The 112,934-nt window shown below is 71.7% G+C and carries 113 protein-coding genes and 4 tRNA genes (2 of these 117 running past the window's edge); 76 read left to right on the plus strand and 41 right to left on the minus strand.

The window, feature by feature from the left end; genetic code table 11:
* The 3 genes from BJ975_RS01705 to BJ975_RS01715 form a co-directional block, all read left to right on the plus strand.
* Positions 1–60 carry the final stretch of a hypothetical protein gene (locus BJ975_RS01705; protein WP_179423038.1) on the plus strand. 1,050 nt of this gene lie to the left of the window's left edge, so 60 of the gene's 1,110 nt are visible here — the last part of the coding sequence; the start codon falls outside the window, past its left edge; it ends in the stop codon at positions 58–60.
* Positions 61–172: 112 nt separating this feature from the next.
* Positions 173–622, plus strand: a complete 450-nt coding sequence (locus BJ975_RS01710; RefSeq protein ID WP_218845705.1) for a fluoride efflux transporter FluC — start codon at positions 173–175, stop codon at positions 620–622.
* Entirely contained in the window at positions 619–975 is a 357-nt protein-coding gene (locus BJ975_RS01715) for a fluoride efflux transporter FluC (RefSeq protein ID WP_179423040.1), read from the plus strand. Before BJ975_RS01710 ends, BJ975_RS01715 begins: the two co-directional genes overlap by 4 nt.
* Before the next feature lie 95 nt (positions 976–1,070).
* Here BJ975_RS01715 and BJ975_RS01720 read toward each other — a convergent pair whose 3' ends face one another.
* The 4 genes from BJ975_RS01720 to BJ975_RS01735 form a co-directional block, all read right to left on the minus strand.
* The gene (locus tag BJ975_RS01720; RefSeq protein ID WP_179423042.1) at positions 1,071–2,111 is read right to left on the minus strand and encodes an LLM class F420-dependent oxidoreductase; all 1,041 of its coding nucleotides are present in this window, start codon (positions 2,109–2,111) and stop codon (positions 1,071–1,073) included.
* 138 nt (positions 2,112–2,249) lie between these two features.
* A complete protein-coding gene (locus BJ975_RS01725; protein ID WP_179423044.1) occupies positions 2,250–3,227 on the minus strand; it encodes a DUF4349 domain-containing protein in 978 nt (325 codons plus the stop codon).
* On the minus strand, positions 3,224–3,802 hold the full coding sequence (locus BJ975_RS01730; RefSeq protein WP_179423046.1) for an RNA polymerase sigma factor: 579 nt from the start codon (positions 3,800–3,802) through the stop codon (positions 3,224–3,226). Before BJ975_RS01730 ends, BJ975_RS01725 begins: the two co-directional genes overlap by 4 nt.
* Before the next feature lie 52 nt (positions 3,803–3,854).
* Positions 3,855–5,369 carry a dolichyl-phosphate-mannose--protein mannosyltransferase gene (locus tag BJ975_RS01735; protein WP_179423048.1) on the minus strand — a complete coding sequence of 505 codons (1,515 nt, stop codon included), beginning with the start codon at positions 5,367–5,369 and terminating at the stop codon, positions 3,855–3,857.
* Positions 5,370–5,493: 124 nt separating this feature from the next.
* Between BJ975_RS01735 and rsmI the strand changes: the two genes are divergently transcribed.
* Complete coding sequence (rsmI, locus tag BJ975_RS01740; protein ID WP_179423050.1) at positions 5,494–6,336, plus strand: 16S rRNA (cytidine(1402)-2'-O)-methyltransferase; 843 nt, start codon at positions 5,494–5,496, stop codon at positions 6,334–6,336.
* Positions 6,333–7,355, plus strand: a complete 1,023-nt coding sequence (gene fgd, locus BJ975_RS01745) for a glucose-6-phosphate dehydrogenase (coenzyme-F420) (protein WP_179423052.1) — start codon at positions 6,333–6,335, stop codon at positions 7,353–7,355. The genes rsmI and fgd overlap by 4 nt, the downstream gene beginning before the upstream one ends.
* Positions 7,356–7,358: 3 nt before the next feature.
* On the opposite strand, the gene BJ975_RS01750 is transcribed toward fgd, so the two are convergent.
* Complete coding sequence (locus BJ975_RS01750) at positions 7,359–9,338, minus strand: YhgE/Pip family protein (RefSeq protein WP_179423054.1); 1,980 nt, start codon at positions 9,336–9,338, stop codon at positions 7,359–7,361.
* Entirely contained in the window at positions 9,335–9,952 is a 618-nt protein-coding gene (locus BJ975_RS01755; protein ID WP_179423055.1) for a hypothetical protein, read from the minus strand. Before BJ975_RS01755 ends, BJ975_RS01750 begins: the two co-directional genes overlap by 4 nt.
* 173 nt (positions 9,953–10,125) lie before the next feature.
* On the opposite strand from BJ975_RS01755, the gene metG reads away from it, so the two are divergent.
* The 6 genes from metG to BJ975_RS01785 all read left to right on the plus strand — a co-directional run bounded on the left by metG (position 10,126) and on the right by BJ975_RS01785 (position 17,796).
* A complete protein-coding gene (metG, locus tag BJ975_RS01760) occupies positions 10,126–11,706 on the plus strand; it encodes a methionine--tRNA ligase (protein WP_179423058.1) in 1,581 nt (526 codons plus the stop codon).
* Positions 11,707–11,710: 4 nt separating this feature from the next.
* Positions 11,711–12,568 (plus strand): TatD family hydrolase, encoded by an 858-nt coding sequence (locus BJ975_RS01765; protein ID WP_179423060.1) that lies wholly within the window; start codon positions 11,711–11,713, stop codon positions 12,566–12,568.
* A gap of 117 nt (positions 12,569–12,685) precedes the next feature.
* On the plus strand, positions 12,686–13,747 hold the full coding sequence (locus tag BJ975_RS01770) for a transglycosylase family protein (protein WP_179423062.1): 1,062 nt from the start codon (positions 12,686–12,688) through the stop codon (positions 13,745–13,747).
* Entirely contained in the window at positions 13,720–14,616 is an 897-nt protein-coding gene (gene rsmA, locus BJ975_RS01775; protein ID WP_223303072.1) for a 16S rRNA (adenine(1518)-N(6)/adenine(1519)-N(6))-dimethyltransferase RsmA, read from the plus strand. Before BJ975_RS01770 ends, rsmA begins: the two co-directional genes overlap by 28 nt.
* A gap of 508 nt (positions 14,617–15,124) precedes the next feature.
* Positions 15,125–16,030, plus strand: coding sequence for a 4-(cytidine 5'-diphospho)-2-C-methyl-D-erythritol kinase (locus tag BJ975_RS01780; protein ID WP_317628223.1), 906 nt, complete (start codon positions 15,125–15,127; stop codon positions 16,028–16,030).
* On the plus strand, positions 16,030–17,796 hold the full coding sequence (locus BJ975_RS01785; RefSeq protein ID WP_179423066.1) for an ABC-F family ATP-binding cassette domain-containing protein: 1,767 nt from the start codon (positions 16,030–16,032) through the stop codon (positions 17,794–17,796). Before BJ975_RS01780 ends, BJ975_RS01785 begins: the two co-directional genes overlap by 1 nt.
* Positions 17,797–17,889: 93 nt before the next feature.
* Here BJ975_RS01785 and BJ975_RS01790 read toward each other — a convergent pair whose 3' ends face one another.
* The gene (locus BJ975_RS01790) at positions 17,890–18,375 is read right to left on the minus strand and encodes a MarR family winged helix-turn-helix transcriptional regulator (protein ID WP_223302974.1); all 486 of its coding nucleotides are present in this window, start codon (positions 18,373–18,375) and stop codon (positions 17,890–17,892) included.
* Between the two features lie 100 nt (positions 18,376–18,475).
* Here BJ975_RS01790 and BJ975_RS01795 point away from each other — a divergent pair.
* Positions 18,476–18,557: transfer RNA gene (locus BJ975_RS01795), tRNA-Gln, on the plus strand.
* Between the two features lie 7 nt (positions 18,558–18,564).
* Here the strand turns inward: BJ975_RS01795 and BJ975_RS01800 are convergent.
* The gene (locus BJ975_RS01800) at positions 18,565–18,951 is read right to left on the minus strand and encodes a PaaI family thioesterase (RefSeq protein ID WP_179423070.1); all 387 of its coding nucleotides are present in this window, start codon (positions 18,949–18,951) and stop codon (positions 18,565–18,567) included.
* A 132-nt stretch (positions 18,952–19,083) separates the two neighbouring features.
* Here BJ975_RS01800 and glmU point away from each other — a divergent pair, with 132 nt between their 5' ends.
* From glmU to pth, 5 genes are all read left to right on the plus strand, one after another.
* Positions 19,084–20,535, plus strand: a complete 1,452-nt coding sequence (gene glmU, locus BJ975_RS01805) for a bifunctional UDP-N-acetylglucosamine diphosphorylase/glucosamine-1-phosphate N-acetyltransferase GlmU (RefSeq protein WP_179423072.1) — start codon at positions 19,084–19,086, stop codon at positions 20,533–20,535.
* A 22-nt stretch (positions 20,536–20,557) separates the two neighbouring features.
* The gene (locus BJ975_RS01810) at positions 20,558–21,496 is read left to right on the plus strand and encodes a ribose-phosphate diphosphokinase (protein ID WP_179427941.1); all 939 of its coding nucleotides are present in this window, start codon (positions 20,558–20,560) and stop codon (positions 21,494–21,496) included.
* A 24-nt stretch (positions 21,497–21,520) separates the two neighbouring features.
* Positions 21,521–21,889: a hypothetical protein gene (locus BJ975_RS01815; RefSeq protein ID WP_179423074.1), complete on the plus strand. Its 369-nt coding sequence runs from the start codon at positions 21,521–21,523 to the stop codon at positions 21,887–21,889.
* 167 nt (positions 21,890–22,056) lie between these two features.
* Positions 22,057–22,710, plus strand: coding sequence for a 50S ribosomal protein L25/general stress protein Ctc (locus BJ975_RS01820; protein WP_179423076.1), 654 nt, complete (start codon positions 22,057–22,059; stop codon positions 22,708–22,710).
* The gene (gene pth / locus BJ975_RS01825) at positions 22,710–23,276 is read left to right on the plus strand and encodes an aminoacyl-tRNA hydrolase (RefSeq protein ID WP_179423078.1); all 567 of its coding nucleotides are present in this window, start codon (positions 22,710–22,712) and stop codon (positions 23,274–23,276) included. The genes BJ975_RS01820 and pth overlap by 1 nt, the downstream gene beginning before the upstream one ends.
* 10 nt (positions 23,277–23,286) lie before the next feature.
* On the opposite strand, the gene BJ975_RS01830 is transcribed toward pth, so the two are convergent.
* Positions 23,287–24,027, minus strand: a complete 741-nt coding sequence (locus BJ975_RS01830; protein ID WP_179423080.1) for a hypothetical protein — start codon at positions 24,025–24,027, stop codon at positions 23,287–23,289.
* 337 nt (positions 24,028–24,364) lie between these two features.
* Between BJ975_RS01830 and BJ975_RS01835 the strand changes: the two genes are divergently transcribed.
* Genes BJ975_RS01835 through BJ975_RS01865 form a run of 7 tightly spaced genes read left to right on the plus strand, consistent with a single transcriptional unit; the run spans position 24,365 to position 34,326 of the window.
* The gene (locus BJ975_RS01835) at positions 24,365–28,342 is read left to right on the plus strand and encodes a beta-xylosidase family glycoside hydrolase (protein WP_179423082.1); all 3,978 of its coding nucleotides are present in this window, start codon (positions 24,365–24,367) and stop codon (positions 28,340–28,342) included.
* Positions 28,343–28,345: 3 nt separating this feature from the next.
* Positions 28,346–29,392, plus strand: coding sequence for a hypothetical protein (locus tag BJ975_RS01840; protein WP_179423084.1), 1,047 nt, complete (start codon positions 28,346–28,348; stop codon positions 29,390–29,392).
* Entirely contained in the window at positions 29,389–29,853 is a 465-nt protein-coding gene (locus tag BJ975_RS01845) for an acyltransferase (protein ID WP_179423086.1), read from the plus strand. Before BJ975_RS01840 ends, BJ975_RS01845 begins: the two co-directional genes overlap by 4 nt.
* Entirely contained in the window at positions 29,850–30,965 is a 1,116-nt protein-coding gene (locus BJ975_RS01850; protein WP_179423088.1) for a DegT/DnrJ/EryC1/StrS family aminotransferase, read from the plus strand. The genes BJ975_RS01845 and BJ975_RS01850 overlap by 4 nt, the downstream gene beginning before the upstream one ends.
* Positions 30,962–32,026, plus strand: coding sequence for a glycosyltransferase family 2 protein (locus BJ975_RS01855; RefSeq protein ID WP_179423090.1), 1,065 nt, complete (start codon positions 30,962–30,964; stop codon positions 32,024–32,026). Before BJ975_RS01850 ends, BJ975_RS01855 begins: the two co-directional genes overlap by 4 nt.
* A 10-nt stretch (positions 32,027–32,036) precedes the next feature.
* A complete protein-coding gene (locus tag BJ975_RS01860) occupies positions 32,037–33,257 on the plus strand; it encodes a lipase family protein (RefSeq protein WP_179423092.1) in 1,221 nt (406 codons plus the stop codon).
* A 10-nt stretch (positions 33,258–33,267) separates the two neighbouring features.
* Positions 33,268–34,326 carry a glycosyltransferase family 2 protein gene (locus BJ975_RS01865; protein ID WP_179423094.1) on the plus strand — a complete coding sequence of 353 codons (1,059 nt, stop codon included), beginning with the start codon at positions 33,268–33,270 and terminating at the stop codon, positions 34,324–34,326.
* Here the strand turns inward: BJ975_RS01865 and BJ975_RS01870 are convergent.
* The 4 genes from BJ975_RS01870 to BJ975_RS01885 are packed head-to-tail and all read right to left on the minus strand — an operon-like array spanning position 34,313 to position 38,053.
* The gene (locus tag BJ975_RS01870; protein WP_179423096.1) at positions 34,313–35,743 is read right to left on the minus strand and encodes a DUF4082 domain-containing protein; all 1,431 of its coding nucleotides are present in this window, start codon (positions 35,741–35,743) and stop codon (positions 34,313–34,315) included. The genes BJ975_RS01865 and BJ975_RS01870 overlap by 14 nt on opposite strands.
* Positions 35,743–36,600, minus strand: a complete 858-nt coding sequence (locus tag BJ975_RS01875; RefSeq protein ID WP_179423098.1) for a glycosyltransferase family 2 protein — start codon at positions 36,598–36,600, stop codon at positions 35,743–35,745. Before BJ975_RS01875 ends, BJ975_RS01870 begins: the two co-directional genes overlap by 1 nt.
* Positions 36,597–37,520 carry a glycosyltransferase family 2 protein gene (locus BJ975_RS01880; protein ID WP_179423100.1) on the minus strand — a complete coding sequence of 308 codons (924 nt, stop codon included), beginning with the start codon at positions 37,518–37,520 and terminating at the stop codon, positions 36,597–36,599. Before BJ975_RS01880 ends, BJ975_RS01875 begins: the two co-directional genes overlap by 4 nt.
* The gene (locus BJ975_RS01885) at positions 37,517–38,053 is read right to left on the minus strand and encodes an acyltransferase (RefSeq protein ID WP_179423102.1); all 537 of its coding nucleotides are present in this window, start codon (positions 38,051–38,053) and stop codon (positions 37,517–37,519) included. Before BJ975_RS01885 ends, BJ975_RS01880 begins: the two co-directional genes overlap by 4 nt.
* 183 nt (positions 38,054–38,236) lie before the next feature.
* Between BJ975_RS01885 and BJ975_RS01890 the strand changes: the two genes are divergently transcribed.
* Positions 38,237–39,730 carry a lipopolysaccharide biosynthesis protein gene (locus tag BJ975_RS01890; RefSeq protein ID WP_179423104.1) on the plus strand — a complete coding sequence of 498 codons (1,494 nt, stop codon included), beginning with the start codon at positions 38,237–38,239 and terminating at the stop codon, positions 39,728–39,730.
* A gap of 1 nt (position 39,731) precedes the next feature.
* Here BJ975_RS01890 and BJ975_RS01895 read toward each other — a convergent pair whose 3' ends face one another.
* Complete coding sequence (locus tag BJ975_RS01895; RefSeq protein ID WP_179423106.1) at positions 39,732–40,979, minus strand: glycosyltransferase family 4 protein; 1,248 nt, start codon at positions 40,977–40,979, stop codon at positions 39,732–39,734.
* Between the two features lie 89 nt (positions 40,980–41,068).
* Between BJ975_RS01895 and BJ975_RS01900 the strand changes: the two genes are divergently transcribed.
* Positions 41,069–42,331, plus strand: a complete 1,263-nt coding sequence (locus tag BJ975_RS01900; protein WP_179423108.1) for a hypothetical protein — start codon at positions 41,069–41,071, stop codon at positions 42,329–42,331.
* On the opposite strand, the gene BJ975_RS01905 is transcribed toward BJ975_RS01900, so the two are convergent.
* Together BJ975_RS01905 and BJ975_RS01910 are read right to left on the minus strand one after the other, a co-directional pair.
* Complete coding sequence (locus BJ975_RS01905; RefSeq protein WP_179423110.1) at positions 42,294–43,715, minus strand: O-antigen ligase family protein; 1,422 nt, start codon at positions 43,713–43,715, stop codon at positions 42,294–42,296. The two genes, BJ975_RS01900 and BJ975_RS01905, sit on opposite strands and share 38 nt — an antisense overlap.
* The gene (locus BJ975_RS01910) at positions 43,712–44,464 is read right to left on the minus strand and encodes a YveK family protein (RefSeq protein WP_179423112.1); all 753 of its coding nucleotides are present in this window, start codon (positions 44,462–44,464) and stop codon (positions 43,712–43,714) included. Before BJ975_RS01910 ends, BJ975_RS01905 begins: the two co-directional genes overlap by 4 nt.
* A 213-nt stretch (positions 44,465–44,677) precedes the next feature.
* Between BJ975_RS01910 and BJ975_RS01915 the strand changes: the two genes are divergently transcribed.
* A complete protein-coding gene (locus tag BJ975_RS01915; RefSeq protein WP_179423114.1) occupies positions 44,678–45,361 on the plus strand; it encodes a hypothetical protein in 684 nt (227 codons plus the stop codon).
* Between the two features lie 37 nt (positions 45,362–45,398).
* On the opposite strand, the gene BJ975_RS01920 is transcribed toward BJ975_RS01915, so the two are convergent.
* Both BJ975_RS01920 and BJ975_RS01925 read right to left on the minus strand, forming a co-directional pair.
* Complete coding sequence (locus BJ975_RS01920) at positions 45,399–46,949, minus strand: DUF4082 domain-containing protein (protein WP_179423116.1); 1,551 nt, start codon at positions 46,947–46,949, stop codon at positions 45,399–45,401.
* Between the two features lie 196 nt (positions 46,950–47,145).
* On the minus strand, positions 47,146–48,459 hold the full coding sequence (locus BJ975_RS01925; protein WP_179423118.1) for a glycosyltransferase family 4 protein: 1,314 nt from the start codon (positions 48,457–48,459) through the stop codon (positions 47,146–47,148).
* A gap of 109 nt (positions 48,460–48,568) precedes the next feature.
* Here BJ975_RS01925 and BJ975_RS01930 point away from each other — a divergent pair, with 109 nt between their 5' ends.
* Both BJ975_RS01930 and BJ975_RS01935 read left to right on the plus strand, forming a co-directional pair.
* Positions 48,569–49,174, plus strand: a complete 606-nt coding sequence (locus BJ975_RS01930; protein WP_179423120.1) for a serine O-acetyltransferase — start codon at positions 48,569–48,571, stop codon at positions 49,172–49,174.
* The gene (locus BJ975_RS01935; protein ID WP_179423122.1) at positions 49,171–50,583 is read left to right on the plus strand and encodes a class I adenylate-forming enzyme family protein; all 1,413 of its coding nucleotides are present in this window, start codon (positions 49,171–49,173) and stop codon (positions 50,581–50,583) included. Before BJ975_RS01930 ends, BJ975_RS01935 begins: the two co-directional genes overlap by 4 nt.
* Position 50,584: 1 nt before the next feature.
* Here the strand turns inward: BJ975_RS01935 and nadE are convergent, their stop codons facing one another.
* Genes nadE through BJ975_RS01950 form a run of 3 tightly spaced genes read right to left on the minus strand, consistent with a single transcriptional unit; the run spans position 50,585 to position 53,754 of the window.
* Positions 50,585–51,550 carry an NAD(+) synthase gene (gene nadE, locus BJ975_RS01940; RefSeq protein ID WP_179423124.1) on the minus strand — a complete coding sequence of 322 codons (966 nt, stop codon included), beginning with the start codon at positions 51,548–51,550 and terminating at the stop codon, positions 50,585–50,587.
* The gene (gene asnB, locus BJ975_RS01945; protein ID WP_179423126.1) at positions 51,547–53,487 is read right to left on the minus strand and encodes an asparagine synthase (glutamine-hydrolyzing); all 1,941 of its coding nucleotides are present in this window, start codon (positions 53,485–53,487) and stop codon (positions 51,547–51,549) included. The genes nadE and asnB overlap by 4 nt, the downstream gene beginning before the upstream one ends.
* Before the next feature lie 18 nt (positions 53,488–53,505).
* Positions 53,506–53,754, minus strand: coding sequence for an acyl carrier protein (locus BJ975_RS01950; RefSeq protein WP_179423128.1), 249 nt, complete (start codon positions 53,752–53,754; stop codon positions 53,506–53,508).
* 199 nt (positions 53,755–53,953) lie between these two features.
* On the opposite strand from BJ975_RS01950, the gene BJ975_RS01955 reads away from it, so the two are divergent.
* From BJ975_RS01955 to BJ975_RS01980, 6 genes are all read left to right on the plus strand, one after another.
* Positions 53,954–54,793 carry a hypothetical protein gene (locus BJ975_RS01955; protein ID WP_179423130.1) on the plus strand — a complete coding sequence of 280 codons (840 nt, stop codon included), beginning with the start codon at positions 53,954–53,956 and terminating at the stop codon, positions 54,791–54,793.
* Positions 54,790–55,191, plus strand: coding sequence for a holo-ACP synthase (gene acpS / locus BJ975_RS01960; protein ID WP_218845708.1), 402 nt, complete (start codon positions 54,790–54,792; stop codon positions 55,189–55,191). Before BJ975_RS01955 ends, acpS begins: the two co-directional genes overlap by 4 nt.
* Positions 55,192–55,242: 51 nt before the next feature.
* Positions 55,243–58,722, plus strand: coding sequence for a transcription-repair coupling factor (gene mfd, locus BJ975_RS01965; protein WP_179423132.1), 3,480 nt, complete (start codon positions 55,243–55,245; stop codon positions 58,720–58,722).
* Between the two features lie 69 nt (positions 58,723–58,791).
* The gene (locus BJ975_RS01970; RefSeq protein ID WP_218845709.1) at positions 58,792–59,814 is read left to right on the plus strand and encodes an LCP family protein; all 1,023 of its coding nucleotides are present in this window, start codon (positions 58,792–58,794) and stop codon (positions 59,812–59,814) included.
* 23 nt (positions 59,815–59,837) lie between these two features.
* Positions 59,838–60,461, plus strand: a complete 624-nt coding sequence (locus BJ975_RS01975) for a hypothetical protein (RefSeq protein WP_179423134.1) — start codon at positions 59,838–59,840, stop codon at positions 60,459–60,461.
* Position 60,462: 1 nt separating this feature from the next.
* Entirely contained in the window at positions 60,463–61,032 is a 570-nt protein-coding gene (locus BJ975_RS01980) for a MazG family protein (RefSeq protein ID WP_317628222.1), read from the plus strand.
* A gap of 83 nt (positions 61,033–61,115) precedes the next feature.
* Here BJ975_RS01980 and BJ975_RS01985 read toward each other — a convergent pair whose 3' ends face one another.
* Positions 61,116–61,652 carry a cysteine hydrolase family protein gene (locus tag BJ975_RS01985; protein ID WP_179423136.1) on the minus strand — a complete coding sequence of 179 codons (537 nt, stop codon included), beginning with the start codon at positions 61,650–61,652 and terminating at the stop codon, positions 61,116–61,118.
* On the minus strand, positions 61,649–63,151 hold the full coding sequence (locus BJ975_RS01990; RefSeq protein WP_179423138.1) for a purine-cytosine permease family protein: 1,503 nt from the start codon (positions 63,149–63,151) through the stop codon (positions 61,649–61,651). The genes BJ975_RS01985 and BJ975_RS01990 overlap by 4 nt, the downstream gene beginning before the upstream one ends.
* A 191-nt stretch (positions 63,152–63,342) precedes the next feature.
* Here BJ975_RS01990 and eno point away from each other — a divergent pair, with 191 nt between their 5' ends.
* From eno to BJ975_RS02020, 6 genes are all read left to right on the plus strand, one after another.
* Positions 63,343–64,617 carry a phosphopyruvate hydratase gene (gene eno, locus BJ975_RS01995; RefSeq protein ID WP_179423140.1) on the plus strand — a complete coding sequence of 425 codons (1,275 nt, stop codon included), beginning with the start codon at positions 63,343–63,345 and terminating at the stop codon, positions 64,615–64,617.
* Between the two features lie 3 nt (positions 64,618–64,620).
* Positions 64,621–65,169 (plus strand): FtsB family cell division protein, encoded by a 549-nt coding sequence (locus BJ975_RS02000; protein ID WP_179423142.1) that lies wholly within the window; start codon positions 64,621–64,623, stop codon positions 65,167–65,169.
* Positions 65,166–65,675, plus strand: a complete 510-nt coding sequence (locus BJ975_RS02005; RefSeq protein WP_179423144.1) for a DUF501 domain-containing protein — start codon at positions 65,166–65,168, stop codon at positions 65,673–65,675. Before BJ975_RS02000 ends, BJ975_RS02005 begins: the two co-directional genes overlap by 4 nt.
* Positions 65,676–65,811: 136 nt before the next feature.
* Positions 65,812–66,735 carry a Ppx/GppA phosphatase family protein gene (locus tag BJ975_RS02010; RefSeq protein WP_179423146.1) on the plus strand — a complete coding sequence of 308 codons (924 nt, stop codon included), beginning with the start codon at positions 65,812–65,814 and terminating at the stop codon, positions 66,733–66,735.
* Positions 66,735–67,652 (plus strand): NAD(P)-dependent oxidoreductase, encoded by a 918-nt coding sequence (locus BJ975_RS02015; RefSeq protein WP_179423148.1) that lies wholly within the window; start codon positions 66,735–66,737, stop codon positions 67,650–67,652. The genes BJ975_RS02010 and BJ975_RS02015 overlap by 1 nt, the downstream gene beginning before the upstream one ends.
* Positions 67,653–67,662: 10 nt before the next feature.
* A tRNA-Leu gene (locus BJ975_RS02020) sits at positions 67,663–67,735 on the plus strand.
* 5 nt (positions 67,736–67,740) lie between these two features.
* Here BJ975_RS02020 and BJ975_RS02025 read toward each other — a convergent pair.
* On the minus strand, positions 67,741–68,190 hold the full coding sequence (locus BJ975_RS02025; RefSeq protein ID WP_179423150.1) for a hypothetical protein: 450 nt from the start codon (positions 68,188–68,190) through the stop codon (positions 67,741–67,743).
* Complete coding sequence (trmB, locus tag BJ975_RS02030; RefSeq protein WP_179423152.1) at positions 68,187–68,930, minus strand: tRNA (guanosine(46)-N7)-methyltransferase TrmB; 744 nt, start codon at positions 68,928–68,930, stop codon at positions 68,187–68,189. Before trmB ends, BJ975_RS02025 begins: the two co-directional genes overlap by 4 nt.
* Before the next feature lie 35 nt (positions 68,931–68,965).
* Between trmB and BJ975_RS02035 the strand changes: the two genes are divergently transcribed.
* The 4 genes from BJ975_RS02035 to BJ975_RS02050 all read left to right on the plus strand — a co-directional run bounded on the left by BJ975_RS02035 (position 68,966) and on the right by BJ975_RS02050 (position 71,960).
* Positions 68,966–69,478: a DinB family protein gene (locus tag BJ975_RS02035; protein WP_179423154.1), complete on the plus strand. Its 513-nt coding sequence runs from the start codon at positions 68,966–68,968 to the stop codon at positions 69,476–69,478.
* A gap of 147 nt (positions 69,479–69,625) precedes the next feature.
* Positions 69,626–69,952, plus strand: coding sequence for a PadR family transcriptional regulator (locus tag BJ975_RS02040; RefSeq protein ID WP_179423156.1), 327 nt, complete (start codon positions 69,626–69,628; stop codon positions 69,950–69,952).
* On the plus strand, positions 69,949–71,013 hold the full coding sequence (locus BJ975_RS02045) for a hypothetical protein (protein WP_179423158.1): 1,065 nt from the start codon (positions 69,949–69,951) through the stop codon (positions 71,011–71,013). Before BJ975_RS02040 ends, BJ975_RS02045 begins: the two co-directional genes overlap by 4 nt.
* Before the next feature lie 95 nt (positions 71,014–71,108).
* Positions 71,109–71,960, plus strand: a complete 852-nt coding sequence (locus tag BJ975_RS02050) for a Bax inhibitor-1/YccA family protein (protein ID WP_179423160.1) — start codon at positions 71,109–71,111, stop codon at positions 71,958–71,960.
* A gap of 207 nt (positions 71,961–72,167) precedes the next feature.
* On the opposite strand, the gene BJ975_RS02055 is transcribed toward BJ975_RS02050, so the two are convergent.
* Complete coding sequence (locus BJ975_RS02055) at positions 72,168–73,076, minus strand: SGNH/GDSL hydrolase family protein (protein WP_179423162.1); 909 nt, start codon at positions 73,074–73,076, stop codon at positions 72,168–72,170.
* Between the two features lie 56 nt (positions 73,077–73,132).
* Between BJ975_RS02055 and BJ975_RS02060 the strand changes: the two genes are divergently transcribed.
* From BJ975_RS02060 to BJ975_RS02075, 4 genes are read left to right on the plus strand one after another with little or no spacing between them, the layout of a single operon-like run.
* On the plus strand, positions 73,133–73,816 hold the full coding sequence (locus tag BJ975_RS02060) for a tyrosine-protein phosphatase (RefSeq protein ID WP_179423164.1): 684 nt from the start codon (positions 73,133–73,135) through the stop codon (positions 73,814–73,816).
* Complete coding sequence (locus BJ975_RS02065; RefSeq protein WP_179423166.1) at positions 73,813–74,706, plus strand: pirin family protein; 894 nt, start codon at positions 73,813–73,815, stop codon at positions 74,704–74,706. The genes BJ975_RS02060 and BJ975_RS02065 overlap by 4 nt, the downstream gene beginning before the upstream one ends.
* 38 nt (positions 74,707–74,744) lie before the next feature.
* Positions 74,745–75,563 carry an SDR family NAD(P)-dependent oxidoreductase gene (locus BJ975_RS02070; protein WP_179423168.1) on the plus strand — a complete coding sequence of 273 codons (819 nt, stop codon included), beginning with the start codon at positions 74,745–74,747 and terminating at the stop codon, positions 75,561–75,563.
* Entirely contained in the window at positions 75,560–77,053 is a 1,494-nt protein-coding gene (locus BJ975_RS02075; protein WP_179423170.1) for a cytochrome P450, read from the plus strand. The genes BJ975_RS02070 and BJ975_RS02075 overlap by 4 nt, the downstream gene beginning before the upstream one ends.
* A gap of 7 nt (positions 77,054–77,060) precedes the next feature.
* Here BJ975_RS02075 and BJ975_RS02080 read toward each other — a convergent pair whose 3' ends face one another.
* Complete coding sequence (locus tag BJ975_RS02080; RefSeq protein ID WP_179423172.1) at positions 77,061–77,483, minus strand: VOC family protein; 423 nt, start codon at positions 77,481–77,483, stop codon at positions 77,061–77,063.
* Positions 77,484–77,652: 169 nt separating this feature from the next.
* On the opposite strand from BJ975_RS02080, the gene BJ975_RS02085 reads away from it, so the two are divergent.
* Positions 77,653–78,915 (plus strand): tail fiber protein, encoded by a 1,263-nt coding sequence (locus BJ975_RS02085; protein WP_179423174.1) that lies wholly within the window; start codon positions 77,653–77,655, stop codon positions 78,913–78,915.
* A 10-nt stretch (positions 78,916–78,925) separates the two neighbouring features.
* Here BJ975_RS02085 and BJ975_RS02090 read toward each other — a convergent pair whose 3' ends face one another.
* From BJ975_RS02090 to msrA, 3 genes are read right to left on the minus strand one after another with little or no spacing between them, the layout of a single operon-like run.
* The gene (locus tag BJ975_RS02090; protein ID WP_179423176.1) at positions 78,926–79,477 is read right to left on the minus strand and encodes a mismatch-specific DNA-glycosylase; all 552 of its coding nucleotides are present in this window, start codon (positions 79,475–79,477) and stop codon (positions 78,926–78,928) included.
* A gap of 1 nt (position 79,478) precedes the next feature.
* On the minus strand, positions 79,479–79,817 hold the full coding sequence (locus tag BJ975_RS02095; RefSeq protein WP_179423178.1) for an antibiotic biosynthesis monooxygenase: 339 nt from the start codon (positions 79,815–79,817) through the stop codon (positions 79,479–79,481).
* 4 nt (positions 79,818–79,821) lie between these two features.
* Positions 79,822–80,457 carry a peptide-methionine (S)-S-oxide reductase MsrA gene (msrA, locus tag BJ975_RS02100; protein WP_179423180.1) on the minus strand — a complete coding sequence of 212 codons (636 nt, stop codon included), beginning with the start codon at positions 80,455–80,457 and terminating at the stop codon, positions 79,822–79,824.
* A gap of 61 nt (positions 80,458–80,518) precedes the next feature.
* On the opposite strand from msrA, the gene BJ975_RS02105 reads away from it, so the two are divergent.
* Complete coding sequence (locus tag BJ975_RS02105) at positions 80,519–81,655, plus strand: AI-2E family transporter (RefSeq protein ID WP_179423182.1); 1,137 nt, start codon at positions 80,519–80,521, stop codon at positions 81,653–81,655.
* Positions 81,656–81,664: 9 nt separating this feature from the next.
* Complete coding sequence (gene ilvA / locus BJ975_RS02110; protein WP_179423184.1) at positions 81,665–82,855, plus strand: threonine ammonia-lyase; 1,191 nt, start codon at positions 81,665–81,667, stop codon at positions 82,853–82,855.
* Positions 82,856–82,925: 70 nt separating this feature from the next.
* Here ilvA and greA read toward each other — a convergent pair whose 3' ends face one another.
* Together greA and BJ975_RS02120 are read right to left on the minus strand one after the other, a co-directional pair.
* A complete protein-coding gene (gene greA, locus BJ975_RS02115) occupies positions 82,926–83,423 on the minus strand; it encodes a transcription elongation factor GreA (RefSeq protein ID WP_179423186.1) in 498 nt (165 codons plus the stop codon).
* Between the two features lie 64 nt (positions 83,424–83,487).
* The gene (locus BJ975_RS02120) at positions 83,488–83,871 is read right to left on the minus strand and encodes a DUF4307 domain-containing protein (RefSeq protein WP_179423188.1); all 384 of its coding nucleotides are present in this window, start codon (positions 83,869–83,871) and stop codon (positions 83,488–83,490) included.
* A 74-nt stretch (positions 83,872–83,945) separates the two neighbouring features.
* Here BJ975_RS02120 and mca point away from each other — a divergent pair, with 74 nt between their 5' ends.
* On the plus strand, positions 83,946–84,797 hold the full coding sequence (gene mca / locus BJ975_RS02125) for a mycothiol conjugate amidase Mca (protein WP_179427949.1): 852 nt from the start codon (positions 83,946–83,948) through the stop codon (positions 84,795–84,797).
* 1 nt (position 84,798) lies between these two features.
* Here mca and BJ975_RS02130 read toward each other — a convergent pair whose 3' ends face one another.
* Entirely contained in the window at positions 84,799–86,412 is a 1,614-nt protein-coding gene (locus tag BJ975_RS02130) for a phytoene desaturase family protein (RefSeq protein ID WP_317628221.1), read from the minus strand.
* Positions 86,413–86,470: 58 nt separating this feature from the next.
* Complete coding sequence (locus BJ975_RS02135) at positions 86,471–86,917, minus strand: SRPBCC family protein (protein ID WP_179423190.1); 447 nt, start codon at positions 86,915–86,917, stop codon at positions 86,471–86,473.
* A gap of 238 nt (positions 86,918–87,155) precedes the next feature.
* On the opposite strand from BJ975_RS02135, the gene BJ975_RS02140 reads away from it, so the two are divergent.
* The 6 genes from BJ975_RS02140 to BJ975_RS02165 all read left to right on the plus strand — a co-directional run bounded on the left by BJ975_RS02140 (position 87,156) and on the right by BJ975_RS02165 (position 91,644).
* On the plus strand, positions 87,156–87,371 hold the full coding sequence (locus BJ975_RS02140) for a hypothetical protein (protein ID WP_179423192.1): 216 nt from the start codon (positions 87,156–87,158) through the stop codon (positions 87,369–87,371).
* Positions 87,368–87,811, plus strand: coding sequence for an ASCH domain-containing protein (locus BJ975_RS02145; RefSeq protein WP_179423194.1), 444 nt, complete (start codon positions 87,368–87,370; stop codon positions 87,809–87,811). Before BJ975_RS02140 ends, BJ975_RS02145 begins: the two co-directional genes overlap by 4 nt.
* A gap of 3 nt (positions 87,812–87,814) precedes the next feature.
* On the plus strand, positions 87,815–88,354 hold the full coding sequence (locus BJ975_RS02150; protein ID WP_317628220.1) for a GNAT family N-acetyltransferase: 540 nt from the start codon (positions 87,815–87,817) through the stop codon (positions 88,352–88,354).
* A gap of 293 nt (positions 88,355–88,647) precedes the next feature.
* Positions 88,648–89,028 (plus strand): hypothetical protein, encoded by a 381-nt coding sequence (locus tag BJ975_RS02155; protein ID WP_179423196.1) that lies wholly within the window; start codon positions 88,648–88,650, stop codon positions 89,026–89,028.
* Positions 89,025–89,318 (plus strand): hypothetical protein, encoded by a 294-nt coding sequence (locus BJ975_RS02160; protein ID WP_179423198.1) that lies wholly within the window; start codon positions 89,025–89,027, stop codon positions 89,316–89,318. The genes BJ975_RS02155 and BJ975_RS02160 overlap by 4 nt, the downstream gene beginning before the upstream one ends.
* A 331-nt stretch (positions 89,319–89,649) precedes the next feature.
* Positions 89,650–91,644 carry a thioredoxin domain-containing protein gene (locus BJ975_RS02165; RefSeq protein WP_179423200.1) on the plus strand — a complete coding sequence of 665 codons (1,995 nt, stop codon included), beginning with the start codon at positions 89,650–89,652 and terminating at the stop codon, positions 91,642–91,644.
* 171 nt (positions 91,645–91,815) lie between these two features.
* Here the strand turns inward: BJ975_RS02165 and trhA are convergent, their stop codons facing one another.
* Positions 91,816–92,514, minus strand: coding sequence for a PAQR family membrane homeostasis protein TrhA (gene trhA / locus BJ975_RS02170; RefSeq protein ID WP_179423202.1), 699 nt, complete (start codon positions 92,512–92,514; stop codon positions 91,816–91,818).
* Between the two features lie 87 nt (positions 92,515–92,601).
* Between trhA and BJ975_RS02175 the strand changes: the two genes are divergently transcribed.
* Positions 92,602–93,363 (plus strand): isoprenyl transferase, encoded by a 762-nt coding sequence (locus BJ975_RS02175; protein ID WP_179423204.1) that lies wholly within the window; start codon positions 92,602–92,604, stop codon positions 93,361–93,363.
* 281 nt (positions 93,364–93,644) lie between these two features.
* On the plus strand, positions 93,645–94,880 hold the full coding sequence (locus tag BJ975_RS02180) for a PhoH family protein (protein ID WP_179427955.1): 1,236 nt from the start codon (positions 93,645–93,647) through the stop codon (positions 94,878–94,880).
* A 60-nt stretch (positions 94,881–94,940) separates the two neighbouring features.
* Here the strand turns inward: BJ975_RS02180 and pepN are convergent, their stop codons facing one another.
* A complete protein-coding gene (gene pepN, locus BJ975_RS02185; protein ID WP_179423206.1) occupies positions 94,941–97,460 on the minus strand; it encodes an aminopeptidase N in 2,520 nt (839 codons plus the stop codon).
* Positions 97,461–97,575: 115 nt separating this feature from the next.
* On the opposite strand from pepN, the gene BJ975_RS02190 reads away from it, so the two are divergent.
* The 7 genes from BJ975_RS02190 to BJ975_RS02220 all read left to right on the plus strand — a co-directional run bounded on the left by BJ975_RS02190 (position 97,576) and on the right by BJ975_RS02220 (position 103,778).
* Entirely contained in the window at positions 97,576–98,727 is a 1,152-nt protein-coding gene (locus BJ975_RS02190) for a glutamate--cysteine ligase (protein WP_179423208.1), read from the plus strand.
* Positions 98,724–99,332 (plus strand): mycothiol-dependent nitroreductase Rv2466c family protein, encoded by a 609-nt coding sequence (locus BJ975_RS02195; protein ID WP_179423210.1) that lies wholly within the window; start codon positions 98,724–98,726, stop codon positions 99,330–99,332. The genes BJ975_RS02190 and BJ975_RS02195 overlap by 4 nt, the downstream gene beginning before the upstream one ends.
* A gap of 163 nt (positions 99,333–99,495) precedes the next feature.
* Positions 99,496–101,100 (plus strand): CDP-glycerol glycerophosphotransferase family protein, encoded by a 1,605-nt coding sequence (locus tag BJ975_RS02200; RefSeq protein ID WP_179423212.1) that lies wholly within the window; start codon positions 99,496–99,498, stop codon positions 101,098–101,100.
* Positions 101,101–101,122: 22 nt separating this feature from the next.
* On the plus strand, positions 101,123–101,578 hold the full coding sequence (locus tag BJ975_RS02205; protein ID WP_179423214.1) for a ribose-5-phosphate isomerase: 456 nt from the start codon (positions 101,123–101,125) through the stop codon (positions 101,576–101,578).
* Between the two features lie 27 nt (positions 101,579–101,605).
* Positions 101,606–102,418 carry an Fpg/Nei family DNA glycosylase gene (locus BJ975_RS02210; protein WP_179423215.1) on the plus strand — a complete coding sequence of 271 codons (813 nt, stop codon included), beginning with the start codon at positions 101,606–101,608 and terminating at the stop codon, positions 102,416–102,418.
* Between the two features lie 9 nt (positions 102,419–102,427).
* A complete protein-coding gene (locus BJ975_RS17050) occupies positions 102,428–103,543 on the plus strand; it encodes a PP2C family protein-serine/threonine phosphatase (protein WP_179423217.1) in 1,116 nt (371 codons plus the stop codon).
* A 34-nt stretch (positions 103,544–103,577) separates the two neighbouring features.
* On the plus strand, positions 103,578–103,778 hold the full coding sequence (locus BJ975_RS02220; protein WP_179423219.1) for a hypothetical protein: 201 nt from the start codon (positions 103,578–103,580) through the stop codon (positions 103,776–103,778).
* Positions 103,779–103,792: 14 nt separating this feature from the next.
* Here BJ975_RS02220 and BJ975_RS02225 read toward each other — a convergent pair.
* Positions 103,793–103,868, minus strand: a tRNA-Gly gene (locus tag BJ975_RS02225).
* Positions 103,869–103,914: 46 nt separating this feature from the next.
* Positions 103,915–104,463: a nucleoside/nucleotide kinase family protein gene (locus tag BJ975_RS02230; protein WP_179423221.1), complete on the minus strand. Its 549-nt coding sequence runs from the start codon at positions 104,461–104,463 to the stop codon at positions 103,915–103,917.
* Between the two features lie 61 nt (positions 104,464–104,524).
* Between BJ975_RS02230 and BJ975_RS02235 the strand changes: the two genes are divergently transcribed.
* The gene (locus tag BJ975_RS02235) at positions 104,525–104,767 is read left to right on the plus strand and encodes a MoaD/ThiS family protein (RefSeq protein WP_179423223.1); all 243 of its coding nucleotides are present in this window, start codon (positions 104,525–104,527) and stop codon (positions 104,765–104,767) included.
* Positions 104,768–104,772: 5 nt separating this feature from the next.
* Here the strand turns inward: BJ975_RS02235 and moaA are convergent, their stop codons facing one another.
* From moaA to BJ975_RS02250, 3 genes are all read right to left on the minus strand, one after another.
* Entirely contained in the window at positions 104,773–105,750 is a 978-nt protein-coding gene (gene moaA, locus BJ975_RS02240) for a GTP 3',8-cyclase MoaA (protein ID WP_179423225.1), read from the minus strand.
* Positions 105,747–106,187, minus strand: a complete 441-nt coding sequence (locus BJ975_RS02245; protein ID WP_179423227.1) for a molybdenum cofactor biosynthesis protein MoaE — start codon at positions 106,185–106,187, stop codon at positions 105,747–105,749. The genes moaA and BJ975_RS02245 overlap by 4 nt, the downstream gene beginning before the upstream one ends.
* Positions 106,188–106,245: 58 nt before the next feature.
* Positions 106,246–106,322: transfer RNA gene (locus BJ975_RS02250), tRNA-Pro, on the minus strand.
* 134 nt (positions 106,323–106,456) lie between these two features.
* Here BJ975_RS02250 and tig point away from each other — a divergent pair.
* The 7 genes from tig to BJ975_RS02285 form a co-directional block, all read left to right on the plus strand.
* Positions 106,457–107,827 carry a trigger factor gene (gene tig, locus BJ975_RS02255; RefSeq protein WP_179423229.1) on the plus strand — a complete coding sequence of 457 codons (1,371 nt, stop codon included), beginning with the start codon at positions 106,457–106,459 and terminating at the stop codon, positions 107,825–107,827.
* 186 nt (positions 107,828–108,013) lie between these two features.
* Positions 108,014–109,225, plus strand: a complete 1,212-nt coding sequence (locus BJ975_RS16625; RefSeq protein ID WP_179423231.1) for a lipase family protein — start codon at positions 108,014–108,016, stop codon at positions 109,223–109,225.
* Positions 109,226–109,340: 115 nt separating this feature from the next.
* Positions 109,341–110,576: an esterase/lipase family protein gene (locus tag BJ975_RS02265; protein WP_179423233.1), complete on the plus strand. Its 1,236-nt coding sequence runs from the start codon at positions 109,341–109,343 to the stop codon at positions 110,574–110,576.
* 99 nt (positions 110,577–110,675) lie between these two features.
* Positions 110,676–111,161 carry an SRPBCC family protein gene (locus tag BJ975_RS02270; RefSeq protein ID WP_179423235.1) on the plus strand — a complete coding sequence of 162 codons (486 nt, stop codon included), beginning with the start codon at positions 110,676–110,678 and terminating at the stop codon, positions 111,159–111,161.
* Positions 111,158–111,631, plus strand: coding sequence for an SRPBCC family protein (locus BJ975_RS02275; RefSeq protein ID WP_179427958.1), 474 nt, complete (start codon positions 111,158–111,160; stop codon positions 111,629–111,631). Before BJ975_RS02270 ends, BJ975_RS02275 begins: the two co-directional genes overlap by 4 nt.
* A 101-nt stretch (positions 111,632–111,732) precedes the next feature.
* On the plus strand, positions 111,733–112,308 hold the full coding sequence (locus BJ975_RS02280; RefSeq protein WP_179427960.1) for an ATP-dependent Clp protease proteolytic subunit: 576 nt from the start codon (positions 111,733–111,735) through the stop codon (positions 112,306–112,308).
* A 79-nt stretch (positions 112,309–112,387) separates the two neighbouring features.
* Positions 112,388–112,934 carry the 5' portion of an ATP-dependent Clp protease proteolytic subunit gene (locus BJ975_RS02285; protein WP_179423237.1) on the plus strand. The gene runs 53 nt beyond the window's last position, so the window shows 547 of its 600 coding nt (coding positions 1–547); it begins with the start codon at positions 112,388–112,390; its stop codon lies beyond the right edge, outside the window.

Raw genomic sequence — 112,934 nt, forward strand, 5'->3', positions numbered from 1 at the left:
CCGACCGGCGGCAAGCCGCGCACGGTCACCCGGGTCTACGTGTTCAAGCTCCAGCGCTAGCTCGACCCCCCCCCACCGGCGCGGTGGATCGTGGCCTCGGCCACGGTCCACCGCGCTGTCGTTCGCGGGGGCGTAGGCTCGGCGCGCACCCGCCGTCGCCGGAAGGAGTCCCGTGCGCGCTGATGACGCCTCGTCGCAGGCGCGGCCCCTGTACGCGAGTCCGGGGGCGCTCGTCCTCGTCCTGATCGGCGGTGCGATCGGCACCGCCGTGCGTGCGTCGCTGGCCGAGGCCCTCCCGCCCGCCGCCGGCGACTGGCCGTGGGCCACGTTCGCGGTGAACGTCGTCGGGTCGTTCCTGCTGGGTGCGCTGGTCGCCGTGGTCTCGGGACGCGAGGTCGGACGGCTCCGGTACGTGCGCCCGGCCCTCGGCGCGGGCGTGCTGGGCGGATTCACGACCTACAGCACGTTCGCGGTCGAGGTCGAGCGGCTGCTGACGGGTGGTGCCGTGGGTCTCGGGCTGGCCTACGGGGTGCTGAGCGTGCTGCTGGGCGTCCTGGCGGCCGCTGCGGGCGTCCTGGTGGGCGGCGGCGTCCGGCCTCCCGCCGCGGAGCGGGACCGGTGATCGCGCTCGTCGCGCTCGCGGGCGGCGTCGGGGCCGTGCTGCGATTCGTCGCGGAGGGGCTCGTCACGCGTTCGGTGCGCGCTCCCGTGCCGCTGGGGACCTTCGCGGTGAACGTCACCGGTTCGTTCGTGCTGGGACTGGTGGTGGCCGCCACGGCCGCGGACTCGGACGTGCGCCTCGTCCTCGGCACCGGCCTGCTCGGCGGCTACACGACCTTCTCGGCCGCCAGCGTCGAGGCGTTTCTGCTGGCGCGCTCCCGCGGCCCCCGTGCTCTGGCGCTCGCCGCCTCCCATGCCGCGGCGATGCTCGCCTGCGGCCTCGGCGCCGCCGCCCTCGGGCTCCGGCTGGGCTGACAGTTTCCCCGGCTAACCGGGGAAACCGTCACTTCGCGAGGTTTGCGAACCTCGCGAAGTGACAGGAAACCTCGTTCAGTCTGCGAGGGGGAGCGTCAGAGGACGAGCTCGGCCATCATCCGGAGCGTGTCGGCGTTGCCGCCGATCGTGAGGGTGGTGACGACGGACTCGCGCCAGGCGGCGAGGTCGTCGCGGATCTTCTCCTTCGGGCCGATCAGGGCGATCTTCTCCACGAGGTCGAGTGGGACGGCGGCGGTGGCCTCCTCCTTGCGACCCTCGAGGTAGAGGTCCTGGATCTTCGCGCAGGCCTCCTCGTAGCCCAGGCGTGCGACTGCGTCGAAGTGGAAGTTCGCGCCCTTCGCGCCCATGCCGCCCACGTAGAGCGCGATGAACGGGCGGATGAAGTCGGCCGCGGCCTCGAGGTCGTCCGACACGATCACCTGGACGGGGCAGGCGATCTCGAACTGCTCGCGGGGGAGCCGCTCGGGGGCGCGCTTCGCGAAGCCCTCCTCGAGCGCGGTGTGCGCGAACTCGGCGTCCCAGGGCGAGTAGAAGAACGGGATCCAGCCGTCGGCGATCTCGGCGGACAGCGCGATGTTCTTCGGGCCCTCCGCCGCGAGCAGCAGCGGGATCTGCTCGCGCACGGGGTGCAGCGTCGAGCGCAGCGACTTGCCCAGGCCGGTGGACTTCAGGCCGTAGACGTCGCGGTAGGGGATCTGGATCTGCGGGCCGTCGTGCGCGACCCGCTCGCGCGCGATCGTCTGGCGCAGCACGTCGAAGTACTCGCGCGTGCGGGCCAGCGGGCGCGGGTAGGGCTGGCCGTACCAGCCCTCGACGACCTGCGGGCCCGAGACGCCGAGGCCCAGCATCATGCGTCCGTTCGAGAGGTGGTCGAGCGTCATCGCGGCCATCGCCGTGGCGGTGGGCGTGCGGGCGGACATCTGCACGATGCCGGTGCCGAGCTTGATGCGCGAGGTCGAGGCGCCGAGCCACGCGAGCGGGGTCAGCGCGTCGGACCCGTAGGCCTCGGCGGTCCACACCGAGTCGTAGCCGAGCTCCTCGGCCAGCGCCAGCTGTTCGGCCTGGCCCGGCGGCTGTCCCTGACCCCAGTAGCCGAGGCTGAGTCCGAGCTTCATCGCGTACCTCCGTCGTCCCGGGCGCCCGTCGCCCGTGTCGTGGCTCACGCTGCCACATCGGGGGTGGCGTCGTCCCGGGGGTCTGACGAACGATGAGGCATTCGGGCACCCCAGCGGGGCCGAATGCCTCATCGTTCGTCAGGCGCGGGCCCTCCGGCGGCGGAGCCACAGCACGACGGCCGCGACGAGGCCTGCCGGGACCAGCCACGGCGTGACCAGACCGGCGAACGCCACGATCCCGTCGACGGTGGCGACGAGGGCGTTCCAGCCACGCGTCAGGCCGCCGACGAAGCCCTCACCGGGCTCGACGGAGCGTGCGGTGTCCCGTGGCACCACCAGCACCTCGATCGTGGCGAGCGAGGTCTGGTCGCGCAGCACCCGCCGCTGGGCCTGCAGCGCCTCGAGATCGCTCTGGCGCTGGGTCAGCTGGGCCTCCGCGTCGAGCAGGTCGCGCGTCGACGAGGACTCGGCGATGATCGCGCGCAGCCGGCGGATCGACGTCTCGAGCGACGCGATCCGCGCGTCCACGTCGGCGATCGTGGCCGCCTCGTCGGTGCGCTCGAGGAACACCGAGGCCGGCCCGCCGAGCTCGTCCAGCTCGCGCCGCAGCGCCTCGACGGCCCCGGCGGGGACACGCACGGTCAACGAGGCCGACCCCTGGGTCCCGCTCTCGATGCTCTCGCCGTCGATCCGCCCCTCCCGCTGGGCCACGAAGACGCGGATGGCGGTGACGGCCTCGCGCACGTCGTCGACCTCCACCGACATCGAGCCCGTGGTGACGACCGTGCTGCTCGTCGGCAGCTCGGCGTCGGGGGCGACCTCCTCGTCGGCCGCGGCCCCGCCCGCGTCGGACCGGGAGGTCGGACCCTCCGCCGCGCCGGAGTCGCTCGAGGTCATCGAGTCCGAGCCCCCGGAGGTCCCGGCGAGTCCGCCCAGTCCTACTCCGACGCCACCCACCACCACGACCGCCGCGGCCGCGGCGCCGGCGAACGCGGCGCGCACCCGCCGCCGGCGCCGGCGCGCGTCCTCCGCGTCCTCGGCGACGACGTCCATGACGTGCGCACGCATCCGCTCGATCCGCTCCGGCTCCAGCACCGGCAGCTCCGTCCCGCTCATCGGGCACGCTCCTCTCGCAGGTCGCCGCGCAGGCGGGCCCGCAGTCGCGACACGCGGTTGCGGACGGCCCCGTGGGTCACGCCCAGCTCCGCGGCCGCCTGCTCATAGGTCAGGTCGCCGTCGACGCACAGCTCGAACAGCCGTCGGTCGACGGGGGAGAGGCGGGCGACGGCAGCGTCGATGGCCGCCGCGACCGCCGCCTCCTCCACGTGGCCGGAAGGGTCCGCGCCGGGGTCCACCGGCTCGTGCTCCAGGTCGACCGCGTGCAGGCGAGCGCGCTTCCGTCCGGCGTTCAGTGCGGTGTAGCGCGCCGTGACCATGAGCCACGGCAGGATCGAGCGGTCGACGATCGTGATGTCGCCGATGCGACGCCACGCCGTGACGAAGGTGTCCTGGCAGACGTCCTCGGCCTCGCTCGCGTCACCGACGACCCGGTGCGCCTGCCAGTAGACGGCGCTGACGTGCCGGTCGAACAGCGTGCCGAACGCGAACGTGTCCCCTGCCTGCGCACGCGCCAGCAGCGCCGTGTCGCTCAGTGGCGGGTCGTACCCCGCGCCGTGGGCCGGTCCGGCCATCGTCTCGATCCTTGCCTCCACGACCTCTCATGTCGCGGTGCAGCGCATCGTCTCAGATCCAGCGGTCCCACCACATGCGCTCGCGCCACTGGTCGTACGTGATGATCCGGTTGGCCAGGATCGGGAAGAAGTACCAGAACGTGACGGCGACGACGCCGAGGTAGGCCGCGAGGCCCGGCCACCAGTAGCGGTCGGGGATGCGACGGCGGATCGCGTTGAACACCAGGCACAGCGCGATGATCATGAACGGCACGATCGCGATGGCGTAGAACGTGAAGATCGGGCGGCCCGAGGTGATCCACCACGGCGCCCACGTGGCCAGGACGCCCACGAGCGGCAGGCTCCAGCGCCACGTGGGGTTGCGGATCCACGCGACGAGCGCGGTGACCAGGCCGAGGGTGCCGACCCACCAGATCGCCGGGTTGCCCAGCGTGAGCACCTGGCGCACGCACTTGGAGTCGGCCGAGGCGCCGCACACGTCGGCGGCGATGTCGAAGTTCGACGAGACGTTCGTGGGCCGCCACTGGATGAGCCAGCCGAATGCGTTGGACTCATAGGGGTGGGACTTCGAGGCGAGGTAGTCGCCCGTGTGGAAGTTCCAGGTCATGACGTGGAACGACCACAGGGAGCGGAACGCGTCGATCAGGCCCCCGAGGGGACCGCGCGTGGGATCGGAGACGCTGCCCCACACGGGCTCGTCGCCGTATCCGTTGCCGAAGCGGGCCTCGAACACGTCGTGGTGCAGCAGCCAGCCGGTCCAGGTGAGCAGGTAGACCACGAGCGCGACGCCGACGAGCCAGCCGAACGCGGGCAGCCCCACCCGGAGCACGCGGACGAAGGCGTCCTGCACCGACTCGACGCGGCCACGGGCCCAGACCTCCCAGATCACGACCGTGAGGCCGAACGCGGCCAGGACGTACAGGCCGCTCCACTTCGTGGCGACGGCCATGCCGAAGCAGGCGCCGGCGGCGAGCTGCCACGGCCGCCACGCGTAGTAGCGCCGGTCGAGCGCCAGCCGCTCGCCCAGCCAGTCGCGGTCGACGGCGAGGCACGCGACGGCGCACAGGATCCAGAACGCCAGGAAGATGTCGAGCAGGGCGATGCGCGACATCGTGTAGTGCAGGCCGTCGAGGGTCAGCAGCAGCCCGGCCACGCAGCCGAGCGCGAGCGAGCCGGTGAGGCGCAGCACGAGCCGCGCGAGCACGAGCACCATGAGCGAGCCCACGACGACCGCCGCGAAGCGCCAGCCCAGCGGCGTGAGGCCGTAGATCTTCTCGCCGAACGCGATGAGCCACTTGCCGCCGTCGGGGTGGACGATCCACGTGGGGTCCTGCGTGAAGACGTCGGTCTCGCCGTTGATGATGCGGCCGTTCGCGTCCTCGACGGCGTCGCGCGCGTAGCCGCCGTGGATGAGGCCCCACGCGTCCTTGGCGTAGTACGTCTCGTCGAAGGTGAGCGAGTTCGGGCTGCCGACCTTCCAGATCCGCAGGGCGAACGCGAGGAGCGCGATGGCGATCGGGCCGATCCACTCCCACGCGCGCAGGCTGATCCGGTCGAGCAGGGTCACCCGCACACCCTAGCCAGACGGGACGCCCGGCGGGAGAGTGTTCTGAACTCGCAGTTACCTTCCGGTCGCGGGGCCCGGACGACGGCCGACCGGCGCGTGCGCGGGTCCGTGGCAGGATCGAGGGGTGCTGATCCTCGCCGCGACGCCCATCGGGACGGTGGCCGACGCATCGGGCCGGCTGGCCGACGCCCTCGCGTCGGCCGACGTGGTCGCCGCCGAGGACACCCGCCGCTTCCGTCGCCTCGCGGCCGACCTCGGCGTCGAGGTCCCGGGCCGCGTCGTCTCCTACTTCGAGGGCAACGAGCAGCAGCGCACCACCGAGCTGCTCGACCACCTGCGCGACGGGGCGACCGTCGTGCTGGTCACCGACGCGGGCATGCCCAGCGTCTCGGACCCCGGCTACCGGATCGTGGCCGCGGCGGTCGCCGAGGACCTGCCCGTCACCGCGATTCCCGGGCCGTCGGCGGTGCTGACGGCGCTCGCGGTCTCGGGCCTGCCGGTCGACCGCTTCTGCTTCGAGGGCTTCCCGCCGCGCAAGCCCGGCGAGCGGTCCCGCGTGCTCGGCGCCCTCGCCGACGAGCAGCGCACGATGGTCTTCTTCGAGTCCCCGCACCGCACCGCCGCCACCCTCGAGTCGATGGCCGAGGCGTTCGGCGCCGACCGGCCCGCCGCGGTGTGCCGCGAGCTGACCAAGACCCACGAGGAGGTCGTGCGCGGTCCGCTGTCCGAGCTCGCCGCCTGGGCCGGCGACGGTGAGCGGGTCCGGGGCGAGATCACGATCGTGGTCAGCGGCAGCGAGCCGCCCGCCCCCGCCGACCTCGACGAGACCGACCTCGCCGCCCTGGTGGACGAGGCCCGCGCCGAGGGCCTGAGCACGAAGGACGCCGTCGCGGACGTCGCGCGGCGCACGGGGATCTCCCGCAAGGTGGTCTATGCCGCCGCCCACGCCACGAAGGAGTCGACATGAGTCAGCCGTTGAAGCTCGGGTACAAGGCGTCGGCCGAGCAGTTCGGCCCGCGCGACCTCGTCGAGTACGCCGTCGCCGCCGAGGCGCACGGCATGGAGTCGGTCTGGACGAGCGACCACTTCCAGCCGTGGCGGCACACCGGCGGCCACGCGCCGTTCTCGCTGGCGTGGATGACCGCGGTGGGGGAGCGGACCAGCTCGGTCGTCATCGGCACCTCGGTGATGACGCCGACGTTCCGCTACAACCCGGCCGTCATCGCGCAGGCCTTCGCCACGATGGGCTGCCTCTACCCGGGGCGGATCGTGCTGGGCGTCGGCACGGGCGAGGCGCTCAACGAGATCGCCACGGGCTTCCGCGGCGCCGGCGAGCAGGACTGGCCCGAGTTCAAGGAGCGCTTCGCGCGGCTGCGCGAGTCGGTGCGGCTCATGCGCGAGCTCTGGTCGGACGAGCGCGTCTCGTTCGAGGGCGAGTACTACTCCACGCACGACGCCTCGATCTACGACCGCCCCGACGAGCCGATCCCGGTCTACGTCGCGGCGGGTGGCCCGGTCGTGGCGCGGTACGCCGGCCGCATGGGCGACGGCTCGATCTGCACGTCGGGCAAGGGCCCCGAGCTCTACACCGAGAAGCTGCTGCCGGCGTTCCGTGAGGGCGCCGAGAAGGCCGGTCGCGACCCCGAGGCCGCCGACCGCATGATCGAGATCAAGCTGTCCTACGACACCGACCTCGACACGGCGCTGGAGAACACGCGCTTCTGGTCGCCGCTGTCGCTGACGCCCGAGCAGAAGCACTCCATCACCGACCCGGTCGAGATGGAGGCCGCCGCCGACGCGCTGCCGATCGAGCAGATCGCGAAGCGCTGGATCGTCGGCTCCGACCCGGACGAGGTCGCGGAGATGATCGGCCAGTACGTGGACTGGGGCTTCAACCACCTCGTCTTCCACGCGCCGGGCCACGACCAGACGCGCTTCCTCGAGCTGTTCGAGCGCGACCTCGCCCCACGCCTGCGCGACCGCTGAGGCTCAGAGCGCGATCTCGGGCTTGATCTGCGAGACGCGCCAGATCCGGCGTCGGTAGGCCGCGGCCGCGGAGACCGCGACGCCTCCCACGACGTAGGCCGTCAGCACCGCGATGTCGCGTGGCAGCGAGTCCAGGCTCGCGCCGTACATCAGGTGCCGGATGCCGTCGATCGCGTAGGTCATCGGCAGCACGTGGTGGATCGACTGCAGCGTGGGCGGCAGCGTCTGCCACGGGAACGTGCCACCCGCGCTGGCCAGCTGGAGCACCAGCAGGACCAGTCCGAGCAGCTGTCCCACGGGCCCGAGCCAGGCGTTGAGCGCGTGGACGATCGCCACGAAGGCGGCCGCCACGAGCAGCAGGAACAGCGCCACCTGGGTCGAGCGGAGCACGTCGATGCCGACGACCGACATCACCACGGTGAGCATGATGAGCACCTGGGCCGCGGCCAGCACGGCCGGCGTGAGCCAGCCGCCGAGCGCCGTGCGCCACGGGGACTGACGGGCCGCGATCGCGCGGTTCGACAGCGGTCGCACCAGGAGGAACATGACGTAGCCGCCCACCCAGGCGCCGATCGCCAGGAAGAACGGGGCCAGGCCGGCACCGTAGCTGTCGGCCGAGGCCTGGGCGACGTCCTCGGTGCGGATCGGCGAGGCGATCGTCCGGGCCGTCTCGTCGCGGCGCTCCTCGGAGAGGTCCGGGATCGACCGCACGCCGTCGGCGAGTCCGTCGGCCAGCTCGCGCGAGCCGTCGCGGGCGCTCTCGAGTCCGGACGCGAGGGTGCCGGCCCCGTCGGCCAGCTGCTCGGCGCCCGCCTGGGCGTCGCGCTGGCCGGAGAGCAGCTCGGCGCTGCCGCCCTGCGCGGTCCGGAGGCCGTCGCGGAGCGTGCCGGCGCCCGTGGAGAGGCGGTTCGCGCCGGTGCGGAGCTCGCCCGCGCCTGAGGCCACCTGATCGGCACCGTCGGCCAGCTGGTCGATCTGACCGGTGGTCGTCTCCACCCGCTCGCCCAGCTCGTCGAGCGGCTGGCGCAGGTCGTCGAGGGTGGCGAGCGCCGCCGCCTGCTCCTCGGGCGTGAGACCGGAGTCGGCGAGGCGCTCGGCGATGTCCTCGCGGGCGCGGTCGAGGTCGTCGCTGGCCTGCGTGGCGGCGTCGGCGACGCGGTCGGCCACGGTGGCCAGCTGCTCGGTGCCGTCGGCCACCCGGCGCGCGCCGGACGCCAGCTCGGACGCGCCGTCGGCGAGATCGCCCGAGCCGTCCGCGAGCCGGTCGGCGCCGGTCACCGCATCCTCGAGTCCGCTGTTCAGCCGCTGCTGGCCGTCGACGAGACGCGCCTCGCCGTCGGCCAGGTCGCCCGCGCCGTCGGTCAGTCGGAGCGCTCCGTCGTGCGCGCTGACGAGCCCGTCGGCCAAGGTCTCGGCGCCCTCACCGGCCTTCTTCAGCTGGTCGTGCAGGGTCGAGAAGCCGAGCAGGAAGGACGAGGCCGCGCGTTCGCTGACGTTCTCGGCGATCGACGAGCTGACCTTCGTCAGGACCTGCTCGGCGATCGTCGAGGAGAGGTAGTTGTTGGCCTCGTTGGTCGTGAGGATCAGCGTGCCCTGCGCGGGATCGAAGTCCGCGGTCGAGGCGAGCGCGGTGGAGAAGCCGCGCGGGATGGTGAGTGCGAACAGGTAGGTGCCGTCCTCGACGCCCGCGGCGGCCGCGTCGGCGTCGACCTCCTGCCAGTCGAACGAGCCGTCCTCGACGAGGTCGTGGGCGACGTCGCGGCCGGCGTGCACCGTGCCGCTCTGGTCGCTCTCGGCGGGCACGTCCTCGACGACGAGCGCGGCCTGCACGGTCGCGAGCTTGCCGTAGGGATCGTGGTTGGCCCACAGGTAGAGCGAGGCGTACATGGTCGGGATCAGCACGATCGCGAGCACGGCCAGCCGCGGCATGCGTCCGGCGGTGAGGCGGCGGAGCTCGCTCAGCGCGAGTCGGAGCGCGGTCACCGGACGGCTCCCAGCGTGGTGTGCGAGGCCCGGACGTTGCGCAGCGAGTTCGTGGTCAGCTGGAGGCAGACCGCGAGGCCGCGGTCGGCCAGCTCGTGGGCCACGCCGAGTGCCGCGTGCGGGTCGGCCCCGTAGCGGTCGGGGCAGCACAGGACCAGCGCCTCCACGCCCGGCCGTCGGGCCGCGACGTCGGCCAGGAGCGCGAGCCGCACGTCGGCCGGCACGTCCTCGACGCGGGTGCGACGCCACTGCGCCGCCCCGCGCTCGTCGAGCCAGTCCTTGACGTCGCCCCGGCCCGCCGGACGTCGCGCCATCGCCAGCTCCTCGCCCATCGTGGTCGCCAGCGAGACGACGTCGTCGGGCTCGGAGACGTCGGGGACGTCGACCAGCGCGACCACGTCGCGCAGCCGCTGCCCGTCGGCCTCGCCGTCGATCAGGACCCGCCCCGACGAGGGGACGAGGCGTCCGCCCAGCAGCAGGCTGAACGCCGTGTGGCCGGTGCCGGGTGGTCCGTCGACGATGGTGACCGCGCCGGTCTCGATGGTGGCCGACGTCGGCTCCAGCACCGCGGAGTGCGGGCCGTCGACCGACGTGGCGATGGCTTCGATTCTCATGCTTCTCGCTCCCGGGCCGTGAAGGTGGCCCAACTCTCCAGTCTCCAGCGTCACGCCTGGTTCTCCCAGAGTCGAGGCGGGTGATTCCCGTTACCCCGCCGTGCGGGATCGCTCCGGCACGTCAGCGGCCGGGCGGTCCGGGTCGTGTCGGCGCGCTCACTAGACTCGGACTCGTGCCCGAGCCGACCTTCTACGCCACGACGCCGATCTACTACGTCAACGACGCGCCCCACATCGGGCACGGCTACACGACCACGATCGGCGACGTCATCACGCGCTGGCACCGCCAGCGGGGCGAGCGCGTCCAGTACCTCACCGGCGTCGACGAGCACGGCCAGAAGGTGCTGCGCAAGGCCGACGCCAACGGCGTCTCACCGCAGGAGTGGGTCGACCGCCTCGTCGAGAACGAGTGGCTGCCGATGCTGCGCACGATCGACGCGGCCAACGACGACTTCATCCGCACCACCGAGGCGCGCCACGAGAAGGGCGCCCAGGCGTTCTGGCAGGACCTGCACGACCGCGGCGAGGTCTACAAGGGCGAGTTCTCCGGCTGGTACAGCGTCGGCTCCGAGGAGTTCGTCGCCGACGAGTACGTCGCCGACGGAGAGGGCGAGGACGAGGGCTTCAAGGTCTCCACGCTCGACGGCAGCCGGCTCGAGCACGTCACCGAGGAGAACTACTTCTTCCCGCTGAGCCAGTACGCCGAGCGGCTGCTCGCGCTCTACGAGGAGCGCCCCGACTTCGTGCAGCCCGAGTCGGCGCGCAACGAGGTGCTCGCGTTCGTGCGCGGCGGCCTCAAGGACCTGTCGATCTCGCGCTCCACGTTCGACTGGGGCATCCCGCTGCCGTGGGACGACTCGCACGTCATGTACGTGTGGATCGAGGCGCTGCTGAACTACGTCACGGCGGCCGGCTACGGCGTCGACGACGAGCGGTTCGAGGACCTGTGGCCCGCGAACGTGCACTTCGTCGGCAAGGACATCGTCCGCTTCCACGCCGTCATCTGGCCCGCGCTGCTGATGGCCGCCGGGCTGCCCGTCCCGCACCGCGTGTTCGCGCACGGCTGGCTGCTCGTCGGCGGCCAGAAGATGAGCAAGAGCAAGGCCAACGGCATCCACCCCACCGAGATCGTCGGCACGTTCGGCTCGGACGCCTACCGCTACTACTTCACCCGCGCGCTCACGTTCGGCAGCGACGGCTCGATCTCGTGGGAGGACATCGGCGCGCGCTACCACGCCGAGCTCGCCAACGGCTTCGGCAACCTGGCCTCGCGCGTGGCCGCCATGATCGGCAAGTACTTCGACGGTGCACTGCCCGCGGCCGGTCCGCTGGGCGACGCCGAGCAGCGGATCGTCGACACCGTCGCCACCGCGGTCGCCGAGGCCGACGAGGCAATGGAGCGCATCGCGCCGCAGGACGCCCTCGCCGCGATCTGGCGCATCGTCGACGCGCTGAACCTCTACATCACCGAGACCCAGCCGTGGGCCGTCGCGAAGGACGAGTCGCAGCGCGAGCGTCTCGGCACGATCCTCCACACGGCCGCCGAGGGCCTGCGCGTCCTGGCGGTGACGCTGCACCCCGTCATGCCGAAGGCCACCACGTCGCTGTGGGAGTCCCTCGGCGCCGAGCCCGCGCTGGGCGCGCTGGCCGACCAGCGGATCGACGAGGTCGCCCGGTGGGGCCAGCTGCCCGAGGGCGCGACGATCACCAAGGTGCCGTCGCTGTTCCCGCGCATCGACCTCGCCGAGGCCTGAGCCGGTGACGCTCACCGAGGGCTGGCCCGAGCCGCCCGCGCCGCTGCCGCGCCCCGTGGTGGACAACCACTGCCACCTCGACACCCGCATCCGCGGCGGGGCGCTGATCCCGGTCGACGAGGCGCTCGACCGCGCCGCGGCCGTGGGCGTCACCCGCACGGTCCAGGTCGGCTGCGACCTCGAGGGCTCGCGGTGGGCGGTCGAGGTCGCCCGTGCGCAGCCCAGCGTGGTGGCCGCCGTGGCGATGCACCCCAACGACGCCGCGCGCAGTCAGACCCTCGAGGCGGACCTCGCCGAGATCGACCGGCTCGCCGCCGATCCCGTCGTGCGGGCCGTGGGGGAGACCGGGCTCGACTACTTCCGCACGGGTGCCGACCTGCGACCCCTCCAGCACCACAGCTTCCGCGAGCACATCCGCATCGCGAAGCGTCACGACCGCACGCTCGTGATCCACGACCGCGACGCCCACGACGACGTGCTCGCGATCCTCGACGACGAGGGCGTCCCCGACCGCGTCGTCATGCACTGCTTCAGCGGCGACGCCGACTTCGCCCAGCGGTGCGTCGAGCGCGGCGCGTACCTCTCGTTCGCCGGCACGGTGACGTTCAAGAACGCCGAGTACCTGCGCGAGGCGCTGCGGATCGCGCCCCGCGACCGGATCCTCGTCGAGACCGACGCGCCGTTCCTGACCCCCATGCCGCACCGGGGGGAGCCGAACGCCTCGTTCCTCATCCCGCACACCGTCCGGTTCATGGCCGAGGTGCTCGAGGCCCCCGTGGAGGAGCTCTGCGAGGCCATCGACGCGAACACCGATCGGGCGTTCGGGGGACACTGGCCCGAGCGTGTCGCTACAGTCACATGAGTCACAGGATTTGAAATCCCGGCCACCAGCACGCATGGTGGAAAGGTTGTATCTCCAACCCTGAGGTAGTTCGTGCCCCGTTTGTTGCCTGAAATCACGCCCCGGAACACCGTCACCATGGGCCTGGTCGCCCTCGGTCTGGCGGTCGCCGTCGGAGGCGTCGTCCACGCATCGACCTACGACGACCTCGTGCGCTTCGACGTCGACGGCGTCGTCACCGAGGTCCGCACCGAGAGCGAGACCGTCGGCGACCTGCTCGCCGAGAAGAACGTCACGCTCGCGGCCGCCGACCAGGTCAGCCCCGCCGTCGGCACCGACATCGACGACGGTGACGTCGTCAAGGTCCGTCGCGAGAAGGCCGTCACGCTCGTCGTCGACGGCAGGATCACCCAGAACACCGTGCACGACGTCGACGTCGCCAGCGCGCTCGACACCCTCGGCGTGAAGCCGAAGGAGGGTGCCACGTTCTCGATGGCCCCCGACGAGCGCCTCGGCCTCGACGGCAACAGCGTCGTGGTGAGCAACCCCAAGCCCGTCACGCTCAAGGTCGACGGCAAGAAGCAGCGCTTCGTCACCGCAGCCCCCACCGTGCAGGCACTCCTGCAGCAGCGCGGCGTGAAGGTCGGCGAGCTCGACGAGGTCAAGCCCGGTCTCGGCTCCTACCTGAAGCCGAAGCAGGCCCTGCGCGTCGTGCGGATCGAGAAGGTCACCCGCACCGAGAAGATCGAGGTCGACCACAAGGTCACCTACACCGACGACTCGTCGCTGTTCACCGGCGACACCGAGGTCCTCAAGGAGGGCCGCGACGGCGTCGACCGCGCCAAGGTCGAGCTGATCCTGGCCGACGGCGAGATCCGTGAGCGTCGCGTCATCTCGCGCAGCACGGTCCGCCCGCCGATCGCCGAGGTGCAGAAGCGCGGCACGAAGGACCCGAACACGATCGACGGTGGCGTCTGGGACCGCATCGCCAAGTGCGAGTCGGGCGGCAACTGGAGCATCAACACCGGCAACGGCTACTACGGCGGCCTGCAGTTCTCGGCCGCCACCTGGCGCAGCGTCGGTGGCCCCGGGCTCCCGCACCAGCACAGCAAGGCGACGCAGATCAAGTACGCCGAGATCCTGCAGAAGCGCTCCGGCTGGGGCCAGTGGTCCTGCGCGGCCAAGGTGGGCGTCAACTGAGCGAGTCCGGGGCCTCCGGCTCCGTCCGCCTCCTCGGCGCCGCCGACATCCGTCGGCTGGCCGCCGAGGCCGGCGTTCGCCCCACGAAGCAGAAGGGGCAGAACTTCGTCATCGACGCGAACACGGTGCGGCGCATCGTCGACGTGTCGGGCGTCGGTCCTGACGACGCCGTGGTCGAGATCGGGCCGGGCCTGGGCTCGTTGACCCTGGCCCTGCTCGACCGGTCGCGGCACGTCACGGCGGTCGAGATCGACGAGGTCCTCGCGGGCCGGCTGCCCGCCACGATCGCCGAGTTCGCGCCCGGCGCCGCCGACCGGTTCGACCTCGTGCTCGCCGACGCGATGCACGTGCGCGAGCTCCCCGGCCCCGAGCCCACCGCGCTCGTGGCGAACCTGCCGTACAACGTCTCGGTGCCGGTGCTGCTGCACTTCCTCGAGCAGTTCCCGTCGCTGCGGTCGGTGCTGGTGATGGTGCAGGCCGAGGTCGCGCACCGTCTGGCCGCGGGTCCCGGCTCGCGCACCTACGGCATCCCGAGCGTGAAGGCGGCCTGGTACGCCGACGTCCGGCTCGCCGGCAACATCGGCCGCAACGTCTTCTGGCCCGCGCCCAACGTGGACTCCGCGTTGGTCTCGCTGGTGCGCCGCGACCCGCCGGTGGGCGACCGCAGGACGGTCTTCGCCGTCGTCGACGCCGCGTTCGCCCAGCGTCGCAAGACCCTCCGCGCCGCCCTCTCGGGCTACGCGGGCAGCGGCGAGGCCGCCGAGCGCGCCCTCGTCGCCGCCGGCATCGACCCCCGCACCCGCGGCGAGCAGCTCACGGTCGAGCAGTTCGCCGCCATCGCCGACGCCCTCGGCGCCCGAGATCTGTAGCGGTATCCACCGTTTTAGCGTGGTTTCGGCCTGAAAAGGGTGGACAGCGCTACGAATCTCGTGGCCGGACGGCCAGCCGCCGGGCGCCGCTGATCGGACCTCCGGTCCGCGAGATCTGTAGCGGTATCCGCCGCTTTTCGAGGATTGAGGACGAAAAGCGGTGGACAGCGCTACGCATCTGGTGGACGCGGGCGGCCAGCTGCCGGTGAGCGGAAGCCGGGTGCTCCTGGTCCGTGCTTTCTGTAGCGGCCACCACCGTCGGCGGTGGGTCGAGGCGAAAGACGCATGGACAGCGCCAGGCCACCCGTCGGCCGAGGCGGCCGGGCGCCTGACGGCCCCCTCGGACCTCCGGTCCGCGAGATCTGTAGCGGTATCCACCGTTTTCGGAGGGTTGACGCCGAAAAAGGGTGGTCAGCGCTACACATCTGGTGGCCGGGACGGCCAGCCGCCGTCACCGGGGAAGCCGCACCCGGCGGCGCCCGTTAGGTTGGTGGGCGTGGTGACGAGGGTGACCGTGCGAGTGCCGGCCAAGATCAATCTGTGCCTGGGTGTCGGCCGTGTGCGCGCCGACGGGTTCCACCCGCTCGCCACCGTCTACCAGGCCGTCGACCTGCACGACGAGCTGCGCATCTCCTCGCGCGAGGACGGCGAGCTGGCGGTCGCGGTGCACACCGAGCTGGACCTCCCCGAGGGGTCGCAGGTGCCCGACGGCGACGACAACATCGCGGTCCGGGCGGCGAAGCTGCTGCGGAAGCGCCTCGGCGACGAGACCCTCGGCGCGGACATCGCGATCCGCAAGCTCATCCCCGTCGCGGGCGGCATGGCCGGCGGCTCGGCCGACGCGGCCGCCGCGCTCGTCGGCTGCAACGAGCTGTGGGGCGGCGGTCTCGGCCGCGCCGACCTCGAGCCGCTGGCGGCCGAGCTGGGCAGCGACGTTCCGTTCCTCCTCCACGGCGGCAACGCGATCGGCGGTGGGCGCGGCGAGACCGTGAGCCCCGTGCTGGCCCGCGGCAGCTACCACTGGGTCTTCGCCACCGCGCCCGAAGGACTGTCCACGGCGGCCGTCTACGCCGAGTTCGACCGCATCACCCCCGACGCCCCGGAGGAGCCCGAGGTCCCCGACGCGCTGCTCAACGCGCTGCGCGCCGGCGACGCGCACGCCCTCGGCCAGGCCCTCTCGAACGACCTGACCGACGCGTCCCTGTCCCTGCGTCCCGAGCTCGCCGACACGCTCGAGGTCGGCCTGGAGGCCGGCGCCCTCGGCGCGATCATCTCCGGCTCGGGCCCCACCACCGCCTTCCTGGCCGCCTCTGACCAGCACGCGCTCGACCTCGCGATGGCGCTGGCCAGCACGGGAGCGGCGGCCGACGTCCTGCAGTCCCGCGGCCCCGTGTCGGGCGCGCGGCTCGTCTGATGCCGCCCCTCGTCGTCGCCGAGCGCATCGGCCAGTCGTTCCCGTCCGGCACGGTCCTGTCCGACGTCACCGTGGGCGTCGGCGACGGCGACCGCATCGGCGTCGTCGGTCGCAACGGCGACGGCAAGTCCACGCTGCTGCGGATCCTGGCCAAGCGCTTCGAGCCCGACTCCGGTCGCGTCACGTGGCGGCGCGACCTGCGCGTCGGGGTGGTCGAGCAGGACGACGTCCTCGACCCGTCGCTCACCGCGATCACCTCGGTCGTCGGCGACCGCCCCGAGCACGAGTGGGCGTCCGACGCGGGCGTCCGCGACGTACTCGCCGGCCTCATGGGCGACGTCGAGCACCGGGCGCTCGTCGGCACGCTGAGCGGCGGTCAGCGGCGCCGCGTCGCGCTGGCCCGCACGCTCGTGCAGCGCTGGGACCTGCTGGTGCTCGACGAGCCCACCAACCACCTCGACCTCGAGGGCGTCACGTGGCTGGCCGAGCACGTGAAGCGCCGCACCGAGGCGCTCCTCGTCGTCACCCACGATCGCTGGTTCCTCGACGAGGTCTGCACGCTCACGTGGGAGGTCCACGACGCGCGCGTCGACGCCTACGAGGGCGGCTACGCGGCCTACGTGCTGCAGCGCGTCGAGCGCGACCGGCAGGCCGCGGCCTCGGAGGAGCGGCGCCAGAACCTCATGCGCAAGGAGCTGGCGTGGCTGCGGCGCGGCGCCCCCGCGCGCACCTCGAAGCCCAAGTTCCGCATCGACGCCGCGAACGAGCTGATCGCGCGGGAGCCTCCCGTGCGCGACGCGGTCTCGCTGGCGAAGCTGGCCACCGCGCGCCTGGGCAAGGACGTCGTCGACATCCTCGACGTCTCGGTCGCCTACGACGGCCAGCCCGTGCTGCGCGACGTCGAGTGGCGGATCGGTCCGGGCGAGCGGGCGGGCATCCTCGGCCCGAACGGTGCGGGCAAGAGCACCCTGCTCGGGCTGGTGACCGGCGAGGTCCTGCCCACCACCGGCCGCGTCAAGCGCGGCAAGACCGTGAAGATCGCGGCGCTCACCCAGCACCTCGCCGACCTCGACGCCGTGGCGGACGACCGCGTCAGCGAGGTCGTCGCGCGCAAGCGCACCTCGTACGTCGCCGAGGGCAAGGAGATGACGCCCGGCCAGCTGCTCGAGCGGCTCGGCTTCACCTCGGCCCAGCTGTCCACGCCGGTCCGGGACCTCTCGGGCGGCCAGCGGCGCCGGCTGCAGCTCATGCTGATCCTGCTCGACGAGCCGAACGTGCTGATCCTCGACGAGCCGACGAACGACATGGACACCGACATGCTGGCCGCGATCGAGGACCTCCTCGACACGTGGCCGGGCACGCTGCTGGTCGTGTCGCACGACCGGTACCTGCTCGAGCGCGTCACCGACCACCAGTTCGCGGTGCTCGACTCGCACCTGCGCCACCTCCCGGGAGGCGTCGACGAGTACCTCCGGCTGCGTGCCGCCGCGGACGCGGAGCCGGCGGCCGTCGCCGCGCCCGCGCCGCGCGCGCAGGGCTCGCGTGGCGGGCAGGACGAGCGCCAGCTGAAGAAGGACGTGGCGCGGATGGAGCGCCAGATCGAGCGGCTCACCGAGCGGATCGCCGACCTCGACCGCGCGATGGTCGACGCCGCCACGCAGCCCGCGCGCCTCATGGAGCTCGACGCCGAGCGCCGCCCGCTGGCCGAGGAGCTCGAGGCCACCGAGGAGGCCTGGCTCGAGGCATCCGCCGCCCTCGAGTCCTGACGCACCCTCCACTTCTGGAGCGCGTTGAACCCTCTCGCGCCCGGGAACGGTGCAAGCCGTTCCAAAAGTGGGGGAGGGGGCGGCGCGGTCAGGTCAGCCGTTGAAGTGGCTCGTGAGGGTGCGCAGGGCCTGGGCGACGTGGTCGCGCTCGGTCGAGGGGAGATCCTCGAGGATCGCCGACTCCAGCCCGATGAGGGTGTCGAGGGCGCCGTCGACGCGCTGGCGGCCCTCGGGGGTGAGCCGCACGAGCACGCCGCGTCGATCCGACGGGGCGGGCCGGCGCTGCACGAGACCGCGCTGGACGAGCCGGTCGACGCGGTTGGTCATCGTGCCGCTCGTGACCATCGTGGCGGCGACGAGGTGGCCGGGGGAGAGCTCGTAGGGCTCGCCCGAGCGGCGCAGCGCGGACAGCACGTCCCACTCCCACACGTCGAGCTCGTGCGCGGTGAACGCCTGCTTGCGGAGCCGCTCGAGGTGCTTGGCCAATCGCATCAGGCGGCTGAAGACCTCGAGCGGGGACACCTCGACATCGGGGCGCTCACGGCGCCACGCCGCGACGATCTCGTCGACCTCGTCCATACCGTCACGGTAGTCCATCAAGAATCTTGACGTAGAGATAGTTGCCGTGCGCCGCAGCGGCCGGGCGCACGAGCCGGCTCCGGTAGCCTGAGGCCACCGATCCCCGGTTGGTCTGCCGGCAGGGCCCGCCTGACTTTGAATCAGGACAAGCGACGTAGGTTCGACTCCTACCCGGGGAGCCAGCGCCCCTCAGCCCCGTGCGATGACGGCATGCGTGCCGGTCGCGCGGGCGATCACCCGTCCATCCTGGGTGATCTCCCCCTCCGTCATCGCGATCCGCCCGCCGGCGCTGATGCAGGTCGCCACACAGACGAGCGGCCTGCCCGGTGCGCCGGCACGGACGAACTGGGTGCTGAGCTGGACGTGCGGGGCGACGACGCCGGCCCCGGTCGCGTGCACTGCCCACCCGGTGGCGCTGTCGAGGAGGGCGTTGAGGTACCCGCCGTGCAGGATGCCGCCGCCGTTCACGTGATCGGGCCCGGGTGTCGCCTCGACGACGGCGCCCTCGGCATCGGCGCGTACCACCCGGAAGCCCAGATGCGACGCGAAGGGTCCAGGGTCTCCCACGGCGGTCATGGCGTCACCCTAACGACTGCGCGACCCATGACGGCCGGACCCTCGGCTGCTCGACGCCGCAACGCCGGTCTCGGCTGGGACGCCCGGCCGGGGGACACCTACACTCGGAAGGTCGTCGAACCGAGGAGTGATGTGAGCGAGCAGGTCACCGCGATCGTCCTGGCAGCTGGTGCCGGGACCCGGATGAAGTCGCGCCGAGCGAAGGTGCTGCACGAGATCGCCGGGCGCCCCATGCTGGGCCACGCGCTCGACGCCGTGCGGACCGCCGGGATCGATCACGTCGTCACCGTCGTCGGCCACGACCGCGAGCAGGTCGAGGCGGCCGTCACGCGGCTCGACCCCTCCGCCACGATCGCCGTCCAGATCGAGCAGCGCGGCACCGGCGACGCCGTCCGCGTCGCGCTGGACGCCGCCGGCTCGACCTCCGCGACCTACCTGGTCACCTACGCCGACGTGCCGCTGCTGTCCGCCGAGACGCTGCGCGGCCTCGTCGACGAGCACCGCGCGCACGGCCACGCCGTCACGATCCTCACCTCGGAGCCCGAGGACCCCGCCGGCTACGGACGGATCCTGCGCGACGCCTCGGGCGCGGTCACCGCGATCCGCGAGCACAAGGACTGCACGGACGAGGAGCGCGCGACCCGCGAGGTCAACAGCGGCATCCTCGTCGTCGACGGCCCGTTCCTCGACCGCGCCGTGCGGGCCCTGAGCACCGACAACGCGCAGGCCGAGCTGTACCTCACCGACATCGTCGGCCAGGCCGTCACCGAGGGACTGCCCGTCGGCGCCCACGTCCTCGAGGACGTCTGGCAGACCGAGGGCGTCAACGACCGCCGCCAGCTGGTGCGCCTCGGTCGGGAGCTCAATCGCCGCACGGTCAATCGCTGGCTCGCCGAGGGCGTCACGATCGTCGACCCCGAGACCACGTGGATCGACAGCGCTGTCACGATCGGCCGCGACACCACGATCCTTCCGGGCACCCAGCTGCTGGGCGCCACCACGATCGGCGAGGGCGTCACGATCGGGCCCGACACCACGCTGCGCGACGTCGAGGTCGGCGACGACGCCTCGGTCGTCCGCACGCACGGGTCGGATGCCGTGGTCGGCCCGGGCGCCACCGTCGGCCCGTTCGCCTACCTGCGCCCCGGCGCGGTCCTCGACACCGGCTCGAAGGTCGGCACGTTCGTCGAGGTCAAGAACAGCCACATCGGCCCCGGCGCGAAGGTGCCGCACCTGTCCTACATCGGCGACGCCGAGGTGGGGGAGGGCACCAACCTGGGAGCCGGCGCGATCACCGCCAACTACGACGGGGTGAGCAAGCACCGCACCACGATCGGCACGCACGTCAAGACCGGGTGCCACAACGTGTTCGTCGCGCCCGTGAGCCTCGGTGACGGCGCTCACACGGGCGCGGGAACGGTCGTCCGCGAGGACGTGGCGCCGGGGGCGCTGGCCGTCCCCGCGTCGGGACAGAGGACAATCGAGGGGTGGGTCGCGAGCCGGCGACCGGGTACGCCTTCCGCGCACGCCGCGGACCAGACCACGCAGGAGACCAGCGGTGGCCACCAACAAGAGCCTCAGTAAGCGCACGCCCACGAGCAACCTCATGTTGTTCTCGGGCCGCGCGCACCCGATCCTCGCCCAGGAGGTCGCCGAGCTGCTCGAGGTGGACTGCGTGCCCACCACGGCCTACGACTTCGCCAACGGCGAGATCTACGTGCGCTTCGAGGAGTCGGTGCGCGGCTGTGACGCCTTCGTGATCCAGAGCCACGCCGCGCCCATCAACGAGGCGATCATGGAGCAGCTCATCATGATCGACGCGCTCAAGCGCGCCTCGGCCAAGCGCATCACCGTGGTCCTGCCGTTCTACGGCTACGCCCGCCAGGACAAGAAGCACCTCGGTCGCGAGCCCATCAGCGCCCGCCTCATGGCCGACCTCTTCCTTGCCGCCGGCGCCGACCGCCTCATGACGGTCGACCTGCACACCGCGCAGATCCAGGGCTTCTTCGACGGCCCCGTCGACCACCTCCTGGCCATGCCGATCCTGACGCGTCAGGTGCGCAAGCGCTACGGCAACAAGCCGCTCGCGGTGGTCTCGCCCGACGCCGGCCGGATCAAGGTCGCCGAGCAGTGGGCCCGCCAGTTCGACAACGCCCCGCTGGCGTTCATCCACAAGACCCGCGACATCTCGCAGGCCAACGTCACCAAGGCCAACCGGGTCGTCGGCGAGGTCGCCGGCCGCACGTGCATCCTGGTCGACGACCTCATCGACACCGGCGGCACGATCTGCCAGGCCGCCGAGGCCCTCATGAACGACGGCGCGGCCGAGGTCGTCATCGCCGCCACGCACGCCGTGTTCTCGGGCGAGGCCGTCGACAAGCTGAAGAACTCGGTCGCCACCGAGGTCATCGTCACCAACACGCTGCCGCTGTCGGAGGACCGTCAGTTCGACAAGCTCACCGTCCTGTCGATCGCCCCGCTGCTGGCGCAGGCCGTCTCGGCGGTGTTCGAGGACGGCTCGGTCACGAGCCTCTTCTCCGAGTGAGGCGAGTCCCGGAGTGAGGACGGCGTGACCACCGGGTCGGTCGTGCGCGCCGCGGCGCAGCTGGCGCTGCTGTACGCCGCGATCGGCGTCGCGGGCACGCTGCTGCTGGCTCTTTCGGCCGGCGACCTCACCACGAACCTGCTGCTGCCGCTCGCGGTGCTGGTCGTGGCGCTCGCCCTGGCCGCCGCGGTGATCGTCGTGCTGGCCCGGCTCGCGGTCGGCTGGCTCGAGGGCCGCGTGAGCGAGCCGGTGGTCGTCGCGATCATGGTCGCCTCCGGCGTCGTGCTGCTGAGCGGCGTCCTCACCGTGAGCACGCTGGGCATCCTCTCGGTCGCCGTCTCGGCGCTGATGGCGCTCGCCACCCACCTCGTGCTGACCCGCTGCTGGGCCTGAGTCGCTCCTCGCGGCCGATTTCGGCTCGCCCGCACGGGTGGGTTAGACTCGTGGGGTTGCCTCGGCGAGGGTCCACCGGACCGTGATCGACAGGGCGCTCCACAGGAGTGCTGTGTCGAGCGCCGAGCCCCAGACTTCAGACTGAACCCTCCAAGGAGAGAATCCCCGTGGCCGAGATCAAGCTTTCCGCCGAGCAGCGCACCGAGTTCGGCAAGGGTGCCGCGCGCCGCATCCGACGTGACGACAAGATCCCCGCCGTCCTCTACGGACACGGCACCGACCCGATCCACGTGACCCTGCCCGGCCACGACACGATGCTCGCGCTCAAGACCCCGAACGCGCTGCTCGCGATCGACCTGGGCTCGGACAACCACCTCGCCATCCCGAAGCAGGTCCAGCGCGACCCGCTCAAGGGCTTCATCGAGCACGTCGACCTGCTCATCGTCAAGCGTGGCGAGAAGGTCACCGTCGACGTCGCGATCACCGTCGTGGGCGAGCCCGAGGCCGGCGTCCTGCTGGTCACCGAGAACGCCACGGTCGCCCTCGAGGTCGAGGCCACGCACATCCCGTCCGAGATCGAGGTCTCGGTCGAGGGCCTGCAGGTCGGCGCGCAGGTGCTCGCCTCCGACCTCGACCTGCCCCGGGGTGCGGCCCTGGCGGTCGAGGAGGACCTGCTCATCCTCAACCTGACCCACGCGCCCACCGCGGCCGAGGTCGAGGCCGAGCTCGAGGACGCCGAGGCCGAGGCCGGCATCGAGCACGACCAGCCCGAGGCGCCCGCCGAGGAGCAGGCCGCCGAGCCGGAGTCCACCGAGAGCTGATGACCTGGCTGGTCGTCGGGCTGGGGAACCCCGGCCCGTCCTATGCCGCCACCCGGCACAACGTCGGGTACCACGTGACCGATGAGCTGGCCGCCCGCATGGGCGGCCGGTTCTCGTCTCTGAAGGCGGCGCGCGCCGACATCGTCTCGGGCCTGCTCGCGAGCGAGCGCACGGTCCTGGGCCGCTCTCGCGCCTACATGAACGAGAGCGGCGGGGCGGTCTCCGCGCTGATGAAGTACTACGACGTCACGCCCGACCGGCTGATCGTCATCCACGACGAGCTCGACCTGCCGCTGGGCTCGCTGCGCTGCAAGTCCGGCGGCGGCGACAACGGGCACAACGGGTTGAAGTCGATCCGTCAGTCGATCGGCACGGGCGACTTCCTGCGCGTGCGGTTCGGCATCGGGCGCCCGCCCGGCCAGCAGCCCGTGCACGACTTCGTGCTCAAGCCGTTCGCGAAGGTCGAGCGCACCGAGGTCGACATCGTCACGCAGGAGGCCGCCGACGCGGTCGAGAGCCTGATCTCCGTCGGCCTGGAGAAGACGCAGAGCGCCTTCAACTCCTGACGCCGCCGCGTCAGATGGTCTTGAGCTGGACCAGCTCGCCGTCGGCGAAGACGCCGACGAAGCGGGTCGCGATGCCGCAGGCCGCGAACTCGCGCTCCTGCACCGAGGTCACGCCCTTCGCCGCCAGCCGCCGCAGCGGGCCGAGCTCGGCGTTCGCCTGGGCCATGACGTTCGGGTCGGAGTAGAGGCGCGACAGCCGCGCGGAGTGCTGCAGCACCTGCGAGACGTTGACGCGCTCGAGCGTGCCGGGGGAGCGCATCAGTCGCTGGGTCTGCGCGAGCGACGTGCCGCGGACCGAGGGTGAGAACGCCGCGTCGATCCTCAGGGCGCGAATGTCGGGGGCGGTCGCGCAGGCGTTCTGGCGCACGACGAGGCGCATCGCGCGGCGCGTCGTGGCGGTGCGCCCCTTCGAGCGGGACTTCACGGTGATGACGGCACGGTAGGTGCCGGGGCGCAGGCGCACGGCGCTGCGGTTCGTGTGGAGGCGCTTGCCGCTGCGGGACACGGTGATGCGCTTCGAGAGCAGCTTGACGCCTCGGGCGCGCTTGACCTGCGGGACGACGCGGACCGAGCCGGCCCACCCCACCACGCGCTGGGTCGGGTTGACGATCTTCACCTTGGCGGTGGTGGCGGCCGTGGCCGCGCGGGGAGCGGGCGCGCTGGCGCGAGCGGACGTGATCGCACCGGCCGTGACGACGGCCGTCGCCACGAGCGCCACCAGCGAGCCGAGGCCCAGCGTCTTCGTGTTCACCCTCAAAGTATGGGGCACGTGTGACTCGCGTGACCACTGATATGCCAGATATGGGTGGGCACTCGTGATACGGCAGGGACTCGCTGGACGTATCAAGGAGGCCCGATGGTGCCTCTCCGCGGGTGATGACGATGACGTCACACACCACATCAGTCGCACTGGTCACAACATTGGGAAAGCCGACAAAACCCCGGCGTTCCGGTCGTTAGGCTCCGAGACACGGGGGGTGCTCGCGGTCTCGAAGGTTCACGAACGCACCGCGACATCAGTGTGGAGATTCGGGTCTCATGCGTCGCAACAGGCGGGAGTGCAGAGGCCATCTGTGAAGGACGGCGTGATGCTTCATCTCAACCCCCCGGGCCGGCGGACCGCGACGATCCTCGCGACGCTGGCCGTGCTGGCCTCGGCCCTGGGCGCTCCGGCGTCCGCCGAAACCACCGACCCCACGCCGACGCCGAGCGCCTCCGAGCCCGCGCCGACGAGCGAGCCGTCCCCGGCTCCCACGAGCGCCGCGACCAGCGCGCCCACCTCCGCTCCCACGAGCGCCCCGACCACCGCGCCCACCACGAGCGCCCCCACCGTCCAGGCCGCCACGCAGCCCGACTACAGCCGCTCGGTGCTGGACACCTCGCCCTCGCAGATCGCCTTCGGCACCCGCGCCGGCCGGCCGTGCACCGGGGGACAGGCCGTCTCGGTCGTCACCTGGAACGGTGACGACCTGCCGTGGACCGCCTCCGCCGACGCGTCATGGATCTCGCTGTCCGCCACGTCGGGCCCGAGCCCCGCGCAGCTGACCGTCACGGCCGACTGCGACGAGCTGTCCGTAGGCGTCCACTCCGCCCAGGTCACCGTCCGCGACGACGCGCCCGGCGTCGACCAGAGCCAGACCGTCGACGTGCGCGTCGTGGTGAACCCGTCCGGCCCGGTGGGCATCTCCACCTGGAAGGACGGTCACCGCGGTGCGTTCAGCTCCTCCACCGACGACTCGTACGACTCGGGCTACGCCGAGCTGAAGGCCGCCGGGACCAAGGGCACCTTCGTCATGAACGGCAGCACGCCTCCCGCGAGCTACCCGCAGATGTACGCCGACGGCATGGAGCTGGGCTCGCACCTGCTCTACCACCTGTGCACGCTGGTGAGCCGCACGAGCCTGATCTCGCACATGACGGGCAGCATCTCGGCCGTCGCGCAGGCCACGGGCTCGGCCGACGAGGTCCAGAGCCTCGTGTGGCCGTGTGGCTTCCGCAACATCGAGTACGGGGTCACCGCCGCCGACTACTTCCTGTCCGCGCGCGGCTACAACTGGAACGCGCTCGAGGACACGACGCCCGTCGACTTCATGGACCTCAAGAGCTTCAACTCCCACGAGCACGCGCCCGTGCCCCCGGCCGACCTGAAGACGATCGTCGACGACGCCCAGAGCCAGGGCAAGTGGGCCAACCTCGTCCTGCACGACATGACCAACGACGACGGCGCGATCGCCTACGCCGCCACGAAGGACGTCTGGTCGGCGCCCATCGGCACGGTCGTGAAGTACATCCACCAGCGCAACCGCACGGTGATCGACGACGTCGTCGACGGCCAGGACGCCCTCGACTTCACGATCCGCCGGCTGCCCCTGCCTGCCGTCCCGCAGCGTGATGCCGAGGCGTTCGTGAAGTCGCGCGACGCCCTCACGTTCACCGTCGACGTCACGGGCGTGCCGCACGTCTCGGGCGTCCGGGTGGCCGGCGCGACGGTGCCGTTCCGCATCCGCACCGAGGGCGACACCTCCACCCTCTACTTCTCCTCGGCGGTCACCACGTCGAAGCAGGCCGTCAAGATCCTCAAGTCCGAGACGGTGCCGCCGATCCTCGAGGTCGACGACACCGCGCTGTCCTTCACGTCGGCCCAGGACGGGGCGGTGAAGGAGAAGACGCTCGCCGTCACGAACTCCGGCGCGGGCACGCTGACCTGGGGTGCCGAGGTCGTCTCGGGCGCCTCGTGGCTCTCGGTCACGCCCGAGTCGGGCACCGGCGACGGCAGCGTCACGGTGCGCGCGAACCCGGGCTCCCTGGCGGCGGGCACATACTCCGGCTCGGTCAAGCTGCACGCGTCCGGCGCGGCGGGCAGCCCGGTCATCGTCCCGGTGTCGCTCACCATCACGCCCAAGGGCGAGAAGAGCTACCTCCTGAACTACCCCGACCGCGCGGCGCTGCTGGCCGACGGCTGGGACTTCAAGGCGAGGACGGCGGCCGGCGCGGTGCGCGACACCGAGCGCACGTCCGGCGCCGTGGTCTCGTACTCGGCCTCCGGCCTGCGAGTGCCGGTCGACACCGGCGACATCTGGTCGTCGATGAACAACTCGCGGAACTCGCTGCTGCGCGACCTGCCCTCCGGGTGGAGCCGTGTCGAGCTGTCGGTCCCGTCGTTCGCGCCCACCCGGAACTACCAGTCCGCGGGCATCGGCGTGTACGACGACGACGACAACTACGTGCTGCTGACGCGCAGCTTCAACGTGGGCCAGCGGGTCTCGCTGGTCAACGAGGTCGGGGGCACGGCGCAGATCGTCCAGGCGCAGACGGCCACGGCGACGAGCCTGCGCCTGCGGCTGACCCGGTCGGGCAACACGATCACCGCGGCGTACTCCACGACGGGCGGGGCCTCGTGGATCCCGGCCGGCTCGGTGAGCTCGACGCGGGCGTTCTCGCGACTCGCGCTGCTGACGGGCGCCGACGCGCAGACCACCTCGCAGCCCACCGCGCTGTACGACGAGGTCGTCGTCGCGGCGGACGAGTCGACCCAGCCGACCACCGCGCCCACCACGACGCCGACGACGCAGCCGACCACCCAGCCGACGACGCAGCCCACCACGACGCCGACCACCCAGCCCACGACCAGCCCGACGACGACGCCGCCCACCACGACGCCGCCCGCGGGCGGGACGTTCTCGCTCGGCTACGCGAACCGCGCCGCGATGATCGCGGACGGCTGGGACTTCCGCGCCCGCACGGGCGCCGGGATCGTGCGCGACACCGAGCGCACCAGCGGCGCCACGGCGACGTACTCGGCGCAGGGCCTCGGCCTGCCGACCACGTCGGGCGACCTGTGGTCGACGTCGAACAACTCCGACAACACGGTCCTGCGCGACCTGCCCAGCAACTGGACCTCGGTCCGGGTGCGGCTGACCCACGCGCCGTCCGCGAACTACCAGCACGCCGGGATCGTGCTGTACGACAACGACGACAACTACCTCGAGCTCGCGCGGTCGTACCACTCCACCGCCGGCGGACAGATCGTCATGGCGGTCAACGAGACCTCGGGCACCCCTGCGGCGCAGGCCGTCTCGGGCGTGACCGCGACGGACCTCGTGCTGCGGTTCGAGCGCAACGCGGCGACGAACCAGATCGTGTCCTCGTTCTCGAGCGACGCCGGAGCCACGTGGCGCACGGTCAGCACCGTCACGCGCGGCTTCACGGCTCCGCGGCTGGCGCTGAACTCCGGCGGCGCGACGGGTGCGCAGATCACCGCGACCTTCCGCGAGGCCACGATCCAGGTGCCGGCCACGGTCGCACCGACCGAGCCGGCCCCGTCGCCGACCACGCCGACACCGACAGCGACGCCGACGCCGACGACGCCGTCGCCGTCCCCCACGACGCCGACCCCCACCCCCACGACGCCGACGCCCACGGCCCCGACCGAGACGACGGACACGCACGTGCTCGACCAGACGTCGCGCGCCGGCCTGCTGGCCGCGGGCTGGGACTTCGCGGCCCGCACGGTGGCCGGCGCGGTCCGCAACACCGAGAGCGCCACGGCGGCGCCGAGCTACGCGACGAACGGGCTGGGCCTGGCCACGGGCCAGGGCGACCTGTGGCAGGCGATGAACAACACGACCAACACCGTGTTCCGCGACCTGCCGGCGACGTGGACGAGCGTGACCACCACGATGAGCTACGCACCGACGGCGAACTACCAGCACGGCGGGATCGTGCTCTACGTCGACGACGACAACTACGTCGAGCTGACCCGTGCCTACAACTCCACGGCGGGCGCGCACACGGTGGCCCTCATCGACGAGCGGTCGGGCACCCCGGTGGTGCAGCGCGTGGGCACGACCGCCACGTCACTGCAGCTGCGGTTCACGCGCAACGCCGCCACGGGTGTGATCACGGGCTCGTTCTCCACGGATGCTGGTCAAAACTGGCGCGAGGTGGGCACCGTCAGTCGTACGCTGACGAACGTGAGGATCGGACTCAACGCCGGGGGAGCCGTCTCGGGCTCGCCCGTGGCGCGGTTCGAGCGCGTCGTCGTCGGCCGGACCACGGCGGGCTGAGCGATGCGCGTCGGGATCATCGGGGGTGGATTCTTCGGATTCCACATCGCGCAGCAGATCGAGCGACGGTTCGGCGACGTCCGGGTCGAGATCTTCGAGCGGGAGCCCACGCCGCTCGTCGGCGCCGGCACCACCAACCAGTGCCGCCTGCACATGGGCTTCCACTACCCGCGCTCGGGCTACACGATCTACCAGTCGATCATGGGCTTCGACCGCTTCACCGCCGAGTACTCCGAGTTCCTCAGCGACGTCGACGAGAACCTCTACGCGGTGCACCACGACGGACTGGTGTCGGTGGAGGAGTACCTCGCCGTGATGAACTCGTTCCACCTGAAGTACGAGGTCCTGCCGATCACCGGCGACCTGCTGCGCCGGCCCGACGACTACGGGCTGCTGGTCAAGGTGCTGGAGAAGTCGATCGACGTGAAGGCGTTGCGCGAGCGGCTGGTGCACCGGTTCGACGGCGTGCTGCACGTGGACACGCCGATCGACGAGGTCGACGCCGCCGCCGGAGTCCTGCGCAGCGGCTCGCGCGAGTTCGGGCCGTTCGACTACGTCATCAACGCCAGCTACACCGACCCCAACATGGGCCTGCCCGCCGACAAGCACTTCCGCATCAAGTGGGAGCTGGCGGCGCTCGTGCTGGCGAAGACCTCGCTGCCACCCGCCAGGGCCGTGACGATCATGGACGGCGACTACGTGTCGGTCTACCCGGCGTACGAGGGGCTCCACACGCTGTCCTCGGTCGCGTACACCCCGATGCGCCGGTACGACTCGCACGACGAGCTCCGGGCCGACTACCCCCACCGCTACGAGATCGCCGAGCGCGAGCACGTCGCCGCGCGCATCGCCCAGGACGTGGGGGAGTACCTGCACATCGAGCACGACCAGAAGGAGCTGTGGGTCACCGCCAAGACGAAGCTGGCCACCGACATGGGCGACTCCCGGGTCACCGAGGTGCGTCAGCACGACCGTCTGTTCTCCGTGCTGTGCGGCAAGATCGATGCCGTCTTCGAGGCCTCCGACGCGATCCTGCGAGAGATGAGGTGAGTGAGCCGCGGCGGCTGTCCCTCGGCATCCGCGACTCGACGTTCGGCGACGACTGCGTCGTGGCCGAGCAGGTCAACATCTACGAGGCCACGTTCGGCGATCGCTGCTTCGTCGGTCCGTTCGTGGAGGTTCAGAACGACGTCGTCTGCGGCTCGAACGTGCGCATCCAGTCCCACACGCTGGTGTGCGAGGGCATGCGGGTCGGCGACGACGTGTTCATCGGGCACGGCGTGATGACCGCGAACTCGCGCTACCCGCAGGCCGGGGCCGCGGAGTGGACGTGCGAGCCGCCGGTGATCGGCGACCGCGTCGCGATCGGCTCGAACGCCTCGATCCTCCCGGGGGTGGTCATCGGCGACGACGCCGTGATCGGCTCCGGCGCCGTCGTCTCGCGCGACGTCGCGCCGGGCGCCGTCGTGGTCGGCGCCAACCGAGTCCTGCAGAAGCCGGAGCAGCCATGAGAGTGCCCTTCCTCGACCTCGCCGCCCAGCAGGCCGAGATCGCCGACGAGGTCCTGCCCCGGTGGCAGGAGCTGTTCGCCTCGTCGGAGTTCATCGGCGGGCCCGACATCGAGGCGTTCGAGCGCGAGTACGCGGCCTACGTCGGCGTCGACCACTGCGTCGCCGTGGCCAACGGCACCGACGCGATCGAGCTCGCCCTGCGCGCCGTGGGCGTCGCGGCGGGCGACGAGGTGGTGCTGCCGGCCAACACGTTCGTCGCCACGGCGGGTGCCGTCGCGCGGATCGGCGCGGTGCCGGTGCTGGTCGACGCGGACCCCGAGTACCTGCTGATCGACCCCGACCTCGTCGAGGCCGCGATCACCGACCGCACCCGCGCCCTCGTGCCGGTGCACCTGTTCGGCCAGACCGCGCCCGTCGAGCTGCTGCGGCCGATCGCCGAGCGCCACGGCCTCGCGATCGTCGAGGACACCGCCCAGGCGCAGGGCGCGCGCTCGTCCGCGGGCGTCGCCGGGGCCCTGGGCGACGCCTCGTCCACCAGCTTCTACCCCGGCAAGAACCTCGGTGCCGCCGGCGACGCGGGGGGCGTGCTCACCCACGACGCGGCCGTCGCCGAGGTCGTCCGCAGCACCGCGAACCACGGCAGCACGGTCAAGTACGTGCACGACCGGGTCGGCATCAACTCGCGCCTCGACGCCGTGCACGCGGTCGTGCTGAGCGCGAAGCTGCGTCGGCTCGAGCGGTGGAACGAGGCCCGCCGCGCCGCAGCCGCCCGCTACACCGAGCTGCTGGCCCACGTGCCAGGCGTCCGCACGCCACGGGTGCGGCCGGGCAACGAGGACGTCTGGCACCTCTACGTCGTGCAGGTCGACGACCGCGACCGCGTGCTGGCGCGCCTGCACGAGGAGGGCATCGGCGCCGCGATCCACTACCCGACGCCCGTGCACCTCACCGACGCCTACGCCCACCTCGGGCACGGACCCGGCTCGTTCCCGGTCGCCGAGGAGGCCGCCCGGCGGATACTCTCGCTGCCCATGCACCCGCACCTGACCGCTTCCGACCAGGACGAGGTCGTCACGACCCTCGCGAAGGTCGTGCAGGAGGACGCTTCGTGAAGCTGCGCTGGCCCACCCGTCCCACCACCGGGCGGCTGCCCCACGTCGAGGTCGTCGTGCCCTGCTACAACTACGGCCACTACCTGCCGGCCGCGGTCGAGGCGATCGTGCGCCAGCCGCACGTCACCACCCAGGTCACGATCCTCGACGACAAGTCCACCGACGACTCCGCCGAGGTGGCCGAGCGGCTCGCGGCCGAGCACGACAACGTGCGGCTGATCCGCAACGAGGTCAACCTCGGCGCCGTCCCCACGTTCAACAAGGGCGTCTCGCAGGCCGACTCTGACTACGTCGTCCTGATCTCGTCCGACGACCAGCTGGCGCCCGGCGCGCTCGGGCGGGCCACGGCGCTCATGGAGGCCCATCCGAGCATCGGCCTGGTCTACGGCAAGACGCAGAAGTTCCTCACCGACCCGGTGCGCCGGCCCACCCGGCCGGCCGTCACGTGGACCACGTGGGACGGCGACGACTGGATCCGGATGCAGCTGCGCCGGTCGTGGAGCAACATCGCCTCGCCCGAGGCGGTCGTGCGCACCTCGGTGCAGCACGAGGTGGGGCCCTACGACGAGGACCTGCCGTTCACCCACGACGCGCTCATGTGGCTCAAGATCGCCGCCGTCGCCGACGTCGGGCACGTGAACGGCGTCGACCAGGCCTACTACCGCCGTCACCCGAGCAGCATGTCGATGCAGGTCGGCCTCGCCCGCGACGCGTGGGAGCGCTGGCGTGCCTACGACCGCTTCCTGTCGTCGTGGGGCGACCGCGACGCGGCCGAGCGGCTCCACCCGCACGTGCGGCGCCGGCTGGCCGACGAGGTGCTGTTGACCGCGCTGCTGCTCGCGCAGGAGTCGCCGCTGTCCGACGAGGCGTACGACGAGGCCTTCGACACCGCGCGCCGGATCGATCGCCACGTCGTCGAGCGGGCCCAGTGGGCCGACCTCCAGGCGCTGCGCGAGGGTCACTCGCCCGACGGCCTGTCCGCCCACGCCCGCGCGGCCGTGCGCACCGCGGCCGTCCGATCGCGGTGGCCGCGCTGGCACCGCTACCGCTACTTCGGGTAGGCGAGGCGCCGTGAACCCCACCCCGTCCCGCAGCACGGTGCTCGTCGTGCTGGCCGCCCTGCTCGCGCTGGCGGTCGTGGCGGTCGTGCTCCTGTGGGCGCTGCGGGACGAGCCGTCTGACGCCCGGCGCACCGACGGCCCCCTGCCGCAGGAGCCGGGGACGGTGCTCGAGGTCGAGCCGGTCGCGGAGTCGCCGCTCGCGGGCAGCCGGGCTTGGCGCATCCTCTACACGACGACCGACCGCGACGGTGAGCCCGTCGAGGCGAGTGCGGCCGTCTACGCCCCGGAGGACTCCACGCTGACCGACCTCCCCGTCCTGGTGTGGGGCCACGGGACGTCGGGCTTCGCCCGCGACTGCTCGCCGAGCCTGCAGCAGGACCCGATGGCCGCGGGGTCGATGTACGTCGGCGACGAGGTGCTGCGGCGCGGCTGGGTCCTCGTCGCGCCCGACTTCCCCGGCGTGGGCGCCGACGGCGAGCAGCCCTACCTGATCGGCGAGGGTGCCGGCCGGACGATGCTCGACGCCGCCCGGGCCGCGCGCGAGGTCGACGGGCTGAGCACGTCGCCGCGGACCGCCGTCTGGGGCTTCTCCCAGGGTGGGCACGCCGCCCTCTGGGCCGGAGGGCTCCAGCCGACCTACGCGCCCGAGCTCGAGCTGGACGGCGTCGCCGCCCTCGCGCCGGCCACCTTCCTGCGCGAGACATTCGACCGGCTGCCGGCGCAGGACCGCATCTTCGCCGCGTACACGATGGCGTCCTACGACGCGGCGTACGACGACGTCAGCTGGGGCGACTACGCGAGCGACGAGGCCGAGTCGTTCGGACGGAAGCTGGCCGCGGAGTGCCTGCCCGACCCGCAGGCCTACTCCGAGCTCGCTGAGGAGGTGATGTCGTTCCAGGACGGTGCGATCTTCGACCAGTACTTCGCCGACGGCGCGATGGGCAGGAGGCTGGGGGAGAACGAGCCCGAGCTCCCGGTCCCGGCGCCCCTGCTCCTCGCCCAGGGCTCGGCCGACACCGTGGTCCCGGCCGAGCGACAGGCCGAGTTCGCCACCCGGGCGTGCGCGCGCGACCAGGTCCTGGACTACCTGACCGTCGAGGGACGTGACCACCTGGGACTCGTGCTGGAGGACTCGCCGCTGTACCCCGACCTGTTCGCCTGGACCGACGCCCGCCTGGCGGGCGAGCCCGGTCCCACCGTTTGCGCCCGCGCCACCGCGGGGCGCGGATAGGCTCGGCGCGATGCTCGACTACGCCATCGTGGTGGCCACGCGGAACCGCCTCGACATGCTGCGCATCTCGCTGCCGCTCTTCGTGGCGCAGACCCGGCCCGCCGCCCGGATCGTCGTGGTCGACCGCAGCGACGACCACGAAGCCGTGCGCGCGTACTGCGAGGCGGTCGCCCGCGACACCGACGTCCCGGTGGTCGTCCGCTACGGCGACCACGCCAACCTGCCGGCGCAGCGCAACCAGGGCCTCGACCTCGTCGAGGAGCCGGTCACGATGTACCCCGACGACGACTCGCTGTGGTTCCCCGACACGGCCGAGCACCTCATGGGCGTCTACGAGCAGGACCGCAACGCGCGCTACGGCGCCGTCTCCGCGACCCCTGTGGCCTCCGCGCCCCCCGGTGTCGACGTGCCCGTCGCGCCCACCCGGCGACTGACCAACGTGCCCGCCGTGATGGCCGTCCGCAACCGTGTGGAGCGGCTGCTGGTGCCCGCCCCCTTCGTCCTCTACGGCGCCGAGCGCACGCGTGCGCTGCGCTCCGGGGCGGTCGCGGACGGGCTCGACCACCCGCTCGTGCCCACGATCGGCGGCTACCGGATGACGTTCCGCACCGACGTGCTGCGGGCGGTGCGGTTCGACGCCACGCTCGGCTCGCGGGTCGGCTACGCCACGCACGAGGACATCGACATCGGCCTGCGCGTGCTGGCGGCCGGGTCGCTCGTCGCCGCGGCGCCGCGCTCGTTCGTGTTCCACTGCGTGGCGCCGGGAGCGCGGGCCGCCGGCTTCGACTACGGCTTCTTCCACGTCCTCAACTACGTGTACATCTGCGCCAAGGTGATGCCCGACCGCTCACTCGCGCGACGCAGGCTTCGCCGGTACCTGCGCTACAAGCTCTTCCTCTACGCGCTCAAGCGCCGCGACGAGTACGGCCGCCAGGTGTACGCCGGGGCGAAGGCGGCGCACGCGCGGCTCGACGAGGTGCTGGCGGCCGATCCCGCCGAGCTGCCCGAGCTCTACGGCCGGGTCGCCGACGCCGAGCGCGCCGCGTACTCCTCCCTCACCGACAGCTGAGCGCGCCGACGCTGGCGACCGCGCCGCCCTTCGACACCGTGACGGCCTCGTTCCCGGGGCCCCAGCGCGTGGCCCCGCACGAGGTGATCGTGGTGGGTCCGTACTCCCACGAGTCGGCGACGACCTTGAGGCCCGAGACCTCGCCCGGGGTGCCGAGCCGGAACGGGAACCCGCCGCCGGCGACCAGCACGTTCTCCACGGTGAGGCGCTCGTTGCCCGCGTCGTTCGGGTGGAAGATCGCGCCGTTGCCCAGGCACCCCTCGTCATGGTTGAGCAGGATCGTCGTGTCGCGGATCGTCACCGCCGCGGCGTCGTAGGCCTGGAACCCGTCGCCGTGCCAGTCGACGTCGGGGCACCCGTCCGCCGGCGCGATGCTGACGTAGGAGTCCTCGACCACGACCGGGCCGCAGCCGTTCGGGCGACCGCCGGCACGCAGACCCTCGGACAGTCCGATGACCTTGACGCGCGTGGCGCGGTAGCCGCCGAACTGGACGGCGGGCTGGAAGAGCTCGGTGTCGCCACGGACGAAGCTGGAGTCCTCGATCACGAGGTCGTTGTTGCACGTGTTCGCCTGCAGGTTGTCGATGCGCGAGCCCACGAACTCGACCCGCCGGATCGTCACGTCGGGTGCGCGCACGTGCAGCACCCCGTTCACGATGCGCACGTCCTCCAGCACCGCGCCGGGCTCGTCGATGTCGACGTCGCCGGTGAAGGTCTGCTGCGGCTCCCAGTCCTTCGGCACACCCGTGTTCGTCGAGGTCGGGAAGCCCTCGGCGCGGAAGTCGTCGGTGTCGACGATCTTCGGCAGGGCGGGGGCGTCCGCCTCCGGCACCTCTTCCCGCGGCACGAACAGCGGGTCGACCCAGTACTGGCTGGACTCCCACGACTTCGTCGGGAACGCGCTCTCGCCGTCGGCATAGACGCCGCTCTCGCCGGGCTCCACCGCGAGCGCGCCGGTGTACGACTGTCCCGAGAAGCCCACCGTCTGGGCGAAGTGGCCGCGCGGCGCGTGGTACGACACGACGTACCGCTCGCCCTCGGAGATCTCGACGGGCTGGTCGAACCACGCGGTGCGCCAGCCCTCCTGGCCGCCGGCCTGCTCGAAGTCGACGGTGGCGAGCCGCTCGCCGTCGGGCGACCAGAGGCTGGCGGTGTGCGGGCCCTCGTTGCGCGGCGTCCACCAGAACCGCACGCCGGCGACATCGCCCTCGACCTTGCTCGTGAAGGCGGTGCCGAGCTCGACCGGGTCCGCGTCGCTCACCACGTCGACGTGCGCCGGTGGGACCTCGGGCCACAGCGACACGACGTCGCCCGAGGGCGCTCCGTCGTCGAACGGGTCGAGCACGAAGAACGCGGCGGCGGCGAGCGCGACGAGGCCGACGCCGAGCGCCAGGCCGATGAGGACGAGGCGGCGCATCAGCGTCCCGCCTCGGTGCCGACGACGCCGCGCGAGGTCTCGTCGCGGTTCCAGCCGTGGTCGCCGCGTCGCGCCCGCAGGCGGGCGTGGGCGCGGGCCGCCACGGTGACGGCCACGTAGACCACGGCGGCGGGCATCAGCCGCGGCTCGGACCGCACGACGTCGCGCCACGTGGGGCGCGGCGCCTCGACCCGGTGGCCGAGGGCGGCCAGCTGCTGGTTGCCCGCGACGATCCGGACCTGGCGCCGGTAGAGCGACCGCAGCGTGCGCGGCGGGTGCACGGTGAACGTGGCGCCGGGCGGGTTGACGCGCTCGGCGTGGTCGAAGTGGGCGTAGACCCAGCCGTCGTCGGCGATGACGTCGGGGAAGGCGCCGAACCGCGCACGCCCCTCGGCCGACACGGCGTAGACGCCGGCGCCGATGACGTGGTGCCTGACGTAGCCGAGCCGCGAGCGGATCGCGTAGTACGCGCGGCACGGCAGCGACAGGCCCGTGGTGTCGAAGACGGGGCGCGGGGCCGCCGCCGGGTGACCCGCCTCGAGCGCCGTGACCACGGCCTCCAGCGCGCCGGGGCCGAGGACGACGTCGGCGTCGAGGTAGACGCGCGGGAACGCCGACACGGCGGCGTCGCCTGCGTTGAGCGCGGCGGTCTTGGAGGGCGTGGCGATCTCGACCACGCGGACGCCGTCGAACGCCGCGGCGATCCGGGGCGTGGCGTCGGTGGTGCCGTTGCAGACCACGACGGTCTCGTACTCGTGCGGCGCGGTGCCGGCGAGCGCGGCGGTCAGCGTGCGCCCGATGACGCGCTCCTCGTCGTGGGCGGGGATGACGATGCTGGCCCGGGCCGCGCCGCTCATCGTCCGCTGCCCTCGGGGAAGCCGTCCCACCACTCGGCGCGGCGCTGCCACGTGGCCAGCCACTTCGCGCCCCTGCCGGTGAGGCGGGCGCCGAGTGCGCGCAGGCCGACGCCGGCGCGCAGCAGCCAGACACCCAGCGGCCCCAGGCGCCCGTGATGCGTACGGGCGTAGGTGATCTTGCCGGCCAGCAGCAGCGGCTTGCTGCCGGCAGTGCCGGGGGAGGACGTGCCGATCGCGTGGACGACCTCGACCGCGGGGTCGATGACGGGACGCGCGCCGAGGGCTCGCGCCCGGGCGCTGAGGTCGGCGTCCTCACCGTAGACGAAGTAGCGCTCGTCGAAGCCGCCGAGCCGGTTCCACAGCCGGCGCTCCACCAGCAGCAGGCAGCCGGTGATCATGCCGACCTCGCGTACCGAGTCGCGCTGCCAGCCGCCGATGGCCTCGGGGTCGAACACGCGTGAGTGACGGAAGACGGTGGACAGGCCCGAGGCGAAGCAGAACGTGCTCCACAGGCTCGGCAGGCCCCAGCACGAGGAAGGCTCGAGCTCGCCCTCGGTGGTCAGGGTGCGGCCGCCGTACATGCCGTGACCGGGGTGGCGGTGCGCGAACCCGACCAGCTCGGCGAGCGAGCCGGGCCGCGCCTCCATGTCCGGGTTGAGCAGCAGCACCCACGGCGCGGAGCCGGCCGCGGCACCTTGGTTGACCGCGCGGGCGAAGCCCGCGTTGACGTCGTTGTGCAGCAGCCGCGCGTGGGGCGCGTGGCGCGCCACGACCGTCGCGCTGTCGTCGGCCGAGGCGTTGTCGACCACGACGAGCTCGGCCTCGAGGTCGCCGAGCGCGGCGGGCAGCGAGTCGAGGCAGCGACCCACCCAGTCGGCGCTGTTGTACGTGACGATGACGATCGTGACGTCCGCAGTCATGAGGACGCACCGCGGCGCCGGACGACGGTGGCGGGCACGCCGGCGGCCACCGAGTCGGGCGGGAGATCGCGGGTGACGACGGCACCGGCGGCGACGATCGTGCCGTCGCCGATCGTGACGCCGGGCAGCACCACGACGCGGGTGCCCAGCCAGGTGTTCGCGCCGATCACGACGTCGGCCTCGCGCTTGGGCAGGTCCATCACGGGACCGGGGCCGGCGTCGAAGTCGTAGTTCGAGGCGGTGATGAACACGTCGGGCCCGAGCAGCGCGTGGTCGCCGAGCGTGATGCTGCCGCTCGCGTCGCCCGCCCACAGGCAGCTGCCCTGGCCGATGTGGGAGCCGGCGCCGATCGTGACCCGGCTGCCGTTGCGCACCGAGACCGTGGGGGAGAGGCGCACGCCCGTGCCGATCGTGGCGTCGTCCAGCTCGGCCCCGTCGTAGCCGGCGAAGTTCGCCAGGCGCGCCCAGCGTCGCCACGTGCGGGGCCGCAGGACGCGGCGGGCCGCGCTCGAAGCCTGTCGACCGTCGCTCATGAATCGGTCCTCTCGACGTCGTCCACGCACGGTGGCCGGTCTGGCGGATTCGCCCACTGGGAGCAGTGCTGCGCAGTACAGTGTAAAGCGGTCGGCCGGTGCCTTTCGGCGGTTTGCGGCAGACGCCCGGGACTCGTGCTGCGGCCTCCCCGGCGTGCGACCCACGAGGGTGATGGGGTGAGCATGAGCGACGACACGGGCCTCGCACGCCACACCTCGATCAGCGTGCTGTGGATGACCGCTCAGCGCTGGGTGACGCGCCTCGGCGGCTTCCTGACGATCATCATCCTGACGCGGATCCTGTCCCCGGAGGACTTCGGCGTCGCGGCCACGGCCACCACGCTGCTGCCGCTGATCTACGTGCTCGCCGACGCGGGCTTCTCGGCGTACCTGGTCCAGGCCGACGACGTCGACGAGCGCACCCTCGCCACGGCGTTCTGGTTCTCGCTCGGCTCGGGCCTGCTGCTGGCCGGTGCGATCGCCGTGGCGGCCCCGTTCATCGGCTCGGCCCTCGGCGTGCCCGAGGCCGCGCCGCTGCTGCAGGTCATGGGCCTGTCCGTGCTGGCCGTCGCCCTCGGCTCGGTCCCGGTGGCCCTGCTGCGCCGGGCGATGGAGTTCCGCAAGCTCGCGCTCCTCGAGGCCAACGCCGCCATCATCGCCCAGGTCGTCGCGATCGCGGTCGCGCTCACCGGCGGCGGCGCCTGGGCGCTCGTCCTGCAGGTCCTGTGCGGCCAGCTGATCGTGCTCGTCTCGGTGTGGATCGTCGCGCGCTGGCGGCCGCACCCCGGCTTCTCCTTCGCGCGCTTCAAGGTCATGGTCGACTTCGGCCTGCACGTCGTGGGCAGCGGCCTGGTCTACGCGCTGCGCGTTTGGGCCGAGACCGCGATCGTCGTGGCCGGGCTGGGCGTGCGCGAGATGGGCTACCTCTCGATCGCGCAGCGGCTGGTCCAGACGGCGCAGGACCTGTCGATCTCGGCGCTGCTGCCGGTCTCGATGGCCGCGTTCGCGAAGATCCGCGACTCGGTCGACCGGCTGCGCGGCGCGTACCTGCGGGCCTCGTCCGTGGCCTACGCGGTCATCACGCCGCTCATGGTGTTCCTCGCGGTCGCAGCGCCCGAGGTGGTCCAGCTGCTGTTCGGCGCGGACAAGGCCGAGAGCGCCCATGTCGTCCCCGCCCTGGCCGTGATGGCGATCGCGGGCGTCGGCTGGGCCGTCGACCAGGCGCTCCTGGTCGGCACCGGACATCCCGGTCGCTGGTTCGCCTTCATCGCGACGATCTACAGCCTGGCGCTGCTGGTGTCCCTGTACCTCGTCCAGTTCGGGCTGATGGCGGTCGTCGTCGGCTGGGCCACGATCGCCACGGTCGAGGCGCTGCTGCGCTCGATCCCGGTCGCGCCCGTCATCGGGGCGACCCGCTGGCAGGTCATCCTGCCGTTCCTCGGGGTCGTGCCCACCGCGATCGTCGCGGGCGCCGTCGGCTGGGGCGTGCTGCACCTCGCCGACCCGCTGCCGCTCGTCCTCGAGATCTTCCTGGGCGGGGCCGCGGTGGGCATCACGTACCTGCTGGCCCTCGCGGTGCTGCGCCCGAAGACCACCGCCACCGTGCTCTCGGTCCTTCCCGGCCGGATCGCGGGGCCCGCCCGCGCCGTGCTCGGCCGCCGGGTCCGCGGCGCGTGAGTCAGGCCTCGAGGACCCGCGCGTAGAGCTCCTCCACGTGCTCGACGCGGCGGTCCCACAGCGAGACCTCCGCGCTCTGCCGCCGGGCTCCCTCGGCGAGCCGGGCGCGCAGCACGGGGTCGGCGCACAGTCGGGCGAGGGCGTCGGCGAGGTCCCGGGCCAGCTGCTCGGGATCGGTCACGGGCACGCGGATCCCGCACGCGTCGGTGACCGTGCTCGACGGTCCGCCGCGGTCGCACGCGACCACCGGCAGGCCGTGCGAGAGCGCCTCGATGACGACGATGCCGCCCGCCTCGCGGTAGCTGGGGAACACGAACACGTCGGCCTGCTCGTAGAAGGAGTCCACCTGCTCGTGCGGGACCCGGCCGTGGAACCGCACGAGGTCGGCCACCCCCAGCTCGGCGGCGAGCGCCTCGCAGGCCGCGCGGTCGTAGCCGTCGCCCACGACGTCGAACGTCGCCGTGCCGCGCGGCAGCAGCGCCAGGGCCCGCACCGCGTCGCGCACGCCCTTGGTGCGGATGACCCGTCCGACGAACAGCAGGCGCACACCCCGGGTGCGGTCGCTGCCCGGCGCCGGTGCGGGCAGCGACTCGATGCCGGTGTCGCTCATCGTGGTGAACGCACGCAGGCGGATGTCGCCGAGCTGCTCGCGGACGTAGTCGGCGATGCCGACGACGAGCGCGGCGTTCGCGAACGTGGCGCGCAGGCCGCGGCTGTGGCGGAGCCGGAACGCGTCGAGCCGGCGCAGGCCCGTGAACCACGGCGCACCGCCCTCCTCGTCGGCGAAGGCCGGCGGCGAGTCGAGGCTGCCGCCGACGGGGCCGATCACGTACGGGATGCCCGAGCGGGCCAGGGGGGAGGCGAACCGGAGCGAGACCGGGGTCAGCTGGTGCGCCAGGTCGAACCGCTCGCCGTGCGCCAGGGCCCGCCGGATCCAGCGGCGTGCCTGCCACGCGAACGGGTAGTAGCCCGGGTTCAGCATGGCCTTGAAGCGCTCGTGCCGGCCGATCAGCGGGGGCTCGGTCCACTCGACGACGCGAGCGTTCGGGACGGTTCCGGTCAACGGCAGCCCGGCGCGCTGGCGGTAGCACAGAACGGTGACGTCGTGACGCTCCGCGAGCCGGTGGATCCACTGGTACGCGATCCAGGCCTCGCCGACGGACTCGGGGTGCGCCGTCGAGACGACCAGCAGGAGGCGCAGCCGGCGCGGCTCGGGGACGGGCGCGACGGGAACGGGGCGGTCGGTCATCGCAGCGCTCACCTCGGCCTCGGGGACGGTCGCCACATCGTATCCGCGAGACGCCCTCGGGCGGGCGATTCCGGCACTACGCTCGTGACATGGCAGACGGTTCGCGGCTCGTGCCGATCGCCGGGATCGACCGGCTCCTGGGCGGGTCGATCATCCGCCAGTCCTTCAGCCCCCTCGACCTGCCGCCGCCCGAGGCGCTGCGCGAGGCGTTCGTGCGCCTGGCCGCCCACGGCCCGCAGACCCGCGTCGGCTTCGAGCGCGCGGACGCCGACCACTGGCGCTACCGCGGCGCCGCGATCGCCGACCGCGCCGACGAGGTCGTCCGCGTCGTGCCCGACGACGTCACCGAGTCCGCACAGGACTGGCTCGTCGCCCACCTCGTCCCGGACCTGCCGGTGCAGTTCGCGCTGAAGGACGACGAGCTCGCCACCGCCATGGACCACGTGCTGCTCGACGCGCCGCTGGCCTCGAGCCTGCCCGCGATCGTGCTGATGATGGCCGCTGGCGCGCCCGTGCCGGCGATGTTCGACGGCGTCACCGACCGGCCCCTCTCGAAGGCACTCTGGAACACCTTCGGGCGCCACCCCCGGAACGCCATCGCCCTCGTGCGCGACCGCGGCGGGGTCCCCGGTCCGCCGCCGGCGGGCGAGGCCCCACGCGAGGACGACCGGCTGCCGCTGATCGACCCGGGTGGCCTGACCCGCCGCCTGCACCGCGACTGCGACGTCGCCGAGATGGCCGGGGTGCGCGCGTGGGGCGCGAAGCACGGACTGGGGATCAGCCCCACGATGCTGCTGCTGGCCGCGGCCGCCACCGAGCAGGCCGGTCTCCCGATCGAGCCCCAGGGCGACCTCGTGGTGGACCTGCGCCGCTACCTGCCGAAGGGCGTCACGACCGGGGGCAACTTCATCACCGGCGTGTCCGTCCCGGTGTGGTCCGAGGGCTTCGAGCCGGAGATGCTGGGCGAGAGCCTCGACGCGATGCTGAGCTCGGGGCGGCCCCTGGCCGCCGTCGCCGCGCGGCTGCTGCGCACGAAGCGCCGCCCGCCCGTGCCGCCCACGACTGCCGACACCGTGCCGCGTCCCGTGCGGGCGCGCGTCTCGGTCAGCAACCCCGGCGTGCTGAAGATCTACGAGTCGATGCCGTGGACCGTCCCGGGTGCCGAGCGGCGTGCCGTGCACGGCACCGAGGGCATCGCCCCGAACACGATCGGCTGGATCAGCTCGACCGACGCCGGGCGCTTCCGGATCTCGGTCTCGTACCGCGGCGACGCCTTCGACCCCGCGCAGGTCGAGCGCGCCGCGGACCTCGTGTTCACGGACCCGGTGGCGGTCCTGGACGCGATGCTCTGACCTGACGCGCCCACCTCCGGCGCAGTCGGCGCGCGACGGCACGCCGCAGGACGCGGAGCGGGTGGGTGACGGTGGACCCGGTCGGCACCAGCGACGGGTCGGGACGCCGTGGCTCGAGCACGACGATGCGATGGACCGCCCCGGCCATGCCCAGCAGCAGGAAGTACGTGCCCATCGTCATCGGGAACGCGAACGAGTCGAACAGCGCCATGCCCGTGGCACCGGCGGCGATCGCGGCGAGCAGCGACAGGCCGAGGTCGCGGGTGTCCTCGTCCCGGGCGAGCAGGCGCACGCGCAGGGACACCCACAGCCCCGCGAGCGCGAGCAGCAGGAACGCCGCGGTGCCCACGAGGCCGATGCTCACCATGAGCAGCAGGTACTGGTTGTCGAAGATGCGGTACTTGGGCAGGAACGAGCCGAGACCGCGCCCGAACGCCGGCGACTGCGTGATGAACGCCCACGCGATCTCGTAACTGTCGGTGCGCGAGGTGATGCTCGGATCGGTGCCGACGTTGCGGAACAGCGACTGGATCGTGCCGAACAACCGCGGCACGGCCGCGAACAGCACCACGGCCATCGCGAGCGCGCCGGCCAGGAACAGCCGCCGGCGCTGGCGCGGCCAGCCGACCACCAGCACGGCGGCGGCCACCGCGGCGCTCACGTACGCCGACCGCGAGAACGTCAGCGCGATCGTCACGCCCACCATGAGCGTGGGGATCCACTGCAGCAGCCGACGGTCGTGGGTGGTGTGGAACGCCGCGTGCAGCGTGAACGGCAGCAGCATCGCCATGATCACGCCGTACTCGATCGGGTGCGTGGCGGTGCCCGAAGGGCGGATCGTCTCGCCGCGGGTGAAGATCTGGAACTCGGCGGCCGACAGGCCCGGGATCGAGATGCGGTTGATGATCGGGTCGCTCGTGACCACCTGCATGAGTCCGAGGAACGCCATCAGTCCGCCGGCCCAGGCCAGCGCCGTGGCCAGCGTCCGGGCCCGCTCCATCGTCGAGATGCCGTCGTGGGCCACCAGCAGGGTGCCCGTCCACGACAGCGTCACGGCCATCGCGACATTGACCGGGCTGATCTCGTCGAAGTCGATCGGCCGGGACATCGCGACGACGTACGTGATCGCGACGCACGTGACGAAGCCGAACAGCGCCCGGCGGACGGGCAGCACCTCACGCGGGTGGCTCTGGCTGGTGGTGCGGCCCACCTGGTAGAGCGCCCAGCCGCCCAGGCTCACCAGGCCGACGAGCATCGAGGGCGAGCCGGCGCTGCCGAGCGCGGGGACGACCAGCCGGGACGGGATCGCGTAGAGGACGGTCAGGTAGAGCAGCAGCCACGTGACCGAGTCCATCCGCGCGGGGGTCCGGACGGTCGAGCTCATGGCGGGGTGAGGCTCCGCGAGGTCTCGGCGTGGCGCTCGCCGTCGGCGGGCTCCCACTCCTTCGAGGACTCGTCCGCGTCGTCGGACGCGGTGGGCTCGGCGCCCTGCTCCTCGGCCTCCGCCTCGGCCTCGCGGCGGCGCCGGGCCGCTCCGAGGCGACGGGCCAGCGCGTCGATGCCGGCGGTGGCGCCGGCCGTGATCGCCAGGCCCACGGCGACGGCCGCGACGAGGGCACGCGTGGTGGCCCGGGTGACGGGGGTGGCGTCGAGGTCGGCGGCCAGCTGCATCGAGGTGATGGAGTCGCCCTTCGGCACGTCCTGCTGGCGCTGGAGGTCGGCCAGCGCCTGCGGCGCCGCGGCCAGGACCAGCTCGAGGGTGTCGATCGTGGCCGCGGCGGTCTGCGCCGAGACCTGCACCAGCACGACCGGTCCGCGCATCGTCGGGTCGGTGGAGACCTGGTAGAGCGCGTTGGGCTGCTCGGCGACGATCTGCTCGCGGACCTCGTCGCCGTTGAGGCGCGCGACCACGAGGGACGTCGGGACGTCGAGGTTGTTCAGCTGCAGGAACGGGTTCTGGATGCCCTCGCCGCTGACCTGGTCCTCGGGCGGGAGCAGCAGCACCGTGCCGCTGGCCTCGTAGACGGGCGGCGTGGAGGTGTACGCGACGTAGCCCAGCACTCCGGTGAGGAGCAGGCCCGCCACGACGACGTACCAGCGCCTCAGCACCGTCCTGACGACTTCTACCAGCATGGATTCCCCAACGGTCTCGTTCCCCGACTGCCGCACGAAGACCCCGTGCCGGCCATCGTGCCCCCATCGTAACGAGGCATGCGTCACGTGGGGCGCTTTCTCGATCGGGGCCGTGACTGGTGGGACCAAGCCCGTCGTTCCGGGCGGTTCGCGGCGTGGCCCGTGTCAGACTGGGCGGACACGCGGACGGTCGGGCCGCGGACGAGGAGTGACGTGGTCTTCTGGGACGTGCTGGTGGCGGCGGCTCGCCGCTGGTACGTCGTGTTCCTGGGGCTGATGGTCACCTACGTCGCGATCGCCGCCGTCGAGGCCCGCCAGGACGTCTACTACCTGCGCGGCCAGGCCGTGTTCGTCGCGCCGGCCAGCCAGGTCTACCCGAACAAGCTGCGCGTCAACGCCGCCGACCTCATCACGGTCGCCGGGATCGTAGGCAAGCGGATCAACGGGATGGAGGCGCTGCCGAAGACGGCGTCGTCGGCGGCCACGATGGTGGGCCGCGGGGTCCGCGACGGCGTGCTCATCACGCTGCCGGACAACGGGGTCCAGTGGGCGCCGTACTACGACACGCGCGCTCTCTACATCGAGGTCGCGGCGCCCGATCCCGACACCGCGCGCGAGCGACACCGCGCGGCCCTGGCCGAGATCGGCGCGGAGCTCGAGGCGCTGCAGGACGAGCAGGACGTCGCCGCCGACGAGCGCGTGACGATCGCCCCGTCGCCGGAGTCCCCGGCCGTCTACCGCCTCGGTGGGCAGCCGATGTTCGCCAAGATCATGACGCTCGTGATCGGCGGCGGCATCACGCTGACGATCGTCGCCGCCATCGAGCGCCGCGCCCAGCGCCGGCGCAGCCCGCAGACGACCGCGCCCGCCGAGCGCGAGCTCGTCAGCAGCAGCTGAGGCTCGGCGCGGCGGGCGCGGTCGGTCGGACTCCGGGTCAGCCCCGGAAGCCCAGGCACGAGAGCGGACGCTTGGACGACCAGGCGCCCGTGCCCTCGTTGTAGCTCACGTACTCGTTGCCCGCGCCCCACGTGATCCCGCCGGTGCAGGACTGGTTGTGGCTGGGCCCGTAGTACCAGGAGTCGTCGACGACCTTGAGGTTCCGGACGGTGCCCGGGGTGTCGAGCCGGAAGACGAAGCCGCCTCCGGACACCAGCACCTTGTCGATGTCGGCGCTGGTGTTGCCCTGGGTGGGGTAGAAGAACGCCGAGTTGCCGATGCAGTACGGCGTCGGGTTCAGCTTGAGCACCGAGTTGCGCACGGTGACCTTCGGGCCGTTGTAGCCCTGCAGCGCGTCGCCGTGCCAGTCGATGCCGCTCCCGGCGCGCTCGCAGCCCGCGTAGGCGTTGACGTTGACGAACGTGTCCTCGACGCGGACCTCGCCGCAGCCGTAGTCCTTGCCGCCGACGCGCAGGCCCTCGGACGGGCCGTCGATCTTCACTCGCCGCGCGGTGTAGCCGCCGAACTGGATCGCGGGCTGGCCGATGTCGGTGCTGCCCCGCAGGATCGTCGTGTCCTCGATCACCAGGCCGTTGGAGCACTGGCGGCTGAAGACGTTGTTGATCTGGCCGCTGCTGATCTCGACGCGACGGACCGTGACGTTGTTGGCCCGGATGTTCAGGCTGCCGTTCACGATGCGCAGGTCCTGCACCACGGCGCCCGCGGTGGTGACGTTGTAGTCACCGTTCACGGTGGTCCGCGGCGACCAGCCCGACGGCGTGCCGGTGGAGGCGCGGGTCGGGAAGTTGGTGCCACCGGGTGCCGTGGTGGGCGCCGTCGTCGGAGCGGTGGTGGGGCTCGTCGTGGGTGACGTCGTCGTCGGCTGGCTTGTCGGCTCCGTGGTGGGGCCGCCCGTGGGCTCGGTGGTCGGCGCCGTCGTCGGCTCGCTCGTGGGTGCCGTGGTCGGGCCGGTGGTGGGGCTCGTGGTCGGCGGGGGCGTGGTCGGCCCGTCGCCACCGGTCGAGACCACCACGTCGACGTGGTAGTTCGAGGCCCGGTAGGTGCGGGTCGGGAAGTTGCCGAGGCGGCCGCTGTAGACGCCGGCGTTGGGCTCGGCCTTCAGGACGCCGTTGCTGATCGAGCGCGTGAACTGGCGCTGGTCCTGCGGCTGGCGGCCCTGGGGCGCCGAGTAGGACACGATGTAGTCGTCGCCCGGCTCGAGCTGCACGGGCGAGTCCAGTTGGACGGTGTCGAGGCCGGTCTGGCCGGAGGGCTCGAAGGTCACGGTCGACAGGGCGCGGCCGGTGGACGACCACAGCGTCGCGATCGTCCCCGCGCTGAGCGTGTGGTTGCGGTACACCTGGATCGCCTCGGCGTACGCCGGGCTGGTGACCTGGAACTTGAGTCCGACCTCCCACGGTCGGGAGTCGCCCAGGGCGCGAGGACGCAGGTCGTCGGGCAGCAGGCTCTGGGTCTGCTGCGCGGCGGGCGCGCGCTCCGTCGCTGCGAAGAGGGCTGGGGTGGTGAGGGAGACCGCGAGCAGTGCCATGACGAGGCTGCGTCGCGAGAAGTTGAGTTTCCGCTTGGCCGAGATCCTGCGGTGCTTTCTGGGGGAACGGTGGGTCAACGGCATGAAGTTAAGCCTTGTGAATAGGGGCTTGGTCGCGCCAACCCTTGCATGGCGCGACACGGCGATGCAAGCGGAATGACAGGGAGAACGGGCCGTTCCGTGTGACGGGTGTGCTTCAGGATGCGGGAGGGATCGGCCCGCGCGAGAGCACGAAGCGCTCGAACTCCTCCCGTGTGACCAAGTCCACATAGTTCGTTCTGACTGGTCCGCCATGATCCGTGCTACCCAGCAGGGACTCCCAGACGCCGACGTAAGCCTCCGACTGCGGTTTCCAGTCCAAGTGGGTCGAGACCCGATCGCGGGCCTCTCGGGCCAGCCTGACGCGCAGTTCCGGGTCGTCGAGCAGCCGTTCGACGGCATCGGCGAAGGCCCCCACGTCGCCCGATTCCACGAACAGGCAGGTCTCACCTGCCGAGACGCGCGTCTCCACGAGGTCGAACGAGACGGTGGGCAGCGCGTACGCCATGTACTCCATCGTCTTGTTCATCGTGGAGACGTCGTTGAGGGGCGTCTTGAGGTCGGGGCACAGGCCCACGCTGGCGGCGCTGAGGTGGCGCGCGATCTCGGGAGGGCCGACCCGGCCGGTGAACGTGACGACGTCGTCGAGCCCCAGCTCGTTGCTGCGGCGGCGCAGGTCCTCGTAGCAGTCGCCGAAGCCCATGAGGACGGCGTCGACGTCGGTGCGGCCGCGGCGGTGCACGAGCTCGTCCATGACGTCGAGGACCGTCTCGACCCCGTCCTGCGGGCCCATGATCCCCAGGTACGCCAGCGTGTGGCGCGTGCGGTCGGCGTCCTCGGGCAGGTGGATCGGGCGCATCGTGGAGGTGTCGGGGCCACTGCGCACGACGGTGACGTCGGCGGGATCGAACCCGCCGCGCTCGATCGCGATCCGCTGGTACGACTCGTTCGTCGAGATGACGTGGGTGGCCGTGGCGTACGTGCGCCGCTCGAGCCAGCGCAGGAACCCCAGCTGCAGCCGGCCCATGAGTGAGGTCGGCTCGCCGAAGCGCGAGAGGAACAGCTCGGGGTTGAGGTCGTGCTGGTCGAAGACGAAGGTCACGCCGCGGCGACGCCACAGCCGGGCCAGCGCCCAGTAGGTGTCCGGCGGGTTGCAGGCCTGGATCGCCTGGAAGGGGCGCTCGCGCCACACCTTCAGCGAGAGCCGAGCCGTGCGGAGCCAGGAGTAGACGAACTCCACGAGGTAGCCCAGCGCGCCCGAGGCCTGCGGCGCCGGCCGGTACTTGTGGATGCGGACGCCGTCGAGGGTCTCCGAGGACGGGTCGCCCGGTCCCTTCGGGCAGATCACGCTGACGTCGAAGCCGGCGGCGATCAGCGCTCGGCACTCCAGCCACACCCGGCGGTCCAGCGGGACGGGCAGGTTCTGGACGATCACGAGGACGTGAGGCCGAGGCCCGGACGCGTGCGACATGGGCACCAGCCTAGGGAGTCCGGGACCTCGTCGTGGTGAAACCGCGGCGCTCGTCCGGCCGCGGTTCGAGGCGGTACCGGCGGCCCCGCGCCGGTGCCATACTCCTGCCATGACGACAGAGCAGGCGCCCCGGCGGACCCCACCCGTCGTCGTCACGCCGCCCACCGGATGGGACCTGTCCACGTGGCAGGGCCTGGTCGACATCGTCCGCGAGGACATGGCGTCTCACGCCCGCGGCTGGCTCGTCCCCGCCAAGCACATGCTCGCGGTGCACCGCTTCGGCGAGTGGGTCCACGCCCCGCAGCGCGGGCTGCTCGGGGGCCGGCTCGGCCGCATCGCCTACAAGCTCGTCAACGCGGCCTACGTCCGGAACGTCCTCGGGTTCGAGGTCAGTCACGACACCGCGATCGGGCGCCACGTCGTCTTCGTCCACCAGAACGGCGTCGTGCTGCAGCCCGGCGCCGTCATCGGCGACGACTGCATGATCTACCACGGCGTCACCCTCGGGCGGCGGTGGGAGCCCGATCACGCCGAGGCCTACTACCAGCCCCCGCGCATCGGCCGCGGCGTCCACCTGGGCGTCGGCTGCGTGGTCATCGGCGCCGTCAGCGTGGGCGACGGGGCGAAGGTCGGGCCCAACGCCGTCGTCGTCACCGACGTCCCCGAGGGTGGCAGCGTCGTCTCGCCCCCCGCGCGGTCGCTGAGGCTGCGATGATCGCAGCGGCGTTCGCCGACCTCCTGCGGCTGGCCGACGACCCGCAGCGCGTCGCGGTGATCGACGGTGACGTCACGCTGACCCGCGGCGAGCTCCACGACCGCGCCCGCGCGCGGGCCGCGCAGATCGAGCGCACGGTTCCGGAGGACGAGCGCGTGGCGCTGTCCGGCACGGGCCACGAGGCCGTGGTCGACCTCGTCGCCGTGCTGCTGGCGGGCCGCTCGCTCGTGATGCTCCCGCGTCCCACGCCCGAGCGCACGCGCGAGCTCGCCGCCCGCTCCCGCTGCCGCGTCGACCTCGCCGCCGGTGTGCTGGAGCCGTTCGACGTCGAGCCGTCCACCGACCCGCGCCACCGTCCCGGCGACGGCATCGCCGACACCGGCTCTCCCGAGGCGCTGCTGCTCTTCACGTCGGGCACCACCAGCGAGCCGAAGGGCGTGCGGCTGTCCGTGCGCAACGTGGCCTGCAACGTCACCGCGGTCGACCAGGTCGTCGAGCCGTGGGACCCGGACTCCGACGTGCTGGGCTTCATCCTCGACCCCACCCACTCCTACGGCTTCTCGATGGTGTTGCTGGCGCTGATGCGCTCAGTGCCGCTGCTGATGACCTCGGGCACGCTGCCGTCGCGGCCGCTGGCCGAGCTGCTCGACCGGCACCGCGTGACCGTGCTGCCGTGCGTCCCCTACTACCTGCGCCTCGTCGCGCGGCGGTTCACGCTCGGGCAGGACTTCGCGCCGCACCTGCGCACGCTGCTGCTGGCCGGGGGAGGGGTCTCCGACGCCGCGCTCGCCGAGCTGACCTCGGGCTTCGCCGGCGGGACGCACCTCATGTACGGGCTGACCGAGGCCACGGCGCGGGTCGCGGTGCGCCCGCCCTCGAGCGCCGCGCCGGCCGACTCGGTGGGGCTGCCGCTGCCGGGCACCACGGTCGACGTCGTCGACGAGGACGGCCACGTGGTCACCGGGCGGGAGGGCCGCATCCGCGTCACGGGCCCGTCGGTGTTCCTGGGCTACCTCGGCGATCCCGTGCGCGAGCCGGGCACGCCGTTGGTCACGACCGACCTCGGACGCCTGGACGAGCGTGGCCACCTCACCGTGACCGGTCGGCTCGCCGAGATGATCAACTTCCGCGGCAACCGGGTCTCGGCGGTGGCGGTCGAGGCCGACGTCGCCCGGGTCGACGGGGTGGCCGGAGCCCTCCTGCTGGCCGACGACACGGTGGAGGACGCCCAGTGCTCCCTGTTCGTCGAGCTCGCGCCGGGAGTCGAGCGCGACGGCCTCACCCGCCGGATCCTGGCGGCCGTCGAGCCGCGCGGGCTGGTGCGCGAGGTGACCGTGGTGGAGCGACTCGAGACCACCCGCACGGGCAAGCTCGTACGGCGCCGGCCGGCGCCGGCGCCCGAGGCCTGACTCAGAGCGACGTCAGCAGGTACTCCGCGTACAGCGAGCGGCGCGTGTAGAGCTCGAAGAACTTCTCGACGTCGGAGGTGGACAGCCCCAGCCGCTCGGCCGTGGCGCCGGCGTCCTCCTTCTGGTCCCACGCCAGCCACAGCTCGTCGTTCGTGCGCACCGACGTGCCGTAGAAGTACTCCTCCTGGCTCTGCGGCGCGCTGAACGTGTCGGTCGTGGGCGGGCGCTTCTGGACGGACTCGGGCACGCCGATGTGCGCGGCGACCTCGTACACGTGCGACTTCAGCAGGTGGCGCAGCGGGAAGACCTCGCCGCAGCCGTCGCCGTGCTTGACGTAGAAGCCCTGGTCGAGCTCGAGCCGGTTGGAGGTGCCCACGACGATCTGGTTGCGCTCGTCGGCGATCCGGTAGGTCGAGAGCATCCGGATGCGCTGCTTCTGGTTCGTCGCGGCCATGATCGTCAGGAAGTCGCGCCCGCCGAGGCGGTGCATCGTCTGCTCGCCGCCGCGGATCACGTTGAGGCGGAACGACTGGAGCTGCTCGTCGTTGCCGAGGGCCGGGTCGAACTCGACCGAGTAGCGGTCGCCCGCGTCGGCGTCGAACTCCGGCACGATCCGGCGCACCACGGCGAGACGGTCGTCGTAGCAGCCGAGCGCGTCGAGCGGCGCGGTGATGTCGCGGTGCAGCAGCTCCACGCCGAACGCGTCGGCGACCTCCTGCGCGTAGCCGACGGTCTCGCCCGAGCTCTCCTTGTCGGGCAGCGTCAGCGCCACGACGCGCTTCGGGCCGAGCGCGCGGACCGCGAGACCGAGGCAGGCCGAGGAGTCGATGCCGCCGCTGAGCGCGACGATCGCGCCGGTGCGGCGGAAGTGCCGGGCCGTGTCGCGGATCGACGAGACCAGCAGGTCGGTGGTGGCGGCCACGTCCTCGAGATCGATCCGGCGGCTCAGTTCCTGGATGTCGGTCATGCGGTTCCCCTTCGAAGGTCGGCGTTCGCGTCCGCGAACCCGTAGGTCTGGACGAGCATCTGGGTGCTGAGGATCCACACGAGCGCGAGGTCGTCGTGGAAGCTCGTGCGGCTGCGCTGCGTCTTGTCGATGAGCCAGGCGACACGGCGCGGGTCGAACACCTCGGTGTCGGCCACCGCGTCGGGGGACAGGTACTGCTCCAGCAGGGCGAGTCCGGTGGGGGAGCGAAAGACGCCGCCCTCGGGCGCGGTGTACGGCTGCTTGACCCGCTCGGTGACGGCCGGCGGCAGCTGGTCGCGAACGGCCTCCTTCAGCACGAGCTTCTCGTTGAGCTCGTGCAGCTTCGACGACTCGGGCAGCGTCAGCGCGAAGTCGATGACGTCCTCGTCGAGGAACGGGTAGCGGCACTCCACGCTCTGCGCCATGAACGGGCGGTCGCACTGCGTGGCCAGCAGCGAGGTGCCCAGGAAGTAGGTGGCCTCGAGGTACTGGGCCCGCTCCACCGTGGACCAGCCGTGGAACGACTCGGGCAGGCGCTCGCGGACGCCCTCGAGCGTGCCCTCCAGCGAGACCTGCTCGCGCAGCGGCTCGGCGAGGTACTGCGTGATGCGGAACGCCGCGCTCCAGCGGTGCAGGTGCGAGAAGACCGGGTCGTCGTGCTGCTCCAGGCCGCGCTCGTAGAAGGCGCGTCCCGCGCCGCGGCCCAGCTGCTCCTGGTGCGCGAGCGCCTTCTCCAGCAGTCGCGCGAAGGCGGGGGAGTCGGGATCGGCGCTCCACTGGTCGCGGATCGAGGCCACCTTGAACACGTCGTAGCCGCAGAACAGCTCGTCGGCGCCCTCGCCGCTGAGGACGGCCCGTGAGCCGCTGTGCTTGATCCGCTCGGCGAGCGCGATGGACGAGCCCGGTGCCGTGCGCATGAGCGGCAGCTCGGCGTGGCGGGTGATGAGCTCGAGGGCGCGAGCCACGGCCTCGTCGTCGCACACGATCGCGTCGTGGCGGGTGCCGAAGTGCTCCGAGACCATCGCCTGGAACGGCGCCTCGTTCAGCCCGTCCTGCGTGAACTGGATGGAGAAGCTGTCGATCTGCTGCTCGGGCCGGATCGCGCGCAGGGCCGCCAGGACGGCACTCGAGTCGAGGCCGCCCGAGAGCAGGACCGCGGGATCGCCGTACTGGGGCACGCGGCGCTCGACCGCCGCGGTGAGCAGGCCCAGCAGCTCCTTGGCCTGGTCGTCCACGGGGCGGTCGTCGCGCTGGTCGGCGAACGCGAAGCTCCAGTAGCGGGTCACGGTCTCGCGGCCCTCGTGCGACGCGACGAACGAGCCGGCCGGCACCGAGGAGACGCCGTGGAACGCGGTGCGTCCGGGGTGCAGGCCCCACAGCACGCCGGCGTCGACGATGTCCGGCAGCGACATCGGGGTGCGCAGGCCGGCGTCGGCGAACGCCTTCACCTCGGAGGCGAAGACCAGCTCGTCGGCGGGTGTGCGGGTCCAGAACAGCGGCACGATGCCGAGCCGGTCGCGCCCCAGCAGCAGCCGGCGCCGCTCGTCGTCCCAGAACGCGATCGCGAACTGTCCGCGGAAGCGCGCGAAGGCGTCGGTGCCCCATTCCATGAGGGAGTGCAGGACGACCTCGGTGTCGCCCGCGGTGCGGAAGGAGTGGCCGAGGCCCGACAGCTGGGAGCGCAGCTCGGCGAAGTTGTAGACCTCGCCGTTGAACGAGAGCAGGTAGCGGCCGGCGTCGTCGGCCATCGGCTGGCGCGACGTGGGCTTGTCGACCAGGGCCAGCCGGACGGTGCCGAAGTGCGCCGGGCCGGAACTGGTGGAGAGGCTCTCGTCAGGACCGCGGTGGGCGATGCTGGTCAGCATCCGCTCGACCGACCGCAGTCGGTGGGCGTCGTCGTGGGCCGCCGGTGCGACGATCCCCGCAATTCCGCACATGGCCGGTCCCGGAGCGGATCAGCTGTGCTGCACGATGAAGTCGACGACGGAGTCGACGGACGCGAAGGTGGCGCGCGTCTCCTCCTCCGCGGCGAGCGGGCGGCCGATGCGGTCCTCGACGAAGACCGCGACCTCGGCGATGCCCAGGGAGTCCAGCACGTCGTCGACCAGCGGCGAGTCGTCCTTCAGCTCCTCGGGATCGAGGGGGATGAGCTCCCCCAGGATCAGGTCGCGCAGCTCCTGCACCAACTCGTCTCGCGTGGCCATGGGTACTCCTCATCTCCGCAACCGCTGGTGTTCCACCGAGTGTCCCCGACCTCGGTGTCACCGGACAGTACCAGTCGAATAACGCTGAATTCTCGGGTTCTGGGCAACCGTGGGACGGTACGATCAGGGGTACCGGACCACGTATTTTCACAGGAGTCACAGGACTCTCTGCTGATACCCGCCGACGGGAGGAGTTTCCATGGCGAGGATCTGGATCGCGGCCGCCGCCGCGGTCGCGGCCGTGGCGCTCGCGGCCGGCGTCGGCATCGCCGTGGCCGCCGACGTCGAGGACGTGGCCGGCGAACCCTTCACCCCTGCCGAGGCGAGCGAGGCCGACGTGAGAGCTCTGGAATCGACCAAGGTCTTCTTCGCCCACCAGTCCGTGGGCGACGACGTGCTGCGGGGGCTCGCCCTCGTGCACGAGCGCGAGGGACTGCCGCAGCCGGCGGTCGCCGAGGGCACGAGCGTGGCCGGACCGGGCGTCACCCACATGCACGTGGGCACCAACGGCGACCCGATGGGCAAGATCGAGGAGTTCGACTCCGTCGTGCGCTCCGGCGTCGGCGACGACGCCGACGTCGTCGTGTTCAAGCTCTGCTACGTCGACCTGTGGGCGTCCACGGACACCCGGAAGGTCTTCGCGGCCTACCGCGACACGCTGCGCTCGCTGCAGGAGGCGTACCCCGACACCGCGTTCGTGGCCACCACCGAGCCGCTCACCACCCGCCGCAGCTGGAAGGGCTGGGTCAAGAAGGCGATCGGCCGCGACGACGGCCTGGCCAACCAGCACAACATCGCCCGCGAGCAGTACAACCAGCTCGTGCGCGCCGAGTTCACCGAGCCGGGCGAGCTGTGGGACATCGCCGCGATGCAGTCCACCACCCCGTCGGGCGATCGCGTGGCCGCCGTCGAGGACGGTCAGACCTTCTACTCCCTCTACGACGGCTACGCCCGCGACCCCGGCCACCTGAACGAGGAGGGCAGCGTCGTCGCCGCCGAGAGCTTCCTCGCCGCGGTCTCGGCCGCCACGCCCCGGTGACCGATGCCGCAGCCGTGGCGTGCGGCGTCGACATCGTGTCCGTCGCGCGGATCGCCGCCGCGGTCGAGCGGTCGGGCCTGCCGTTCCTGCAGAAGTACTGGACCGAGGACGAGCTCCGGTACTGCGACGGGCGGCCCGAGCGGCTCGCCGCGCGCTGGGCCGCGAAGGAGGCGGTCATGAAGGCGCTCGAGGGCGGCTTCGACCGCTTCGACCCGCTGACGATCGAGGTGCGGCGCGACGACGGGGGAGTCCCACGGCTCCGGCTGAGCGGCGCCGCCGCCGAGCACGCGCGGGCCCGAGGTCTCGAGGCCTGGTCCCTCTCGCTGTCGCATGAGCGCGAGCACGCGATCGCGATGGTCACCGCCGTCCGTCGGGCGCCGGGGTCGGCCTCGTCCTGAGGGGTCGCCCGGCGGGTCCCGCGCTGGTCCTGCCCGTAGGCTTGACAGGCCATGGCACAACCTGAATTGACGGCAGCGGTCGCCGCAGAGCCCCACCTCGTCGAGTTCGCCTCGGCCCTGCGATCCGGGGCCCGCACGGCGCAGCTCACCGCTCCTCCCGCGTTCCATCCCTTCGCCGCGTCGGCGCTCGCCGGCGACGAGTCCGTCGTCGTCGCCGTCACCGCCACCGAGCGCGAGGCCGACGACCTCGCCGCCGCGGTGGGCTCGCTCATCGGCCGCGAGCAGGTCGCCACCTTCCCCGCGTGGGAGACGCTGCCGCACGAGCGGCTCTCGCCGCGCTCGGACACCGTGGGCCGGCGCCTCGCCGTGCTGCGCCGTGTCGTGCACGGCGGCGACGAGCGCCCGAAGGTCGTCGTGGCGCCGATCCGCTCGATCCTCCAGCCGCAGGTCAAGGGCCTGGCCGACCTCGAGCCGGTCGAGCTGCGGGCGGGCCAGGACGTCGAGCTCGATGACGTCGTCGCCCGTCTCGCCGCCGCCGCGTACACCCGCGTCGACCTCGTCGAGCGTCGCGGCGAGTTCGCCGTCCGCGGCGGCATCGTCGACGTCTTCCCGCCCACCGAGGACCACCCGCTGCGCGTGGAGTTCTGGGGCGACACGGTCGACGAGATCCGGCGCTTCGCCGTGGCCGACCAGCGCACCCTCGAGCCCGTCGAGCGGCTGTGGGCGCCGCCGTGCCGCGAGCTGCTGCTGACCGACGAGGTCCGCGCCACCGCCGCGCGCTACGCCCAGAGCCACCCGTCGCTGGGCGAGCTGTTCACCAAGCTCTCCGAGGGCCATGCCGTGGAGGGCATGGAGTCGCTCGCGCCCGTGCTGGCGGGCGAGATGGAGCTCTTCGTCGACCTGCTGCCGCCGGGATCGACGATCATCGCCTCCGAGCCCGAGCGCATCAAGGCGCGCGCTGCCGACCTGTTCGCCACGAGCGAGGAGTTCCTCGCCGCGTCGTGGGCCACCGCCGCCGGGGGTGGCGAGAGCCCGATCGACCTCGGCTCGGCGGGCTTCCACGAGCTCGGCGACGTCCGCGACCACGTGGCCGAGCTCGGCCTGGGCTGGGGCGAGGTCTCCTCGTTCGCCCTCGACGCGTCGCACGTCGTCGACGCCGAGCCCGCGCCGCAGTACCGCGGTGACACCGAGGCCGCGGTCGCCGACATCGTGAAGTGGCGCGCCGACGGCCGCCACCTCGTGGTGGTCGCTCCGGCCCACGGCCAGGCCCAGCGCAGCGTCGAGTGGCTCGCCGAGCACGACATCCCCGGCTCGATCGTCGACCGCGCCTCCGGCACCGACGGCGTCGAGCAGGGCGTCGTCCAGGTGATCTGCGCCGACATCGCCCACGGCTTCGTCTCCGAGTCGCTCGGCCTCGTCGTGCTGACCCGCGACGACCTCGTCGGCCAGCGCGCGCCCGAGCGCACCGAGAAGTCGATGCCCGTGCGCCGCCGGCGCCAGATCGACCCGCTCGAGCTCAAGCCCGGCGACCCGGTGGTGCACGAGCAGCACGGCGTCGCCCGCTACGTCGAGCTGGTCAACCGTGTCGTCCACGGTGCGGCGCGCGAGTACCTCGTGCTGGAGTACGCGCCCAGCAAGCGCGGTCAGCCCGCCGACCGCCTCTTCGTGCCGATGGACCAGCTCGACCAGGTCAGCCGGTACGTGGGTGGCGAGTCGCCCACGCTCGACCGCCTCGGCGGCGGCGACTGGACGAACCGCAAGAACCGCGCCCGCCGGGCCGTGCGCCAGATCGCCGACGAGCTCATCAAGCTCTACGCCGCGCGCCAGTCGACGAAGGGACACGCGTTCGGCCCCGACACCCCGTGGCAGGCCGAGCTCGAGGACGCCTTCGCCCATGTCGAGACGCCCGATCAGCTCGCCACGATCGACGAGGTCAAGCGCGACATGGAGCGCACCGTGCCGATGGACCGCCTCGTGTGCGGCGACGTCGGCTACGGCAAGACCGAGATCGCCGTGCGCGCCGCGTTCAAGGCCATCCAGGACGGCAAGCAGGTCATCCTGCTCGTGCCGACCACGCTGCTCGTGCAGCAGCACTACGCCACGTTCGCCGAGCGCTTCGGCCAGTTCCCGGTCACCATCAAGCCGCTCTCGCGCTTCCAGACCGAGAAGGAGTCCAAGGCCACGCTGGAGGGCCTGGCCGACGGCTCGGTCGACCTCGTGATCGGCACGCACCGACTGCTGCAGCCCGGCGTGCGGATCAAGGACCTCGGTCTCGTGATCGTCGACGAGGAGCAGCGCTTCGGCGTCGAGCACAAGGAGGCGCTCAAGCACCTGCGCGCCGCCGTCGACGTGCTCAGCATGTCCGCCACGCCGATCCCGCGCACGCTCGAGATGGCCGTCACCGGCATCCGCGAGATGAGCACGATCGCCACGCCTCCGGAGGAGCGCCACCCGGTGCTCTCCTTCGTCGGCGCCTACGACGACAAGCAGGTCACCGCCGCGATCCGGCGCGAGCTGCTGCGCGAGGGCCAGGTCTTCTACCTGCACAACCGCGTGCAGAGCATGGACAAGGCCGCCGCCCGCCTGCGTGAGCTCGTGCCCGAGGCCCGCGTCGCCGTGGCCCACGGCAAGATGGGCGAGCACCAGCTCGAGGAGGTCATGGTCGACTTCTGGGAGAAGCGGTTCGACGTGCTGGTGTGCACCACGATCGTGGAGTCGGGACTCGACGTCTCGAACGCCAACACCATGCTCATCGAGCGCGCCGACACCCTCGGCCTCTCGCAGCTGCACCAGCTGCGCGGCCGCGTGGGCCGTGGTCGCGAGCGGGCCTACGCCTACTTCCTCTACCCGCCGGACAAGCCGCTCACCGAGACGGCGCACGACCGCCTCGTCACGATCGCGCAGCACTCCGAGCTGGGCGGCGGCATGGCCGTCGCGATGAAGGATCTCGAGATCCGTGGCGCCGGCAACCTGCTCGGCGGCGAGCAGTCGGGCCACATCGCCGACGTCGGCTTCGACCTCTACATCCGACTCGTCGGCGAGGCGGTCGCGGAGTTCCGCGGCGACGCGGCGCCCGAGAAGGAGGTCAAGCTCGAGCTGCCGGTGGAGGCGCACCTGCCGCACGACTACGTGCCCAGCGAGCGACTGCGCCTCGAGATGTACAAGCGGCTCGCGGACGTGCGGGCCACGTCCGACATCGACGAGCTGCGCACCGAGCTCGAGGATCGCTACGGCCGGATGCCCGACTCGGTGGAGGCGCTGCTCGACGTGGCGAGGCTGCGGGTGAAGGTGAGGGCGGCGGGGCTGTCCGAGGTCACCTCGGCCGGCTCGAACATCCGCTTCAACCCGGTCCAGCTGTCCGAGTCGGCGAAGCTGCGGATGAACCGGGTCTACCCCAAGAGCCTGTACAAGGAGGCCGTGAAGGTCCTCCTCGTGCCGGCTCCGCGCGAGCCCGGCATCGGCGGCAAGCCGCTGCGGGGGCGGCCGCTGCTGGAGTGGGTCGCCACGGTCGTCGACACCATCACCGGCTGATCGCCTGAGAGGGTCCCAAGAGGTTCCGAAACCGCCCGAATCGCGGGCGGATCCGGGTTACTGTCAGGCGTGACCGACGCCCAGACCACCGAGGCGCCGCCCGCGGCGAAGCCGCGCTGGCGGCGCGTGCTGCGCAGCCTGACGATCGTCACCTCGATCGTCGTGGCGATCGCCGTGGTGGCCGCGCTCGGCACCGGCCTGTGGCTCCAGGACAAGCTCGGCGGCCAGGTGGACCACCTGCCCTCGGCCATGCCGGCGGGCGACCGTCCGGCGGAGTCGCCGGGCGACTCGATGAACATCCTGTTGATGGGCAGCGACAAGCGCGTCGACGGCTCGGTCGCGGGTCAGCGCAGCGACACGATGATGGTCGTGCACGTCCCGTCGAACCGTGAGGGCATCGGCGTCATCGGGATCCCGCGCGACTCGTGGGTGCAGGTGCCGGGCCACGGCCCCGCGAAGATCAACGCGGCCTTCGCGTGGGGCGGTCCCGCGCTCGCGGTCGAGACGGTGGAGAACCTCACCGACGTCCGGATCGACCACGTCGCGGTCATCGACTGGGAGGGCTTCAAGGCGCTCACCGACGCCCTCGGCGGCGTCGAGATCACGGTGCCGAACACCGTCACCGACGGCTACTCCGGCCGCACGTGGCGCGCCGGAACCCAGCGCATGGACGGGGCGACGGCGCTCGACTACGTGCGTCAGCGGGCCGGTCTCGCGGGCGGCGACTTCGACCGCATCAAGCGCCAGCAGAACTTCCTGCGGGCCCTCATGGCGCAGACCCTCTCGACCGGCACCTTCGCCAACCCGGTGCGGCTCTACGGCGCGCTCGACGCGGTGACGAAGAACCTCTCCGTGGACGAGGGCTGGTCCACCGGCGAGCTGCGCGACTTCGCGTGGTCGCTGCGCTCGATCCGCGGGTCCGACGTCGCGTTCACGACCGTGCCGGTCAAGGGCACGGGCATGGAGGGGGAGCAGAGCGTCGTCTACCTGGATCGCCAGGCGGGCGAGGACCTGTGGCAGGCCGTGCGCGAGGACACGGTGGCCGAGTGGGTCGCCACGACCGGCGCGGGCCTGCCGTCCGACGTGAACTGAGTCACGCTCGGTAGTCTGACGCCATGTCGAAGACCCGCCTGGCCGTCCTCGGACTCGCCGCGCTGCTGATGGCGGGCTGTGGCCCGGTCAACCCCGGCGCCGCGGCCGTCGTCGACGGCACCCGGATCCCCATGTCCGACGTCGATGACGTCGCCGACGTGTACTGCACCGCCTCGCTCTCGGGCCAGGGCGGCAGCGCCGCCGGCATCGACTCCTCCGCGCTGCGTCGCCAGTCGGTGGCCGACCTCGTGTCCGGCGCCGTCGCCGACCGCGTGGCGAAGGAGCGCGGCTACCAGGTCACGGTCCCGGCGCTCGCCGCCGCCGACCGCGAGCAGCTGGAGCAGATGTTCGGCGACGACCTCGACGCGGCCCTCGAGCTCATCGAGCGCAACCAGCGCACCGGCGTGATCGCGCAGCAGATGGCGCGCGAGGCCGACTCCTCCCTCCAGGAGGGCGAGGCGCTCCAGCAGGCCGGTCAGCAGCTGCTCGCGCAGGCCACCGCCGACAGCGACATCGAGATCGACCCGCGCTTCGGCCTCGACGACACCGTCCAGCAGATCGCCGACAGCGGGTCGCTGTCGGTCGCCGGCGGCGAGCTCGACGCCACCGCCACCGAGGACCGCCCGGCCGCGCTGCAGTGCTCCTGACGTGAGCGACGAGTTCGACCGCCTCGTGGAGGTCATGCGTCGGCTGCGGGCCGAGTGTCCGTGGACCCGTGAGCAGACCCACGCCTCGCTGCGCCACTACGTCATCGAGGAGGCGTACGAGACGGCCGAGGCGATCGACCTGGCCGATTCGGGCCACCTGCGCGAGGAGCTGGGCGACCTGCTGATGCAGGTGGTCATCCATGCCGCGATCGCCGAGTCCGACGACGAGGGCTGGAGCACCGACGACGTCGTGCGCGAGATCGCCGACAAGCTCGTGCACCGCAATCCGCACGTGTTCGGCGACGTCACGGTGTCGTCGGCGGCCGAGGTGGACGCCAACTGGCAGCGCCTCAAGGCCGAGCGCAAGCAGCGCACCCACCCCTCCGAGGGCATCCCGAAGGACCTGCCGGCCCTCATGGCCGCCGACAAGGTGCTGGGCCGCGTCGACCGCCCCGTCGAGGGCGACGACCTGGGCGCCCGCCTCCTGAGGCTCGTGGCAGAGGCCAGGGACCAGGGCGTGGACCCCGAGGCCGAGCTGAGGCGCGCCACCCGCCGCCACGCCGACGGCTGACCCAGGATCCGCCTCCGGCGGACGAGATGTGTAGCGCTGTCCACCCTTTTTCGGCCGATCCGACCGCAAAATGGTGGCTGCCGCTACAGATCTCGGGCGCCTCGGGCGACGGTGATCTGCGGGGCGTAGAGCGCCATGAGGTCGAGGGCCTTGGCGTGGTTCTCCGGCGTGGAGCCGGCGCAGGCCTCGGCCACGACCTTCACGGTCGCGCCGGCGTCGGCCGCCGCCAGGGCCGTGGAGATCACGCAGCAGTCGGTGGCCACGCCGGTGAGCACGAGCTCGGGCGCCGGGCCCGTGACCGCCTCCAGCGCCGGCCACTTGCCGAACGTGGTCGCGTCGACCGTGCCGTCGGAGGCGAGGTCGGTCACCTCGGGCACGAGGTCGAACAGCGCGTCGTCGGCGGGCCGGTCGGCGAACGGCCATGCCGCGAAGTACGCGTTCCAGCCGCCCACCCGCTCGGCACCGGCCGCGGGCACCCACCGCGTGACGATCGTGCGGTGCCGGGCGGCCAGCTCGCGCACGGGCTCCACGATCGCGCCGAACATCGGCGACCCCCACGGCGAGTCCGGCGCCGCGAAGACCCGCTGGGGGTCGATCACGACGAGCCAGGGCTCGCTCACGCGCGGCCCTCCTGACGGGCGACCCGCGACCGCTGGAACACCAGCGTGACGAGGAACCCGATCGCGAAGGCCAGCAGGACGCCGAGGTTGGCGTAGGCCCAGTTGCCGGTCCAGTAGCCGCCGTCCGCGACCCACTCGCCGAGTCCGAGCGGCTCGATCAGGTAGCCCTGCCAGTTGTTCCAGCTGGCGTCCTGGGCGAAGCTGTTGACCACCAGGCCCCAGCCGACGACCGAGGCGACGGCCATCGTGATCACGGGCACCCAGTTCACGGCGCCGTAGCGGCCCGAGGAGTCGAACAGCGCCTCCTCGTCGTAGTCCCGCTTCCGCAGCGCGATGTCGGCGATCATGATGCCCGCCCACGCCGCGATCGGGACGCCGAGCGTGATGAGGAAGCTCTGGAAGGGCGCCAGGAAGCTCTCGGCGAAGAAGACCACGTAGATCGTGCCGAGCGTGAGGATGACCCCGTCGATGAACGCGGCGGCCGGTCGCGGGATCCGCACGCCGAGGCTCAACAGCGTGAGGCCCGACGAGTAGATGCCGAGCACCGCGCCGCTGACGAGCGCGAGCACCGAGGCCACGAGGAACGGCACGAGGTACCACGTGGGCAGCACGGTGGCCAGGGTGCCGATCGGGTCGTTCACGATGCCGGCGCTGAGCTCCTCGGAGGAGCCGGCCAGCAGGATGCCGTAGAGGACGAGCACCACCGGGGCGAGCGCTCCGGCGAACGTGTTCCACAGGACGATCTGGGCGCCGCTGGTCTCGCGGCGCTGGTAGCGCGACCAGTCGGCGGCGATGTTGATCCAGCCGAACCCGAAGCCGGTCATCACCATGACGAACGCGCCGACGACCGCCTGGCCCGAGCCGTTCGGCATCGAGGTCACGGCGTCCATGTCGATCTCGTCGACGGTGAGCACGATGTAGCCGATCGTGGCGATGCCCGTCAGCCACGTGAGAACCGACTGCATGGCCATGATGATGTGGTAGCCGGCGACGGAGGCGGCGACGATGAGCGCGGCCACCACGATCATCGCGATGACCTTGACGGCGTCGCCGCTGCTCCAGCCGAGCTCGCGGAAGACCGTGGCGGTGGCGAGCGTGGCCATGATCGCCAGGAACGTCTCCCAGCCGATGGAGATGAGCCAGCTGAAGACGCCGGGCACCTTCTGGCCGACCACGCCGAACGGCGCGCGCGAGAGGATCATCGTCGGCGCGGAGCCGCGCTTGCCCGCGATGGCCACGAGGCCGCACGCGGCGAACGACACCACGATGCCGAGGACGGCCACGATCGTCGCCTGCCACAGCGACAGGCCGAAGCCCAGCACGTAGCTGCCGTAGGAGATGCCGAAGACCGACACGTTCGCGGCGAACCAGGGCCAGAACAGGTCGGAGGGCCGCGCGACGCGCTCGCTCTCGTCGATGATCTCGATGCCCGTGGTCTCGATGCCCGCGCGGCGGACCTGGTCGAGCCCGCTGCCGGGGCCCTCGCTGTGAATCGTCATGACAGACCTCCCTCGTACCTGCGCTCACTGTCCCACGCGCGGGACGCAGGATGAGGCATGGCGCCCCGCTGCGGGACCCGAATGCCTCATCGTGCGTCCGCCCGCCGCGGGGCCTCCTCGATCCGGGTCGTCACGGCGCTAGGCTGACTCTGCTGGACCCCCACACCCCGAACCCACTCGAGGAGCCTGCCGTGGCCATCATCGACGACGTCGCCGCCCGCGAAATCCTGGACTCCCGGGGCAACCCGACCGTCGAGGTCGAGGTCGTCCTGGACGACGGCACGCTGGGCCGTGCCGCAGTGCCCTCCGGCGCCTCCACCGGCCAGTTCGAGGCCGTCGAGCTGCGCGACGGTGGCGACCGCTACCTCGGCAAGGGCGTGCTGAAGGCCGTCGAGGCCGTCAACACCACGCTGTGCGAGGCCCTCGTGGGCTTCGACGCCGACGACCAGCGCGCGATCGACGAGGCCATGCTCGACCTCGACGGCACCCCCAACAAGGGCAACTTCGGCGCCAACGCGATCCTCGGCGTCTCCCTGGCCGTCGCGCACGCCGCCGCCGAGTCGGCCGGTCTGCCGCTGTTCCGCTACGTGGGCGGCCCCAACGCCCACGTGCTGCCCGTGCCGATGATGAACATCCTCAACGGCGGCGCCCACGCCGACTCCAACGTCGACGTGCAGGAGTTCATGATCGCGCCGATCGGCGCCGAGTCCTTCGCCGAGTCGCTTCGCTGGGGCGCCGAGGTCTACCACGCGCTGAAGGGCGTGCTGCACGACCGCGGCCTGTCCACGGGCCTGGGCGACGAGGGCGGCTTCGCGCCGAACCTCGAGAGCAACCGCGCCGCGCTCGACCTCATCGCGATCGCCGTCGAGAAGGCCGGCCTCACGCTCGGCTCCGACATCGCGCTGGCGATGGACGTCGCCGCGAGCGAGTTCCACGGCGAGGGCGGCTACACCTTCGAGGGCGTCGCGAAGTCGTCCGACGAGATGATCACCTACTACAGCGAGCTCGTCTCCTCGTACCCGATTGTCTCGATCGAGGATCCGCTGGACGAGGAGGACTGGGCCGGCTGGACCGCCATCACCGCGGCCCTGGGCGACAAGACCCAGCTCGTCGGCGACGACCTGTTCGTCACCAACGTCGAGCGCCTGAGCCGTGGCATCGCCGAGAAGGCCGGCAACGCCATGCTCGTCAAGGTCAACCAGATCGGCTCGCTGTCCGAGACGCTCGACGCCGTCGACCTGGCCCACCGCGCCGGCTTCCACAACATGATGAGCCACCGCTCGGGCGAGACCGAGGACGTCACGATCGCCGACCTCGCCGTCGCCACGAACTGCGGCCAGATCAAGACCGGCGCCCCGGCCCGCTCCGACCGCGTCGCGAAGTACAACCAGCTGCTGCGCATCGAGGAGCTGCTCGGCCCCGCCGCCAGCTACGCGGGCGCCGGCGCCTTCCCGCGGTTCGCCTGAGCCATGGCCGGACGCGGATCGTCCCCGTCGTCGCGTCGACCCACGGGTCGGCGCGACGGACGGTCGACCCCGCGCACCACGGCCCGGCCGCAGGCCGCGCCCGTCGCGTCGTCCGGTGGCTCCGGCACCCGGTTCACCACCCGGGCACTGATCCTGCTGGGCGTCGCGGTCATGCTGATCGCCTCCTACACCACGTCGGTGCACGCCTGGTGGCAGCAGCGGTCCGAGATCGCCGCGCTCGAGGCACAGAACCGCCAGACGCAGCAGGACATCGCGCAGCTGGAGGACCAGGAGCGCCGCTGGAGCGATCCGGCCTACATCCGTCAGCAGGCCCGCGAGCGCTTCGGCTGGGTCATGCCCGGTGAGATCGGCTACCGCGTGATCGGCGTCGACGGCGAGCTCAAGGGCCAGTCGTCCACCCTCGAGGAGCCCGAGGTCGCCCCGCGCCGGCCGTGGGTCGAGCGGCTGTGGGGCTCGGTCGAGGCCGCCGGCACCCCCGACCGGGCCGCGGAGCCCACCGACGCCGACCCCGAGCTGGAGACCGACGAATGATCGACCCCGCGGACATCGCCGCGATCACCGAGCAGCTGGGCCGCCCGCCCCGCGGCATGATCGAGGTCTCCTCGCGCTGCCCCTCGGGTCACCCGAACGGCGTGAAGACCGAGCCGCGGCTGCCCGACGGCACCCCGTTCCCCACGCTCTACTACCTGACCTGCCCGCGGCTCACCGGCGCGATCGGCACGCTCGAGGCGTCGGGCCTGATGGCCGAGATGACCCAGCGACTGGGGGAGGACGACGAGCTCGCGGCGGCCTACCGCGCCGCGCACGAGTCCTACCTCGCCGAGCGCGAGGCCATCGGTCACGTCGACGAGATCGACGGCATCAGCGCCGGCGGCATGCCCGACCGCGTCAAGTGCCTCCACGTGCTGGTGGGCCACTCGCTGGCCAAGGGCCCGGGCGTCAACCCTCTCGGCGACGAGGCCGTCGCCCTCCTCGGCGACTACTGGGGCCACTCCGCCTGCGCCCCCGCCGCCGACCAGGCCCCGCCCTCCGCCTGATCCGCGCGTCCCGCGCGCCAGATGTGTAGCGGCATCCACCGTTTTCTCTCGGATCCAAGGGATTTTTGGTGGGTATTGCTACACATCTCGGGCACGCCCGTGCCGCGGTGAGAGGCGACCCCGATAGCCTGACGGCATGGCTCGAAGCACGGTGGCGGCGATCGACTGCGGGACCAACTCCATCCGACTGCTGATCGCCGAGATCGAGGGCGACGCCAAGACCGACCTGCTGCGCGAGATGCGCGTGGTCCGTCTGGGACAGGGTGTGGACGAGACCGGCACCCTCGCCCCCGAGGCCGTCGAGCGCACGCTCGAGGCCTGCCGCGAGTACGGCGGGGTCATCGACGCGATGGGCGTCGACGTGGTCTCGTTCGCCGCGACCTCGGCGATGCGCGACGCCGACAACGCCGCGGACTTCTCCGACCGGGTCGAGGAGATCCTCGGCGTCCGGCCGCGCGTGCTGACCGGCGAGGAGGAGGCACGCGCCTCCTTCGAGGGCGCCACCGGCGACGTCGCCGAGGCGCTCACTGCCGTCATCGACCTCGGCGGCGGCTCCACCGAGGTCGTCCAGGGCCTCGGCGCCCCGACCTTCTCGCACTCGTTCGACCTCGGCTCCGTGCGGATGACCGAGCGCTTCCTGCTCACCGACCCGCCGTCCGTGGCCGAGGTGACCGCCTGCATGACGCACCTCGACGCGGTCCTCGCGCCGGTGCTGTCCAGGCTGGAGCCGTCCGACGAGATCGTCGGCGTCGCGGGCACCATCACCACGATCGCGGCGCACTCGCTCGCGCTGCCCTCCTACGACAGCGAGGTGATCCACCAGGCGCGCATCCACGTCGACGACGTCCGCGCCGCCTGTGGCTCCCTCATGCAGATGCCCGTCGCCGACCGCCGCGCCCTGCCGTACATGCACCCGGGCCGCGCCGACGTGATCGCGGGCGGTGCGCTCATCCTCGACCGGGTGCTCGAGCACCTGCCGCGCACCATCGAGGAGCTCGTCGTGAGCGAGCAGGACATCCTCGACGGCATCGCCTGGGCCGCCGCGAGGGAGGTCGCCTGATGCGCATCTCGGTTCCCGACTCCTCCTGGCAGGGCGTCCTCGACGACCTCCCCGTCGAGGTCGTCGAGTGGGACGGCAAGGCCCCGCAGCCCGAGGGCCAACTCGACCTCGCGGTCTGGCCGTACACGCTCGACCCCTCCGACATGGCCGCCGTCGACGCCTCCCGCATCGGCCTGATCCAGGGCCAGTCGCTGGGCTACGACGGCGTCGCCGACGTGCTGTCGGCCGGCGGCCGCTACGCCAACGCCGTCGACGTGCACGAGGACTCCACGGCCGAGCTCGCGATGGCCTTGCTGCTCGCCGCCGTGCGCAAGCTCGACGTCTTCGCCGCCCAGCAGGCCGAGGGCATCTGGCGCAAGAGCTGGACCACCAGCCTGCTCGACCGACGCGTGCTGCTGCTCGGCGTCGGCGGCATCGGCCGGCGGATGGCCGCCCGGCTCGACGGCTTCGGCTGCGAGATCGTCCGGGTCGGCACCCGCGCACGCGACGACGAGCACGGCCACGTGCACGGCACCGACGAGCTCGCCGACCTGCTGCCCACGGTGGATGCCGTCGTCGTGGCGGTCCCGCTGACGCCCGACACCGAGCGGATCGTCGACGCGGAGTTCCTCGCCGCCCTGCCCGACGGCGCGATCGTCGTCAACGTGGCCCGCGGCCGCACGGCGGACACCGACGCCGTCCTCGCCGAGGCCGGCCGGATCCGCTACGCCTCCGACGTCTTCGACCCCGAGCCGCTGCCGGCGGACCACCCGCTGTGGTCTGCGCCCGGCGTCATCATCACGCCGCACGTCGGCGGGATGACCTCGGCGATGGCGCCGCGCATCCAGGCCGTCGTGCGCGGCCAGGTGGAGCGGCTGCTCGCAGGGGAGGAGCCGGCGGACGTCGTCGTGGACCACCGCGAGTCCTCGGACTCGTAGGCTGGGCCAGGCTCCCGTAGCCCAACGGCAGAGGCAGACGGCTTAAACCCGTTTCAGTGCGGGTTCGAATCCCGCCGGGAGCACGCGCTCAGGACTGCTTGAGCTCGATGGCCGACCAGGTCTCGTCGAGCTCGAGCGGCGCGGCGGTGTCCCAGCCGTACTCGTCGACGCCCGCGCGCAGGATCGACAGGGGCAGTGCGTCGGAGGGGTAGAGCACCCAGACGCGGCCGATCGAGCCCAGGCGCGGCAGCACGTCGTCGAGCCGCATGTGGAACTCCTGGCTGTTCGACACGGCGATCACCGCGGTGTCGATGCCGGAGGGTCGCACGGGGTCGGTGGGCTCGGGCTGGTTCTCGGCGCCGGTCCACGTGTCGTCGAACCAGCTCTCGGACTGCTCGGGCTCCTCGTCGGCGTACGTCTCCACACCCTCGGGCAGGGGGTCGAGCACGGCCGTCTCCTCGACGGTGTCGCCCACGATCCACAGCAGCGATCCGGGCTCGATCCCGAGCAGCTCGGCCGTGGTCCGCTCGTTGCTCATGGGGTCATCCTAAGCGCCGAGACGTCGCGGATCGTGCGTCCCTTGGCGATGCCCTTCGCCTCGAACTTCGTGATCGGCCGGCCCTCGAACCGCTCGGCCCAGTCGCCCGAGGTCGTGAAGCCCTCGGCGCGCCCGACCACCTCGAGCATCTGGTCGGCGTAGTCCTGCCAGTCGGTGGCCAGCCGCCACACGCCGCCCGGCTTGAGGACGCGGTGGACGAGGGGGACGACCTCGTCCGTGACGAGGCGGCGCTTGTGGTGACGCTTCTTGTGCCAGGGGTCCGGGAACCAGACGCGCACCTCGTCGACGCTCTCGGCCGGCAGCATCCGGGTGAGCGCGGGCACGGCGTCGACGACCGCGAGCCGCACGTTCTCGACCCCCTCGTGGCGCAGCTGGACGAGGGTCTGGGCGACGCCGGGCACGTAGACCTCGAGGCCGAGGAAGTCGGTGTCGGGGTCGAGCCTCGCGGCGTGCACGAGGGACTCGCCGCGGCCGCTGCCGATCTCGAGCACCAGGGGAGCGTCGCGGCCGAAGAGCTCGGCCGGGTCGATCGTGAACCCGTCGGCCACCGAGGTGCTGGTGCGCCCGCGCGGCACGTCGACGACGAAGCGGTGGGCGACGTCGTCCCACGCGTCCTGCTGGCGCTCGGTGAGCCGGCCGCCGCGCCGGGTGAACGACACGACCTCGCGTCGGAACGGGTCTTCGTCGTGATCCGTGCGATCTTCGGCGGTTTCGGGCATGGTCCGAACCTATCGAGCCTGCCATCGTGAGCGGCATGGCGATCATCCCCGACACCAAGGACTGGACCTGGGTCCTGCAGCAGACCTGTGAGGAGTGCGGCTTCGACGCGGACGCGGCAGAGCCCACGCGGGCGGGGGAGGAGGTCCGCGCGATGGTGCCGCGGTGGGGTGAGGCGCTGGCCCGGCCCGACGCCGCGCAGCGCCCGGACGACGCGACGTGGTCGGTGCTGGAGTACGCGTGCCACGTGCGCGACGTGCTGCACCTGTTCGCCGACCGCCTCGCGCTGATCCGCGAGCAGGACGGGCCGGAGTTCGCGAACTGGGACCAGGACGCCACGGCGGCCGAGTCCCGCTACGCCGACCAGGATCCCGCCGTCGTCACCGCCGAGCTCGCTCCGGCCGCCGACGCGTTCGCGGCCGAGATCGACGCCGTGCGCGACTGGTCGCGCCCCGGCCTCCGCTCCAACGGCTCGGCCTTCACCGCCGACACGCTCACGCGCTACGCCCTGCACGACCTCGTGCACCACTTGCACGACGTCCGGGCCTGACGGTTTCCCCGGTTAACCGGGGAAACCGTCACTTCACGTGGTTCGCGAACCCCGTGAAGTGACAGGAAACCTCGTTCAGTGGTGCGACACGACGTGCCGGTGTCACGTTTCGCACACTAATGCGGATTGCGTGGTACTGTCCGACGCATGGATGCAACCCAACTGCTCAAGGGAGTGCTCGACGTGGCCGTCCTGGCCGTCGTCGAGGGCGAGGACGGCTACGGCTACGACGTCGTCCGTCGTCTGCGGGCCGCCGGGCTCGAGGAGGTGGGCGACGCGTCGGTGTACGGCACGCTGCGCCGCCTCTACTCGGCCGGCGCGCTCACGTCGTACGTGGTCCCCAGCGAGGAGGGGCCCCACCGCAAGTACTACGGCATCACCGAGCAGGGTCGGACCATGCTCGCCGCGCAACGCAAGACCTGGGCCGAGTTCGCCCGCACCATGGACCGCATGCTCGAAGGGACCGCCGCATGAACGCCACCACCCTCCCCGCCGAGATCGTCGCGTTCGCGGCTGCCGTGCGCGCCGCGCTGGCCGACCTCCCCGCCGACGAGGTCGAGGAGCTCACCGACGGCCTCGAGGCCGACCTCGCCGAGGCGTACGCCGAGGACCTGGCGCGCGAGCTGCCCGACCCCACCGCCTACGCCCACGAGCTGCGCGGCGCCGCCGGACTGCCGACGCCCCAGGCTCCCAAGGGCCGACTCCACGCGATCGGGACCTCCTTCGCCGAGGCGGGACGCGACGTCGAGCGCAGTCTGCGCCGCAGCCCGGCGGTCTCCTCGACGCTGGACTTCCTCGTGACGCTGCGTCCCGCGTGGTGGATCGTGCGCGGCTGGGTCGCCTACCAGGTGTTCTGCCTGACGATCCTCGGGATGTGGAAGACCGACGTCCTCCCCGGTGACTTCGCGAAGTGGCTGCTCCTGATCCTCCTGGTGGCCGGCAGCGTCTTCCTGGGCATGAGGTCCTGGCCGCGTCCCGTGGCCGTCCTGATCGTCCTGGGCAACGCGTTCGCCGCGTTCGCGCTGATCCCGGTGCTGGCGAACGACGCCACGGGCGCCGAGCTGGAGATGGCCTACGAGAACCCGCCGGAGTACGAGTACGGGAGCGGGTACGAGGGTGGCGACGGCACCGGCGTCTGGCTGAACGGCAGCGAGGTCACGAACATCTTCGCCTACAACGCCCGCGGCGAGAGGCTCAACGGCGTCCAGCTGTTCGACCAGGACGGCAAGCCCCTCACGACCTCGGTCCCCGGCGGCAACGGCTGCCTGGAGAAGGACGAGTTCGACGAGTGCACCAAGCCCGGCGCCTGGATGCCCGTGCAGCTCGAGACGGGCGCCTCGGCGTGGAACGTCTTCCCGATGAAGATGGCCGAGTCCTCCTTCGACGACCCGACCCGTCCGGTCACGGGAGCGGTCGCGCAGGACCGTCCCGCGCCATTCCTCAAGGTCCCGGCGCTGCTCGTCGCGAGCCCGACGGCCGACGCGAAGGACTCCGCGGCCGCCACCGAGGAGAAGGACGGGAAGAAGAAGCCCTGAGCGGGAAGCCTGGCGGTGGTGGGGGCGTTGTATAGGGTGAGTACACCGACCCCGCCACCACCGGCGCGCGGGGCCACATTCTCCCGGAGGAGATCATGAGGAGCAGCAACCCCGTCTTTGCGAACAACGCGGAGTTCAACGGCCGCAACACGACTCAGTACGCAGACCCGTCGCAGTGGAAGATCGACCTGTCCGGCTCGGGTGACGGAACGCAGACCCCCGGCCTGCAGGCTCCCACGTCCCCCGGACGCATGACCTTGGACACCGTGGTCGAGAAGACCGCCATCACGCTCGGCCTCGTGGTGCTCGGCGCCGCGGTCGCTTGGTTCATGATCGGCGACATCGACTCCGACGCGGCGCTGGCCACCGCGTGGACGTTCTCCATGGGCGGCGCGCTGATCGGCTTCGTCCTGGCGATGGTCAACTCCTTCAAGAAGGTCATCAGCCCCCCGCTGGTCATGGCGTACGCGCTCGTCGAGGGCGTCTTCGTCGGCGCCTTCTCCAAGATCATCTCCACCTGGGTGGGCGACGCCGGCATCGTGTTCCAGGCCGTCCTGGCCACGTTCGTCGCCGCGGCCGCCACCCTGGCCGCCTACAAGTTCTTCAACATCCAGGTCACCGCGAAGTTCCGCCGGGTCGTCATGATCTCGCTGTTCGCGTTCATGGGAGTCATGGTCCTCAACCTGGTGCTGAGCCTGTTCGGCGTGTTCCCCAACGGCGGCCTGCGCAGCATGGACAACCCGATGCTGGCGATCCTCGTCGGCGGCGTCGCGATCGTGCTCGGCGTCCTGTGCCTGATCATGGACTTCGACTTCGTCGAGCGCGGCGTCGAGGCCGGCCTCCCGGAGCGCGAGTCCTGGCGCGCGGCGTTCGGCCTGACCGTCACGCTGGTCTGGCTGTACCTCGAGATCCTGCGCCTCCTCGCGATCCTGCGCGGAGACAGCTGATCCACGGGGTCACCCGAGACCCCAGCACGAAGGCCCGCCACCACGAGGTGGCGGGCCTTCGTCGTGTCCGGGACCCTGCGGGGAGCGGTGAGCTGTCAACCCTTCCCTCTGGCGACCGGTGCGCGATCAACCGCATCGGGGCCTCGTGCGGTTGACGACCCACCGCCCAGGAACGGGAAGGGTTGAGGACTCACCGCCACAGGCAGGTCAGCGGCGGCGCAGGACGGCGGCCCAGCGGCGGCCGCGGAGAGCCGGCGCGACCTCAGTGCCGCCGTGCTCGGACGCCCACTCGGCGGCCTCGCCGAGCGGCATCTGCTCCACGGCGCCGACCTCGGGCTGCTCGTCGCGCGAGCGCCACTGCGCCACGGCGGCCGCCACGAGGAACCCGCACACCGTGGCGTAGCCGTCGGCGCTGGGGTGGAAGCGGTCATCGCCGAAGAGGGCGTCGCCCTTGACCAGCAGCAGCGGCTCGAGCACGTCGGCCAGCGAGATCACGCGCGCGCCGGCCTCGACGGCGGCCACGGTCTGGCGGCGGGCCAGGTGGCGGCTCCAGTAGCGGCAGACGGTGCGCAGGGGGACGGGCAGCGGCTTGATCGTGCCGAAGTCGGGCACCGAGCCGACGACGACCTCGCTGCCGAGGCCGCGCAGGCGCGCGACGGCGGCCGCGAGGCGGCGGGCCGAGCGCTTCGCGGGCACCTGGTGGGTGATGTCGTTGGCGCCGATCAGGATGATCGCCAGCTGCGGGTCGTCGAGGTCGGACGCGGTGATCTGGTGCTGCAGGTCGCGCGAGCGCGCGCCCACGGTGGACTCGTTGCGGATCTGCACGGGTTGGCCCAGCAGGTGCGACAGGCCGGTGCCGATGAGGGCCGACGGCGTGTGCTCGAGGTCCTTCACCCCGTAGCCCACCATCGTCGAGTCGCCGAGCAGCAGGCAGCGGACCGGCTCGCCCGGCAGGTCCTCGCCGTAGACGCCGTTGCCCGAGGGCGGCCGGTCGGTGGTGGTGCCGATCCGCTTGCGCGCCAGGAGGGCCTGTCCCACGAGGATCGCGTAGGTGCCGAGGCTGAATCCAGCCGTCCTCGCGGCGGCCTTGGCAGTGGTCCTCGCGGGGCTGGGCACGCGTCCAGTGTAGGAAGTCGGACCAGACGGTCGGATGCGGTTCCTAGGATGGAGGGGTGAACGAGACCGTCCCGAACCTGCGCGACCTCGGCGGCACCTCCGTCGAGGGCGGCGTCATCCGTCCCGGCCGCCTGCTGCGCAGCGCCCTGCCCCTGGGTGACGACGTCGCGCCCGACGACATCACGTGGCCGCCCACGGTCGTCATCGACCTGCGCTCCTCGATGGAGACCGAGACCCAGCACCCGCTCGCCGGGCCGGGGGTCACGGTGCTCAACTTCCCGCTGCTCAGCGCGCTGCGGCCGGGCGTCGCGCCGCCGGAGTCGCTGGCCGAGCTCTACCAGCTCATGCTGCAGACCACGTCGGAGCACCTCGTCGAGGTGATCGACGCGGTCGCGCAGGCCGAGGACGCCACCACCCTCGTCCACTGCGCCGCGGGCAAGGACCGCACCGGCGTCTCGATCGCGATGGTGCTCGCGCTGCTCGGCGCGAAGCGCGACGACATCGTCGAGGACTACCTCGTCACGGCGCAGCACGAGGAGCAGATCCAGGCCCGCTTCAACCGTCTCTTCGGCGAGCGTCGCGCCATGCTGCCGGCCGGCTACATCGCCACGCCGGTCGAGGCGATCAGCGGCGTGCTCGACACGTGGGACCAGCACCCCGGCGGCGCCGTCGGCTGGTTCCAGCGCGCCGGCGGCACGCCCCAGACCATCGACCGGCTCCGCACTACGCTGGTGCGATGAGTCCGGATCGGACGATCGAGCCGCGCGAGGTCCCGCTGGGCGGGCTGCGCGGACTCAAGGTCCATCGCACGCTGCCCAGCAAGGAGATCCCGCTCATCGGAGCGTGGTGCTTCGTCGACCACTTCGGTCCCACCGAGCACCGCATGGAGGTGCTGCCGCACCCGCACATCGGGCTGCAGACCGTCACGTGGCCGATCGAGGGACGGATCCGGCACCGCGACAGCCTCGGCAGCAACGTCGTGCTGGAGCCGGGCGAGCTCAACCTCATGACCTCGGGCGACGGGGTGTCGCACTCGGAGTTCACCGAGGGCCCGCCCGGCGAGATGCACGGCGTGCAGCTGTGGGTGGCCCTGCCCGACGCCACGCGGCGCGGCCCCGCCGCCTTCGAGCACCACCCCGACCTGCCGCGCATCGAGGGGGAGGGCTGGGCCGGCGTCGTGCTGGTCGGCAGCTTCGCCGGCGAGACGTCGAAGGCCACGGTGCACACGCCGCTCGTCGGCGTCGAGCTGCGGCTCCAGCCCGGGCGCCACGAGTTCGACCTGGATCCCGACTTCGAGCACGGCATCCTCGCCGTCGACGGCGCCGTCAGGGTGGGCGGACGAGCCGTTCCGCACCGCTCGCTGGAGTACGTGGCCCCCGGCCGCGCGCGTCTGGCGCTCGAGGTCGACCGCCCCACGATCGTCATGCTGCTCGGCGGCGAGCCGTTCGGCGAGGAGATCGTCATGTGGTGGAACTTCATCGGCCGCTCGCACGAGGAGATCGTCGAGGCGCGCGAGGCCTGGGAGGCGCTCGCGCCCCGCTACGGGCACGTCGAGGGCCACGGCGACCAGGTCATCCCGGCCCCGCCGATGCCCCACGTGAGACTTCGTCCGCGCGTTCGTCGCGCCTGACGCCCACTTTCGGATACTGTCGGTATCCGGAGGTGGGTATGACGTACTTCACGGGCAAGGTCGCCGTCGTCACCGGCGCGGGATCGGGCATCGGACGGGCCCTCGCGATCGGTCTCGCACAGCGGGGAGCCCGCGTGGCCATCAGCGACGTGGACGCCACGGGACTGGCCGAGACGCGAGGGATGCTCGAGGCCGCGGGCGCCGACGTCCGCGCCGATCATCTCGACGTCTCGGAGCGTGAGCGGGTGCTGGCCTACGCCGACGAGGTCGCCGCGCACTTCGGCGTGATCCATCAGGTCTACAACAACGCGGGCATCGCGTTCACCGGCGACATCGAGGCGATGGACTTCAAGCACCTCGAGCGCGTCATGGACGTGGACTACTGGGGTGTCGTGAACGGCTCGAAGGCGTTCCTGCCGCACCTCATCGCGTCGGGCGACGGTCACGTCGTCAACATCTCCAGCGTCTTCGGCATCATCTCGGTGCCCACGCAGGGTGCCTACAATGCGGCCAAGTTCGCCGTCCGCGGCTTCACCGAGGCCCTGCGGATGGAGATGGTGGCGCGCGGCCGGCCGGTCAAGGTCACGTGCGTGCACCCCGGCGGCATCAGGACCAACGTCGCTCGCAACGCCGGCCAGGTGGACGGGCTCGACCACGACGACCTGGCCTCGTCGTTCGACCGCGTCGCCCGCACCACGCCCGAGCGCGCCGCCGAGGTGATCCTGCGCGGCGTCGAGAAGGGCAAGGCGCGGGTGCTCATCGGCGCCGACGCCCGCGTGATCGACGTCGTGTCGCGGGTGGCAGGTCCGCACTACCAGCGGCTCGTGGCCCGATTCGCGGGGAAGGCGGGACTGTGAGCGTCTTCACCGTCAAGAACGCGTGGGGCGGCCAGCGCCTGCCGCACCCGCCCGGTCGTCGCCCCGTCGCCTACGACGCCCTGACGATGCGCACGGGCACGCCGCTGGCCAACGTCATGCGCGTCGGCAAGGACCTCGGTCCGCTGTTCGAGGTGCGCGTGTTCAGCCAGAAGTTCGTCTTCGTCACCGGTGCCGAGCTGGCCGCCGAGATGTGCGACGAGACCCGCTTCCACAAGAACCTGCCGCCGGCCCTGGTGGCGCTGCGCGAGTTCGTCGGCGACGCCCTGTTCACGGCGTTCGACCACGAGCCCAACTGGGACACGGCGCACGGCGTGCTGATGCCCGCGTTCTCCAAGGCGGCGATGCGCGGCTACCACGACACGATGCTCGAGACGGCTGCTGAGATGCTCGCGGTCTGGGACGGGATCGACGGACCGATCGACGTCACAGCCGACATGACCAAGCTGACGATGGAGACGATCAGTCGCTGCGCGTTCAGCCGCGACTTCGGATCGTTCACGTCGCGCGAGCGACACCCGTTCGTCGACGCCATGATCGCCGCACTGATGACCGGCATGCAGAAGTCGTCGCTCGACTCGATCCCGGGCGGCAAGCGCATCGCCAAGCGGATCGACGAGGCGAACGCCGAGCACCGCGCCTACGTGGACGACCTCGTCGACGAGATGGTGCGCGACCGTCGGGCGACGGGGGAGCGGCGCGACGACCTGCTCGACCGCATGCTCTACGAGGCGCACCCGGAGACGGGCGTGCGGCTCGACGACCAAAACATCCGCGAGCAGATCCTGACCTTCCTGGTGGCGGGTCACGAGACGACGTCGGGCGCGCTGAGCTTCGTCCTCTACTACCTCTCGCGCCATCCCGAGCTGCTGGCGAAGGCGCAGGCCGAGACCGACGCGCTGCTCGGCGACGACCCCGATGCCGAGCCGACCTTCGAGCAGGTGCCGCGGTTCCGGTACCTGCGCCGCTGCTTGGACGAGGGCCTGCGGCTGTGGCCCACCGCGCCCGCGTTCGCGCGCTCGCCGCGCGAGACCACCACGATCGCGGCGGGCACCGACCACGAGGCCGTGATGACGCCCGACGACTGGGCGATCATCGTGCTGCCGATGATGCACCGCGACCCCGTGGCCTGGGGGCCGACGGCGGACGAGTTCGATCCCGACCGCTTCCTGCCCGAGAACTCCAGGGGCCGGATGAAGAACGTCTACAAGCCGTTCGGCACGGGCGACCGGGCCTGCATCGGGCGCCAGTTCGCGCTGCACGAGGCGATCCTCGTCCTCGCGCGGCTGCTGCACCGCTACGACATCGCGGCCGACCCCGACTACGAGCTGCGAATCGACGAGCGCCTCACGATCGTGCCGAAGGGCTTCGAGGTGACGCTGACCCGTCGGACACCGTCGCGCGGGCCCGAGGCGCTGGCCGACGACGACGGTCCGGCCGAGGTGCCCACGGGCTGCCCCGTGGCGCACTGACGCCGGCTCACCTCAGGGTGGTGCGGCCGTCGGCTTGCACGGTCCAGAACGGGTTGTGCGCGATCTCCCACGGGTGGCCGTCGGGGTCGGCGACGTAGCCGGAGTAGCCGCCCCACTCGATGGGCTCGGCCGGCTTGAGCACCGTGGCGCCGGCCGCGCGGGCCTGCTCGATCACGGCGTCGACCTCGTCGGGTGAGCCGACGTTCTGGGCCAGCGCGATGCCGCTGAACGTGGCCCCGGTGTCCTCGACGCGGGCGTCCTCCGCCAGCCCGGCGCGCGTCCACAGCGCCAGGATCATGCCGGGCAGCTGGTAGAACGCGATGCCGTCCTCGTCGTTGTCCTTCGAGAACCCGAGGCCGTCCTCGTAGAAGGTGCGCGACCGTTCGAGGTCGGCGACGCCGAGGGTGACGAGGCTGATGCGTTGGTCCATGGCGGCCACGCTAGACCCCGCCACGGACATCGCGGCCGGGCAACCGCCGACCATGTCACACCGTCAACTTCCTCAACTCCACACGCATCCGACACATCGTCGGTAACGTCCGTTCGGGCCCCGAACGGATCGGGCGAGCTGTGCCCGGTCGAGCGAGTGGAGGGCGAGGATGCTGAGCTCCTTGCGGATGGTGTTGGCCTGCGGAGCGGCGTCGGCGGTGGTCGGGGCGGGCTCCGCACTCGTCGTGACGACGGCGACGAGTGACGACGCGGTGCCGGTGAGCTCGCCGATGTACGGCTGCATGGACGTCACGGCCGGATCGCTCTACCTCTCGGACTCCGGGACCTGCGCCGACGACCTCGTGCCGGTCACGTGGCAGGGCGAGCCAGAGGCGGCCGAGGGTGCCGACGGCGAGGACGGCTCGAACGGCCAGGACGGCGAGGACGGTCTCGACGGCGCCGATGGATCCGCTGGCGCGGCTGGCGCGGCTGGCGCGAAGGGCGCGTCCGGAGCGAACGGCGAGGACGGCGCCGACGGTGAGGACGGCGTCGACGGTGCCGCTGGGTCGAACGGCGCCAAGGGTGACAAGGGCGCCAAGGGTGACAAGGGCGAGAAGGGCGAGAAGGGCGACAAGGGCGACGACGGCGCCGCGGGTGCCAAGGGCGACAAGGGCGACGACGGTGCCGCGGGCGAGAAGGGCGATGACGGCGAAACCGGCGCGACCGGCGCCACCGGCGCCACCGGCGCCAAGGGGGATCGAGGCGACGACGGCCTCGTCCCGTGGAGCGCGGTGTCGTCCTGGAGCGCCTCGACGACCTACAGCGCCGGTCCTCCAGCGGCGGTGGTGACCCGCGGCGGCAGCACGTACGTGGCCGCGCGCTCCTCGATCGCCGCGGACCCCGCGACCTCCCCGGCGGACTGGATCCTCGTCGCGGCCGCAGGCGCGAAGGGCGACAAGGGCGACCGGGGCGACAAGGGCGAGACGGGCGAGCAGGGTGAGATGGGGGCCACGGGCGCGGCCGGCGCCGACGGTGAGGCCGGCGCCACGGGCGCGGCCGGCGCCGAGGGTCCGGCGGGCCCCGCCGGACCGACGGGTCCGGCGGGCCCGCAAGGTCCTCAGGGCATCCAGGGCCCGGCCGGGAACTCGCTGCTGTCCGGCGAGTTCAACCAGTGGCAGGGCTCCGCCCGCGCGTTCCGCGACGACTACGACTGCACGGTCGGCACGGTCGTGCTGGGCGTGGGCTGGCGGGGAGTGCCCGCCGATGGCCGGATCCTGCCGATCCAGCAGTACCAGGCGCTGTTCTCGCTCCTCGGCACCTACTTCGGCGGGAACGGGTCCACGACGTTCGCCGTCCCGGACCTGCGAGCGGTCACCCCGAACGGGCTGCGCTACAGCATCTGCAACAACGGGATCTACCCGTCGTCCGAGTGAGGACGGAAGCTCAGTCGTCGAGGAGTCCTGCCGCCCGCGCCACCTCGCGGTAGGCGCGCGCCAGGGACTCGACGGTCTCGTGGGCGTTGAGGCCGCTCGGGTTCGGCACCACCCAGACCTGGGCACCCGCGAGGTCGTCGGGCTGGCGCCCCGGCTTCGCGGCGCGGTGCCCGAACGCGGTGCGGTAGGACGTGATGCCCGCGACCGCCACCACCCGCGGTGCGCGCTCGCGCACGAGCGAGACCAGCCGCTCGCGGCCCTCGACCAGCTCCGCGGGCTCCAGCTCGTCGGCGCGGGCGGAGGCGCGCGCGACGAGGTTGGTGATGCCGACGCCCCGCGCACGCAGCCGGTCGGCCGCCTCGGCAGGTTCGTCGGAGTTCACGAGCCCGGCCCGCACGAGCGCCGGGTAGAAGCGGTTCCCGCGCCGCGCGAAGTGCAGGCCCGTGGCCGCGCTGACGAGCCCCGGGTTGATGCCGACGAACAGCAGGCGCAGCTCGTCGGGCATCAGGTCCGGGATCGTGCTTCCGGCGAACGACGCCAGCTCGGCGCGGCTCCAGCCCACGTCAGCCCGCGAACCGGCCGAGGAGGTCGGCGTCCAGCTCGGCCTCGGTGACCTCGTGGTGGTCGACGTGGGCGTCCTTCTCGACGAGCAGGTCGTCGTCGCCGGGGTAGAAGACGGCGACGCCCGGGTCGTCGCCGGCGAAGCTCCGCACGTCGTCCATCGACTCCCACAGCGAGAGCGTGACGACCTCGACGAGGTCGCCGACGGGACGGCGCAGCACGAGGACGCCGAGGTTCCCGGGGGTCGCGCGATAGGCGCGCACCCCCGTGGCGCTCTGGTGCGCCAGGTAGGCCTCGACGTCCTCGGGGCGCACGGCGCCCCGCCAGCGACGGATGATCACTGGTTCAGGCGTACGAGACGCCGGTGGCGTGCAGCGGGCAGTAGCCGTACGGGTTCTTCACGAGGTACTGCTGGTGGCCCTCCTCGGCGTACCAGTAGTCCTCGAGCGGACGGATCTGCGTGGTGATCTGTCCGTACCCGTGGGCGGTCATCTGCTTCTGGTAGGCGTCGCGGGACGCCTCCGCCTCGGCCTGCTGCTCCGGCGTGGTCGTCAGCAGGATCGAGCGGTACTGCGAGCCGCGATCGTTGCCCTGGCGCATGCCCTGCGTGGGGTCGTGGTTCTCCCAGAACACCTTGAGCAGGTCGGCGTAGCTGGTGACCGAGGGGTCGAAGACCACCTTCACGACCTCGGCGTGACCGGTGCGTCCGGTGCACACCTCCTCGTAGGTGGGGTTGGGGGTGAGACCGCCGGCGTAGCCGACCGAGGTGGACCAGACGCCGGGCTGCTCCCAGAACGTCTTCTCCTCGCCCCAGAAGCAGCCGAGTCCGAAGACCGCGACGCCGAAGCCCTCGGGGCCGTCGGTCTCGATGGGGTTGCCCGTGACGAGGTGGCGGTCGCCGACCTCGAAGGGGCGGGTGTCGCGGCCGGGCAGGGCCGTGTCGGCCGTGGGCAGCGTCTTCTTGTCGAATCCGAATCGCATGGGACCTCCTGTGTCGTCGTCAACACCGTGCGGCGTCGGAGTGTTCCCGTAGCCTCGATGCGTGAGCAACGAGACGCCGCGCGGTGCCGGGCGGTACGAGGTTCCCATCGGCATCGAGATCGCCGCAGCCTGGGCCTGGCGCATCGTCGTCATCGGCGCCGCGCTGTACGTCCTGGCACTGGGCCTGGGGCACTTCTCCGAGGTCACCATCCCCATCGCCGTCGCGATCCTGCTGGCCGCGCTGACGATCGGCGGCGTCGACTGGCTCGTGCGGCACCGGGTGCCCCGGCTCGTGGCCTCGCTCGCGGTCGTGCTGGGGCTGGTGCTCGCGCTGGTGGGCATGCTCGGCCTGGTCGGGCAGCAGCTCTCGACGCAGTTCGACGACCTGCGCGACAGCGTCGTCGAGGGCATCGCCCAGCTGCAGGACTGGGCGCGCACCGGGCCGCTCGGCCTCTCCGACCGGCAGCTGGCCGACTGGGTCGACCGGGTGCAGTCCGCGATCTCCTCCAGCGACTCGTCGGTGGTCAACCAGGCCACCGAGGTCGGCACCCAGATCGGCCACTTCGTCACCGGGTTCTTCATCGCTCTGTTCGCGCTGTTCTTCTTCCTCTACGAGGGCGGCCGCATCTGGTCGTGGGTGGTGGCGCTCTGGCCGCGCGCCGCGCAGCCGCGCGTGGCCTCCTCGGGCCGCGCGGCGTGGGGCTCGCTCACCGCGTTCGTCCGGGCCACGGTCCTCGTCGCGCTGGTCGACGCGATCGGCATCGCCGGCGTCGCGCTGATCCTGCAGGTCCCGCTCGCGGCGGCCATCGGCGTCCTGGTGTTCCTCGGCGCGTTCGTGCCCATCGTCGGTGCGCTCGTGTCGGGCATGGTCGCCGTCCTCGTGGCGCTCGTCGCCCAGGGACCGGTCACCGCACTGCTCATGCTCGCGGGCGTGATCGCGGTCCAGCAGCTCGAGTCGCACGTCCTCCAGCCGTTCCTCATGGGCGCGATCGTCGCCCTGCACCCGCTGGCCATCCTGCTGGCGATCGCCACGGGCCTCGTCGTCGCCGGCGTGGTCGGCGCACTGCTCTCGGTGCCGTTCGCGGCCTGCCTCAACAGCGTGGTCCGGCACCTCGCGAACGGGGAGCCACCCGACACCGACGGGGTGCTGGGGGAGGAGTCCCGCGACCTCGGCGACCCACCGCCGGCCACGGCCTAGGGTGGACGTGTGGATCTCGACGATGCGCGCGCGGCGCGCGAGCTGCTCGACGGAGTCAGCGAGGTCACGCCGCTGACGCACTCCCGCTGGCTGCACGCCCTGACCGGGCGCGACGTCCGGTTCAAGTGCGAGAACCTGCAGCGCGCGGGGTCGTTCAAGATCCGCGGCGCCTACACCCGGATCGCCCGGCTGTCCGACGAGGAGCGCTCCCGCGGCGTCGTCGCAGCCAGCGCCGGCAACCACGCGCAGGGCGTCGCCCTCGCGGCGGCGCAGCTCGGCGCTGCCGCCACGATCTTCATGCCGCACGGCGCGGCCCTGCCCAAGGTCGCGGCCACGCGTGGCTACGGTGCCGACATCCGCTTCCACGGCTCGGGCGTCACCGAGGCGCTCGTCGCGGCCTCGGAGTTCGCCGAGCGGACCGGGGCCACCCTGATCCACCCGTTCGACCACCCCGACATCGTCGCGGGCCAGGCCACCGTGGGCCTCGAGATCATCGAGCAGCTGCCCGAGGTCGCCACGATCCTCGTGCCGCTCGGCGGTGGCGGGCTCGCGGCCGGCATCGGTCTGGTCAAGACCGAGCGCCCCGACGTCACGGTCGTCGGCGTGCAGGCCGAGGCCGCCGCGGCCTACCCCGACTCGCTCGCCGAGGGCATGCCCGTCGAGGCCGACCTCGGCGCCACGATGGCCGACGGCATCGCCGTGGCCCGCCCCGGCGAGGTGCCCTTCGGACTGATCCGCGACCACGTCGACGAGGTCGTCACGGTCTCCGAGGAGTCGATGAGCCAGGCGCTGATCGGCCTGCTCGAGCGGGCCAAGCTGCTCGTCGAGCCCGCCGGCGCGGTGGGCGTGGCGGCGCTGCTGGAGCACCCCGACCGGTTCGAGGGACCCATCGTGCCCGTGCTGTCCGGCGGCAACATCGACGCGCTGCTGCTGCTCGAGGTGATCCGCCACGGCCTCGCGTCCGGCGGCCGCTTCCTCATGTTCCGCGTGCGCATCTCCGACCGTCCCGGCGAGCTGATGCGTCTGCTCACCGCGCTGGCCGAGATGGACGTCAACATCCTCAACGTGCACCACGACCGCGGCTCCGAGGCCCTCGGCGTGCGCGAGGTCGAGGTCGCCCTGCAGGTCGCCACCCGCGGTCCCGAGCACCGCGCCGACGTCTGGCGCCGTCTCGTGGAGCTCGGCTACGACCCGATCTGAGCCCGCACGCACGAGCGCCCGCCACCGGAGGTGACGGGCGCTCGCAGCCACCGAGCGGTGGAACGCGGGATCAGTAGGGCTTGGCCTCAAGGATCTCCACGGTGATCGTCTTGCCGTTCGGGGCCTCGTAGGAGACCGTGTCGCCGGCGAACTTGTCCACGATCGCCGAGCCGAGCGGCGAGGTGGGCGAGTAGATGTCCAGGTCGACGCTGGAGTCCAGGCTGAGCAGCTCGCGCGAGCCCAGCAGGAACGTCTCGGTCTCGGTGTCGCCCTGGAAGCGGATCGTGACCTTCATGCCCGCCTCGACCTTGCCGTCGTCGGCCGGCGCCTCGCCGACCTCGGCGCGGCGGAGGCGGTCCTCCAGCTGGCGGATCTGCGCATCGGTCTTGCCCTGCTCCTCGCGAGCGGCGTGGTACCCGCCGTTCTCGCGCAGGTCGCCCTCCTCGCGGGCGTTGGCGATCTTCTGCGTGATGTCGGGCAGGACCTCGTTCTTGAGGCGGTTGAGCTCGGCGACGAGTCGGTCGTAGGCCTCCTGGGTGACCCAGATGGTCTCGGTCTCAGTCGACATGGCGTGCTCCTCACTACGTACGACACCCCGGGACCTCCCGGGGTGAAATTCCGAGTCTACAGCATCAGGCCGCGTCGCAGGAGTCCAAGACGGCCGTGACGGCACGGCGCTCGGTGCGGATCTCCGCGACCACCCGGGTCTGCGACTTCGATGACGCCGGAACCTCGATCGTGCGCTCGCCGACGACGACCTTGTCCTGGCTCTGGGCGAAGACGCGGCACGTCAGCGCCACGGGCTCGTCGTAGAAGATCTCGAGATCGACCTTGGTGGTGCGGTCGTCGAGGACCTCGTAGGAGTGGACCCGGGCCTGGTGCGCCGGGACGTCGGACCACGAGGCCCAGGCCGCCCAGGCGACGCCGATCGAGATGCCGATGGTGGCGACGACGGGCCACAGCCAGCGGGGGGTCGTGCGGCGGTGGCGTCCGTATCGCGCTTCCAGGTCGGTCACGACTACCAGTGTCTCAGGGGCGTGAAAGACTGGGGCACGTGGTCGAGAACGCCGAAGCCGGCACCCTGCGTCTGATGCACGTGCACGCCCATCCCGACGACGAGTCGAGCAAGGGCGCCGCGTCCACCGCCAAGTACGTGGCCGAGGGGGTCGACGTCCACGTCGCCACCTGCACCGGTGGCGAGCGCGGGTCGATCCTCAACCCGGCGTTCGAGCACCCGGGGATCCTCGAGAACCCCGAGCTCATCGCCGAGATCCGCCGCGAGGAGATGGACAAGGCGCGCGAGATCCTGGGCATCACGCAGGACTGGCTCGGCTTCGTCGACTCCGGCTGGCCCGAGGGCAACCCCAAGCCTCCGCTCGAGGAGGGCTGCTTCGCGCTCGTCCCGATCGAGGAGGCGGCCGCGCCGCTCGTGCGCCTGATCCGCTCGTTCCGCCCGCACGTGCTCACCACGTACGACGAGAACGGCGGCTACCCGCACCCCGACCACATCAAGTGCCACGAGGTCAGCGTCTACGCCTTCGAGGCCGCGGCCGACCCCGAGCGCTACCCCGACCTCGGCGAGGCGTGGCAGGTGCAGAAGCTCTACTACCACCACGGCTGGTCGCGGGCGCGCATCGAGGCGATCAACGCGGCGATGGAGCGTCACGGTCTCGAGTCGCCGTACAAGGACTGGCTCGAGACGCGCGAGATCGACCCCGAGCACGAGAAGCGTCTCACCACGCGCGTGCCCTGCTCGGAGTACTTCGAGGTGCGCGACCGCGCGCTCATCGCGCACGCCACGCAGATCGACCCGAACGGGTTCTGGTTCGCCGTCCCGCGCGAGGTCCAGGCCGAGGCCTGGCCCACCGAGGACTACGAGCTCGTGAAGTCGTTCGTCGACACGCAGCTGCCCGAGGACGACCTCTTCGCCGGTCTGCGCTGAGTCAGCGGCGCAGGGCTCGGCGGGCCACGCCGCGCACGGGCTCGAGCACGCCGTCCACCCGGCTGTGGGCCAGGGCGGCGCGCGCCGCGTTCATGCCGGGCGCGCCGTGCACGCCGCCGCCGGGGTGGGCCGAGGCCGACCCGAGGTAGAGCCCGCGCACGGGCGTCTCCGACCGGCCGAGCCCCGGGATGGGACGGAAGAACAGCTCCTGCTGCAGCTGTGACGTGCCGCCGTTGATGGCGCCGCCCACGAGGTTGGCGTTGCGCGCCTCGAGCTCGCGCGGGCCCAGCACGCGCCGGGCGATCACGCGCGATCCGAAACCGGGCGCCAGCCGCTCGATCCGCGCCTGCATGCGGTCGGCGAAACGCTCGGCGTCGGCCGCGTCCCAGGTGCCGCGCACCGAGCCGTCGCCCGCGTCGGCCACCGTCTTCTGGGGAACGTGGGTGTAGGCCCAGACCGACTCGGTGCCGGCGGGGGAGCGGGTGGGGTCGGTCGTGCTCATCTGGCCGGCCAGCATGAAGGGGTGCGCGGGCACGTGTCCCGCGTGCACCTGCTGGAGCGCCACGTTCATCTCGAGCCGCGAGTCGGCGACGTGGAACGTGCCGGGGTCGTGCGGGGGCTGGCTCGCCCAGGGGATGGGGCCGTCGAGCGCCCAGTCCACCTTCACGGTGCCGGGGTCGAGACGGAAGCCCTGCATCCGCTCGTGGACCTTGGCGGGGACGTCCGACGGGGCGAGCAGGTCGCCGTAGAGCTGCGAGGCGATGACGTCGGCGACCACCGCGCGGCGGGCCTCGTGGCGCTCGCCGTCGGCGGTGCGGACGCCCACGGCGCGCCCGTCGACGACCTCGACGTGGGCGACCCGGGAGGAGGTCTCGATCTGGCCGCCCAGCGACTCGAGTCGGCTGGCCATCGCGCGGGTGAGCATCCCGGCGCCGCCCTCGGGGACGGGGAAGCCGACCGTCTGGCCGAGCATCGTCATCATGAGGCCCATCAGGCCCGAGCCCGGCGCGTCGAGCGGGATGTCGGCGTGCCCGGCGTTGCCCGCGAGGAGCAGGCCGGGGGAGGAGCCCTTGAACCGGACGTCGGCCAGGTCGACGACCGGACTGAGCAGTGTCTTGACGAAGTCGAGTCCGCCCACGCGTCGCAGCTTGGCGAGCGTCGCGACTCCGCCGCGCACCGGCGGGAAGGGCGTCAGCAGCGAGGTGATGAGAGCGTTGCCGATCTCGTCCCAGGCCGCGCAGAGCTCGAGCCACGCCTCGCCGTCTCCGGGCTGCTGCTCCTCCATGAGGGCGGCGGTGATGCGTCGATCGCGGTGCAGCATCGCCCACGAGCCGTCGGGCCTGGGGTGACCGAGCACGGCGGGAGCGTGGGTCCAGCGGAGCCCGTGCTCCTCCAGACGGAAGGCCTGGATCGTGCGCGAGGCGGCGGCCAGCGGGTAGAAGGTGCTGAACGTGTCGTGGACGAAGTCGGGGTGCACGGCACGGTCGCTGCGCACGGCGCCACCGATCTCGGGCTGCTCCTCGAGGACCAGCACCGACCAGCCGGCGTCGATCAGGTGGTTCGCGGCGACGAGGCCGTTGGGGCCGGCGCCGATGACGATCGCGTCGTGTGTCACGGGTGGATCACCTTCGGGCAGAGCATCGGGAGGTCGTCGACATCGTAGCCGCGGGGGCTCACGAGGTCGGGAGGTCGCGTCGCTCGGCGATGTAGGCGAGTCGTCGCAGCGTCTCGGAGTTCCGCCACTTGAGGGAGGGACCGCGGACGGGGCGGGGGATCAGGGTGGCCGGTCCGCTGGCGGGCTCCTCGGAGATGGTCACGAGGGTGCCGGCGCCCTGGGGGGCGAGGGTGATCACGACCTCGGCCGTGCCGGCGGGCCAGGCGCGGGCGAGCAGCTTGATGCGATGGCCGGGGTTGACCTCGAGCACGCTCGTGCTGTCGTCGATGAGGGCAGGCCAGACGCCGACGGAGTGGTGCAGCTTCGAGCCGACGATCGGCCACGACGGGTCGACGTCGCGCATGCGCGAGGCACCGACGACCCACAGCGGGTAGAGCCAGCCGTCGGACAGGACCTCCCACACGCGCTCGGGCGTGGTCTCGATGAGGCGAGTGTTCGTCGTCATGCCCGGGACGTACCCACGGCGGGCGCGGCCACACGTGCGCGCGGGCCGGTTGAGGTCGTCGCCTACGCTGCGGTGGAACACCGATTCGACAGTGAGGAACGAGCAGATGTGCTCTCCGGTCCCGTGCAGGCAGTGCGGCAAGACGACGTGGCGTGGATGTGGCGAGCACGTCGACCAGGTCAAGGCGGCCGTCCCGGCCGATCAGTGGTGCGGTCACGAGCAGGACTAGGCTGATCCGGTGACCATGCTGGATTTCGCGGTGCTCGCGACGCAGGAGATCGACCCCGAGGGCAACCAGCCGATCGGCTGGCTGGCCGGCCTCTACACGCTGGCCCTGTTCATCGTGATCGGCCTGCTGCTGTGGTCGTTCACGAAGATGGCCAAGAAGGCGCGCCAGCCCTGGGAGGGCGAGGACACCGACACTCCCACCGACGAGGATCCGCCGAAGCCGTGACCGAGCTGCCCCGTCTCTGGCACGAGTTCGTCGAGGCGAACCCGCAGTTCGCCGACGAGGTCCCGGAGGTCGAGCCGTTCGGCGACACCCCCGAGATGGCCGACGACCTGGCTCGGCTCGTGCTGGAGGGGACCAAGCGCGCCACCGCCTCGCCTGTCGAGGAGGGCGTGGCTCCCGAGGACGCCCACTGGGTGATGCTCGACGGTCGCGGTGAGGCCGTGGCCGTGCTGCACACGCACGAGATCCGCATCGGCCGCCTCGATTCCGTGGACGAGGCGTTCGCCTGGGACGAGGGCGAGGGCGACCGCACGCGCGACTGGTGGCTCGACGCCCACCGCGGCTTCTTCCGTCGCCGGCTTCCTCATGTGACCGACTTCGACGCGCTGCCCACTGTCTTCGAGCGGTTCACCGTCGTCTGGCCCCCGACGCTCGCCGACTGACCCGTGCCCACGCTGACGACCGAGCGGCTGAAGCTGCGGCCCTGGACGCCGGCGGACCGCGAGCCCTTCGCGGAGCTCAACGCCGACCCCGAGGTCATGGAGCACTTCCCGTCTGTGTTGGATCGCGCCGCGAGCGACGCCCTCGCCGACCGCTTCGAGACGCGCATGGCGCACCAGGGCTGGGGTCTGTGGGTCGTCGAGGCGCAGGGTCGCTTCGCCGGCATGGCGGGGCTGAACCCCGTGCCTCCCGAGGTCCGCGCCCTGTTGCGCGGCTCGCCGCCGGTCGAGGTCGGCTGGCGCTTCGCCCGCTGGGCCTGGGGCCACGGCTGGGCCACCGAGGCCGCTGCCGCCGCCGTCCGCCACGGGTTCGACATGCTCGGCCTGAGGGAGATCGTCTCCTTCACCGCCGTGGGCAACCTCCGCTCCCGGGCCGTCATGGAGCGCCTCGGCATGACCCACGACGAGGCCGACGACTTCGACCACCCGGCGCTCCCCGCCGACAGCCCCCTGCGCCACCACGTCCTCTACCGCCTGCCCCGCTGACCTTGCCCCGCGCCGCGCCGTCCCTCTCCACTTTTGGAACCGGGTGAACCATGTCGTCTGCGAGAAGGGTTCAAGTCGTTCCAGATGCTCGAGCGACATGGTTATCCACAAGTTGGATCCCTCGTGGTTGGTGAGGAGCGCTCCGCTCGGGATGCTGAGTCCTCGGCAACCGCGTCGGGTGGTTCGCCACACGGGATCGGGGGATTCACATGCGTCTTCACACGTCGGCACCACCAGTCAGCCACGCGGTCAGATTCTTCATCGCGGCACTCTCCGTCGCCGTAGCGACGAGCGTGGCTGCTCCGGCGCCCGCTCAGGCCGCGGGCGCATGTGGTGATCGCTCCCTGAACTCCATCAAGCGCTATTACCCGACCAAGGCCGGAAGGATCCCACTTCGCTGCGGCTTCCAGAATCACGCCAAGAACAAGGGGTTTGGAGTTCGCCACCTCGAAGCACGTGGACGCTACAACGTCTGGCATCAAGGAATGATCGGTGCAACTCTGGCGACGCCGGCATCGATCGAGCGGGAGGGCACGACGTTCGTGTACCGCAGCAAGTACTTCACAGACTGCGACCCGGTGTATCGCTACAAGGTCATCGTCCAGACGAAGAGAATTGGTGGAACGAAGCTGATGCGAGGCGTGATTACGGCGTACAAGGAGAGACGTTCATGACGAAGCGGGATCTTGCGGCCGAGTTCGAGACTCTCCGACGACGTGTCGAGAAGGTCCGGCGCGGCGACGACAATGGGCCGATCTTGACGATTGAGTCGGTATCGATCCTGTCCGAGTCGCCAGATGTCATCGTCGGCCGCGTGGAGTACGTCGATGAACGAGCTACGGGCCGTCCGCTCAGAACATCGGACTTCGACTACGAGACGCAGAATTTCGCGGTCGAGGGTCCGGAGGACGCAGCTGATCTGCTCCTGGTGAATCTCGAGGAGGAAGTGCTCGCCGTCGACTGACCGTCGGCGGTAGGGTCGCGCCATGTCCCGATGCGTCCGTCACCTACCCCGCCCGCCGTGGCGGGGACGGCTCACGGATCGGAGACACCATGGCGCACTCGCCCCATCGGCAGCACAAGGGCTGCCAGACCTGCAAGCCCCATAAGAACCGTCGTAACGGTCGTGCCGTGCGCGAGCCCTGGGCGGTGCTGCGCACGCTCGGGAAGCGTCGTCGCATCGGACGCAACGAGCTCGGCGACTGACGTGAGCCCGCCGCTCCTCCAGACCAGGCGGGAGGAGCGGCGGCCGCTGAGCAGGTGAGTTCGCTGGCCGTCGCCGGTAGCGTGACGAGGTGGCCAACCGACTCGCTCAGTCCCAGTCGCCGTACCTGCGCCAGCACGCGGAGAACCCCGTGGACTGGTGGGAGTGGGGTGCGGGGGCGCTCGCGGAGGCGGAGCGGCGCGACCTGCCGATCCTGCTGAGCGTCGGGTACGCCGCGTGCCACTGGTGCCACGTCATGGCGCACGAGTCGTTCGAGGATCCCGCGACCGCGGCGTACATGAACGAGCACTTCGTCAACGTGAAGGTCGACCGCGAGGAGCGGCCCGACATCGACGCGGTCTACATGCGCGCGACGCAGGCGATGACCGGGCAGGGCGGCTGGCCCATGACGTGCGTGCTCACCCCGAGCGGCGAGCCGTTCTTCGCCGGGACCTACTTCCCGCCCGAGCCCACCGCCGGGCACCCGGCGTTCAGCCAGGTGCTGCAGGCACTCGCCGACGCGTGGCAGAACCGACGCGACGAGGTGCTCGACTCCGCGAGCCAGGTGCGCAGCTTCCTCGGCGAGACCGACGACTTCGGTGGCGACCCGCTCACGGCCGAGGACCTCGACGCGGCGGCCGCAGCGCTGCTCGGGCAGGCCGACGACGAGGCCGGCGGCTTCGGCGCCGCGCCGAAGTTCCCGCCCTCGATGGTGCTCGAGTTCCTGCTGCGCCAGCACGCCCGCACCGGCGACGAGAAGGTCTGGACCACCGCCAGCCGCACGTTCGAGGCGATGGCCCGCGGCGGCATGTACGACCAGCTCGCCGGCGGCTTCGCCCGCTACAGCGTCGACCGCTTCTGGCGCGTGCCGCACTTCGAGAAGATGCTCTACGACAACGCCCAGCTGCTCCGCGCCTACCTGCACTGGCTGCGCGCCCTGAAGGCCCGCGGCGAGCAGGACCCGAGCCTCGCCCTCGCTGAGCGCGTCTGCCACGAGACCGCCGACTTCATGCTGCGCGAGCTCCTCACCGACGAGGGCGGGCTCGCCTCGGCCCTCGACGCCGACAGCGACGGCCACGAGGGCACCTACTACGTCTGGAACCCGCACCAGCTGATGAAGGCGCTTGGCACGGCCGACGCCGCATGGGCCGTGCAGCTGCTCGGCGTGACCGGAGGCGGCACGTTCGAGCGCGGCCTCTCCACCCTCCAGCTGCAGCAGGACCCCGACGAGCCCGAGCGCTGGGAGCGCGTCAAGCAGCGCCTCCTCGAGGTTCGCGCCGAGCGCACGCGTCCCGCCCGCGACGACAAGGTCGTGTCCGCCTGGAATGCGTACGCGATCACCGCACTCGCCGAGACCGGCATCGCGCTCGAGCGGCCCGAGCTCGTCGACGCCGCCACGCAGGCGGCGACCCTGCTGTGGGACCTGCACGTCGAGCCCGGCTTCGTCCGCACCTCGCTCGGCGGCGTCCGGTCCGAGCACGCCGCGGTGCTCGAGGACCACGGGGCCACGATCGAGGCCTTCGTCGCGGTTCTCGGCGCCACCGGCGATGACCGATGGCTCGACCGCGCGCGCCACGTCGCCGACCGCGCGATCACCCACTTCCGCGCCGACGACGGCGGCTGGTTCGACACCGCCGACGACACCGAGGCACTCCTCGTCCGCCCGCGCGACGCCGCTGACAACGCGCACCCGTCGGGCGCCTCGGCACTCGCGCACGGCCTGCTCGCGCTGGCCGCCGTCACGGGCGACCACGACGTGAGGGCCGCCGCAGTGGCCTGCGTGGAGTCGGCCGCCGCACTGGCCACGGGCGCCCCGCGGTTCGCCGGGTGGACCCTCGCGGCCGCGGAGGCGCTGCTCGACGGGCCCGCCGAGATCGCCGTCGTGGGCGAGGTCGGCGGACCGATGCACCGCGCCGCCCTCGCGCTCCTGTCACCGGGCGCCGTCGTCGCGGCCACCGAGGCGGGATCGTCGGTGCCGTTGTTCGAGGGCCGTGAGGCGATCGACGGGAGGCCGACGGCCTACGTGTGCCGCGACTTCGTGTGCGCGCTCCCGGTCACCGACCCGGAGGCACTGGTCCGTCGGTAGGACGTGGCGCCGCGCCCCACTCGACTTTTGTGACGCGTTTCGCCCGTCGGCGACCGTCTGAGCCGAAAAGCGTCACAGAAGTGGGGACGGGCGTCACGAAAGTTGACTCCGGGGGAGTCGGGATCCGGGCGGGTCGGCGAATCGCGGGAGCCCGGCCTCGACTCCGCGAACTCAGGAGTTGTAGACGAGGAAGCTGACGCCGATGTAGTGCACGATGAACGCCGCGATCGTGAAGACGTGGAACACCTCGTGATAGCCGAACCAGCGGGGGCTGGGGTCGGGCCACTGGAAGGCGTAGACCAGCGCACCGAGGGTGTACAGCGCGCCGCCGACGCACAGCATCACGAACACGACGGTGGACGCCGCCGCGTAGAAGTCCGGCAGATAGAGGAGCGCTGCCCACCCCAACGCCAGGTACAGCGGCACGTAGACCCAGCGCGGGGCCGTCATCCAGAAGACCTTGAACAGCACACCGAGCAGTGCGCCACCCCACACCAGCGTGAGCAGCGTGAGCATGTCCCTCTTGTCCAGCAGCAACAGGGAGAAGGGGGTGTACGACCCGGCGATCATCACGAAGATGTTCGAGTGGTCGAGCCGGCGGAGCACGCGCTTGGCCCGCTCGCGCCAGGGCACCGTGTGGTAGACGGCGCTGACCCCGAAGAGCAGCAGAGCGCTGACCATGAAGACCGCGGCGCCGGCGCGAGCGGCGCGACTGTCGGCCAGCACCAACATCACCAGGAACGAGATCAGCGCCAGGGGAGCGGTGGCGGCGTGCAGCCAGCCGCGAAGCTTGGGCTTGATCTCGTCGACGGTCTCGCGCAGGCGCTCACCGACATCGTCGACGAGGGTCTCGTGCTTGGGGGGCGCCATGCCCTGATTCTAGTGCGGTCCCGGTCAGCGGCGAATCGGACGACCACGTGACGGTCGTCCCACGCGGGCGGCGCGTACTCTGGCGGCATGCCGGTCAGTGACCTCATCTACGGGGCGTACGAGCGTCGCCTCGCCAAGGGGCTCGATCCCGCGCAGCTGCCGCGCCACGTGGGCGCGATCGTCGACGGCAACCGCCGCTGGGCCAAGGGCGCGGGCGCCGGCGTCGACCTGGGCTACCAGGCCGGTGCGGACAAGATCACCGAGTTCCTCGGCTGGTGCGACGAGCTCGGCGTCGAGATCGTCACCCTGTGGCTGCTGTCAACGGACAACCTGCGCCGCCCCGCCGACGAGCTGTCGGCCCTGCTGGTCGTCATCGAGCGCCTCGTGGAGGACCTCGCGTCGCTCGGCTACCGGCTGCGCCTCATCGGCAACCTCGACATGCTCCCCGCCGAGTCCGCCGCGCGGATGAAGCGGGCCGCCGACCTGACCGTCGACCACGAGGGCGCGCTCTCGGTCAACGTGTGCGTCGGCTACGGCGGCCGCCAGGAGCTCACCGACGCGATGCGCTCCCTGCTGCTGGAGCAGGCCGCCGCCGGCCGCACCCTCGAGGACGTCGCCTCCACGCTCGAGGTCGACCACATCGCCGAGCACCTGTACACGAAGGGCCAGCCCGACCCCGACCTCGTCATCCGCACGTCGGGCGAGCAGCGGCTGAGCGGCTTCCTGCTGTGGCAGAGCGTCCACTCCGAGTTCTACTTCTGCGACGCGATGTGGCCGGCGTTCCGCCGCGTCGACTTCCTGCGAGCCATGCGTTCCTACGCCGCGCGCGAGCGCCGCTTCGGCGGCTGACTCCCGGCCGCGCAGCGTTCACACGAACGTCATCGACACGCCGGAAGCGTTACCCGATCCTGTCGGACGCCGGTCGTACTTTCGGGGTGTGCCCATGCTCGAACCCGAGCCCTTCTCCCGGAAGGCTCAGGCCCCCACCCACTAGTGAGGGCTGGGCGCCGGGCGCGCGCGTGGCTCTCGAGGAGATTGCCGTGGCTGCTTCGAAGAGCGTGACTCCGCCCCGCCCCGATCACCGGACCTACGTCCTCGACACGAGCGTCCTGCTGGCCGATCCGGCCGCCATGCAGCGCTTCGGCGAGCACGAGGTCGTGATCCCGGTCGTCGTCATCACGGAGCTGGAGGCCAAGCGCCACCATCCCGAGCTCGGGTACTTCGCCCGCAACGCGCTGCGATTCCTCGACGACCTGCGGGTCCAGCACGGCACGATCGACGTCCCGATGCCGGTCGGCGACGAGGGCGGGACCCTGCGGGTCGAGCTCAACCACACCGACGCCTCGTCGCTGCCGTCGGGATTCCGCCTCGGCGACAACGACACCCGGATCCTGTCGGTCGCGCGCAACCTTGCCAACGAGGGCCACGACGTCGTGCTGGTCTCGAAGGACCTGCCGATGCGCGTGAAGGCCTCGGCCGTCGGCCTCACCGCCGAGGAGTACCGGGCCGAGTGGGCGCTGGAGACCGGCTGGACCGGCATGACCGAGATCGAGGTGGACTCGGTCGACCTCGACGAGCTCTACGAGGACGGCACGATCGACCTCGAGGCCGCCCGCGAGCTGCCGTGCCACACCGGCCTGGTGCTGCTGTCGGACAAGGGGAGCGCGCTCGGCCGCGTCACGCCGGACAAGCAGGTGCGGCTCGTCCGAGGCGACCGCGACGCGTTCGGCATCCACGGCCGTTCGGCCGAGCAGCGGGTCGCGCTCGACCTCCTGCTCGATCCCGACGTCGGCATCGTCTCGCTCGGAGGTCGCGCCGGCACCGGCAAGTCGGCGCTCGCCATCTGCGCCGGCCTCGAGGCCGTCATGGAGCGCCGCCAGCACCAGAAGGTGATCGTGTTCCGGCCGCTGTACGCCGTGGGCGGCCAGGAGCTCGGCTACCTGCCCGGCAGCTCCGACGAGAAGATGGGCCCGTGGGCGCAGGCCGTGTTCGACACCCTCGGCGCCGTCGCCTCACCGCACGTGGTGGAGGAGATCGTCGACCGCCAGATGCTGGAGGTGCTGCCGCTCACGCACATCCGCGGCCGCTCGCTGCACGACGCGTTCGTCATCGTCGACGAGGCGCAGTCTCTGGAGCGCAACGTGCTGCTGACGGTGCTCTCGCGGATCGGCGCGAACTCCAAGGTGGTGCTGACGCACGACGTCGCGCAGCGCGACAACCTCCGCGTGGGTCGCTACGACGGCATCGTCGCGGTGGTCGAGAAGCTCAAGGGCCACCCGCTGTTCTCGCACGTCACGCTCACCCGGTCGGAGCGCTCGCCCGTGGCGGCGCTGGTGACCGAGATGCTGGAGGACGTGACGCTCTGAGCGACCGTCAGGCGGCCGTGCCGAGACCTCTCGAGATCTCGGCGCGGCCGCCGTCCCATGTCAGTTGACGGCGCGGGCCGCGAGGGCGCGGCGCAGGTCGTCGCGACCCTCGAGCACGTAGCGGCGCGCGGCCGCGGGAGCCGAGGTGGACTCGAGCCACGCATCCACCTTGGCGAGTGCGTCGGCCGAAGGGTTCGCCAGCGGGAACAGGTGGATCAGCGCGTTCTGGCCGATCCACACGCCCATCTGGTCGATGACCGTGTCGGCCATCTCGAGGTAGCGGTCGACGTAGGGCGCGAGCAGCTCGGCCTGGCCGGGCACCTGGAAGCCCTCCGCGATCTGGCGGCGGGTCTCGTTGGGCGTGGACGCGTCCTCGACGACCTTGCGCCACGCCTCGGCCTTGGCCTCGGCGACGGGACGACGAGCCCTGGCGCCGGCCGCGTTCTCGCGACCCTGGTTGGTGTCGTCGCGCGCCAGCTCGGCGTCGATCTCGGCCTCGTCCACGTCGCCCAGGCGGGCGAGCCCGCGGATCAGGGTCCAGCGCAGGTCGGCGTCGACCTCGAGCCCCTTGACCGAGCCGCCCAGCACGTCGCGCAGGCGGTCGGGGGTGGTGGCCGCGGCCGCCAGCGCGCGGGCGAACGCGAGCTGGTGGTCGCTGCCGGGCTCGGCCGCGGCCAGCAGCTCGGCCACGCCCTGCTCCCAGCGGCGCGCCAGCTCGACGCGCTGCTCGTCGGACGTGAACAGGCTGATCGCCGACTGCGCCTGGCGCAGCAGGGACGACACGGCCGTGAGGTCGGACTCGGTGCCGACGCCCGCCAGCACGAGGTCGACGAACGACGCCGACGGCAGCTCGGCGTCGCGCGTCATGTCCCACGCCGAGCCCCAGCACAGCGCCCGCGGCAGCGAGTCCGCGAACGTGGCGATGCCCGCCAGCAGGGTGTCGAACGATCCCTCGTCGAGGCGGATCTTCGCGTAGGTGAGGTCGTCGTCGTTGAGCAGGATCAGGTCGGGACGACGCTGGTCGACGAGCTCGGTGATCGACGTGCTCTCGCCCCGGACGTCGGTCTCGATGCGCTCGGTGCGCACGAGACGGCCGTCCTCGCCGCGGTCGTACAGGCCGATCGCGATGCGGTGGCGGCGCAGCGTGGGGTACTCCTCGGTGGCGGTCTGCACGACGTCGAAGCGGGTGAACCGGCCGTCGGCGTCGACGTCGAAGTCGGCGCGCAGCGTGTTGACGCCGGAGGTCTGCAGCCACTCCGCGGCCCAGCTGTCGAGCTCGCGGCCCGAGGCCTCGGACAGCTCGGCGAGCAGGTCGGTCAGCTCGGTGTTCCCGTAGGCGTACTTCGTGAAGTACGCGCGCAGCCCGGCGAAGAAGTCGTCCTCGCCGACCCACGCCACCAGCTGCTTGAGCGCCGAGGCGCCCTTGGCGTAGGTGATGCCGTCGAAGTTCGCCTCGACCGCGTGCAGGTCGTAGTTGTCCGCGGCGATCGGGTGCGTGGTGGGCAGCTGGTCCTGGCGGTAGGCCCAGTTCTTGCGGCTGTTGGTGAAGCCGGTCCAGGCCTCGGTGAAGCGCGTGGCCTTCACCGAGGAGTGGTGCGCCGCGAACTCGGCGAACGACTCGTTGAGCCACAGGTCGTCCCACCACTTCATGGTGACGAGGTCGCCGAACCACATGTGGGCCATCTCGTGCAGGATCGTGTTCGCGCGCTGCTCGTAGGCCGAGACCGTCTGGCGGCTGCGGAAGATCATCTCGTCGCGGAAGGTCACGCAGCCCGCGTTCTCCATCGCGCCCATGTTGTACTCCGGCACGAAGAGCTGGTCGTACTTGCCGAAGGGGTAGCCCATCTGGAACGCGCCCTCGAAGAACTCGAAGCCCTGCTTGGTGATGAGCAGGATGTCGTCGGCATCGAGGTACGGCACGAGCGACTGGCGGCAGAACACGCCGAGGGGGATCTGGCCGTACTCGCCGGCGTAGGTGTCGCGCACCTCGTGGTAGTCGCCGGCGACCAGCGCGGTGATGTAGGTGCTCATCGTCTTCGTGGGCTCGAAGTGCCACACGGCGCTGCCCCCGTCGAGCACGACCGGCTCGGGCGTGGGGGAGTTGGAGACGACCTTCCAGTGCGCCGGCGCGGTGACGTGGCAGGTGAACTGCGCCTTGAGGTCGGGCTGCTCGAACGTGGCGAACACGCGGCGGGCGTCCGGCACCTCGAACTGCGTGTAGAGGTACACCTTGTCGTCGGTGGGGTCGACGAAGCGGTGCAGGCCCTCGCCGGAGTGCGAGTACAGGCACGTGCCCGTGACGACGAGCTCGTTCTGCGCCTCGAGCCCATCGATCGCGATGCGGCTGTCGGCGTAGGCCGACAGGTCGAGCTCGCGACCGTTGAGCGTGATCGAGGTCAGCTCGCCGTCGACCAGGTCGACGAACGTGGCCGAACCGGGCTGGGCGGCGAAGGTCAGGGTGGTGACCGAGCCGAAGCGCTCGCCGTCCAGGGTGAGGTCGAGCTGCACGTCGTACTGGGGGTCGGAGACGACGGTCGCGCGCTGGCGGGCTTCTTCGCGGGTGAGGTTGGTACCGGGCATGGTGCCCACTCTTGCACTGGGCACCCCCACTGTCACAGTCAGGCCGCGGCACGATCTGGGTCACACGGGGCGCTTTCGTCGCGGCATGGTCCGACGAGTCGTGCAGGATGGAGGAATGCACATCCCCTTCGCCGCCTCCGAGCGATCGACGATCGGAGTCGAGTGGGAGCTGGCGCTGGTCGACCAGGACTCCGGCGACCTGCGCCAGGTGGCCCAGACGGTGCTCGACGCCGTCGCTCCGGGGAACGGCGAGGACCACCCGCACATCAAGCAGGAGCTGCTCCTCAACACCGTCGAGGTCGTCACCGGCGTGTGCCGCACGGTGCGCGAGGCCACCGACGATCTCGGCCGCAGCATCGAGCGGCTGCGCGAGGTCACCGACCCGCTGCGGGTCGAGCTGATGTGCGCCGGCACGCACCCCTTCGCCCGGTGGACCCAGCAGAAGGTCACCGACAAGGAGCGCTACGCCACCCTGATCGACCGCACCCAGTGGTGGGGCCGCCAGATGCTCATCTACGGCGTCCACGTGCACGTCGGCATCGAGGACCGCGACAAGGTGCTGCCGATCAGCCGCGCGATGCTCACGCACTACGGCCACTTCCTGGCGCTCAGCGCCTCCAGCCCGTTCTGGGGCGGCCAGGACACCGGCTACGCCTCGAACCGCGCCCTCATGTTCCAGCAGCTGCCCACCGCGGGCCTGCCGTTCCAGTTCGACCAGTGGCACGAGCTCGAGCAGTACGTCGACGACATGATGCACACCGGCGTGATCGACCACTTCGACGAGATCCGCTGGGACATCCGGCCGTCGCCGAAGTTCGGCACCCTCGAGATGCGCATCTGCGACGGCATCCCCACGATGTCCGAGCTGGCCAGCATCGCCGCCCTCACGCACTGCCTCGTCGAGTTCCACTCGCGCGAGCTCGACGCAGGGCGCGAGCTGCCGTCGATCCCGTCGTGGTTCGTGCAGGAGAACAAGTGGCGCGCCGCGCGGTACGGCATGGACGCGATCCTCATCCTCGACCGCGACGCCCGCGAGGAGCTCGTCACCGACGACCTCGAGCGCCTGCTGGTCCAGCTCGAGCCCGTCGCGGCCGACCTCGACTGCACCGAGGAGCTGCAGGGGATCCGCGACATCATGCGGGCCGGCGGCGCCTCCTACCAGCGTCAGCGCGCCGTGGCCGCCCAGAACCGCGGCGAGCTCGACGCCGTGGTCGCCTCGCTGGTGGAGGAAATGCGGGAGGGTCATCCGGTGTTGGACCGGACATGACCACCACCGAGACCGTCGACCTCTGGTTCGACCCGCTCTGCCCCTGGGCCTGGATGACCTCCCGCTGGATGCTCGAGGTCGAGAAGGTCCGTCCCGTCCGCACCTCCTTCCACGTCATGAGCCTGTCCGTGCTCAACGAGGACAAGGACGTGCCGCAGGAGTACAAGGACATGATCGAGCGCGGGTGGGGCCCGGTGCGCCTGGCGATCGCGGCCGAGCAGCAGCACGGCAACGAGGTGCTGCGTGACCTCTACACGGCGCTCGGCACCCGTCGCCACAACGAAGGTCGTGAGTTCGACCGCGCGATGTACGAGGAGGCGCTGGCCGAGGCCGGTCTGCCCGTCGAGCTCGCGGATGCGGCCGACGACAGTTCGCTCGACGACGCCGTGCGCGCCTCGCACAACGACGGCATCGACCGCGTCGGCCAGGAGGTCGGCACGCCCGTCATCGCGATCGGCGACACCGCGTTCTTCGGCCCGGTCGTCTCGCCGGCGCCCAAGGGCGAGCAGGCCGGCACCGTGTTCGACGGCGCCCGCGCCCTCGCGTCCTACGACGGCTTCTTCGAGCTCAAGCGCACGCGCACGCGGGAGCCGATCTTCGACTGAGGCCCTCGCGCCGCCTCGGCCGCCCGTGCCGACCCAACCCCCGACTTTTGTGACGAGATTCGGTCGAGAAGCCTCAGACCATCCGCAAGCCGTCACAAAAGTTGGGCGAGGGGCGCGGGAGAGGGGCGCCGGGGCCCGCGGTCCAAGCGCTAGGTTGGGTGCGATGTCGACATTGCTGGAGCGGGTGCGCCGACGCCGCGACCGCTGGCTCGACGACGTGCGTCACCGCTTCCGCACCGACGTCCCCACCCGAGACCGCTGGTTCGCCGGCTCCACCGCCGCGATCGTCCTCGTCGCCGTGGTGGCCGTTCTGGTGCGCGTGGCGCTCGACGGATCGCTGCTCGCCGGCGTGGCCGCCGCGGTGGTCGGCGCCCTGCTGGTGCGCGCCGCGATGCTGCGCCCGGCCACGCCGCCGCACGTCCACGGCCTTCCGGGAGTGCCCGAGCCCGAGACGTGCCCCGCTCCCGACCCGCCCGACCGCGGCCCCTTCGTGGTCGCCGTGCGCTGGCTCGGAGCTGTGCTGGCCCTCGCCGTCGCCTTCGCGCCGACCGCCGTGGTCCTCCTCCTGCTCGTGCTGCTGGCCGCGGCCGCGACGCCGGTGCTGGCCGACAAGCTCGTCCTCTGGCGGGCCCGCCGCACGCTCCGTCGCGCGCTCGCGGACTTCGAGCCCCGCTTCGCCCTCGGCTACGGCGGCTACGGCGGCGGCCCCATCCACGTCGGGATGTGGGAGTCGCACCTGCTGGCGTCGGGCGACCGCGGCGTCATCGTCGGCCTGCGCAGCCACTACTGCGCCGAGCTGCGGGCCGCGATCCAGCCACGGATGCCGTGGATCTCCGCCGGCTCCGACGTCCTCGGAGACATGCGGGTCCTCACGGTGCCGAGCCTCACGACCTTCTTCTACGTGCACAACGCCCCCGGCCACCTCAAGCTCATCGGCATCCGCTCGGTGCGCCACGTGTGGCTCGGCCACGGTGACTCCGACAAGTCCGGCAGCCACCACTCGCGCCACCAGCGGTTCGACGTGCTGGTCGCGTCGGGCGAGGCCGCCGTCGAGCGCTATGCCCGGCACGGTGTGGAGATCCCGCGCGAGCGCTTCGTGCTGCTGGGCCGCCCCCAGTCGGGCGACGTCCTGCCCGCCTCCACGCCCGTCACCGAGGTCGCACGACCCACGGTGCTCTACGCGCCCACGTGGATCGGCAACGGCAGCATGACCGACTTCTCGTCCATGAAGGTGGCCGACCGGATCCTGCGCGCCCTGCTCGACGCCGGCGCCGACGTCGTGTTCCGGCCGCACCCGGTGTTCCTGCGCGACCCGTACTGGTCGAAGCGTCTCGTCGAGCTGAACGCGATCCTGCAGGCCGACCACGACGACCGCGCCACGCCGGGGCGTCACGTGTGGGGTGAGCAAGCGGTCCGCGAGTGGTCGATCGCCGAGTGCATGAACAGCGTCGACGCGCTGGTGTCCGACGTGTCCAGCGTCGTCTCGGACTGGCTCGCCTCGGCCAAGCCGTACCTGATGGTGAGCATGGTCCACGATCTCGACGAGTTCGTCGACGCGGTCCCCGTGGCCGCGGGCGCGTACGTCGTCGACCGCGACCTCACGGGCCTGCCCGAGGTGCTCGACGAGATGCTGCACCGCGACCCGCTGGCCGAGCGCCGGCGCGAGCTGAAGGTGCGCGTGCTAGGCGAGTTCGAGGGCGACGAGTCCGCCCGGGCCTTCGCCGCGTGGGTGCACGAGATGGCCCACACGCCGATGGTCCGGGGCTGACCCCACCTGCGAGAATGGCCGCATGCGCGTCCACCTCGGTGCCGATCACGCCGGCTACGAACTCAAGAACCACCTCGTCACCTGGCTGCAGGAGCACGGGCACGAGCCCGTCGACCACGGCGCCCACGCCTACGACGAGCTCGACGACTACCCGCCGTTCTGCATCGACGCCGCCCAGGGTGTCGTCGACGACCCGGGCTCGCTCGGCATCGTCATCGGCGGCTCGGGCAACGGCGAGCAGATCGCCGCGAACAAGGTCCCCGGCATCCGCTGCGCGCTGACCTGGAGCGTCGAGACCGCCCAGCTCGCCCGCCAGCACAACAACGCCCAGGTCATGGGCATCGGCGCGCGCATGCACACGGTCGAGGAGGCCGAGCAGATCGTCGAGGCGTTCCTCACCACCGAGTGGAGCCAGGCCGACCGCCACCAGCGCCGCATCGACCTGCTCGCCGAGTACGAGGAGAAGGGCAGCCTGTGAGGAACGGGCACGGGCAGGTCGAGCTCCGTGCCTGAGGGTCACACCCTCCACCGGCTCGCGCTCGACCTGACCGGCACGTTCGGAGGAAAGAGCGTGCGGTCGACCAGCCCGCAGGGCCGCTTCGAGGCGGCGGCAGGGCTCGACGGCCGCGAGCTCGTCGAGGCCACGGCACACGGCAAGCACCTGTTCGTCGCCTTCTCCGGCACCGAGCAACAGGCGCACGTGCACCTCGGCCTGTACGGGTCGTTCGCGTTCGTCGAGGACCCCGAGCCCCCGGTCGTCGGCCAAGTCCGCTGGAGATTGGCCTCCGACCGCGTCACCGCCGACCTGCGCGGCCCCACGGCCTGCGAGCTGCTCACGCCCGGCGAGGTCGAGGCCGTGCTGGCCCGCCTCGGCGAGGACCCGCTCGACCCGGACGCCGACGTCGAGCGCGCCGCCGCGCTGGTGGCGCGCTCGCGGGCGCCGATCGCCACGCTGTTGATGGACCAGCGCGTCATCGCCGGCGTCGGCAACGTCTACCGCGCCGAGGTCCTCTTCCGTCACCGCCTCGACCCGAAGACGCCGGGGCGCGACCTGCGGCCCAGCACGTTCCTCGCCATCTGGTCCGACCTGGTCGACCTGATGGGGGAGGGCGTGCGCACCGGACGCATCGACACGGTGCGTCCCGAGCATGAGCCCGAGGCCATGGGACGGCCGCCGCGCGAGGACGATCACGGTGGCGAGGTCTACGTCTACCGGCGCGACGGACGTCCTTGTCACGTCTGCGGGACCAAGGTCCGCACCGAGGTTCTGGCCGCCAGAAACCTGTTCTGGTGTCCGCGCTGCCAGCGGCGCCGATAAGGTCGGTCCGTGAGCACGGTGCGAGGCCTCAGACGCGACCCGGTCGGTCGCTATCTGTCCTCGAACGCCCGCGAATGGCGCTCGGGCTCCAAGGACGGACAGATGGCGGTCCTGGCGGCCCTGCTGCTGGTCACCGTCGTCATGTTCATCGTGAGCCTGACCTGGTACGCGATCATGCCCAGCACGATGTTCATCCTGCCGATCATCGTGGGCGGGATGCTGCTGCAGTGGTGGCCCCAGGCCTCGCTGACGTTCATCGTGCTGTTCGCCGCCACGGTGTCGTCCTTGGTCTACACGCTCGACAGCGGCTGGAACTCCGCCCGTCCGGCGTCGTTGCTGGCCGTGTACATCGGCGCCGGCATCCTGCTCTACAGCTCGTCGCGCACCCGCTCCGGTCTCCCCGCCGCGCTGGGCGAGGCGATGCTGATGGAGCTGCGCGACCGCCTGCAGGCCCAGGGCGCCGTGCCGAAGCTGCCCGAGGGCTGGGTCAGCGAGTCGGCGATGGAGTCGGCCGGCTCGGCCAAGTTCGCCGGTGACTTCCTCGTCGCCAACCTGTCCAAGGACGAGAAGTACCTCGAGATGGTCCTCGTCGACGTGTGCGGCAAGGGCGTCTCCGCGGGCACCCAGTCGCTGCAGCTCGCGGGAGCTCTCGGCGGTCTGATCGGCTCGCTGCCGCCCGTGGGCCTGTTCGCCGCGGGCAACGACTACCTGCTGCGCCAGTCGTGGGACGAGGGCTTCGCCACCGCCGTCCACGTGCTCGTCAACCTCGAGACCGGCGGCTACGAGCTGCTCAACGCGGGCCACCCGCCGGCGATGCAGTGGAAGCCCGACCAGCAGGAGTGGACCGTCACCGGCGCCCGCGGCCTGGCGCTCGGCATCATCGACCGGCCCGAGTTCCGCGGGTCCACCGGCGTGATCGAGCCGGGCGAGGCGCTGATGTTCTACACCGACGGCGTCGTTGAGACCCGCACGCTCGACCTCGCGGTCGGCATCGAGTGGCTCCGGGGCGCGGCGAGGATCGCGATCAGCCAGGGCATGGACGGCGCCCCCGCGCGCATCCTCGGCCAGACCGAGCCCGGCGAGGACGACCGCGCCGTGCTGATCCTGCATCGGCTGCCGGACTGACTCGCCCGTCGTGACCGGGTCGTAGGGTGCTGGCATGGACGACACCCCGCGCGCGCCGCTCTCCTCGTGGGCCCTGCTGGTCACGTGCGTGGCCGTGCTGCTGATGGGCGTGTTCATCCTGACCAGCACGAGCGACCCCGAGAAGGGCTGGGTGTTCGTGGTGTTCGGCGGCGCCTGGATCGCGTTCCTGGCGGTGCGGGCCGTCGTGGCCCTCGTGCGGCGGCCGCGGGACTGATCCCGCGGCGGCGGTGGAGCGGACGACGAGATTCGAACTCGCAACATCCTGCTTGGAAGGCAGGGACTCTAGCCATTGAGTTACGTCCGCGCGGCGCCGGAGCGCCACGTCCATGATGCCACAGACCCCGTCGGCGTCAGGCACCCGTCGACACGATGAGGTCGGCGACCTCGCGGGTGTGGTCCGAGGCGAGGTACTCCTCCTCCTGCGCGGCCCATACGTCCCACCACGGCTCGTAGGTCGCGCCGTCGCGGGCGAGCGCCCGCTCTCGACGCTGGTCCTCGGGCGCCTCGAGCCAGACCAGGTGGCTGAGGAACGGGCGCAGCACGGTGGCACCGGCGCCGACGCCCTCGATGATCAGCTCGGGGGTCGGCCGCAGCGAGAGCCACCTGCCCGGCTCGTCGCGCTCCCAGTTCCACAGCCGGGCGCGGCCGACCTCGCCGATGGCCAGGTCCGCGAGCAGGGCGCGCACCATCGCGGGGGTGCGCGCGAGGCCGTGCCAGCCGGGGTAGAGCCGCTCGAGGTGCAGGATCGGCGCACCGGTCAGGTCGGCGACGTCGAGGGCCAGCGCCGTCTTGCCCGAGCCGCTGCGTCCGTCGATCGCGATGACGCGGGTGACGCCGCACACCGGGGCTCGCCCGCGGGCCCGCTCGACGAGGAGCTCGGGAAGGCTGGAACGGCTCACCGAGTCGACGCTACCCGCTCGCCGGATCGTGGCCAGCCCTCGCGGAGGTTAGTTTGGCTGCATGCAACCGGTCCGAGTGCGCCTGTTCGCCGCCGCCCGCGAGGCCGCGGAACTCTCCGAGACGACGTCCGAGGCCGCCACGATCGGCGAGCTGCTCGATGACCTCTCGCGGCGCTTCACCGACCTCGGGCCGGTGCTGACGCGCTGCTCGGTGCTGTTGGAGGGCACGCGCACGACCGAGCGCTCCACCCCGATCCCCGAGGGCGGCACCGTGGACGTCCTCCCGCCCTACGCCGGGGGCTGAGCCGATCAGCCGCCGATGGCGCTCATGGGGCGGTCGGGCTGCACGAAGGTGGGCGAGTCGATCCCGTGGCCCGCGCGCTTGGCCGCGATCGACGCCGTGACGATCCGCTCGAGGTCCTCGTCGCTGCCGCCGCCGCGCAGGACGGGCACGAGGTCGGACTCGTCGCGCGCGAAGAGGCAGTTGCGCACGTGACCGTCGGCGGTGATCCGGATGCGGTCGCAGGCCGCGCAGAACGGAGCGGTGACCGAGGCGATCACGCCGACCGTTCCCGGCCCGCCGTCGAGCGACCAGGTGTCGGCGGGGGAGGAGCCGCGGCCGGGCACGGGATCGAGACGCCAGCGCGTGCGCAGCTGCGCGAGGATCTCCTCGCCGCTCAGCATTGCGGCGCGGTCCCACGTGTGGCCGGCGTCCAGCGGCATCTGCTCGATGAACCGCAGCTGGGCGCCCTTGCCGACCGCGAACTCGACGAGGTCGACGAGCTCGTCCTCGTTGACCCCGCGCATCGCGACGGCGTTGAGCTTGAGCGGCGTGAACCCGGCTTCGCGCGCGGCATCGATCCCCGCCAGCACGTCGTCGAGCCGGTCGCGGCGGGTGAGCTGGGCGAACCGCTCGCGGTCGAGCGTGTCGATCGAGATGTTCAGGCGCGACAGGCCGGCCTCCTTCAACGGCTCGGCGAGTTCGGCCAGACGCAGGCCGTTGGTGGTCATCGAGACCTCGGGGCCCAGGGCCGCCAGCCGGCGCACGACCTCGACGGCGTCCTTGCGCACGAGCGGCTCGCCGCCGGTGAGTCGGATCGACGTGACACCGAGTCCGACGCACACCCGGGCGACGCGCTCGAGCTCGTCGGTGGTGAGGATGCTGTCGCGCTCGATCCACGGCACGCCCTCGGCGGGCATGCAGTAGGTGCACCGCAGCGAGCACTTGTCGGTGAGCGAGATCCGCAGGTCGCGGTGCACGCGGCCGAAGCCGTCGACGAGGGTCACAGGCCCACCCAGTCCGACCGGCCCTCGGCGTCGGTCTGGCGCTTCCAGATCGGCACCTCGGTCTTGATCAGCTCGATGAGGGCACGCGTGGCCTCGAGGGCCTCCCGGCGGTGCGGCGCGGCGCTGGCGATCACGACGGCGACGTCGCCGACCCCGAGCGTGCCGTAGCGGTGCGAGATCGCGACCGTGGCGCCCGTGTTGAGCGCGACCTGCCCCGCGAGCGCGTTCATCATGCCCTCGGCGTCGGGGTGGGCCTCGTACTCCAGGCGCACGACGGAGGCGTCGGCATCGGGGTCGTGGTCGCGGATCGTGCCGACGAAGACGTCGATCGCCCCGTGTGCGGGCCCGGCGACGGCGGCGAGGTGCTCGCCCACGTCGAGGGGCTCGTCGACCACGCGGGCGTGGACCACCCGTCCGGTCGCCGAGTCGGTCGTCATGCTGACAGCCTAGGCGGCGCGGACGAGCGGGGCGCGTCCTCGCTCGGTGCGCGGACCATGGTCGGGATGACAGGATTCGAACCTGCGGCCCCCTGCTCCCAAAGCAGGTGCGCTACCAAGCTGCGCCACATCCCGGAGGCACCGATCAGTGTAGGCCCGCGCGCGGCAGCCCGTTTGACCCGCCACCACGGGCGCCCCGTAGACTGGACGCTGGCCTGCGTGAGGACTCCGTGGGCTGTCCGAGAGCCCACCGACGCAGGAGTCAACACGTGAAGAGCAGCACCGAATCGCTGAGCCCCACCCGGGTCAAGCTGACCATCGAGGTGCCGTTCGAGGAGTTCAAGCCGAACCTCGACAAGGCCTACAAGACCATCGGTGCGCAGATCCAGGTCCCCGGCTTCCGCAAGGGCAAGGTCCCCGCGGCGATCATCGACCAGCGCGTCGGCCGTGGCGCCGTCCTGGACGAGGCTCTCAACTCCGCACTCCAGGGCTGGTACACCGCCGCTCTGCAGGAGACCAACACGACGCCGCTCGGCCAGCCCGAGATCGACCTGACGAAGTTCGAGGACGGCGAGACCATCGAGGTCACCGCCGAGCTCGACGTGCGTCCCACGCTCGAGATCCCCGACGCCTCGCAGATCGAGGTCACGGTCCAGGACATCGAGGTCGCCGACGAGGACGTCAACGAGCAGCTCGACCAGCTGCGCGAGCGCTTCGCCACCTTCACCGAGGTCGACCGCCCGGCCGCCGAGGGCGACTCGATCTCGATCGACCTCTCCGCCGCCAACAAGGACGGCTCGCTGATCGACGAGGCGCAGGCCGAGGGTCTGCCCTACGTCATCGGCAAGGCCACGATGCTCGACGGTCTCGACGAGGCCGTGACCGGTCTGTCGAAGGGCGAGTCGAAGACCTTCTCCACCACCCTGGTCGGTGGCGAGCTGAAGGGCGACGAGGTCGACGTCACCGTCACGCTGCAGGACGTGCGCCAGACCGAGCTGCCCGAGCTCGACGACGAGTTCGCCCAGATGGCGTCGGACTTCGACACCATGGACGAGTTCCGCGCCGACCTCGTCGAGCGCCTCACGCGCGGCAAGCGCATCGAGCAGGCCGCCGAGGCCCGCGACCTCGTCCTCGAGGAGCTCGTCTCCAAGATCGAGGCGCCGATGCCCGAGGGCCTCGCCGAGGGTGAGCTGGCCAACCGTCGTCAGCAGATGGACCAGCAGCTCGCGATGGCCGGCCTGACGCTCGAGGACTACCTGAACGACCAGGAGGACGGCAAGACCGTCGAGGAGTTCGAGTCCGAGCTGGAGCGCGACGTCCGCGAGTCGATCGTGGCCCAGTTCGTCCTGGACCAGCTGGTCGAGGAGAACGAGTACCCGCTCGACAACGACGAGCTGAGCCAGCACATCATGCGCCGCGCCCAGCAGTCCGGCGAGGACCCGAACTCGTACATCCAGCACATCATGGAGCACAATCACGTGCCCGAGATGATCAGCGAGGTGCTGCGCGGGAAGGCGCTCGCCGCGCTGGTCGAGTCCGCGAAGGTCACCGACAAGTCCGGCAACGCCGTCGACCTGAAGAACCTGCGCGCCGACGGCACGATCGGCAGCGACGAGGACGAGGCGTCCGAGGAGCAGTGATCCCCGGTGGGCCCGTCCCACCCCGCTGAGAGAGCCGGTACCCCTCGGGGTGCCGGCTCTCTCGCGTGAGGGGGAGTTCGTGGGACGGGGGCTTGACGTGATCCACTTCACACGAGAACGTAACTCCTCGTTACTGTAACTATCGGTTACAGGTCGTTCTCCCACCAACGACGCTCAGGAGTGAATGTGAACCCACGCCCCTTCGCCGCGACCTTCGCGGCCGCAGCCGTCGCCGCGCTCGCGGTGACCTCCCTGTCCTCACCGGCGCAGGCCGCCGAGGACGTCTACACCCCGCCGGCGACCATCTCGGCGAGCCCCGGCACGATCCTCAAGCAGGCGCCCGGCACCTACGCCCTCGACGCCCTCGGCGGCAAGGCCGACGCCACCGTCACCAAGGTCCAGTACGTCTCGACCGGCGCGAAGGGCAACAAGACCGCCGTCACGGGCACGGTCATCGTCCCCAAGGCCGCCTGGACGAAGGGCGGCGAGCGTCCGATCATCTCGCTGAGCCCGGGCACCCAGGGACTCAACGACCGCTGCGCGCCGAGCAAGCTCGTGGCGACCGCGCAGCTCTACGACGGCAACTGGCTCAAGCAGTTCTACGACGCCGGCTACGCCGTCGCCATGACCGACTACGAGGGTCTGGGCACGCCCGGCACCCACCCGTACGCCAACAACGTCGCGCTGGGCCAGAACGCGCTCGACGTGGTGCGCGCGGCGCAGAACCTCGGCTACTCCAAGACCGCTCCGGTGTTCCTCCAGGGCTTCTCCGAGGGCGGCGGAGCCACGGCCGGCGCGCTCGAGCTGGCCCCGACCTACGCGCCCGAGCTGCGGATCAAGGGCGGTCACGCCACGGCTCCCACGGTCGACCTCGGAGCGATCGCGAAGAACATCGAGCACGGTCCGTACCAGACGTTCATGCTCTTCGCGGTCAAGATGCTCGACGTCACGTACCCCGAGCTGGGCATCCGCGACCTCACCAATGCGGCGGGCCAGAAGCTGCTCGACGGCGCCGACACCGACTACGGCTGCCTGCCCGAGAGCCTGCCGAGCGGCTGGCTCGACACCAAGACGCTGACCAAGGAGGGCAAGACGATCACGTCCTACCTGTCGCGGGCGGACATCGCGGCTCGGCTCGGTCAGCTGAAGCTCGGGTCGAAGAAGATCGACGTGCCGTTCAAGGTGACGTCGTCGTGGGCCGACGACGTCATCCCGAACGCGACCGTCAAGCAGGCCGCCAAGGACTGGTGCGCGAAGGGATCGAAGATCTCGTACAGCACGCTGTTCGCCCCCACTCACGTCGCCTCCGGGTACGAGGGCAGCGGTCAGGCGGTCGGATTCTTCAACGACCTCATCGCGGGAAAGGGCTTCAGCTCGAACTGCGGCTGGATCTTCTGAGGTCCTCCACCCCACGGTGATCCCGCCCCCGCGAGCCCCGGCTCGCGGGGGCGGCTGCCGTTCACGGTCCGAGATCGCGTGGCTGCGACGCGGGGGAGTGCGGCACCATGGGGCCATGTCCCCGACGGCGCGCACGACCGACGTCGCCGCGCTCGCGCTCGAGTACGGCGACCGCCTCGTGCTCGGCACCGTGCGCGACGTGCACGCCGCCGTCGCTCGTCGGGCCTTCGGCGCGACGCGGATCGTCGGCAGCCGGGTCCCCGAGGCCGTGCACGACGCGGTCGCGGGCTCGGTCTACGGCTCGCTCTCGGCGGTCCTGCGACGATCGGGCGGCGCGGCACGGTCGCTGGCGGCGCGCGGCGTGGGGGCTCCGGTCGACGGCACGCGCCTCGGACGGCAGGTCCGCTCCGCGGTGAACGGCCTGATCGGCGACGAGCTGCGTCTCCTCGGCGACCCGCAGGCGATCACGATGTCGCTGCGGCACGCCGGGGCCGACATTCCGGCGACGCCGTGGAAGCTGCGCCAGGCGTACCCCGACGCCACGAGCCACCTCGTCGTCCTCGTCCACGGGCTGTGCGAGAACGAGGAGTCCTGGGGGCGCGGCCGCGACCGGCCCACGTACGCCGACCGGGTGGCCGCCGACACCGACGCCACCCCGGTCCTGCTGCGCTACAACACCGGCCTGCACGTCTCGGAGAACGGCCAGCACCTCGACGAGCTGCTCGAACAGCTCATGGGCGCGTGGCCCGTGGCGGTCGAGCGGATCACGCTGGTCGGTCACTCGATGGGAGGGCTCGTCGTGCGCGCGGCCACGAACCGCGCCACGGTCGCGGGTCACGGCTGGGCGCACCGCGTCAGCGACGTGGTCTGCCTGGGCACGCCGCACGCGGGCGCCAACCTGGAGAAGGCCGCGCACCTGGGCTCGCGGATCCTGCGCATCTGGCCGCAGTCCACGCCGTTCGGCGCGATCCTCGACGCGCGGTCGGCGGGCATCGTCGACCTGCGCCACGGCTACATCACGGCCGACGAGTGGGAGGGACAGGACCTCACGGCGCGCTGGGGCCTCGACCGGATCGCGGCGGCTCCGCTCGCGCACGCGGAGTACCACTTCGTCGCCGCCACGGTGGGCGCGACGCAGCGCCACCCGTTCAGCGCGGTGCTGGGCGACCTCATCGTGCACTTCTCGTCCTCGGCCGGGATCGGGCGGCACGGACCGGTCGTCCCGCACGCGCGACTGGAGTACCTCCCGTCGGCCCACCACCTCGCGCTGCTGAACCATCCGCGCATCGCCGACTGGCTGGTCTCGTGGGTCAACGCGCGGCCGCGCCGGGTGCGCCAGCTCGAGTCCTGACCGCCCACACTGTGAGCGGGGTCACCCCCATGTGACAGTTCTGCTGTCACGGTCCACTAGGCTCCCGTGGCAACGACCGCACGACGAGGGGAGACCACCATGGCCAACCGCGAGGAGATCTCGGCGACCATCGACATCGAGGCGCCGCCCGAGGTCGTCTGGCACCTGGTCAGCGACCCGGCGCAGATGCCGCGCTGGAGCCCGCAGTGCCGCAAGATGATCGTCCGCGGCAAGGGACCCGTCGGCGTCGGCACCACCACGATCAATGTCAACCGCCGCGGCCCGTTGTTCTGGCCCACCCGCTCCAAGGTGAAGGAGTTCGTGCCCGGGAAGCGGTTCGCGTTCAAGATCGCCGAGAACGGCACGGTGTGGTCGTACGACCTCGAGCCCACGGCCGCCGGCGGCACCCGCCTCACCGAGAGCCGCCACGCCCCGCACGGCGTGTCGAACCTGTCGAACTTCCTCACCCAGCGCGTCCTGGGCGGCACCGACAACTTCGAGGTCGAGCTCGAGCAGGGCATGCGCCAGACCCTCGAGCGCATCAAGGCCGCGGCCGAGAGCGGTGACCTCGCGGGAAAAGCCTGAGCGGGGGAGTCCCGCCGCTCGAGACCTCCACGTTCGTCGCGGCCCCGCCCGAGAAGGTCTGGGACGTGCTGAAGGACCAGCGCCGCATGCGCCGCTGGAGCCCCGAGACGTGGGCGCAGCTGTTCTACCCGCGCCGGCTGAGCCACAACCAGGTCTCGCTCAACCTCAACAAGCGCAAGGGCTTCGCCTGGCCCACGGTGAGCCGCTACGTCGACGTGGTCCGGCCGCAGCGCCTCGCCTTTCACGTCTACGGACCCGCCGCGCGCTGGAGCTATCGCCTCGACCCGGAGGCCGGGGGCACCAGGCTCACGCTGCGCCGTGACCTCGCGGGTGGGCGCCGCAGCCTGCTGAGCCGGGTCGTGGCCACCCTCGCCCTGGGCGGCATCGAGAGCCACGACGACGAGCTGCTCGAGGGGATGGTCCGCACCCTCGCGGCGATCTCGGCCGAGGTCGAGGCGCACGTCGCCTGAGAGGAGCCTGTACGCCGATGGCGAACATGGGTGCCGGGCGCGTGTCTGCGTCGTCTCGGCGGTCTAGGGTCAAAGACGTGAACGCACCCATGAGCCCCCAGATGGCCGTCGAGGCGGGTCCCTCCGACCTCGACGGACACATCTACAACCGTCTGCTGAAGGAACGCATCGTGTTCCTCGGCTCGGAGGTCCGCGACCAGAACGCGAACGCGATCTGCGCGCAGCTGCTGCTGCTCAACGCCGAGGACCCCGAGGCCGACATCTTCTTCTACATCAACAGCCCCGGCGGCTCCGTCGACGCGGGCATGGCGATGTACGACACGATGCAGTTCATCTCGAACGACATCGTCACCGTCGGCATGGGCCTGGCCGCCTCGATGGGCCAGTTCCTGCTCGCCGCCGGCACCGCGGGCAAGCGCTACGCGCTGCCGCACACGCGCATCATGATGCACCAGCCCTCGGGCGGCATCGGCGGCTCGGCGTCGGACGTCAAGATCCAGGCCGAGCAGTCCATCCTGCTGAAGAAGCAGCTCAACGAGCTGCAGGCCCAGCACACCGGTCAGAGCGTCGAGCAGATCGAGGCCGACGCCGATCGCGACCGCTGGTTCACGCCCGCGCAGGCCAAGGAGTACGGCCTGATCGACGAGATCGTCAACACGGCAGGAGACGTCCGATGAGCGAGCGCCAGCGAGTGATCAATTCAGGACTCCGAATCGCGACGCCGACCTACCGTCGCCTCTCCAGGAAGGTGTCGCGATGAGCTACTACATTCCCCAGTGGGAAGAGCGCACGTCCTACGGCTTCCGCCGGATCGACCCGTACGCGAAGCTCTTCGAGGACCGCATCATCTTCCTCGGCACCCCGATCAGCGACGACGTCGCCAACGCCGTCACGGCGCAGCTGCTGTGCCTGCAGTCGATGGACCCCGACCGCGACATCAGCATCTACATCAACAGCCCCGGCGGCTCGTTCACCGCGCTGACGGCGATCTACGACACGATGCGCTACGTCAAGCCCGACGTGCAGACCTTCTGCCTGGGCCAGGCCGCCTCGGCCGCCGCGGTGCTGCTCGCCGCCGGCACGCCGGGCAAGCGCTTCGCGCTGCCGAACAGCCGCATCCTGATCCACCAGCCCTACACCGAGGGCACGGGCGGCCAGATCTCCGACCTGGAGATCCAGGCCAACGAGATCATCCGCATGCGCGAGCTGCTGGAGAAGATGATCGCCGAGGCGTCGAACAAGACGCCCGAGGAGGTCAGCCGCGACGTCGAGCGCGACAAGATCCTGACGGCCCCGGCCGCCG

The organism is Aeromicrobium tamlense, from assembly GCF_013408555.1.
Classification (GTDB): Bacteria; Actinomycetota; Actinomycetes; order Propionibacteriales; family Nocardioidaceae; genus Aeromicrobium; species Aeromicrobium tamlense.

Coding starts and splice junctions, on each gene's coding strand:
- BJ975_RS02180 (WP_179427955.1), top strand. CDS start 93,645: ATGCAGCGCTTCGGCGAGCACGAGGTCGTGATCCCGGTCGTCGTCATC.
- BJ975_RS01785 (WP_179423066.1), top strand. CDS start 16,030: ATGCCGCCCCTCGTCGTCGCCGAGCGCATCGGCCAGTCGTTCCCGTCC.
- pth (WP_179423078.1), top strand. CDS start 22,710: ATGACCTGGCTGGTCGTCGGGCTGGGGAACCCCGGCCCGTCCTATGCC.
- fgd (WP_179423052.1), top strand. CDS start 6,333: ATGAGTCAGCCGTTGAAGCTCGGGTACAAGGCGTCGGCCGAGCAGTTC.
- BJ975_RS01925 (WP_179423118.1), bottom strand. CDS start 48,459: ATGTCGCACGCGTCCGGGCCTCGGCCTCACGTCCTCGTGATCGTCCAG.
- trmB (WP_179423152.1), bottom strand. CDS start 68,930: ATGCCCGAAACCGCCGAAGATCGCACGGATCACGACGAAGACCCGTTC.
- trhA (WP_179423202.1), bottom strand. CDS start 92,514: ATGGCGCCCCCCAAGCACGAGACCCTCGTCGACGATGTCGGTGAGCGC.
- BJ975_RS01880 (WP_179423100.1), bottom strand. CDS start 37,520: ATGACTGCGGACGTCACGATCGTCATCGTCACGTACAACAGCGCCGAC.
- BJ975_RS01975 (WP_179423134.1), top strand. CDS start 59,838: ATGTCGAAGACCCGCCTGGCCGTCCTCGGACTCGCCGCGCTGCTGATG.
- BJ975_RS02280 (WP_179427960.1), top strand. CDS start 111,733: ATGGCCGTCGAGGCGGGTCCCTCCGACCTCGACGGACACATCTACAAC.
- mfd (WP_179423132.1), top strand. CDS start 55,243: ATGGCACAACCTGAATTGACGGCAGCGGTCGCCGCAGAGCCCCACCTC.
- BJ975_RS01835 (WP_179423082.1), top strand. CDS start 24,365: ATGCTTCATCTCAACCCCCCGGGCCGGCGGACCGCGACGATCCTCGCG.
- BJ975_RS01930 (WP_179423120.1), top strand. CDS start 48,569: ATGACGACAGAGCAGGCGCCCCGGCGGACCCCACCCGTCGTCGTCACG.
- BJ975_RS02265 (WP_179423233.1), top strand. CDS start 109,341: ATGTCCCCGACGGCGCGCACGACCGACGTCGCCGCGCTCGCGCTCGAG.
- BJ975_RS01910 (WP_179423112.1), bottom strand. CDS start 44,464: ATGCTGGTAGAAGTCGTCAGGACGGTGCTGAGGCGCTGGTACGTCGTC.
- BJ975_RS02160 (WP_179423198.1), top strand. CDS start 89,025: ATGACGAAGCGGGATCTTGCGGCCGAGTTCGAGACTCTCCGACGACGT.
- BJ975_RS01850 (WP_179423088.1), top strand. CDS start 29,850: ATGAGAGTGCCCTTCCTCGACCTCGCCGCCCAGCAGGCCGAGATCGCC.
- BJ975_RS01900 (WP_179423108.1), top strand. CDS start 41,069: ATGGCAGACGGTTCGCGGCTCGTGCCGATCGCCGGGATCGACCGGCTC.
- BJ975_RS02025 (WP_179423150.1), bottom strand. CDS start 68,190: ATGAGCAACGAGCGGACCACGGCCGAGCTGCTCGGGATCGAGCCCGGA.
- BJ975_RS01840 (WP_179423084.1), top strand. CDS start 28,346: ATGCGCGTCGGGATCATCGGGGGTGGATTCTTCGGATTCCACATCGCG.
- BJ975_RS02200 (WP_179423212.1), top strand. CDS start 99,496: ATGTCGACATTGCTGGAGCGGGTGCGCCGACGCCGCGACCGCTGGCTC.
- BJ975_RS02005 (WP_179423144.1), top strand. CDS start 65,166: ATGATCGACCCCGCGGACATCGCCGCGATCACCGAGCAGCTGGGCCGC.
- BJ975_RS02135 (WP_179423190.1), bottom strand. CDS start 86,917: ATGACGACGAACACTCGCCTCATCGAGACCACGCCCGAGCGCGTGTGG.
- BJ975_RS01865 (WP_179423094.1), top strand. CDS start 33,268: ATGCTCGACTACGCCATCGTGGTGGCCACGCGGAACCGCCTCGACATG.
- BJ975_RS01950 (WP_179423128.1), bottom strand. CDS start 53,754: ATGGCCACGCGAGACGAGTTGGTGCAGGAGCTGCGCGACCTGATCCTG.
- BJ975_RS01875 (WP_179423098.1), bottom strand. CDS start 36,600: ATGAGCGGCGCGGCCCGGGCCAGCATCGTCATCCCCGCCCACGACGAG.
- mca (WP_179427949.1), top strand. CDS start 83,946: ATGCACGTGCACGCCCATCCCGACGACGAGTCGAGCAAGGGCGCCGCG.
- BJ975_RS02000 (WP_179423142.1), top strand. CDS start 64,621: ATGGCCGGACGCGGATCGTCCCCGTCGTCGCGTCGACCCACGGGTCGG.
- BJ975_RS02050 (WP_179423160.1), top strand. CDS start 71,109: ATGAGGAGCAGCAACCCCGTCTTTGCGAACAACGCGGAGTTCAACGGC.
- BJ975_RS02080 (WP_179423172.1), bottom strand. CDS start 77,483: ATGGACCAACGCATCAGCCTCGTCACCCTCGGCGTCGCCGACCTCGAA.
- BJ975_RS02010 (WP_179423146.1), top strand. CDS start 65,812: ATGGCTCGAAGCACGGTGGCGGCGATCGACTGCGGGACCAACTCCATC.
- BJ975_RS02175 (WP_179423204.1), top strand. CDS start 92,602: ATGCCGGTCAGTGACCTCATCTACGGGGCGTACGAGCGTCGCCTCGCC.
- BJ975_RS02235 (WP_179423223.1), top strand. CDS start 104,525: ATGCAACCGGTCCGAGTGCGCCTGTTCGCCGCCGCCCGCGAGGCCGCG.
- BJ975_RS01800 (WP_179423070.1), bottom strand. CDS start 18,951: ATGACCGCCGTGGGAGACCCTGGACCCTTCGCGTCGCATCTGGGCTTC.
- BJ975_RS02015 (WP_179423148.1), top strand. CDS start 66,735: ATGCGCATCTCGGTTCCCGACTCCTCCTGGCAGGGCGTCCTCGACGAC.
- nadE (WP_179423124.1), bottom strand. CDS start 51,550: ATGACCGACATCCAGGAACTGAGCCGCCGGATCGATCTCGAGGACGTG.
- BJ975_RS01870 (WP_179423096.1), bottom strand. CDS start 35,743: ATGCGCCGCCTCGTCCTCATCGGCCTGGCGCTCGGCGTCGGCCTCGTC.
- BJ975_RS02220 (WP_179423219.1), top strand. CDS start 103,578: ATGGACGACACCCCGCGCGCGCCGCTCTCCTCGTGGGCCCTGCTGGTC.
- BJ975_RS02085 (WP_179423174.1), top strand. CDS start 77,653: ATGCTGAGCTCCTTGCGGATGGTGTTGGCCTGCGGAGCGGCGTCGGCG.
- BJ975_RS01935 (WP_179423122.1), top strand. CDS start 49,171: ATGATCGCAGCGGCGTTCGCCGACCTCCTGCGGCTGGCCGACGACCCG.
- pepN (WP_179423206.1), bottom strand. CDS start 97,460: ATGCCCGGTACCAACCTCACCCGCGAAGAAGCCCGCCAGCGCGCGACC.
- BJ975_RS02045 (WP_179423158.1), top strand. CDS start 69,949: ATGAACGCCACCACCCTCCCCGCCGAGATCGTCGCGTTCGCGGCTGCC.
- BJ975_RS01720 (WP_179423042.1), bottom strand. CDS start 2,111: ATGAAGCTCGGACTCAGCCTCGGCTACTGGGGTCAGGGACAGCCGCCG.
- BJ975_RS01770 (WP_179423062.1), top strand. CDS start 12,686: ATGGGCCTGGTCGCCCTCGGTCTGGCGGTCGCCGTCGGAGGCGTCGTC.
- asnB (WP_179423126.1), bottom strand. CDS start 53,487: ATGTGCGGAATTGCGGGGATCGTCGCACCGGCGGCCCACGACGACGCC.
- BJ975_RS02190 (WP_179423208.1), top strand. CDS start 97,576: ATGCACATCCCCTTCGCCGCCTCCGAGCGATCGACGATCGGAGTCGAG.
- BJ975_RS01990 (WP_179423138.1), bottom strand. CDS start 63,151: ATGACGATTCACAGCGAGGGCCCCGGCAGCGGGCTCGACCAGGTCCGC.
- msrA (WP_179423180.1), bottom strand. CDS start 80,457: ATGCGATTCGGATTCGACAAGAAGACGCTGCCCACGGCCGACACGGCC.
- BJ975_RS01890 (WP_179423104.1), top strand. CDS start 38,237: ATGAGCGACGACACGGGCCTCGCACGCCACACCTCGATCAGCGTGCTG.
- BJ975_RS01810 (WP_179427941.1), top strand. CDS start 20,558: ATGTTGTTCTCGGGCCGCGCGCACCCGATCCTCGCCCAGGAGGTCGCC.
- BJ975_RS01885 (WP_179423102.1), bottom strand. CDS start 38,053: ATGAGCGACGGTCGACAGGCTTCGAGCGCGGCCCGCCGCGTCCTGCGG.
- BJ975_RS02205 (WP_179423214.1), top strand. CDS start 101,123: ATGCGCGTCCACCTCGGTGCCGATCACGCCGGCTACGAACTCAAGAAC.
- BJ975_RS01755 (WP_179423055.1), bottom strand. CDS start 9,952: ATGAGAATCGAAGCCATCGCCACGTCGGTCGACGGCCCGCACTCCGCG.
- BJ975_RS02195 (WP_179423210.1), top strand. CDS start 98,724: ATGACCACCACCGAGACCGTCGACCTCTGGTTCGACCCGCTCTGCCCC.
- greA (WP_179423186.1), bottom strand. CDS start 83,423: ATGTCGACTGAGACCGAGACCATCTGGGTCACCCAGGAGGCCTACGAC.
- BJ975_RS01920 (WP_179423116.1), bottom strand. CDS start 46,949: ATGGCACTGCTCGCGGTCTCCCTCACCACCCCAGCCCTCTTCGCAGCG.
- BJ975_RS02070 (WP_179423168.1), top strand. CDS start 74,745: ATGACGTACTTCACGGGCAAGGTCGCCGTCGTCACCGGCGCGGGATCG.
- BJ975_RS02270 (WP_179423235.1), top strand. CDS start 110,676: ATGGCCAACCGCGAGGAGATCTCGGCGACCATCGACATCGAGGCGCCG.
- BJ975_RS02065 (WP_179423166.1), top strand. CDS start 73,813: ATGAGTCCGGATCGGACGATCGAGCCGCGCGAGGTCCCGCTGGGCGGG.
- BJ975_RS01790 (WP_223302974.1), bottom strand. CDS start 18,375: ATGGACGAGGTCGACGAGATCGTCGCGGCGTGGCGCCGTGAGCGCCCC.
- BJ975_RS02035 (WP_179423154.1), top strand. CDS start 68,966: ATGGCGATCATCCCCGACACCAAGGACTGGACCTGGGTCCTGCAGCAG.
- BJ975_RS01905 (WP_179423110.1), bottom strand. CDS start 43,715: ATGAGCTCGACCGTCCGGACCCCCGCGCGGATGGACTCGGTCACGTGG.
- BJ975_RS02040 (WP_179423156.1), top strand. CDS start 69,626: ATGGATGCAACCCAACTGCTCAAGGGAGTGCTCGACGTGGCCGTCCTG.
- BJ975_RS01725 (WP_179423044.1), bottom strand. CDS start 3,227: ATGAGCGGGACGGAGCTGCCGGTGCTGGAGCCGGAGCGGATCGAGCGG.
- BJ975_RS02245 (WP_179423227.1), bottom strand. CDS start 106,187: ATGACGACCGACTCGGCGACCGGACGGGTGGTCCACGCCCGCGTGGTC.
- BJ975_RS01895 (WP_179423106.1), bottom strand. CDS start 40,979: ATGACCGACCGCCCCGTTCCCGTCGCGCCCGTCCCCGAGCCGCGCCGG.
- BJ975_RS01730 (WP_179423046.1), bottom strand. CDS start 3,802: ATGGCCGGACCGGCCCACGGCGCGGGGTACGACCCGCCACTGAGCGAC.
- BJ975_RS01955 (WP_179423130.1), top strand. CDS start 53,954: ATGGCGAGGATCTGGATCGCGGCCGCCGCCGCGGTCGCGGCCGTGGCG.